Here is a 115,343-nt window from a genome sequence, read left to right as displayed (position 1 = left end):
TTGGCGATGTGTTGATTTGTCCGCACAAGCCCGAAGACGGCTGCGACTGCCGTAAACCGCACACCAAACTGCTGCAAAAATACATCGACCGCCAACTGTTCGATCCTGCCAGCAGCTTTGTGATTGGCGATCGTGCTACCGATGTGCAACTGGCGGAAAATTTGGGTATTCGTGCATTGCAATACCACCCTGAAAAGCTGAATTGGGATTTAATCACCGAAAAATTGCTCGGTGAAGCCGTGACCAATATCGGCGACCGCACGCCACGTTATGCGGAAGTGGTGCGTAAAACCAAAGAAACCGACATCAAAGTGCAGGTTTGGCTGGACGAAACAGGTGCGAATGAAATCAGAACCGGCGTGGGCTTTTTCGACCATATGCTTGACCAAATTGCCACCCACGGTGGCTTCCGAATGAACATCACCACCAAAGGCGATTTGTGGATTGACGAGCACCACACGGTCGAAGACACCGCTTTGGCACTGGGTACGGCATTAAAACAAGCGATTGGCGACAAACGTGGCATCGCCCGTTTCGGTTTCGTGCTACCGATGGACGAATGCAAAGCCGAATGTACGATGGATTTATCGGGCAGACCGTTTATCAAATTTAAAGCCGATTTCAAACGTGACAAAGTAGGCGATTTCAGCACCGAATTGACCGAACACTTCTTCCAATCCATCGCCTTCACGCTGCTTGCCACCCTGCATATCAAGGCAAAAGGCGACAACGACCACCACAAAATCGAAAGCCTGTTCAAAGTCTTCGGCAGAACGCTCAGACAATGTATCCGCATTGAAGGGAATGAGTTGCCAAGCTCGAAAGGGGTTTTATAATCACCGTAGGGGCGGGTTTTAACCCGCCCGAAAGTGCGGTCGATTTTTGCAAAGTTTTTGGGGATTTTGACTGCTTGTAGTTTTTGAGTTGGGGATAGTTATGTATTTTGAAAGAGAAAGAATAGAGTTACCACAAGGAGTTGTTCAAGGAGATCATATTGATACTGAATGGCTGAAAAAAGCGAGCCCAGAAGAGCAAAAAGAAGCTTTATTTCAATGGTTCACTAATCAATATGAGGATCCTGTTGAATCATTGCCGTATGATTCTAGCGAAGGTGGATATATACCTATACATGGAGCTTTAGTTGATCCGTTTGATGAATTTTGGGCGTTTGGCGATATTGTTTCTGATGAAGTGATAGAAGAGGTTGCTCAAGAACTGTTTGATATTGCCGGAGATATGTGGTCACCTATTCCATCACAAGACGAGGATTTTTTTGAATATGATCGTAATATTTCTCCATTAGAAGCATTTGAGAAAAGGATAAATGATTCTGAGATGTTAATAGGTATATTATCTAGCGATAATAAAAACCACTTTTTATTACAAATGTCAGTATTTAGCTTATTTTTCACTGCGTTTGAGACTTATTTATGGGAAGTTACAAAATATAATATAAAACATTACCCTGAAATTTTAAAAAATCTCATCTTGAATAATAGGAAAGATGATATTAAAAATAAGGCATTCTTATTGATCCAACGTTTTTATAAGGGAGAAGTGTCAGATATCTTAGCAGAACTGGAAAAGATAATTCACAGAAAGCTGGATAGTGAAATAATTTGGCATAACTCAGATAATCTAGATTATGTCTTTAAACAAGGATTTGGGCTAAACAGGCTTCCAAACTATACAGACATCAAAGATTTATTAAGAACAAGAAATAATATTATTCATAGATTTGGAATGAATATAGAAGGTAATGACATTGAATTACCAGACTTGGATAAAGCTAAATCTATATTCACTAAATACTGTGAAGATCTTGATAAATTAATACAAGATAAAATAAATGAAATAACCATGAATAGATTAAAAGATTTAACTGGAAGTGTTAATAAATGACAAACCTAACCATCATCGACACAGGCTGTGCCAACCTGTCTTCGGTCAAATTTGCGTTTGACCGCCTTGGCATTCAGGCGGAGATCTCGCGTGATCTCAACAAAATCCAATCCGCCGATAAACTACTGCTCCCCGGTGTGGGAACGGCAATCGCAGCGATGAAAAACCTGCACGATCGCCAGCTGATTGAAACAATCCAAAATGCCACCCAGCCAATGCTTGGCATCTGTTTGGGTATGCAGCTAATGACCGAATTTTCTCACGAAGGCGATGTGGCAACTCTGAGCCTAATGAGTGGAAAAACCGAGCTGTTACCAAACACCGGCTTACCGTTGCCGCATATGGGCTGGAACAAAGTGCAGTATCAAGCCGACCACCCATTATTCCACGGCATTGAGCAAGGCAGCCATTTCTATTTTGTGCATAGCTATGCTGTCCGTCCGAACGCTCACACCATCGCCACTTGCGATTACGGTGTGCCATTCTCAGCAGCGATTGCCAATCAAAACTTCTACGGCGTACAGTTCCACCCTGAGCGTTCAGGAGCGGCAGGGGCGAAGTTGCTACGGAATTTTGTGGAGAATGTCTAATTTTGCAAGTTTTTGGAAGAATTTGACCGCTTGCACCCCATACGAGCCGTATGGGGCTAAATAAACCGAGCTACTCCGTAGCTTAGATAGACAGTCGCAGAGCGACTGGGATTATTCAGCCCAGCACGGCTCGTGCTGGAGACAGGAAGACAACATGAAACACTCTCAAATTATCCCCGCCCTAGATTTAATCAACGGGCAAGTGGTGCGATTGCACCAAGGCGATTATGCCAAACAGACCACCTACACCGACGACCCCATCGCCCAATTTGCCGATTATGTGGCACAGGGGGCAAAACAGTTACATTTGGTCGATTTGACGGGGGCGAAAAATCCTGCCGAACGTCAGACCGCACTGATTGGCAAAATTATCGCCGCCACGAACTGCCCAATCCAAGTCGGCGGTGGTATTCGTACCGAGCAAGATGTGGCGGATTTATTGGCGGTGGGGGCTAGCCGTGTGGTGATTGGCTCTACTGCGGTCAAAGAGCGTGAAACAGTCAAAGGCTGGTTTAAAAAATATGGTGCGGAGAAATTCGTGTTGGCGTTGGATGTGAATATCGACCCAAACGGCAACAAAATCATCGCCATCAGCGGTTGGCAAGAGGCAAGCGGTGTGTCGCTCGAAGAGCTGATTGAAGACTATCAAACGGTCGGCTTGCAGCACGTTTTATGCACCGACATCTCTCGTGATGGCACGCTTGCTGGCTCAAATGTCGAGCTGTACCGTGAAATCTGCACCAAATACCCCGACATCGAATTCCAATCATCGGGCGGTATCGGCTCACTTGCCGACATCGCTGCCTTACAAGGCACAGGCGTGGCGGGCGTGATTGTGGGGCGTGCGTTGTTAGAAGGCAAATTTAATGTAGCGGAGGCAATCGAATGTTGGCAAAACGGATAATTCCTTGTTTGGACGTGCGTGACGGGCAGGTCGTCAAAGGCGTACAGTTCCGCAATCACGAAATCATCGGCGACATCGTACCGCTTGCTCAGCGTTATGCCCAAGAAGGGGCGGATGAGTTGGTGTTTTACGACATCACGGCATCATCAGACGGTCGAACGGTGGATAAAAGCTGGGTGGAGCGTGTAGCACAGGTGATCGACATTCCGTTCTGCGTGGCGGGCGGGATTAAGACCATTGCCGATGCGGAGCAGATTTTTGCCTTTGGTGCAGACAAAATCTCGATCAACTCTCCGGCTCTTGCCGATCCTGATTTAATTTCTCGCTTGGCGGATCGTTTTGGCGTGCAGGCGATTGTGGTGGGCATTGATAGCTGGTTCGAGAAAGAAACCGGCAGATACTGGGTCAATCAATACACCGGCGATGAAAAACGCACTCGCCAAACCAACTGGCAACTGCTTGACTGGGTGGCGGAAGTGCAAAAACGCGGGGCTGGCGAAATCGTACTGAATATGATGAACCAAGACGGCGTGCGTAACGGCTATGATTTAGTGCAACTGAAAAAAGTGCGTGACGTGTGCAATGTGCCACTGATTGCATCAGGCGGTGCAGGCGAAATGGTGCATTTCCGTGATGCTTTTATTGATGCTCAGGTTGATGGAGCTTTGGCGGCAAGTGTGTTTCACAAGCAGATTATCAATATTGGAGAGTTGAAGGCGTATTTGGCGGCGGAAGGGATTGAGATCCGTAAATAATCTTAAGGTGCATTTGCTAATGCACCTTTATATTCAATACATATAAAAGTATTAAAAAATGAAAAATTTGCTTGGTCTATTTTTGATATGTTTTCTTATCTATGTTCTAAATTTAGAGCGTGTTTATGAAATAGATGAAGAACATACATTGATGTACTTTATTATTTCTTATGTTGTATTTTTGCCTTGGATTATTAAGGCAAGTTACAAGCATATCTATATGGGTTATAAAAATCATAAGCAGCTAGAAAAGAAACGATATTTTTCAAAGAAAAAACAAGAGCAACACGAAAAAGAACTTGAAAAATATGATCTATTTGGTGATGTAATTTCAGTATTTTTGGCACCTATTATACCAGCAATTTTCTTAATGCCAGTCGTTACTTATCATTACACAGCAGAGCTTGGTAGAAACGTAGTATATACAGCTGATGTATATGATAAAGAGATTCATAGATCTTATGGAAAATATACACACATATATCACTATGTAAGGATAGTATCTAAAGAATTTAACAGAGAAACCTTAAATAGTCGTAGCTTGTATGAAAGAGTAAATGTTGGGTCAAAAATTTCAATTATGAAAAGAACATCTTTTCTAGGCAGTTATATAAAATATGGAAATATAGGAATTATTTTAAAGTAGGGACTTTCCCATAGATAATGACTAAATAATTAGATAGTTATAAATAAACCTATACGTCTCGTATGAGACAGCAAGCGGTCAAAAAAAGGAATAAAAAATGCAAAATATTGATTGGCAAAAAGTGGATGGTTTATTGCCCGTTATCGTCCAAAACGCCCAAACTTGCGAAGTGTTAATGCTTGGCTATATGAATGAAGAAGCTTTAGAAAAAACGCTAAACGAAAAACGAGTGACTTTCTACTCTCGTACCAAACAACGTTTATGGACGAAAGGCGAAACATCGGGCAATTTTTTAAATGTGGTGGATATGAGCTTGGATTGCGATAACGACACGTTGCTCATCCTTGCTAACCCCATCGGCGAAACCTGCCACACGGGGGCGGAGAGCTGTTTTCATCAATTTGAGCAAGAACAGCCGGATTGGATCTTTTTCTCTAAATTAGAACGAATGATCGCCGAGCGTAAAAATGCTGATCCGGAAAGTTCTTATACTGCGAAACTTTACGCCAAAGGTACGCATAAAATCGCCCAAAAAGTAGGGGAAGAAGCGGTGGAATCTGTGATTGCAGCAATGGCAAATGATCGGGAAGAGTTGGTATCCGAAGTGGCGGATCTGGCTTATCATTTAACGGTGTTGCTGCACAATGCTGAGCTTTCTTGGGCGGATGTGAATGCGAAATTGAAAGAACGCCATAAGGGGATTGGTTTGCACCCTGAGGGTTCAAATAAATAAAATACAAGCGGTCGAATTTCTGAAATAGTTTGCAAAAAATCAGGAAAATTCGACCGCTTGTTTATGGTGAGTTAGCTTAATTTAAGCCTAATGCACTTAATTTTTCTGCCTCTTCTCTAAAGCCCTCAATGGCTGCTTTGTCGAAGAAATATTGCGTGCCGCAGCATTCGCACTGCATATCAATCACGCCTTGTTTTTCTGCTAACATCTCTTCAATTTCATCTGCCGGCACTAAAAGTAATGCGGAGCCTGAGCGTTCTCTTGAGCAGCCACATTTAAATTCGGTGTCTTGTGGCGGATACACTTCCACTTGTTCTTCGTGGTATAAACGGTAGAGCAATTCTTCTGCGGTTAAGCCAAATAATTCCTCATCTTTTACCGTTTCGGTGAGCGTTGCTAAATGCTCGAAATCATCACGGCTGCCTGTGCCGTCTGGCATAATTTGGAGTAACATTCCACCTGCTACCGCTTTGCCTTCATATTCACCGTTGCGGATAATCAAGTGCGTTTGTAGCTGTTCGGAACGCTCGAAGTAATCTTCCAAACATTCACGAATGGTTGGCTTATCTAGGGCAATCACACCTTGATAGCGTTCGCCATCAGTTGGGATAATCGAAATCACCAGTACGCCGTTGCCAATCATTTCTGAAAGCGTGGCATTATCAGCCACCTCTGCCTGAACACGAGCTAAAGCTCGTAATTGTTGTTGGTCATTGCCGTTCACTACCGCTAATTTTAACGGACCATCGCCTTGAATTTGCACGGTGATTGTGCCGTTAAATTTCATTGTGGCAGTTAAAAGGCTGGTGGCGACTAACATCTCGCCCAATAAATTTTGCACCGCTTTGGGATAGTGGTGGGTATTCAAGGTTTCGGTAAAAGTGTTGTTTAAACGCACCCATTCGCCACGCACTGCACGGTCTTTGAATAGGTAGCGGTAAAGTTTGTCGTTGTCTTTGGTATAGCTCATTGTGTTTCCTAGTCTGCAAGCGGTCGGTTTTTAGTAAAATTTTGTAAAAAAATCACCGCTTGTAAAAATTAAAAAGGTGAGCAAATTGCCCACCGTGGTTAGCTGCCTCACAATATAAGGATAATTTTTGGAATTACAAGGGTTAATTTGAACGGTTTAGCTAAATTCTTGTTCTTTGAATTTGATTAAATCCCGTCGCTCTTTTTTGTTTGGGCGGCGATCCGGGTGAGGCATTGAAAGTGCATTTGCTTTGCGGGCGAACGCCATTGCCTCACGGTGTTTCACGCTTTTTTCCGTTTCTTGGTAGAGCAATTGGGCTTCAGGGGCTCCTCGGCGTTGGTCGCTTAAGGTAAGTACTTCCACCTCTTTTTCTTCATTGCCTTGGCGGAGTTTGATGATTGCTCCCACTTCAACCATCTTGCTGACTTTCGCCCGTTGTCCGTTGTAATGTACTTTACCGCCTTCAATCATCGCTTTGGCAATGGTGCGGGTTTTGTAGAAACGAGCCGCCCAGAGCCATTTATCTAAGCGGACTTCGTTCTCATTTTCTGCTTTTTCGTGTTTATTTTTCATTTTCTGCCTTAAAATTAAAAGAATAGTTGAAATATTAGAGCGAAAGTGTGATTTTTCAACTAAAATAACTCAAAAAGGTGAGATAAAATGAAAAAACAACTTCCCGAAATTTTAAAGGTAGAAACCCTGGCGAAAACTCGTATTTTTGAGGTACAAGCGGTGGATTTGCGGTTTTCCAACGGTGAAGAACGAGTTTATGAACGCTTAACGCCCCAACGTCGTTCTTCGGTGTTGGTAATGCCTATTCAACATAACGAGCTGATTATGATTAAAGAATATGCGGTTGGCTCTGAGCGTTATGAGTTAAGTTTTCCTAAAGGTATTGTTGATTTAGGCGAAGAGCCAATGGAAAGTGCTAATCGAGAATTGCAGGAAGAAATTGGTTTTGGGGCGAAAAAGTTGGATTTTCTGCGTTCGCTTTACAGTTCGCCAAGCCATATGTACGGCTTAATGCACGTTTTTGTAGCGGAAGACTTGTATCCTTCCCAATTAGAGGGTGATGAGCCTGAGCCGTTGGAAATTGTGCGTTATCCGTTAGATAAAATTGATGAATTATTAGCGGATCCTGCTTTTGCAGAATCAAGAAATTTATCCGCTCTGTTTATGCTAAGAGATTATTTAAAAGAAAATCGGTTAGAAGAAAAATAAGAATAAGCCTTTCGGAGGCAAAAATGCAAATGTTAAATCAGCAATTATTAGATAATGTTATCGCTCTTGCGAAAGAGGCAGGCGAGCATTTAAAACAATTTTATGCACGTTCGGTAGAGGTTAAAATTAAGGCAGATGATACGCCAGTTACAGAGGCAGATTTGTTTATCAGCCAATTTTTAACTACTCGTTTACAACAACTTACGCCTGATGTGCCTGTTTTGTCGGAGGAGAGCTGTAATATCCCTTTGTCTGAACGTAATCAATGGCAAGAATATTGGATTATTGACCCGTTAGACGGTACACAACAGTTTATTAATCGTACCGATCAGTTTTCGATAGTGATTGGTTTAGTACAGAAAAGAGGCGAGAAAAATCAGCCCGTTTTAGGCGTAATTTATGCACCAATCGTAGATAAACTCTATTTTGCGATGGAAGCAAGCGGTGCATTTTTGCAAGAACAGGACGAAATTCGACCGCTTGTAAAAGCAGAACTACAACTTGACAAACCGTTAGTGATTGCCGTTGGCAGTCAAATTCACGCTGATAAAGCATTGCAAGCAATAGGAGGGCGTGAAGCTCAGTTTGTTCAATATGGCTCAAGTAGCTTAAAAGCAGGGCTAGTGGCGGAAGGTAAGGCTGATTGCTACATTCGTTTTGGTGATACAGGTGAGTGGGATACCGCTGTAGCTGAGGTGTTACTCAATGAAGTGGGCGGATCTGTTTTTGACTTTAATTTTGCTCCATTAACCTATAATCAGCGTGAAACCTTTATTAATCCTTACTTTGTAATGGTAAAAAATAACTCGCTAAATTGGGATAAAATATTTTTATTCGAATAGGGTATTCCCATTAACAATTTTTATGATAATCTTGTTCCCAACAATATTTTAACAATTAAAATGAATAGGATTATTAAATGAATGCTGAAAATAGTTGCGTGGTCATTTTTGGTGCGTCAGGTGATTTAACTTTTCGTAAGTTGATTCCTGCACTTTATAATTTATACAGAATTGGAAGATTAGGCGAACACTTCTCCGTATTAGGTGTTTCTCGTTCAGATTTAACCGATAAAACCTTCCGTAAAAAAATGCGTGATGCCTTAGTAAAATTTGAAAAAGCGGAAGGAGAAGAATTAGATTCATTCTGTGAACACCTTTATTATCAAGCATTAAATACCTCTGATGCGGCAGATTATGCCAAATTACTTCCTCGTCTTGATGAATTACACGAAAAATACCAAACAGAAGGTAATACACTTTATTATCTTTCAACCCCGCCGAGTTTATACGGCACTATTCCCGAGTGTTTGGCTACTCACGGTTTAACCACAGAAGAAAAGGGGTGGAAGCGTATTATTGTAGAAAAACCTTTTGGTTACGATATTGAAACTGCGAAAAAGCTAGATATTCAAATTCACAAAAATTTTGCAGAACATCAAATTTACCGTATCGACCACTATTTAGGTAAAGAAACAGTACAAAATCTATTGGTTTTACGCTTCTCAAACGGCTTATTTGAACCGCTTTGGAACCGCAATTTTATTGATTATGTGGAAATCACAGGGGCGGAATCTATCGGCGTGGAAGACCGTGGCGGTTACTATGATGATTCTGGGGCAATGCGTGATATGTTCCAAAACCACTTATTGCAAGTATTAGCGATGGTGGCAATGGAACCTCCGGCAATTATCAACGCTAACTCAATGCGTGATGAGGTAGCAAAAGTGCTACATTGCTTGCACCCTTTAACCGAAGAAGATGTAAAACATAATGTTGTATTAGGGCAGTATGGACGTGGTATGGTTGATGGCAAAGATGTACCTGCTTACTTAGAAGAAAAAGGCGTACCTGAAGATTCTAATACCGAAACTTTTATGGCAGTAAAATGTGAAATTGATAACTGGCGTTGGGCTGGTGTGCCTTTTTATGTACGTACAGGTAAGCGTTTGCCAACGCGTGTAACGGAAATAGTCATTCATTTTAAAACCACGCCACACCCGGTATTTAGCCAAAATGCACCGGAAAATAAATTGATTATTCGTGTTCAACCGGATGAAGGTATTTCAATGCGTTTCGGCTTGAAAAAACCGGGGGCAGGCTTTGAAGCAAAAGAAGTGTCAATGGATTTCCGCTATTCGGATTTAAGTTCAACATCAAGCCTCTTAACTGCTTATGAGCGTCTATTATTAGATGCGTTAAAAGGTGATGCGACTTTATTTGCCCGTACCGATGCAGTACACGCTTGTTGGAAATTTGTTCAACCGATTTTAGCTTATAAAGCCAATCGAGGGCGTGTTTATGAATATGAATCAGGCACTTGGGGTCCGACACAGGCGGATAAATTAATCGCTAAACATGGTAAAGTGTGGCGTAAACCTTCCGGTACTTTAAAGAAAAAGGTATAGTTTTTCTTAGAATATCGTGGGGCGAACCGATGTGTCCGCCCGTAAATATCATCAGAGTAAAATATATGCAAACTAAAATTTTTGAAACCGCCCAAGCCGCCGTTGAACAAATTGCCGAAGAATTTAAAACCTACAGCGAACAAAATCGCCCAGTACATATTTCGCTTTCCGGTGGCTCAACGCCAAAATTATTATTTAAAACCTTGGCACAAGTCCCATTTAACACCGAAATTCAGTGGCAAAACTTACATTTTTGGTGGGGCGATGATCGTATGGTTCACCCAACCGATCCGGAAAGCAATTATGGCGAAGTGCAAAAGTTATTATTCGATCATATCAACATTCCAACTGAAAATATCCACCGTATTCGTGGCGAAGAGAATGTGGAGCAAGAGCTTGCAAGATTTTCACAAGAATTGACCGCTTGCGTGCCAGATTTATCCTTCGATTGGATTATTTTAGGAATGGGAACAGATGGGCATACTGCCTCGCTTTTCCCACATCAAACTGATTTTGATGATCAAAACGTGGCGGTAATTGCTAAACACCCTGAAACAGGGCAAATTCGTATTTCTAAAACCGCTTCACTAATTGAAAAAGCCAAACGTATTACTTATTTGGTAACAGGCAGCTCAAAAGCAGAGATTTTAAAAGAAATTCAAACTACACCGGCAGAAGATTTACCTTATCCGGCAGCAAAAATTAAAGCGAAAGACGGTATAACGGAGTGGTATTTGGATGGTGATGCTGCTCAAAATCTTTAACGGAAGTTTTAGTGATGTTTAACCTTAACAATAAAATCTTTACTGCCGTGCAAAATAGTGAAAGTGGAGAGGTAAATGATCAAACTCGTTTCCACTATTTTCAGCAAGATAAAATGATCTGGGCAGAATATCAAGGCGGTGAGATTTTAAGAGGGTTTTTAATTGGTAAATGGATTTCAGATTGCCAAATTGAGTTTAACTACCAGCATTTAAATCAGCAGTTAGAAAATCGTCTTGGGCGTTGTGTAACTACATTTTCTATAGATAATGGAAAATTGGTTGGGCGTGAGCATTGGCAATGGCTTGATACATTGGAAATCGGGCAATCGCAAATTATAGAGATAAATAGTACAGAAATCTTATGAAAACACTCGGAATTTTAGGTGGAATGAGTGCCGAAAGTACGGTCTCTTATTATTTGAATATCAACCGTGCAGTAAACCAAGTATTGGGTGGAAATTCCAGTGCAAAAATGCTCATCTCAAGTGTCAATTTTCAAGAAATTGTTCAACATCAAAAACAAGGTAATTGGCAACGTGCAGGTGAAATGCTCGCGGAGCAAGCGAAGTTATTAGAACAAGCCGGAGCGGAGGGCATTTTGCTTGCCACTAATACAATGCACAAAGTAGCGAAACAGATTAGTGATAATATTTCTGTTCCATTTTTGCATATTTTAGATTGTGTTGCAGATAACATTCAAGCAAAAGGATTGAGCAAAATTGCTTTACTTGGCACACAGTTTACAATGAGTGATAATTTTTATCGTGATGGTTTAAGAGAGCGTGGCATTACGCCGATTGTGCCGGATGAAGCCAAACAAAAAGAAATCCACCGCATTATTTTTGATGAATTATGTTTGGGAAAAATCGAATCAACTTCCAAAGCATTTTATCTTGAAACGATCAAGCAACTGAGCAAGCAAGGGGCTGAGGGCGTGGTTTTGGGTTGCACCGAGATTGGCTTATTAATTCAACAATCAGACTGCGAATTACCGTTTTTCGATACTGCAGAATTACATAGTCAAATGGCGGTGGATTTTGTTTTAGGAGAATAGTGGTATATTTAATAAGTGAGGAAATATGTCTAAGAAGATGTTTATCTTAATGGGAAGTGCTGATACAGGTAAAACAACCACTTTCAATCGTATATTTAGACAGATGAGTGCCCTTTTTTTAGAACAATTAGTTTATTTTTATCGTCATAGTAACGGTATTGATTTCTTAGCCGTTTTTAAGAACAAAGATAATCAACGTATAGGAATTTATTCGGCTGGAGATAGTGAGGAAGAAATTCGCTCCAGCCTATATGAATTAAATAATCAATGTTGCGATTTTATTTTTGGAACATCTAGAACTAAAGGCAAAGGTTACAAAATGATCGAGAAATATGCATCGTTATTTTATGGACATAGTGCAGAATTAGATATAATTAAGTGGTATCTAAAAGAAGATGCGAATGATAAAGACAATAAGAAAGCAGAAAAAGAGTTATTTTCAGATATTAATAAGTTATTTAAGATAAATTAAATTAAATTAAATCTATAGATTTTTCTAGTTGTAATAGGAATAAAGCTATATTTACAAGCGGTCAAATTTGCAAAAAATTTTACAAATTTAACCGCTTGCAAGAATCAAAAACAACAGGAGCAAACAATGTCAGTAAAAGGCGATATCGGCGTTATCGGTTTAGCGGTAATGGGTCAAAACTTAATTTTGAATATGAACGACAATGGCTTTAAAGTGGTGGCGTATAACCGCACTACTTCAAAAGTTGATGAGTTTTTAGCAGGTCCTGCGAAAGATACTAGCATCATCGGAGCGTATTCATTAGAAGATTTAGCAGCGAAATTGGAAAAACCACGCCGTGTAATGCTAATGGTGCGTGCGGGTGAGGTGGTTGATCAATTTATTGATGCCTTAGTGCCACACTTAGAAGAAGGCGACATTATTATTGATGGCGGTAACTCAAATTATCCGGATACCAATCGCCGTGTGCAAGCCTTAGCTGAAAAAGGTATTCGCTTTATCGGGTCAGGTGTTTCAGGTGGTGAAGAAGGGGCAAGACACGGACCATCTATTATGCCGGGTGGTGATGAGTCTGCGTGGCCGTATGTAAAACCGATTTTCCAAGCAATTTCAGCGAAAACCGACAAAGGCGAGCCTTGCTGTGATTGGGTTGGTCGTGATGGTTCAGGTCATTTCGTGAAAATGGTCCACAACGGTATCGAATATGGCGATATGCAGTTGATCTGTGAGGCTTACCAATTCTTAAAAGATGGTTTAGGTTTGAGCTACGATGAAATGCACGAAATCTTTAAAGAGTGGAAAAATACCGAATTAGACAGTTATTTAGTTGACATCACCACTGATATTCTTGCTTATAAAGATGAAGATGGCGAGCCATTAGTTGAAAAAATTCTTGATACTGCAGGTCAAAAAGGTACTGGCAAATGGACTGGTATCAACGCCCTTGATTTTGGTATTCCATTAACCTTAATCACAGAATCTGTATTTGCTCGTTGTGTATCTGCATTTAAAGATCAGCGGGTGGCGGCTTCAAGATTATTCAACAAAATCATCGGTAAAGTTGAAGGTGATAAAAAAGAGTGGGTAGAAGCAGTTCGCCGTGCGTTATTGGCTTCAAAAATTATCTCCTACGCACAAGGCTTTATGTTAATTCGTGAAGCATCTGAGCAATTTGGTTGGGATATTAACTACGGTGGTACAGCGTTATTATGGCGTGAAGGTTGTATTATCCGCAGCCGATTCTTAGGTAACATTCGTGATGCGTATGAAGCTAATCCATACTTAGTATTTTTAGGTTCAGATCCATATTTTAAAGAAATTTTAGAAAACTGCTTAGCAGATTGGCGTAAAGTAGTGGCTAAATCAATTGAGATTGGTTTACCTGTTCCTTGTATGGCATCTGCAATTACGTTCTTAGATGGTTATACTTCAGATCGCTTACCGGCAAACTTACTCCAAGCTCAACGTGACTACTTCGGTGCTCACACTTATGAGCGTACTGACAAACCACGCGGTGAGTTCTTCCACACCAACTGGACAGGTCGTGGTGGTAATACTGCTTCAACCACTTATGATGTTTAATTAATTTTTAAAGCCACTTAATGTATTAAGTGGCTTTTTTCTTAAGATTTTTTCAATAGTTATTGGAGTAAATATTTCTAAAGGTGTATAATAATGGAGCAATATTCCAACTCTATGTAAGGAGAACCTATGCTTACCGATCAAGATATTTTTAATCGCTATCAAACCAAAGAAGCGGAATTTAACAAAAGTGCAGATATCAGCCTTATCGGCCACTCTCTGTTTGATATGTGGGGCGATATGGAAAATGGTACGCCAAATTTAGCCGGACAAAGTGTGGCAAATCTAGGCTTGTCTGGTACGAGTACTCGCCAATATTTAGATGTGATTATTAAGCCAAACCGCATTAAATATGTGGGTAAAAACGTCTTTATTTTCCTTGGCGTGAACGATATCGTAAAAGAGCCAGACTATTCACCAAAACAAGTGTTAGATTGGATTAAGGAAATTGTAGCAGGCTTAAAAGCAATTTCACCGGACTCTCGCTATTTTTTACTTGAAGCAACTCCGGTAAATAACATTGCGACAACGGATAATCCACCAATTCGAGAGATGAATGCCTATTTTGAGGCGAATTGCCCGGCAGATCTCACTTATGTGAAAACGTGGACCCATTTTGAAAACGAAGAAGGCAAGTTAGACCTTAATTTATGCCACGATGGCTTGCATTTCACTCAGGCTGGCTATGATCGTTTAGAAGCAATTTTGGAAGCGAATTTATAGTTTTCGTTAAATACTAAAAGAACAAGCGGTCAGATTTTTGCAAAATTTTACAAAATTCTGACCACTTATTAATCAATTACAATGCTTCAATTTCTCTGATCTACAGAGATATTCTTACATTTCATAATTACTTATTCTGAGATTTTTCCATTTTCTCTCTCATTTTCTTACCTTCTTCCGAAGACCACCAAACAGGTTGAATAAGCTCTTTTTTGATATTTAATCCATTTAGCCAAGAATATTCTGATTTAAATGTCGTAATATCTTCATCGTATTTATCACGAAAGATCCCACTTTCCAAGAAACGAGTAACATCAAAATTACCGATATAAACGATCTCACCTTTTTTCACTGTAAAAGTTAATGGCTCGTTTGGTTCTTTAATTGGTGTACCTGCGGTTTGAATAAAACGATAAGAGGTGAATTTATAATTACCTTCTGGTAATGCGAATGCTCCAAAGAATTTTTTCACTTTCGCTTGGGTAGGAAGAGCAATAGGGAAATCCTTAACGACTAATCGCTCTTTCGTTTGATTAGCTTCAACAGAAAATATAACACCGGTAGATGCAAAAAGCCCTCTATCTGTTACTGATAAAAGCACTATGCCTTTTTCATTAAGATCAGGGGCTGAAAATGTTGATATACTATTTGTACAGCCTGTTAATAAAGATAAAAGAATAATAGGAAAGAGAAATAATTTTTTACACATAGTGTGAGCCCTTTAGTTAAATAAATACTTTAAAAATAAACAAGCGGTCAGATTTTTGCAAAATTTTACAAAATCCACCGCTTGTTAATCAATTACAATGCTTCAATTTCTTGATACTGCACCTGCAATTTCTCTAATCCACTCAGATACTCTTGCATTTTTTCACGCTCTTTGGCGATAACTTGCTCTGGGGCTTTTGCCACAAAGGCTTCGTTGGAAAGTTTGCCTTCGATGCGAGCCACTTCTCCTTTGAGTTTATCCATCTCTTTGGTTAAACGAGATAACTCAGCTTCTTTATTGATAAAGCCTGCCATTGGGATCAGGATTTCGCCGTTTGCGACCAATTTCGCCACCGATAACGGTGCGTTCTTGCCATTTTCCAGCACTTTCACGCTATCAAGTTTTGCCATTGATTTGAGCAATACTTCGTTCGCATTGAGAATTGCGACTTCATCCGCTGAGAAGTTACGGGCGATCAGGTCTAAGCCTTTGCTTGGGGCAATGTTGCTTTCTGCACGAATATTACGCACTGCCACAATCACTTCTTTAATGAAGTTGATTTGGTTTTCGGCTTGTTCGTCAATCGCAAGCGGGTCAAATTGTGGGAATTTTTGCAACATAATAGTATCCGCTTCAATGCCGACAAAGCCTTTCACTTTTTGCCAGATTTCTTCGGTGATGAACGGCATTACCGGATGGATTAAACGCAGTAATTTTTCCAACACATTCACCAGTGTACGGCTTGCACCACGACGTTGTGCATCTGTGCCTTTGAAGAAGATCGGTTTGGTCAGTTCTAAGTACCAGTCGCAGAATTGATCCCAAGTAAATTCGTAGATCGCATTTGCCACTAAGTCGAAACGGTATTGGCTGAGTGCGGTGCGGAAGGTTTCCACCGCACGGTTGAATTGGCTTTCAATCCAACGATCCGCCAGGCTGTATTCCACTTCGCCTTCGCTTAAATCCAACTTGTCGTTGGTCAGCACATAACGGCTAGCATTCCACAATTTGTTGCAGAAGTTGCGGTAGCCTTCTAGGCGTTTCATATCCCAGTTGATGTCACGGCCGTTGCTCGCAAGGGCGGTAAGCGTGAAACGCAGAGCGTCCGTACCGTGTGCCACAATGCCTTCGCTGAACTCTTTGCGGGTTGCTTTGGCAATTTTCTCGGCAAGTTGCGGTTGCATCATATTGCCGGTGCGTTTTTCCAACAGATCGTCAAGGGAAATACCGTCAATCATATCAATCGGGTCAAGTACGTTACCCTTCGATTTCGACATCTTTTGCCCTTGCTCATCACGGATTAAGCCCGTTACATACACGGTTTTGAACGGCACTTGTGGTTTGCCGTTTTCATCTTTGATGAAGTGCATCGTGAACATAATCATACGAGCCACCCAGAAGAAGATGATGTCAAAACCAGTAATTAACACATCGGTCGGGTGGAACATTTTGAGTTCTTTGGTCTGCTCCGGCCAGCCAAGGGTCGAGAACGTCCATAAACCCGATGAGAACCAAGTATCTAACACGTCTTCATCTTGTTTTAATGCTAAATCCGCAGATAAGTTATGCTTCGCACGCACTTCCGCTTCATCACGGGCGACATAGACATTGCCTTGCTCGTCATACCACGCAGGGATACGGTGTCCCCACCAAAGTTGGCGAGAGATACACCAGTCTTGAATATCACGCATCCAAGAGAAGTAGAGATTTTCGTACTGTTTCGGTACGAATTGGATTTCGCCGTCTTCCACCGCTTTGGTCGCCACTTCCGCCAAAGGCTTAACAGAAACGTACCATTGGTCGGTTAGCATCGGCTCGATTGGCACACCGCCACGGTCGCCATAAGGCACTTTTAAGTCGTGCGGTTTGATTTGATCGAGTAAGCCCAACGCTTCAAAATCGGCAACAATTTTCTTACGAGCCACAAAACGCTCTAAGCCTTGATAGTCGGCAGGGATTGGGGCGGCATAGCCGGCAAGCGGTTTGCCGTCCGTGCCGATAATCTCTGCTTCCGCACGAATATCGGCATTTAAGGTCAGGATATTCACCATCGGCAAGCTGTGGCGTTTGCCCACTTCGTAGTCGTTGAAGTCGTGGGCAGGGGTGATTTTCACTACGCCTGTACCAAATTCACGATCCACATATTCATCGGCAATAATCGGGATTTCACGGTTGGCAAGCGGTAGGATTACCGTTTTACCAATCAGCGATTGATAACGCTCATCTTCCGGGTGAACCGCTACCGCTGTATCGCCCAACATCGTTTCAGGGCGAGTAGTCGCCACCACCAAATAATCTAAGCCATCCGCGGTTTTCGCCCCGTTGGCAAGCGGATAGCGGAAGTGCCAGAGCGAGCCTTTGCTCTCTTTATTTTCCACTTCCAAATCAGAAATAGCAGTGTGCAGTTTCGGATCCCAGTTTACCAAGCGTTTGCCACGGTAAATCAAGCCTTCTTCGTGTAAGCGAACAAACACTTCTTTCACCGCATTAGACAAGCCCTCGTCCATCGTAAAACGCTCACGATCCCAGTCAATCGAGTTGCCTAAGCGACGCATTTGCTGGCTGATCGTACCGCCCGAATAGGCTTTCCAATCCCAGATTTTGTTGATAAAGGCTTCACGACCATAATCGTGGCGGGTTTTACCCTCTTCGGCAGCGATTTTACGCTCCACCACCATTTGGGTCGCAATCCCTGCGTGGTCAGTCCCCGCTTGCCAAAGGGTGTTATTGCCTTCCATACGGTTGAAACGGATTAAGGTATCCATCAACGTCTGCTGGAAAGCGTGCCCCATATGCAACGAGCCGGTTACATTCGGCGGCGGAATAGCGATACAGTAGCTTGGTGCGGATAAATCTTCGCTCGGTTTAAAATAGCCTTGCGATTCCCAGTGTTGGTAGAGTGCTTGCTCTACGGCGGAAGGGTTAAAACGGTCTTCCATTGTGAATTGTTTTGTCATTTATTTTTTCTCTTGTTTAATAATTTTAAAATTATCTCTCTCATTAGGGGATTACTTAGGGATTTATTATTCCTCTTACTTTTTTTCTATTTTTTCCCAAGTTGCTTTTTGCTGTTTACACAACTTTGCTCAACCTCTTTAATCTCATCTTCTATACTGGATGAGAAATTGATTAATTTGATTGTCGGAGGAAATATACCAGTTTTATCTTCTTTCGTACTTAATGTTAGTGTTCCCAGATTACTATTGATTTCTTTAATTTTAAATGTTGATAACTCAGTATATCCCCCATTAACAAGATAACTCAATTTCAACTCTCTATCAAAAATAAGATTTAGTAATGTTGGTTTAGAACTTTCCAATCTAAAGCCCCATGTTAAAGGTACTAACTTACACAGATCGGCTGAAATCATTTCTCCTACAATTGAGTTATCTTCTTTATCAATCATTAACTCAATAATAACTCCTGGTTGATTTTCAGGTATATTCAATAATTTATAGTCGATAATATAATTTGTATTTGTAGACCATAAACCACCCAGTTTTTTATTATATAGGTAATTCTCCTCGAAATTTTTCCAAATAATAGGCATGTTTGCGATGCGTTCTAAAATATCAGTTGTGAAGATACTCCATATTGCAGATATAAGAATAATAGGAATTTTGTTATTTTTTATTAACTGTATGAAACTATGCCCTTCTTTATGGGTATCAATAACTTTTTCAGACTTTTTCCTATTCTTTTTCATTTTTATAATATCTGTTACAAAATCTGCGATGGCTCTCGTCTCTGATGAGTGCCTATTTATTTAAGCATCCGTCAGAGACGAGCACTATCGTTTGGTATTTTACAAGCGGTCTGTTTTGAGTAATTTTTTGCAAAATTCTGCCTAAATCCAACCGCTTGTCACCCCACAAGAGCCGTGTAGGGTTAGGCATAACCGAGCCACTCTGAGGCTCTTTGTTTTTTCTAACTTTCAGCTCCGGAGGAACTGGGATTATCGAGCCTAGCACGGCTCGTGTTAGACAGAACATACCATATCCAAATGCGGTATCCCATCTTCCAAATACACATCAGACATCGCTTTAAAGCCAAAACTCTCATAAAACCCTTGCAGATAACTTTGAGCTTGGGCGTGGATCGGTTGAGCAGGGAAATGTTCTCGGCAATACTCCATCGCTTTTTGCACTAATTCCCTTGCCAAGCCTGCACCACGCTGTTCTTTTATGACTAGCACTCTGCCGATATGTACACCGTCATCACTTGGAATTAGGCGGCAGTAAGCGGTCAAATTGTTTGAGTTTTTTGCAAAGAAATGCATTGCCTGTAGGTCTTTATCATCTACCTCTTGATAAGGGCAATTTTGCTCGACTACAAACACCGCAGTGCGGAGTTTGTAGATTTCAAATAGCTCTTGGGTGGAAAGTTGCTCAAAGGTTTTAGTTTGCCAATTTATTGTGTTTAGCATTGCACGGTTTCCAATTGCCAGCCTAATTGGCGATATTGTTTATAGCGTTCGCGTGCTTGTGCTTTGGCAGTTTCTTCCACCGGCACAAAATCAATAATTTGATTGAAACTGTTAATAAAATCAGGCAGTTCGGTTTGCAGGGAAATCAATAAATCCCGGTGCTGTGCATTGCGTTTACCTTTCCAAGAAATTTCAATCGGCGTTGGGTAAGTAGTAATTTCACCCGATAAATTATGCGGTACGAAAGAAACAGGATCTCTTGCCCAAAGTGCTTCATCAATATTGAAGGCTTGTTGTTCTGTTTCACAGGCAATAAGCACTCGTTTACCTAATCGCCACGCTTGAGCTGCAAGTTCACAAGCCTGAGCTTCAGCGGCTGAAATATTGGCTGAATCGGTTTGGCTTAGAAGATAAAATTGCACTTGTTTCACAGCATATTCCTAAACAATATATTGATATACTTAAACAGTAGATTTTAGCTGAAAATCAGGGAAATATAAAATCTAAGCGGCATTTTTTGCAAAAAATATGAGAAAAAGCACCGCTTGTATTTGTTTGAGTGGCGGAACTAATTCCATTTTATCGCCTCTAAAGAAACAATGCACTATTTCAGTAGTTGGAAATTGTGTAGAATATCTCTCCCACTTGGCTATTTTATAAGGAACTTACTATGGGTTTATTTGATTTTGTAGGCGACATTGGTCGTAAATTATTTAACAAAGAAGAAGATGCGTCAAAAGCGGTAACGGAGCATTTGGCGGAAGATAATCCGGGCGTTGAAAATGTGAACGTAATGGTTGAAAACGGTGTAGCAAAAATTTCCGGTATTGCTTCAAGTGCAGCCGCTGTTGAGAAAGCGGTGTTGATGGCAGGTAACGTAGCCGGTATTACTAACGTGAATATTGATGCCTTACAACTTGCAAGAGAAGAGCAGTTAGCCGGCGATGATGAGTTTTACGTTATCCAAAAAGGTGATACTTTATGGGAAATCGCAACGAAAGCATACGGCAACGGTGCAAAATATAAAGCGATTGTGGAAGCGAATAAAGAAGTAATTAAAGACGAAAATAAAATCTTCCCGGGGCAGAAAATCCGTATTCCAAAAGGTTTATAATTAAGAAAGAGCTAAACTTGTGAAAGTTTAGCTCTTTTTATCTAACAGTTTATTAAAAAGCTCTGCGATTGCAGAGCTTTTAAGTGATAGTATTATTTGTTTTCTACCGCCTGTTTCACCTCTTCAGCTTTTGTTTCGGTTACTTCTTTTAACTCAGCTGCTTTTTCAACTACAACATTTTTAGCGGCATCTGTTTTATCTGAAACTGTTTGTACAGCATCTTTAGCAGCTTCTTTTAATTCTTCCATCTTTGCTTCAGCAACTACTTTTACTTCAGACGCTTTCTCGGCTACAGCATTTTTAGCAGCCTCTGCTTTGTCTGCGGTTGCTTGTACAGCTTCTTTCGTAGCCTCTTTAACTTCTGCTGCTTTTTCCGCAACGGTTTCTTTCACTTCAGCTGCTTTGTTTACGGTAGCTTGTGTTGCTTCTTTTGCTTGATCACAAGCTGCAAGCGTTATTGTTGTGCCTAATACTAATAAAGACAAAATTGTTTTTTTCATTCCGAGTTCCTTAAATTAAAAAATAAGCCAATACATTTTACAATGTATTGGCTTAGGCTGGTTAAATCATAAAAAGTTCATATTATAAAAAATGCCTATTAATTTTTAATCAATAGGCATTTTTTGAAGATTTTACTCAATATTGGTTGAGCGAGGTGCAGATTGAACTTGACTTACCGCACTGGTGTAACCGCCGAAACCTTTTCCGTAGAAGTAGTATTTCGAGTTTTGCCACTCGGAAATCGCAAACGGTTTAGATTCTTCGTTCGGTGCAGAGGCAACCGTCATTGCTGATTTCGTATGTTCCACTCGTGAGAACGTGCCCAATTTACCGTTGAAAGAATAGCTACTTTCATAGCTAGAAACCGGAATTTCAACTGCTTGTGAGCTACCCACAATGGCAGGAGCTACGGTTGCTTGCGATTGGAATTTACCAACACGCTCATTCTTCTCTTTTACCAAATCACGCTCAGAAGGCTGAGCAACCACACTGCCAAATGGAGCAATATGTTCTTTTACTTCTGATTTTTGAATTTCCGGTTCTAATCCTTTTTCTGCTTTAGGCTTAGCGTGTTCCTCTTGTTTTTCTTTGACTAAATCACGATTGGTCGGTTGAGCTACAAATCCACCTAACGGGCTAACAGAGTGCGTTTTTTTCTCGACTGCTTTTTTCTCTACTTCAACAGGTTGGGTTTCTTGCTGTTCCAGCATTTGATCAACAGATAAGAATTGTACTTTTTCTTCCGCTTTTGCTGGAGCTGCAAATTGCACCCAAACTTTGCCGCTGGCAAGTTCAGGTGAAGCAACTGCTGAGCTCAATGGCATTGCAGAAGCCGTATTACTACGACTATTTTCGCGACGACGCTGATTACCTACCCGTAAGTGGCGAGGCAAACGGCGTTGGCGGTTGTTATCACGGTTTTCAGAGATGCTTTCAGCAACTGATTCTGCCGCTACAAGCGGTTGAATTTCTGCATTTTTTTGCACATTTTCAATATCATTCGTTTTAACAACAAGAGCTTCTACTGTTGATGGTGCTAAATTTTCACTCACAGCTTCTACCGTTTCAACACGTACTTTTTTGCGTAATTCACGACGTTGTCTACGTTCCGCTTGGTTTTCACGCTGATTATTACGGTTTTCCTGCGTTTCAGTTACACCGGAAACTTCTTCAACCACTGTACGGCGTTGTTTTTTCTCAGCACGAATAGCTTTTTCTTCTTGAGAAAGGACTTGGTTTTGCGGTTGTTTACGCTCTTGATTTTCTGCCTTTGTATTGCGATTCGGACGTTCGCGGCGTTGGCGACGTTCACGTTGATTACGTGCTTTTGATTTTGGCTTTTGCTCTTCTTTCTTGTCCTCTTTAAACCAACTTTTTATCGCTGTGATTAAACGACTAAGTAGTGATGGTTTTTCCGGCTTCGCAGGTGCCGGAGCAGGCTGAATGTTGAGTTCGGAACTTTGTAACACAGACTCAACGGTAATCACAGGTTCATTGCGAGTAACTAACACATCTTCGTGATGCTGATGATTACAATGTTCTTCCTCTGTGCGAGCTTCGTAATGTTTGGTTAGATCGTAGCTCAAGGTTAGTGTTACTTCATTTTCACGCAAACGATATACCGCAAAGTGAGGAGTTTCCATACTTTCAGACGGCACAACTACAATTTGTACTTCGTGGCGTTTTTCGATGCTTGAAATTGCTTTACGTTTTTCATTTAACAAGTAGGTTGCAATTTGCACAGGTACAATGGTGTGAACTTGAGCTGTATTTTCTTTGATTGCTTCTTCTTCCAATAAACGTAAAATTGAAAGAGCAATAGATTCGTTATCACGCACTTTACCCGTGCCCTGGCAACGAGGGCAGATGTGTGATGACGCTTCGCTTAACGATGGGCTTAAACGCTGACGGCTCATTTCTAACAAACCGAAACGTGAAATGCGGGCGAACTGAATTCTTGCACGGTCTTGGCGTGTGGCTTCACGAATACGGTTTTCGACTTCACGTTGGTGGCGAACCGGGGTCATATCGATAAAGTCGATCACAATTAAACCGCCCAAATCACGTAAACGTAATTGGCGAGCAATTTCATCTGCCGCTTCTAAGTTAGTGTTAAGAGCAGTTTCTTCAATATCGCCACCGCGAGTTGAACGTGATGAGTTAATATCAATCGCTGTTAGAGCTTCTGTTACATCAATAACAATTGAGCCGCCTGACGGTAAACGTACTTCACGTTGGAATGCAGATTCAATTTGCGATTCAATTTGATAATGGCTAAATAACGGTACTTCGCCTTCGTATAAACGCACACGGTTGATGAAATCAGGGCGAACCAAACGAATGTGATTTTTCGCCTTTTCGAATACTTTTTTGTTGTCGATTAAGATTTCACCAATATCACGGCGTAGGTAATCACGAATTGCACGTACAATTACATCACTTTCTTGATGGATTAGGAAAGGTGCAGGGCGAGATTCTGCCGCTTTTTTAATGGCGTCCCAATGGTGCAATAGCACTTTTAAGTCCCACTGCAACTCTTCAGGTGATTTTCCCACACCGGCAGTACGTACGATCAAACCGACATCTTCAGGTACATCTAAGCAGTCTAAAGCCTCTTTTAACTCTAAACGCTCATCGCCTTCAATACGGCGGGAAATACCGCCTGCACGCGGATTGTTTGGCATTAAAACTAAGTAACTACCCGCAAGAGAAATGAAAGTGGTTAATGCTGCACCTTTATTACCACGTTCTTCTTTGCTGACTTGAACGATAACTTCTTGCCCTTCTTGGATAATATCTTTGATATTTGGACGACCGTTAAACACATAGTCTGACGGGAAGTATTCACGGGAAATTTCTTTTAAAGGTAGGAAACCGTGGCGTTCTGCACCGTAATCAACGAATGCTGCTTCAAGGCTTGGTTCAACACGGGTAATTTTACCCTTGTAGATATTGGATTTTTTCTGTTCGTGCCCCGGACTTTCAATATCCAGGTCGAATAAACGTTGCCCATCAACAAGGGCAACACGCAACTCTTCTTTTTGAGTTGCATTGATTAACATTCTTTTCATTGTGTTTTCTCATTATTGTTCATTTTACACGGGCTGTTTGCCCCATTATTCAGGAATGTTTTTATGTCTATCTCACGACTGTCTTAATTCCTAATTAAAAGTGTTGATAGTTGTCTTATGTTTACTTTTTCTTGTCTCAAAGAAACTGCAAAATCAATCACTTATGGCTTGCTGAAGATTTTTGCAAGCGGTTATTTTTTGCCAAAATTTTGCAAATTTTCAGTTGCTTTTTTACAGGCAAAAATAACAAGGTATTATCGCATTTTACCCCTTTTAAAAGCAAGGTAATTGTAGCTGTTGTTGCGAATTAATTTTATTGAACTTTTATTGAGCGTAAAAAATACAAGCGGTTGAATTTACAAATTTTTTTGCAAATTCAACCGCTTGTGAGTTAGATGCCAAGTTGATCCCAAATTTCATCAATGCGTTTAACTACATTTTCATCTTTTTCGATAGGTGTTCCCCATTCACGGTTGGTTTCGCCAGCCCATTTGTTGGTAGCATCAATCCCCATTTTTGAGCCTAAGCCGGCAATTGGCGAGGCAAAATCAAGATAATCAATTGGAGTATTTTCGATCATCGTAGTATCTCGAGCCGGGTCGCAGCGAGTGGTGATCGCCCAAATCACATCTTTCCAATCACGAGCGTTTACATCATCATCACACACAATTACAAATTTGGTGTACATAAATTGGCGTAAGAATGACCAAACGCCCATCATTACCCGTTTAGCGTGCCCTGCGTATTGCTTTTTCATCGTAACGACTGCTAAACGATACGAGCAGCCTTCCGGTGGCAGATAGAAATCGACAATTTCAGGGAATTGCTTCTGTAAAATCGGAATAAAGACTTCGTTTAACGCTTCGCCTAACACCGCCGGCTCATCAGGTGGTCTGCCTGTGTAGGTACTATGATAAATCGCATCTTTTCGCATTGTGATATGGGTAACGGTAAACACGGGGAAATATTCTTGTTCGTTGTAGTAACCCGTGTGGTCGCCGTAAGGACCTTCTAATGCGGTTTCCTCTAAATCAATGTAGCCTTCAAGTACAATTTCTGCACTTGCCGGCACTTCTAAATCGTTAGAAATGGATTTCACTACTTCCGTTTTATGCCCACGCAATAGCCCGGCGAACGCATATTCCGAGAGTGTATCGGGAATTGGCGTAACGGCGGCTAAAATCGTTGCCGGATCTGCTCCAATGGCAACCGAAACAGGGAATGGTTTATCGGGGTTTTCCGCTTTCCACTCTTGGAAATCTAACGCACCGCCACGATGCGAGAGCCAACGCATAATGAGCTTGTTTTTGCCGATTAATTGTTGGCGATAAATCCCCAGATTTTGGCGTTTTTTGTACGGACCTTGCGTAATCGTCAGCCCCCAAGTAACGAGTGGGGCAATATCGCCTTTCCAGCAGTGCATAATAGGCAACTTAGTGAGATCGACTTCATTGCCCGAAATGACCACTTGCTGGCATTCTGCTCGACTTAGCACTTTCGGCGGCATATTAAGAATTTGCTTCCATTGCGGCAGCTGCCCGATTAAATCCTTGAAACCTTTTGGCGGCTCAGGCTCTTTTAAAAAGGCGAGCAGTTTACCTAGTTCACGCAGGGCTTTGGTATCTTCCTGCCCCATTCCCATCGCCACTCGTTTTGGTGTGCCGAATAAATTGCATAGTACAGGAATTTGGCTACCCTTAGGGTTTTCAAACAACAATGCCGGTCCACCTTTTCTTAAGGTTCTATCGGCAATTTCCGTCATTTCTAAATAAGGATCGATCTCTTGCTTAATACGAACTAACTCGCCTTGTGCTTCAAGCAAATCAAGAAATTCTCGTAAATTTTTATATTTCATAGCGGTCATATTTCTGAAGTTTTTTGCAAGTATATAGAAAAATGCGGATGAAAAATACCCATAAAAAATTTATAGAAATTTTATTTGGTTTTGCTAGAATACATTGATTTTAAATTTATAAAAGGAGATTTTATGTTTAAGAAAACATTGATTGGTTTAGCCGTTTTAGGGGCAGGAATTGCCCAAGCGGACGTATTAACCAGCATCAAACCGTTAGGTTTTATTGCTAATGCGATTACTGATGGTGTAACTGAAACGAAAGTATTATTACCGGTAACCGCTTCTCCACACGATTATAGTTTGAAACCATCAGATGTATCACAACTACAATCTGCTCAATTAGTAGTTTGGGTAGGCGATGGTTTAGAAAGTTTCCTCGAAAAAAGTATCGAAAAATTGCCGAAAGAGAAGGTATTAACCCTTGAGAATGTGGAAGCGATTGAAGAGTTGGTGGAAAAAGCAAGTGACAAAAAAGAAGATGCTCACGACCACGATCATAAGCACGACCACAAACATTCACACGATCATAAACACGAACATAAAGGGCATAGTCACAAACACGATGATCACCACGGTCATAGCCACGATGAAGACTGGCATATTTGGTTATCTAGCGAGGCAAGCGAAATCGTCGCTGAACAAATTGCCGCACGTTTAAGTGAACAATTACCGGAACAAAAAGCGAAAATTGCAGAAAATCTTGCAAAATTCAAAACAAATTTAACCGCTAAGAAAGCAGAAATTGCGAAGCAATTAGAGCCGGTAAAGGCAAAAGGCTATTACACTTTCCACGATGCTTACGGCTATTTTGAAAGAGAGTATGGTTTAAATTCATTAGGTTCATTTACCATTAACCCAACGGTTGCACCGGGTGCGAAAACACTTGCCGCAATCAAGAAAAATATTGCTAAAAACAAAGCACAATGTTTATTTGCTGAGCCACAATTTACCCCGAAAGTGATTGAAACGCTGGCAAAAGAAACGAAAGTGAATGTAGGGCAATTAGACCCACTAGGTGCTAAAGTTCAACTCAGTGCAACTGCTTACCCTGATTTTTTACAGGCACTAGCCAACGAATTTAGCCAATGTTTATCAAAGTAAGATAAAAAATAACCCCATTTAAGTGAATTAAATGGGGTTTGTTTTATTTGAAAAAAAGCGAGAAAAATTAACCGCTTGTTAGCCTAAATAATCTTCCAAATTAATCACCTTATCGCACGATCTCTTGATTAAATAAGGATCGTGGCTGACTAAAATCAAGCTGCAATTTCGGGCACGACATTGAGTTATTAGTAATTCTATTGTTTCTTGCTGTGTGATAGGATCAAGTCGAGAGGTTACTTCATCAGCAAATAGTAATACAGGATCAAGTAATAACGTTCGCAAAATCGCCACACGTTGCAGCTCGCCACCCGACACATTTTCGGCACTGCGTTGTAAAATGTCCGGGTTAAGCGAGAGTTGCTCTAATAAACTTGGAATAGGCAGGCGATCTAATTTATGTTTATTGATCACATCATCAAGTAAGGTTTGCAAGCTCACATTTGGGGCAAATGCCTCCGGTGGATCTTGGTAAAGTTTCAATACTTGATGTTTTTTATGGCTATGGCTGTGCCATTTTACCTCACCTGATTTTGGTTTTAGCAAACCGCACAACACATCAGCAAGAGAGCTTTTACCTATGCCACTATGCCCCACAATGCCTAGCACCTCGCCTTTGTGTAAATCAAAAGAGAGATTACTAAACAAGGTTTTTTTGCCACGGGCAACACTTAAGTTCTTGACTGAGACAAGCGGTTGTTTTTGGTTCATATTTTGCAAATCTTGCAATGGCTGCCAATGTTTTGGATCTGCGGCAATCAAGGCTTTTGTGTAAGCGTGTTGTGGATTGCGTAAGAGTGCTTCTGCCTCGCCTTGTTCCAACAGCTCGCCTTTTTTCATCACCAGAATGTAGCCCCCGAGTTGCTCGGCAACGTCAATATCGTGAGTAATGGTGAGTAAGCCACCCCCGTTTTGGTAAGCGGATTTTAACAGTTCAATCACTTTGCCTTTGCTAATTGGATCAAGCCCTTTGGTCGGTTCATCTGCCAGTAACATTTTTCCACCCGCAGCGGTTGCAATTGCAAAAGAGGCACGTTGAGCCATTCCACCTGAGAGTTGGTGCGGATAGTTTTCAACTGAGTCGCCTAAACCGAGCTTGGCTAAATAGGCTTGGCTTTCGGTTTTTGCTTGGGGTGAAGATTTCCCTGCCACGTAGTGAAAACTTTCCCATAATTGCTTACCAATTGCCATAATCGGATTTAGCGAGCGGCGAGGTTCTTGTGGCAGCATTACTAAGGTTTTGCCCCACAATTTTTCGATTTCAGATTGTTGGTTAAAATCCACTTTGCAATTTTCAACAAAAAATTGACCGCTTGCAATTAAGCCTTCGGGTAAAGCTCCCATAATGGCTTGAATTAACAGGCTTTTTCCTGAACCTGTTTCGCCTAAAATGGTAATATTTTTGCCTTGTTGTAATGAGAGAGAAATAGGTTGAACCAGTGTTATGCCATCTTTGGTTTTTACACTTACATTTTGAATTTCCAGTAACATTATTTCACTCTCCCTGATAATAATTGTAGGCTAAGCACCATTAAAAATACGGCAACTACCGGCTGTAAAAAGATCAATGGAGCTTCGTAATAATAAGGGAAGAGCTCTGTCATCATTAAGCCTAGCTCCGCTGTAGGTGGACGTAATCCTACGCTTACAAAGCCGAGAGTGGCGAGGGCTAAAATCGCATTCCCGAGCGAGAATGCAGATAAGGTGGCGATCATTGGTAATAAACGAGGTAATAAATGGCGTTTGAAGCTATAAAGCCAGCTCATTCCCATTAAGCGTGAGGCTTGAATTTCCGAACTGTTTGCCATTGTTGAGCTAATGGAACGGATCACACGGAAAAATTCCACCCACATTACCAATGAAATCCCTAAGTAGAGCGTCCAGAACGAACCCGGAGAGAGTGCGGCAAAGAGTAATACCAGTAATAAGCCCGGTAGTGCCATCACTAAATCACATATAAAACTGAAAATGCGGTCGATCCAGCCACCAAAAAAGCCTGCCATAATGCCTGTAATCAAACCTGCCACTAAGGCACAAAATACGCTAAACAGCGATAAGCTGAAAGAGAGGCGAATAGCAGAGGAAAGTCGGGCAAGCATATCTCTGCCGAGATGGTCTGTGCCGAACCACGCTAATTCATTTGGGCTGGAAAGCGTATTGGCTAAATCTTGAAAGCCGATATCCATCGGGTAAAAATAAGGCTGTAAAAAGGCGAAGCCGAGCATAATAAGTAGAATCGTGCCGCCCAAATATTGTGAAGTTGAGATTTTCATTTTGATATCCTATCGCTTAATTCGTGGGTCAATCCAAGCACTGAGCAGATCGGCAAGAGTGTTTAATACAACAAATAATCCACCCATTACTAAGGTTGTACCTTGAATCATCGGTACATCACGGGCAATAATGGCGTGAACCAATGCGTGTCCGCTGCCGGGCCAAGCAAATAAACTTTCTACCACCACAACACCTTCAATTAAATAGACAAGCTGGACTGCGTGATAGGCAATAACGGGGACGGCGATGTTTGGTAAACCGTGTCGCACAAAAGTTTTCCAGCGGCTTAGCCCTTTTAATTGCGAGAATTGGTAAAACTCTGCATTTTTCACTTGTACCATCGTAGAGCGGGTTACTCGCACCGAAACCGCACTCAAGCCAATCGCAAGGGTTAAAGCAGGTAAGATAAAATGCTGCCAGCTACCATATCCGCCAGCAGGCAACCATTTTAGTTGAGCTGAAAATAACGTAATTAAGCCGATAGCGATAATAAAGGCTGGCACAGAGCGGAACAGCGTGCTGAAAATGAGTGTCAAGCGGTCAAAAAAACCGTTTGGTTTGCGAGCGGCGAGTAATCCAAGTGGAGGACCAATAAGGATTGCCAAGATAAGTGCCACAATTGCAAGGCTTAAGGTATGTCCGAATTGATGTTGAATTTCAGCCCAGACAGGATCGCCTGTTACCAACGATTTACCTAAATTAAACTGCAATAAATCGCCTAACCAACTGAAATAGCTTTGCCACCAAGGCTGATCTAACGCTAACTCGGCTCGCACCGCTTCAGCAGCCATACTATCGGCTTGGTCGTAACCATAACGGCTGGCGGCAATACGGTATGCCATATCGCCCGACAGTTGGCGGGTAATAATGAAAGTTAATGTGCCGACTGACCAGACGACTAATAACAACTGAGTAAGGCGGCGGAGAAAGATATTTAACACCTGAAATTCCTTCTAAAAAAATTGGGGCGGACTAATGTGTCCACCCGATGTTTTTAAATTATTTTGATAATTTTTCTAAGTAAAAACGTCTTTCAAATGGGTCAAGTGTCAAACCATTAATGCCTTGATGCCCTACAACAGTTTGTTGATCGTACACAATCGGAATAATCGGTAATTCATCGTGAATAATTTGGCTCACTTGCTGTTTTAATTGCTTCGATTTTTCAGAATCGATTTCTGTTTCAAGTTGTTTTAGAGCGTGATCTAGGCTGTCATTACGCCAGTTCATTGTGCCCCAATCGCTTCCACCGTTAGCAAAGTCTTGCACTAACAAGGCGAATGGATCGAGTGTTTTCGCATAGTTGAACGCATAAAGTGCCATCTCTAAAGTGCCATTTTGATGTCCTAGTGGAATTTCACTGAAGTTACCGACAGACACATTGATATCAACCCCGATTTTCTTCCATTCAGCTTGTAAAATGGTTGCAATAATCGGTAATTCAGGACGATCTGAATAAGTTCTTAACGTAAAGGTAAATGGTTTACCATCTTTAGTTAATTTGCCTTCTGCGTTATATTCATAACCGGAAGCGGTCAAATTTTCCTTAATTTTTGCGATGGTTTCATCGTGGCTTAAGGTTGGCTCTGTTGTTGCCACACGCCAGTCCGCAAAGGCTTTAGGTAAAATTTGATCTGCCATACCGTCTTGGATTTTCAACACTTGCTCAGCAATCGCTTTGCGGTTAATCGCTTGAGATAAGGCTTGGCGAATGGCTAAATCGTTGAAGAACGGCTTAGCAACATCCATTTTTAGCTGAGTTGTACGTGCAATAGAGGTGTTGATAAGTTGCAAATTCGGATCAGCTTTTAAACGAGCCACGCTTGCTTTATCTAAATTAAACACTAACGACGTTTTATCACTCTGTGCCATTAAAGTACGGGTTTCACTACGGCTGCTGGCTAAATAATTCGCTTGCTGAAGTTGTGGCTTGTTGCCCCAATATTCATCAAAACGAACGCTCTCTAATTTTTGTGGAGCTTCGATTTTGGTAGCTTTAAATGCCCCTGTACCAATGAGTTGTGCCACATTGCCTTTTTCATCAAAGCTCTCTTCCGCCAAAATTAAAGTAGTGTAGTGCGTTAAGAAAGAGGGGAACGGCACAAAAGATTTCGTTAATTCAAATTGGATTTGGTTATTCTCTAGGGCTTTAATCTCTTTGATAAAGGCTTTTTGCAACACGCCCGGTTTTGAAAGTGCAATTTGCAATGATTTTTCGACCGCTTGTGCGGTGAAAGGCTTGCCGTTATGGAATTTGGCATCACGAAGAGTAAATGTCCAAACCGTTGCATCATTATTACTTTCCCACTTAGTTGCCAAACCTTCTACTAATTGACCTTCAAGGTTAGCTTCAACTAAGGTTTCAGCAATGTTCATACGTTGGAAAATTACACCTGATTGGTTTAAATCCAAGCTGTTTAATTCCCAAGGAGCAACAACAGTTACAAGCGGTAGAATTTCTGGATTTTTTTGCGATTGTGCAGGTTGTGCCGCAGGTTTCTCTACATTGGCTTGAGTATTGTTTTTATCATCACAAGCTGCAACACAAAATGCCGCCATCGTTAATGGTATCCACCATTTTTTCATTTTATTTGTCTCCATAAAAAAATAAGGGGTTTAAATAACGGCAGAACTTTAGCATATTTCCATAAGAAAAGTAGCGTTATTTTTAGTTGAGTATTTTGATTGGTTATTTAATAATCAACACCTAGTATAAGAATGTTAAATGATTTCCGGTTGTTTTCTCTATTGGTAAGACGTAAACTAGTTATAGTTTCTAATTTTAAAACGTGAGCTAATAATTGGCTACGATACGAGGAATAATTATGCAAACCCTAATCTGGAATGATTTAACAAACGCAGAAAAACAACAATATCTTGCTCGCCCCGCTCAAGTGATTGGAGAGAGTATTAAAGCAGCGGTTGATGAGATTAAAGCTAATGTATTAGCGAATGGTGATAAAGCCCTCTTTGAATTAAGTGAGAAGTTCGACAAAGTGAAATTAGCCAGTCTTACCGTTTCAAAAGAGCAAATTCAGCAAGCAGAGAGCCGTATTTCACCGGAACTTAAACACGCCATTCAAAATGCGAAAGCAAATATTGAGGCTTTTCATAAAGCACAGCAAAATCAAGAGGTAGATATTGAAACCCAGCCGGGTGTGCGTTGCCAAGTGATTACTCGCCCGATAAATGCCGTAGGGCTTTATATTCCGGGTGGCTCTGCACCACTTTTCTCAACGGTTTTAATGCTCGCAGTGCCGGCAAAAATTGCAGGCTGTAAGAAAATTGTACTCTGTTCTCCACCGCCAATTGCAGATGAAATTCTCTATACCGCAAATTTATGCGGTGTTGAAACGATTTATGCGGTAGGTGGGGCACAAGCCGTTATTGCAATGGCAAATGGCACAGAAACGGTAGCTAAAGTGGATAAAATTTTCGGACCCGGTAATAGTTTCGTAACAGAAGCTAAACGCCAAGTAGTTCAAGAGGGAACAGCAATTGATATGCCTGCTGGTCCAAGTGAAGTATTAGTGATTGCAGATGAATTTGCCGACCCTGCGTTTGTCGCCAGCGATTTGCTCTCTCAAGCAGAGCACGGGGCAGATTCGCAAGTTATTTTAGTTACTCCAAGTTCTGCATTAGCTAAAGCGGTTGATGAGGAGTTAGAAAAACAGGTTTCGGTGCTGCCTCGTGGCGAGACAGCGAGGAAAGCACTCGCCCATAGCCGTACTTTTATTGCAGAAAACTTGCAACAAGCGGTCGAAATTAGTAATAAATATGCACCTGAACATTTAATTATGCAAACAGAAAATGCCCGTTCACTTTTAGCGGATTTGGATAATGCAGGCTCAATTTTCTTAGGGGCTTATAGCCCTGAAAGTATGGGCGATTATGCAAGTGGCACAAACCACGTTCTACCCACTTATGGCTATACAAAAACCTATTCTAGCTTAGGTTTAGCTGATTTTAGCAAACGAATGACAGTGCAAGAATTGACACCACAAGGCTTTTTAGCACTAGCAGAAACGGTTGAGAGAATGGCAAGTGCAGAATTGTTAGAAGCACACCGTAATGCGGTTAGCTTGAGAGTTAAGAAACTACAGAGCTAAAAAAGAAATAAGCGAACAATGCGTTCGCTTATTTTATCTACTCTTTCACAATAATCTTTTTGCCATTGGTAAAATCAATCTGTTTGGCAACCGTGATATGACCGATAGGTGTTTCAAGTGATGCAAAAACAGGCTTTACATTTTCCGGTAAGTTATTTATTGGTAAAACTACCGTAATATTTTCTTTCTTTTTGGCAGAAATAGCTTTATCTAGCTGAGTTTGTACTTCCTGCACAAAGAAAATCTGATCATTAATGGTAAACGCAGATAACCAATTTAAGTTTTTAATACGATTTTTGCCTATGTTATTGACTTCGTAAGTTAATACAGCAACATCTTGGTTATCTTGTTTTGTTGTTCCTCTTTGGATCAAATTAATTCTGACATTTTGGTTAAATGCTTTTAGATTTTTATCTTCAGCTTGTTTTGTTTCCAGTTTTTTAGTCTCGGTTTTATTTGCTTCAGTTTTAGCTGTTTGATTATTTTCTGTTGCCTGAGCATTAAGCACAAATAATGAAATAGCTGTAAATGTGAATAAAATTTTCTTAATAGACATAATATTCCTCTTAATAGGTTTAATTTTGATTGCAAAATTTAACAAAAATTTGACCGCTTGTAACTAAGTTATATTAGGCTTTCTTCAAAAATTCAGATTTCAGCATAATTTTGCCACAATCTACATTGTGATCACCTTTTGCTAAACGTATCCCTTTGAATTTTGTACCTTTTTTCAGGACTTCCGATGATCCTTTTAATTTTAAATCTTTAATTAATAACACATCATCACCATCAGATAATAAATTACCATTACTATCTTTTACAATTAAGGCATCTTCATCTTGAGTAGTTTCCTCACCATTCCATTCATAAGCACAATCAGGGCAAACAAATTGAATAGAATCGTGATAAGTATTTTCGCTCTTGCATTCAGGGCATACAGGGTATGTCATAATATTTTCTTCTCATTGATTTACATTAAAAGTGGCATTATATAATAAAAAGCAGTAAAAAGATAAATGAACAATTTTTAACAATCCTAAAGAAAAGTCAGTTAGAATAAGGAAATAACAATAAAGGGGGCAACTATGATAGTCGATCCAAATTATCAACAAGAATTAGAAAAATATGAAAATCCTGTGCCGAGCCGAGATTTTATTTTAAATACTATTCGTGAACATAACGCACCAATGAGCCGTGATGAGTTGTTGGAGGTTTTTCATATTTACGATGAGGAACGTATCGAGGGTATCCGCCGCCGTTTACGAGCAATGGAAAATGATGGGGAGTTAGTATTTACCAAAGGTAAACGCTATGCCTTGCCTGAAAAGATGGATTTATTGAAGGGTACAGTGATTGGTCATCGTGATGGTTATGGTTTTCTACAAGTAGAAGGGCACGAAAAACTTACAACTAAAAGTGAGGATTGGTTCATTCCAAATGCTCAAATGGTAAAAGTAATGCACGGTGATTTTGTACTGGCACAACCGAACGGCACAGATAGACGAGGCAGAAAAGAAGTCCGTATCGTGCGTGTGTTGGAAGCCCGTAAAAAGCAAATTGTTGGGCGTTTCTTCCTGGAAAGCGGTATCGGTTTTGTTGTGCCTGATGATAGCCGTATCAATCAAGATATCCTTATTCCTGATGAGCACCGTATGGGAGCAAGAATGGGGCAGGTTGTGGTGGTCGAACTGCAAGAACGCAAAGCCAGCTTTAACCGCCCAGTGGGTTTTATTACGGAGATTTTAGGCGATAATTTAGCACCGGGTATGGAAATCGAAATTGCATTACGCAATCACGATATTCCACACGTTTGGTCAGAAGGGGTAGAAAAGCAAATTCGTCAATTTACGAGTGAAGAAGTGCCGGAAGAAGCGAAGCAGGGGCGTATTGATTTACGTGATTTACCGCTCATTACTATTGATGGCGAAGATGCTCGTGATTTTGATGATGCGGTTTTTGCCCAAAAAGAAGGGAACGGCTGGCGTTTATGGGTAGCAATTGCTGATGTAAGCTATTATGTTCGCCCGAAAACAGCGTTAGATTTGGAAGCACTTAATCGAGGTAACTCGGTTTATTTCCCAAATCGAGTAATTCCAATGTTGCCGGAAGTGCTTTCAAACGGTTTGTGTTCATTAAATCCACAGGTTGATCGCCTTTGCTTAGTGGCGGAAATGTCCGTTTCCAATAAAGGGGAGCTGGTCGATTATAAATTCTATGAAGCAGTAATGAATTCACACGCTCGTTTAACTTATACTAAAGTTTGGAAAATGCTAGAGGGAGATGAAACCTTGCGTGAGCGTTACTCCCCGCTTGTGCCACATATTGAAGAGCTTTATGCGATGTTCCAAACCTTAATGAAGGCTCGCCAAAAGCGAGGGGCAATAGAGTTTGAAACCATTGAAAATCAATTTATTTTCAACCCACAAGGGCGAATTGAACGCATTGAACCACTTATCCGTAACGATGCACACAAACTGATTGAAGAGTGTATGATTTTAGCAAATATTGCAGCGGCTCGCTTTGTGGAACAAGCCAATGAACCTGCTCTTTACCGAATTCACGATAAACCAAGTGAAGAGAAATTGCTTAGCTTTAAATCGTTTGTGCGTGAATGTGGTTTAACGTGGGATGTTGGGCTTGATCCACAACCTAAAGATTACGGCGTATTATTAGAGCAAATTGCCGAACGTGCCGATAAAGAGCTCATTCAAACAATGTTACTGCGTTCACTGAAACAAGCAGTGTATGCGGCAGATAACATCGGGCATTTTGGTTTGGCATTGACCGAGTATGCTCACTTTACCTCGCCAATTCGCCGTTACCCGGATTTGTTGTTACATCGTGCAATTAAATATTTAATCGAAAAAGGTAAGGGCAATACACGTCATTACACCGATGGCGGTGGCTATCATTACAAGTTAGATGATATGGACGAATTCGGCGATAAATGTTCAGCTACCGAACGCCGTGCCGATGATGCAACCAGAGAAGTAGCAGATTGGCTGAAATGTGAGTTTATGCAAGACCATATAGGCGAAGAGTTTGATGGTGTCATCTCCAGCGTAACGGGATTTGGCTTATTTGTGAAACTTAATGAGCTGTTGATTGATGGTTTGGTTCATATTTCAACTTTAGATAATGACTACTACCATTATGACGCAGACAGACAACGTTTAGTAGGTGGAGCAGGATCGATCTATCGTTTAGGCGATGCCGTTCGGGTTAAGGTTATCAACGTGAATTTAGATGAAAAGAAAATTGACTTTGAGTTATTAACCGAACATAGCACTAATGGTAAAACAGCTAAGAAAAAAGCAAAAGCCACTGCAAAGCCGGTTTTTAAAGAGCCAAAAACGGTAAAAAAAGTGAAGAAAACGGCAGAGAAAAAGCCGGCAAAATCTGCAAAAAAACGAACAAAAACGACCGCTAGTAAGTCAAGGAAGAAATAGGAAATGGATTATAAAAAACAGATTTTATGTAGCATTTTGTTTGCATTAGTTATTGCAGCCATCAGCTACTTCGTTTTTAGTTACATTCCCTTCGATTGTAGTGATTTAACTAAACTCAATGATTACCAGCGTTTAGAGTGCCGAACAGCTGAAGTTTTGGGCATTTATTATTGGCTACCGCATACAGCGACGTTGTTTTTTGGTGCTATCTTGTTGTATTGGGCGGTTTATGGTTTGGTATCTCTCGTGAAATCACTGCTAAAACGCTAACAAGCGGTTAAATTTGAACAAAAATTTGCAAATGCAGAAAGACCTATCTTCTTAGATAGGTCTTTTGTTTTGTAAATAAATGAAAACTCCTTGATAGATGTATCACTAATAGATAAAATTCTTCAATTAAGTGGGAAAAAGTGGTGGTTTGTGGATCTTTTTCTTAAATTCAATATTATTTAAGTAAGGCGAAGAATTAAATGTTTCGTGGTGCGAGTTCAATCAGCATTGATAGTAAAGGGCGGATTGCCATTCCGACCCGTTACCGTGCCGAGCTTCTCGAAAAACATCACGGGATCTTAGTTTGTACGGTTGATATTCGTCAGCCTTGTTTGTTGCTTTACCCCTTACACGAATGGGAAATTGTTGAGCAGAAATTGCTGGCATTATCAAATTTTGACCCCGTTCAACGCCGTATTCAGCGTGTAATGCAAGGCTTTGCCACCGAATGTGAAATGGACTCGGCAGGTCGTATTTTACTTAGCTCTACACTTCGCCAACACGCTCAATTAGATCAACAGATTATGTTGGTTGGGCAATTGAACAAATTTGAAATCTGGCAAGATAAGCAATGGCAAGCCCAAATTGCAGAAGATCTTGCTTTTGGCAGTTCAGCGGAAATGTTGGATTGCGATGCCTTAAAAAATCTCTCGTTATAGTAATTGGAAATAAAGATGAGCGACACGCCAAAACACATTACAGTATTATTGCACGAAGCCGTTGATGGCTTAGCAATTAAGCCGAACGGTATCTACATTGACGGTACTTTTGGGCGTGGCGGTCATTCTCGTTTAATTTTATCCAAACTTGGGGAAAATGGGCGTTTGATTGCAACCGATCGTGATCCTCGTGCGATCGCAGAAGCCCAAACCATTAATGACCCTCGGTTTCAGATTGAACATACAGCTTTTTCTGCCATTCCTGAAATTTGTGAACGAATGGGATTGGTTGGCAAAATTGACGGCATTTTACTTGATTTAGGTGTTTCTTCTCCGCAGCTTGATGAAGCAGAACGTGGTTTTAGCTTTATGCGTGATGGACCTCTTGATATGCGTATGGATACCACCAAAGGATTATCAGCCTCAGAGTGGTTGGCTCAAGTCTCTGTTGAAGATTTAGCTTGGGTACTCAAAGAGTTTGGCGAAGAACGCTTTGCCAAACGCATTGCACAAGCGGTCGTTTCTTACAATAAATCTGCAAGTGAGAAAATTTCCCGCACGTTACAACTTGCCCAAATTATTAGCGATGCCGTACCGTTTAAAGATAAGCATAAACATCCTGCAACCCGCTCTTTCCAAGCAATTCGAATTTTTATTAATAGCGAATTAGATGAGCTGGAAAAAGCTCTTAATTGTGCATTAACGGTGTTAGCTCCGGAAGGGCGTTTGTCGATTATCAGTTTCCATTCACTTGAAGACAGAATGGTCAAGCAGTTTATGCGTAAACATAGTAAAGGTATGGAAGTGCCTCGTGGTTTACCGATTTTGGAATCGGAATTGAATAAAAATATTCCACTTAAAACTATTGGAAAAGCGATTATGCCAAGTGAAGCAGAAATTGAAGCAAATGCTCGCTCACGCAGTGCGGTACTCCGAATTGCTGAAAAACGCTAGTAACGTTAAGTGAATGAAAGGAATGAAAATGTCTAACGAACGCTATCCGTTACATCAAATTATTATTGACGATATTTTTAGTCATAATAAAGTTGCGATTTTACTGCTCATTGGTGTGGTTATTTCAGCGATCGCCACAATTTGGGTAACGCACCAGACCCGTTTATCTGTCAGCGAACAGGGGCAGTTGATTTCTGCTAATCAGAAGCTGGAAAGCCAATATACCAATTTATTGTTGGAAGAAAATAGCCGAAGTGGAAGAGCGAGAGTTGATGCTGCCGCTGAATCCTTCGGTTTACAGCCAATTAAAAAAGAACAAGAAATAATTTTAGTTGAATAGAAAATGGTCAAGTCAGTTAAAGTAAAACCTAAACAAAAAGCCCCCATTGCAGAGCCACCAAAAGTAGAAGGTAAAAAATTACCTAGTTTTTTACCGAAACGCTTCTGGGTAGTAGCACTGTTAATGGTGGTAATGGTAGTAGGGCTATTAGCTCAAGCTGCTTATATTCAACTTGTTGATTCTGAAAGATTAATTAAAGAAGCAAATAACCGCTCGCTTCGTACTAAAGAATTACAATTCACACGTGGACGAATTTTAGATCGTAATGGGCGTTTTCTCTCTATTAGTGTACCGATGTATTCTTTAACACTTGATCCAAGAGAATATTTTGATACTAAATTAAGACGTTCAAACGAAAGCTGGCGAGCTTTAGCGATGGAAATGGAAGCGTCAAAAAGTAAAATTGAAGCCAGCGTAAATAAATTTATTGAGAAGAAAAACGTTTCAAAAGAGAAAGTGGATTTTGATCCTCGCTCTATTTTAAACACCAAAAGTGAGAGTTATTGGACGCAACTCGCACAAGTTACAGGCTTGGATTACAACACGTTAATAGAAAAAGTGAGAAATAACCCAAGTTCTGTTTTTGTTCGTTTAGATCAGGAACACTGGGAGTTAGAACGCCAGAAATTCCAAGCTCTAAGCAAAGAAATTGGGCGATCTTATAATGATATAATGGACGAGCTCTACAGTAAAAATCGTCAACGTTTTGTCTATTTATCTCGTCACCAATCGGAAGCAATTAGTGAGTATGCGAAAGATCTTGATATTGATGCGTTAGTGATTAAAGGCGAATCTCGCCGTTTTTATCCATTATCAGAAGAGGCTTCTCAGCTTATTGGCTTTACCGATAAAGATGATATGAATGGTTCGGAAGGTTTAGAGCGTAGCTTTAACTCTTTACTTATCGGCAAAAACGGTAAGCAAATTATCCGTAAAGATGCTAAAGGCAATATTGTTGAGAATATTCGTTCGGAAAAACAATATGATCCGCAAGATGTAATGCTGAGTATTGATGAAGAGTTACAATCAATGGTGTATCGTGAGATTAAAAAAGCGGTGCAGGAAAATAATGCGGAATCAGGCACGGCAGTATTAGTTGATGTGCAAACAGGCGAAGTATTGGCAATGGCAAATGCTCCGTCATTCAATCCTAACAAACGTGATAGTTTTAAACCCGAGCTTATGCGTAACCGTGCAATTACCGATACTTTTGAGCCGGGTTCAACGGTAAAACCTTTTACTGTATTAACCGCCTTACACAATAAAGTTACTTATAAAGATGAAGTTATCGGTACAAGACCTATTGTAATAAACGGGCATACCATTAAAGACGTTGCTCCAAGAGACAGCCTGACTATCACAGGTATTTTACAAAAATCCAGTAACATTGGGGTAAGTAAATTAGCCTTAAGAATGCCGGCGAATGCGTTAGTAGATACTTACACCAAAGTCGGTTTTGGCAAAGATACAGGCTTAGGTTTAGGTGAACAACGAGGTACAAACGGAGACCGTAAACGCTGGGCAGATATTGAACGAGCAACACTTTCTTATGGTTACGGTTTGAATGTTACGCCACTTCAGCTTGCTCGAGCTTATGCAACCTTAGGCAGCTTCGGGATTTATCGCCCACTTTCTATTACCAAAGTAGATCCCCCTGTCATTGGTGAGCGAGTTCTACCTGAAAAAACTACCCGTGAAGTTGTTCATATGATGGAAAGCGTTGCTGCAAAAGGCGAAGGTGGACACCGTGCAGCGGTTGATGGCTACCGTGTCGCAATCAAAACAGGTACTGCTCGTAAGTTAGAAAACGGTAAATATGTGGAGAAATATATCGCTTATACTGCAGGGCTTGCCCCAGCAAGCGATCCGCGTTTTGCGTTAGTTGTATTAATTAACGAACCGAAAGCGGGTAACTACTATGGTGGTTTTGTATCGGCACCGCTATTCTCTCGCATTATGGGCTATACGCTAAAACAACGTAATATTAAGCCGGATAATTTAACGCCAGACACCCAAAGTGCCGTGCGTGAAATTCAATTAGAACGTAGTATCAATTAAGGTCAGTTATGAAACGTTTACTCCCTTTTCTCACAGAGCTAGATGCTTGGGTTGAAGAATTAACCGAGCTTAATCAAATGACTTTAGACAGCCGCCAAGTTCAACAAGGCGACTTATTTATTGCTCTTAAAGGTCATCAAGTTGATGGCAGAAAATTTATCCCAAACGCTATTGAGAAAGGGGCAAAAATTATTTTAGCTGAAGCGGAAGAAGATCAAGTTGAAGTGGAGCTTGATCCACAATTTGCAAAATTTAACTTAGATCGTACCGCTTGTTGTAAAGTCATTTCTGTACCTCAGCTGCCAAAACTGCTTTCTGCGATTGCAGGAGTTTTTTACGATAATCCATCACAAAAATTAGTGTTAGCCGGTATTACCGGTACAAACGGCAAAACGACAACTGCTCAGCTATTGGCTCAATGGCGTAACTTGTTAGGTGGAAAATCAGCCGTGATGGGAACTATCGGCAACGGTTTATACGGTCAAGTGCAAGAAGCGGTGAATACCACAGGCTCAGCCATTGAAATCCAACGCAATTTAGCCAGCTTTGTGGCACAAGGGGCAGATTTCTGTGCAATGGAAGTCAGTTCGCACGGTTTGGCTCAATTTAGAGCGGAGGCTTTAGAGTTCGACTTGGTAATGTTCACGAATTTAAGCCGTGATCACCTTGATTACCACAACACAATGGAAGAATACGCTGAGGCGAAATTCCGTTTATTTAGTGAGTTGAATACGCAAGCTCAAGTGATTAATGCTGATGATGAAATTGGTGCTGAATGGTTAAAGCAATTACCAAATGCGGTGGCAGTAAGTGTTAATCCTAACTTCAAGACTAGCCATCAATTTGTAAAAGCTACCGCAGTTAAATTTACCCTACAAGGTGCAACTATTCAATTTGCATCCAGTTGGGGAAATGGCGAGCTAAACAGCCGTTTAATCGGGGCGTTTAATGTGAGCAATATTCTTACCGCTTTTGCAGGTCTTCTGGCTCTTGGTTTTGATATGAATGCATTAGTCAAAACTGCTCCAAATTTAGTTGGTGTGGCAGGCAGAATGGAATGTATTACGGCAGTAAATAAACCTATGGTGATCGTTGATTATGCCCACACGCCGGATGCCTTAGAAAAAGCGTTAGAGGCTGCACGCTTACATTGCGAAGGCGAACTTTACTGCATTTTCGGTTGTGGTGGCGACAGAGATGCGGGCAAACGCCCATTAATGGCAGAGATTGCGGAAAAATTGGCGGATAAAATTATCGCTACAGACGATAATCCTCGTACAGAAAATAACCAGAATATTATGGCGGATATTGTCAAAGGTTTTAGTAAAGCGCAACAAATTATCCATAATCGTGAAGAGGCAATTAAAACAGCAATCGAACAAGCAAATGCTCGTGACGTGATTTTAATTGCAGGTAAAGGTCACGAAGATTACCAGATTATTGGCACAGAGAAGTTGCATTTTTCGGATCAGGAAACGGCGAAGCAATATTTAGCATTGTAGTCAAATCTCCCCCTCACCTCTTTGCTAAAGAGGGGTGATCGTGCAAAGCATATTTTTAGTTCATCTGGCTATTTGCGGTTTATGTAGAAAAATGAACTTCAAATTTTCGTAGATCTGATCCCCCTCTTTAGCAAAGAGGGGTTAGGGGAGATTTGGCAGGAGTAATATACGCTCATATTTTATGATTTATATAAGAAAAACAAAATGATAAAACTAACCACCCAACAAATCGCTGAAATCCTAAACGCTCGTCTTATCGGAAACGGCGAAACAATGGTAGAAAGTACCAGCACAGACACCCGACAAGCGGTCGAAAACGGCTTGTTTTTTGCATTAAAAGGCGAAAACTTTGATGCACATTATTATTTAGCAAATGCCGTTGAGCAAGGTTGTGTGGCGGTTGTGGTTGAGCGAGAGAGTGAAATCAACGTACCACAAATTATTGTGGCAGATACCCGCTTGGCGTTGGGCGAATTGGCAAAATGGTTAAAGGCAAAATTAAACCCGAAAACCGTGGCGATGACAGGGTCTTCCGGCAAAACGACCGTGAAAGAGATGACGGCAAAAATTTTGCAAAAAATGACCGCTTGTGAAGATGAAGTGCTTTACACTTTCGGTAATTTAAACAATGACTTAGGCGTGCCGATGACCTTACTTCGTTTAACCGAACAGCATAAATATGCGGTGATTGAGTTAGGTGCAAACCATATCGGTGAAATTGCTTATACGACTGAAATTACCAAACCTGATGCGTGCTTAGTGAATAATGTAGCCGCTGCTCACTTAGAAGGTTTTGGTTCACTTGAAGGTGTGGCACAGGCAAAAGGTGAAATTTATCGTGGTTTGAAAGACGGTGGAAAAGCCATTATCAATTTGGCTTTCTACTATCCACAATGGCAGAAGGAAATTGGTTCAAACGAAATTCAATCTTTCTCTTATATCGGCTCAGATTCGGATTCATACGCGGATTACTGGGCAGATGATGTGGAATTATTGCTAAATGGCTCACGTTTTATGCTTCATACACCACAAGGCGAAATTGAAATTGAGCTTCCTTATTTAGGCAACCATAATGTGAGTAATGCATTAGCGGCAACCTCGCTTGCAATGTCGGTTGGAGCAACCTTAGAGGCAGTTAAAGCCGGACTTGAGCAACGTTCAATGGTAAAAGGGCGTTTGTATCCCGTACAAATTAATGATAACTGCTTATTTATTGATGATACTTACAATGCCAATGTGGATTCAATGAAGTCGGCAATTTCAGTGCTACAAAATTACCCTGCATACCGAATTTTTACGGTAGGCGATATGGCAGAATTAGGTGAGGAAAGTGGTAAATGTCATCAAGAAGTTGCAGATTTTGCTCAACAAGCGGAGCTGGATTTGATTTTGAGTTTTGGTAAAGAGAGTGCGGTTGTTAGCCAAAATCCACAACATCACTTTACCGATAAGCAGCAAATGGTTGAATTTTTAACACCTATTATTTTGCAAAAAATCGAACAAAAACAACCGCTTGTATTACTTGCAAAAGGCTCTCGTAGCCAAAAGATGGAAACTGTGATTTCCGAGCTTTGTAAACAATTTAATATCAATTTTTAATTTTATTATTTTTAAGGACTAAGCAATGTTAGTTTGGCTTGCAGAACTACTGGTGCAATATAATACCGCATTTAACGTGGTCTCTTATATTACCTTCCGTGCCATTATGGCGTTATTAACAGCAATGGGGATCGGGCTTTGGATCGGGCCAAAGGTCATTAGACGTTTACAGATCTTAAAATTTGGTCAAGAAGTGCGTAATGAGGGTCCGGAAAGCCACTTTAAAAAACGTGGTACGCCAACAATGGGCGGTATTATGATTTTAGCGGCTATTGGTGTGAGTACGTTACTTTGGGCGGATCTTCGCAACTCTTATGTTTGGTTTACCTTATTTGTATTATTTGGCTACGGAGTGGTTGGTTTTGTTGATGATTATCGCAAGATATCCCGTAAAAACACAGACGGCTTAATTGCCCGTTGGAAATATTTCTGGTTATCCGCAATCGCTTTAGTGGCGGTTTTTGGTATGTATGCGGTCGGAAAAGATACAGCTGCTACTCAATTAGTTGTACCGTTCTTTAAAGATGTGATGCCACAATTAGGCGTGTTTTACATTATCCTTGCTTACTTTGTGATTGTCGGTACAAGTAATGCTGTAAACTTAACAGACGGTTTAGACGGCTTGGCGATTGTACCGATCATTCTGGTCGCTTCTGCTTTTGCATTGATTGCTTGGGCAACAGGTAACTTCAATTTTGCACAATATTTACACATTCCATTTATTCCAAACACATCGGAATTAGTTATTTTATGTACGGCAATTGTTGGAGCAGGTTTAGGCTTCTTGTGGTATAACACCTATCCGGCTCAAGTATTTATGGGTGATGTAGGCTCACTTTCATTAGGTGGAGCATTAGGCATTATCGCGGTATTAGTTCGTCAAGAATTGCTATTAGTTGTGATGGGCGGTGTATTTGTAGTTGAAGCCCTCTCGGTTATTTTACAGGTCGGTTCTTATAAATTACGCCAAAAACGAATTTTCCGAATGGCACCTATTCATCATCACTTTGAATTAAAAGGCTGGCCAGAGCCACGAGTGATTGTCCGCTTCTGGATTATCACACTAATGTTAGTATTAATAGGCTTAGTTACCCTGAAATTACGTTAATTGATAAGGTGCGTTTTTTACGCACCTTATGCTGTTTTTTAGATTTAGAGAAAAAATTATGCAAAACCAATATCAAGGCAAAACAGTAACTGTTATCGGACTAGGTACAACAGGATTATCTTGTGTTGATTTTTTTAAGAAAAAGAAAGCGAATATCCAAGTAATTGACACTCGAGCTAATCCGGCTGGTGCCGATAAACTCGATAAAATGATTCCTTTACACACTGGTGGATTAAACAGCGAGTGGTTGCTCAAGTCAGATTTAATCGTCATTAGCCCGGGCTTAGCATTGGCAACGCCTGAAATTCAGCAGGCGATTCAAGCGGGTGTGGAAGTTGTTGGTGATGTAGAACTGTTTTGCCGTGAGGCAAAAGCACCGATTATTGCTATTACAGGCTCGAACGGTAAAAGTACGGTAACGACATTAACGGCTGAAATGGTAGAACAAGCAGGCTTGAAGGTTGGAATGGGTGGCAATATTGGTGTGCCTGTTTTGAGTTTATTAGACGAAGATTATGATCTTTTTGTGCTTGAATTATCGAGCTTCCAGCTTGAAACCACCTATTCACTGAAAGCGAAAGCCGCAACGATTTTGAATATTAGCGAAGACCATATGGATCGCTACGATTCGATTGCCGATTACCGCAGTGCTAAATTGCGTATTTATGACAATGCGGAAAATATTATTGTAAACGGTGAAGATGCACAAAGCTACCCGGAACAAGCGGTCAAAAATTTAATCCGTTTTGCAGAACAGAATGCAGAATACACAATGCGTAATTGTGTGCTTTATGCAGGTGATACTGCCATTATTAACACCAACCAAATGCTAATTAGCGGTCGTCATAATGAGATGAATGCTCTTGCTGCAATGGCATTGGCAGACGCTGCTAATGTTCCTCGTGAGGGTATCGTTAAAGCATTACAAAATTATGGGGGATTACCTCATCGTTTCCAAGCCGTTGCCACAAATGATGGTGTGCGTTGGGTTAATGATTCCAAAGCAACCAATGTGGGCAGTACCGTTGCGGCACTAAATGGATTGAGTGTAGCCGGTACACTTTATTTGCTACTCGGTGGCGATGGCAAAGCCGCAGATTTCTCCGAACTCAAGCCGTTAATTAATAAGCCAAATATTGTTTGTTACTGCTTCGGGCAAGATGGCGAGGAATTAGCAAAATTAAGTGAACAAAGTGTATTGGTAGAAACAATGCAAGAAGCGATTGTAGCTATTCGCCCACAACTCAAAAAAGGCGATATGGTTTTACTTTCTCCTGCTTGTGCGAGCTTAGATCAGTTTAAAAACTTTGAACAACGTGGCGATGTATTTGTCTCGTTGGCACAAGGACAAAAAGCATAATGTTAGACAAATTTAAAACAGAATGGGATAAATGGGTTAGGCTAACGCCTGCTAATTCGCTTTATGATAGAACCTTAATTTGGCTATTTTTAGGGTTACTTGTAATCGGATTTGTGATGGTTACTTCTGCTTCAATTCCTGTCAGTACAAGGTTGAACAACGATCCATTCTATTTTGCTGTTCGTGATGGACTGTATATTATTGCATCGATTATATTTTGTTATATTTTTGTACAGATCCCTGTTGAAAAATGGGAAAAGTATAGTGTTGCCTTATTTTTTATTGCAATCATCTTCTTAATTGCGGTGCTTATTTTTGGTCGTTCAATTAATGGTGCAGTACGTTGGATTCCGCTTGGGATCTTAAATTTCCAACCGGCAGAATTGGCAAAACTCGCGGTAATTTGCTATTTCGCGAGTTTCTATGTGCGTAAATATGATGAAATCCGTAAAGAAAAAGCCAGCTTTTGGCGACCGGCGGTAATTTTATTTGTATTTGGCTTCCTCTTAATTTTACAACCCGACTTGGGAAGTACCTTTGTATTATTTGTGCTCACATTTTCGATGCTGTTTATTGTGGGGGCAAAAATAATGCAGTTTATGTTTTTAGGTGTGGTTGGAACAGTATTGTTTGCGGTGCTGATTTTAACCTCTGAATATCGTCTAAAACGTGTTACTTCATTTATGGATCCGTTTGCTGATGCGTATGGAGACGGCTTCCAGCTTTCTAACTCGCAAATGGCATTTGGACAAGGTCAATTCTGGGGACAAGGTTTAGGAAATTCAGTCCAAAAATTAGAATATTTACCGGAAGCTCATACCGACTTTGTTATGGCAGTTGTGGGTGAAGAATTTGGCTTTTTCGGCATTCTTTGCATTGTCCTTTTATTGATATTATTAACGGTTCGAGCATTAAAAATCAGCAAAGAATCCTTAATTTTAGAAGAACGTTTTAAAGGCTATATGGCATTTGGTATTGCGATTTGGATTTTCTTACAAGGCTTCGTAAATTTAGGCGTAGCCTCTGGTTTGTTACCAACCAAAGGTTTAACCTTTCCGTTAGTGAGCTATGGTGGATCAAGTTTGGTGATTATGTCGATTGCGATTGCGGTATTGCTGAGAATTGATCACGAAAATAGAGCTGAGCGAATTGGGCACGCTAAAATAAAAACAGTGTAGTAAAAGCTACTCTGATTTAAAAATTGCAAATAAATAAACAATTTTAACCGCTTGTGTTTACTAAAAAAGATATATATCAAGTAGAATAACGCGTTTTCCTATTAAAAAGAGTTAAAAATGGCTAAAAAATTATTAGTGATGGCAGGTGGAACAGGCGGACACGTTTTCCCTGCAATAGCAGTGGCTCGAGAGTTGCAAAAACAAGGCTGGCAAATCCGTTGGCTCGGGACGAAAGATAGAATGGAAGCTACCCTTGTGCCAAAACACGGTATTGAGATTGATTTTATCGAAATTTCAGGCTTGCGTGGCAAAGGGTTAGGTGCATTGCTCAAAGCTCCTTTTGCAATCTTTAAAGCGGTGATGCAAGCCCGTAAAATCATTAAAAATTACCAGCCTGATGCAGTATTGGGAATGGGTGGTTATGTGTCAGGTCCGGGTGGCATTGCGGCAAAATTATGTGGTGTGCCTGTGATTTTACACGAACAAAATGCAGTAGCCGGTTTAACTAATGTTTGGTTATCAAAAGTTGCTCGCCGCGTGTTGCAAGCTTTCCCTACGGCATTTAAAGACGTTGAAATAGTTGGCAACCCTGTGCGTGAGGATTTATCGACTTTGCCTGTTCCTGAGCAGCGTTTTGCCGAGCGTGGCTACCCGATTAATATTTTGGTAATGGGCGGCAGCCAAGGAGCGAGAGTGATTAACCAAACTGTACCTGAAGTAGCAAAAATGTTGGGGCAGAATGTGTTTATCAGCCACCAAGTCGGCAAAGGCAATTTACAGGGCATTGAAGAGATTTATCACCAAACCGGTAACGGTATTGCTTCTGAATTTATTGACGATATGAAAGCTGCCTATGAATGGGCGGATATTGTGATTTGTCGATCAGGCGCTTTAACCGTGTGCGAAATTGCGGCGGTAGGTTTGCCGGCAGTTTTTGTGCCGTTCCAACATAAAGATCGCCAACAGTTTTTAAATGCCAACTATTTGGCGGAAGATGGGGCAGCAATTATTATTGAGCAGGTGGATTTCAATCCACAATCTTTGCTGAAAGCACTTGAGCCGTTAATTGCGGATCGCCAAAAATTATTAGAAATGGCAGTGAAAGCCAGAGCAAAAGCGACACCAACAGCCGCTCAACGTGTGGCTGAAGTAATTATTCAAGAAGCGAATTAACCCTACAAGCGGTTAGATTTTGCTGAAAATTTGCAAAATCAGTGAAGTTTTTAACCGCTTGCGAACAGATAACAGGATACAAGATGAAAAATTTCCAAGATAAAGTTAAAAAGTTAGTGCCAGAAATGCGTCGTGTGAGCCAAATTCATTTCATCGGAATTGGCGGTGCAGGGATGAGCGGTATTGCCGAAGTGTTATTAAACGAAGGCTATGCGATTTCAGGTTCAGACATTGCCGATGGTGCGGTTACTCAGCGTTTGGCAGCAGCAGGTGCAAAAGTGTTTATAGGGCATCAAGCGGAAAATATTTCAGGTGCTAGTGTGGTAGTAGTTTCGACTGCGATTGATGAAACCAACCCGGAAATTATTGCGGCACGTGAAGCAAGAATTCCTGTAATTCGCCGTGCGGAAATGTTAGCAGAAATTATGCGTTTTAGACACGGCATTGCGATTGCCGGCACACACGGTAAAACGACCACAACGGCAATGATTTCAATGATTTATACTCAAGCAAACCTCGATCCGACTTTCGTAAACGGTGGTTTGGTAAAATCAGCAGGCAAAAATGCTCATTTAGGGGCAAGCCGTTACTTAATTGCTGAGGCGGATGAAAGTGATGCTTCTTTTTTGCACTTACAGCCAATGGTATCAGTAGTAACGAATATTGAGCCAGACCATATGGACACCTACGGTGGTGATTTTGAGAAGATGAAAGACACTTATGTGCGTTTTCTGCGTAACTTGCCATTCTACGGTTTAGCCGTGATGTGTGCAGATGATGCAACGGTAATGGAAATTGCTCCTCGTGTTGGTCGCCAAGTGATTACTTATGGTTTTAGTGAAAAAGCAGATTATCGTATTGAAGATTATCAACAAACCGGCTTCCAAGGGCATTACACCGTAATTTGCCCAACTGGTGAACGTATTGATGTATTGCTCAATGTGCCGGGTACACATAACGCATTAAATGCAACAGCAGCACTTGCTGTGGCTAAAGAAGAAGGCATTGGAAATGAAGCAATTTTAGCCGCTCTTGCTGATTTCCAAGGTGCGGGACGCCGTTTTGACCAGCTTGGTTCATTTATTCGCCCGAACGGTAAAATTATGTTAGTTGATGATTATGGTCATCACCCAACAGAAGTTGATGTAACCATTCAAGCGGCTCGCCAAGGTTGGGAGGGTAAACGTGTAGTGATGGTATTCCAGCCTCACCGTTATTCTCGTACTCGTGATTTATTCGATGAGTTTGTTCAAGTGCTTTCTAAAGTTGATGCGTTGATTTTATTAGATGTTTATGCAGCTGGTGAATCGCCAATTGTTGGAGCAGACAGTAAAGCCCTAGCTCGTTCAATCCGTAATTTGGGTAAAGTTGATCCGATTTTAGTGTCAGATACCGAACAATTAGGTGAAGTATTAGATCAAATTATTCAAGATGGCGATTTAATTTTGGCACAGGGTGCAGGTAGTGTAAGCCGTATTTCTCGTGGTTTAGCAGAAAATTGGAAAGCATAAGGATTTAAAATGAGCATTAAAAACGAAAAAATCGCGGTGTTATTTGGCGGTGTTTCGCAAGAGCGTGAAGTTTCACTTAATTCAGGTGCAGCAGTAACGGAAGCATTAAAAAGCTTGGGTTATGATGTTGAAGGTATTGATACAAAAGAATTCCCGATTGAAAAATTAAAAGAAAAAGGCATTCAACGTGTATTTAATATTTTACACGGCGGCATTGGCGAAAATGGCGTATTACAAGGTGCATTGGAGCAAATGGGGATTCCTTATACAGGCTGTGGCGTGATGGCATCAGCGGTAACGCTAGATAAATTCCGCACTAAATTATTATGGAATGCGGTAGGCTTACCAACGGCAGATATGGTGGTAGTTCAGCGTGGACAAGCGGTCGATTTTGATCAAATTATTGCAAAATTAGGTTTGCCTGTGTTTGTTAAGCCATCTTGTGAAGGCTCAAGTGTAGGCGTTTTCAAAGTGAAAACCAAAGAAGAATTAGAGCCAGCTATTACTGAGGCTCTGAAATTTGATTCTATCGTGTTAGTGGAAGAATTTTTAGCCGGTAATGAATATTCTGTGCCAGTGTTAGATAGTCAAGTGTTGCCGGCGGTACAGGTGATTCCGGACGGTGAGTTTTATGATTATCACGCTAAATATGTGTCTGATAATACGCAATATGTTGTGCCGGCATTAAATGATACTCGTCAGGCAGAAGTGGCGGCATTAGTGAAAGCTGCTTACGATGTAGTGGGTTGCCGTGGTTGGAGTCGTATTGATGTAATGGAAGATGCAAAAGGTAATTTCCGTTTGGTCGAGGTAAATACTAATCCGGGTATGACAAGCCATAGTATTTTCCCTAAATCAGCAGCAACGGTAGGAATTTCATTTGAAGCATTAGTTGAGCGTGTATTGGAGTTAAGTGCTTAATGGGGATTTTCCGCAAAAAAAACAGCACAAATGTGCGTTTTAATGTTATTAATCCAAAAACTTCGGTTTCTTCTCGTAAATGGTTAGTATTCATTAAACCATTAATTGTGTTATTATGTACACTATTTCTATTTGGTGTATATAGTCATTGGCAAAACATACTTGAAAGTTGGGATAAAACACCTATTCGAGCCTATGCTCTGACCCATAAAACACAATTTACAACAAATGCGGATATTCGTGAAACTTTATCTGGAGAACCTGCTCTAAAAGGATATTTCGGACAAGATATTCAAGAGGTCAAAAATAAACTTTTATCTATTCCTTGGGTCAAAGATGTGGTCGTTCGTAAACTTTATCCGGATCGTTTAAGTATTACCTTAGTTGAGCATAAACCTGTTGCAGTATGGAACGATGTTAATTTTGTCTCAGAACAGGGTGTAGTGTTTAGTTTGCCAAAAGATAGATTAGATAAAAATGGCTTGCCTTTATTGTATGGGCCAGATTCAGAGGGTAAGAATGTATTAGACGCTTGGAATAAGATTCGAGCTGATTTAAATGCCCGTAAATTAGATTTGACCTCTGTATCGGTAGATAATAGAGGATCTTGGACGATTGAGTTATCTAATCAAGTAGAATTGCGATTAGGCAGGGGGGAATGGACTTCTAAAATCGATCGTTTTGTAACAATTTTCCCTGAAATTAATATCCCTGAGGGTAATCGATTAGCTTATGTTGATTTACGTTATCCGTACGGTGCGGCAGTTGGATTTAGCCCTATAAAAAATTAAACGTTTAGTGAATATAAAATAATATGACAAAAGCAGCAGAATCAAAAATTATCGTAGGTCTCGATATTGGTACATCGAAGGTAGTCGCCGTTGTGGGTGAAGTATTGCCTGATGGTGTGATTAATGTAATGGGAGCGGGTGTTTGCCCTTCTAAAGGTGTTGATCGTGGCGGTGTAATCGATCTTGATGCTGCAGTTAATTCTATTCAACGAGCGATTGAACAAGCTGAATCTATTGCAGATTGTCAAATTATGGGCGTAACCCTTGCAATTTCGGGACAACATATTGTTGGATTGAATGAAGCCGGCTCATCAACATTATCGGGGGGCATTGTGACTCAAGATAATATTGAGAGTGCCGTTGATATGGCAAAAGCAATTAAATTGCAAGATGGTTTGGAAACATTACATATGATTCCACAGGAGTATCACGTAGATAGATTACCTGCAACTAAAAATCCAATCGGGTTATCAGGTATGCGTTTACAAGTTCAAGCTCATTTAATTGCTTGTCATCAAGCGTGGCTTAAAAATTTAAAAAATGCGGTTGAACACGCAAAATTAAAAGTCGATCAAGTTGTTTTTTCAGGGCTTGCATCAAGTTATTCGGTTTTAACGGAAGATGAAAAAGAGTTAGGTGTTTGCTTAATTGATATCGGTGGCGGTACGATGGATGTATTGGTTTATACTGATGGAGCGTTAAGATACAGTAAAGTTATTCCATTTGCAGGTAATAACATCACTGATTATTTAGCCCGTGTATTTACCACTTCTCGTCCAGAAGCTGAAAGCCTTAAAGTAACTTATGGTAGTGCTATTTCGCCTCCAACCCATAATGCAGATAAGAAAATAGAGGTTGCAGGGTTAGGTGGACGTATGGCAAGAACCTTCACACGAGCTCAAGTTGCAACAGTAACATCACAATGTTACAGCGATTTATTGAAAGTGGTTGAAGATGAGCTCACCCAGTTACGTAATGAATTATTCCAAAAAGGGATAAAACAAGAACTGATTGCCGGAGTTGTTATTACAGGCGGTGGTTCACAAATAGAAGATATTGTAGAATGTGCTAAATCTATTTTTGGTTCACAAGTGCGTGTTGGTTATCCTCTTAATATTACAGGTTTAACAGATTACGTGAATAAGCCACAGTATGCAACGGCATTAGGGCTTTTACAGTATAGCCATTATAATTATACTGAACAGAGTACAAATACAGATTCTAATGAAGATATCTTTGCACCAATTGGTCGTGGTACCAAGAAAATTATCGATTTCTTCAAATCAAAATTTTAATAGTGTTATATAACACGCAGGGAGATAAAAATGTTTGAACCTATTATTGAACAAACGCAAGATGCTATCATTAAGGTAGTGGGTGTTGGCGGCGGTGGCGGTAACGCGGTGGATAGAATGTCGCGTTCTGCTGATGATATTAAAGGTGTTGAATTCTTTGATGTAAATACCGATGCTCAAGTATTAAGAAAAAGAGCAACACGCCAAACCATTCAAATTGGTGCAGCTACAACTAAAGGTTTGGGTGCAGGTGCTGATCCTATGGTAGGAAAACAGGCAGCTGAAGAAGATCGTGAAGCTATCGCTAATGCATTAAAAGGTGCAAATATGACCTTTATTGCTGTAGGTATGGGTGGTGGTACAGGTACAGGTGCTGCTCCGGTTGTTGCTCAAATTGCAAAAGAACAGGGCTCATTAACTGTTGGTGTAGTAACAAAGCCGTTCCGTTTTGAAGGTCCTCGCCGTATGCGTTTTGCGGAGCAAGGTATTAAGGAACTTTCTCAATATGTTGACTCTCTAATCATTATCCCAAATGATAAGTTGCGTGGTTTAGGCAAACAAACAACAGCAGTAGATGCCTTTGCAGCAGCGAATGATGTGTTAAGTAACTGTGTACTTGGTATTACTAATATGATTACCAGTTCTGGTGGTTCTACCGGTGCTGATATTAATGTGGACTTTGCGGACGTGCGTACCGTTATGTCTGGTAAAGGGCACGCAATGATCGGTACAGGCTTTGCAGAGGGCGAAGTAGGCGAAGGGCGTGCAGAAAAAGCAATGAATGATGCCATTTCAAGTCCGTTACTTGAAAATGTGGATATTTCTGGTGCAAGCGGTATGTTAATTAACATCAGTGCTGGGACAGATTTCTTATTAGAAGAAGTTTATGCTATGATGGACTTAATTTATGGCTTTGCGTCTGAAGATGCTGCAATTGTATTTGGTTGTAACTACTACCCTGAAATGGACGGTAAAGTCAGTGTAACCCTTGTAGCAACAGGTATTGGTCAGCCGGAAGAAGCATTGCATATGCCAAAAGCACCACCTGTATATGCACACCAAATGCATCAACAACAAGTGGCTCAGCCTCAGCAACCACAAGTTGCACCGCAGCCAGGCTTTACACAACCATCAGGTTATAATCAACCTAATCAATTTGGTCAGCCACAAGTTCAACAACCTGTAGCACCAAAGCCGCAATCGGTGGACTCAGCACAGATTTTTAACCCAAGTTCAATTCCGGGTTTTATGAGAAATAGTCAATAACTTCCAAAATTTGGAAAGTAAGGGCAAACTATGATTAAACAAAGAACATTAAAACAAGCAGCAAAAGTAACAGGTATTGGCTTGCACAGCGGTAAAAAAGTAACTTTAACGTTACGCCCGGCACCAGCTAATACAGGTGTTATTTATGCTCGTACCGATTTAGAGCCTGCAGTTTATTTCCCTGCAAGTGCAGACTCTATTCGTGATACACAATTATGTACCTGTATGGTAAATGATGATGGCGTACGCATTTCAACTGTAGAGCATTTGAATGCAGCGATGTCAGCATTGGGCTTAGACAATGTCATTGTGGAAGTAGATGCACCTGAAATCCCAATTATGGATGGCAGCTCAAGCCCTTTTATCTATTTATTATTAGATGCCGGTATTGAAGAGCAAGATGCACCGAAAAAATTTATTCGTATTAAAGAAACGGTTCGCGTTGAAGAAGGTGATAAGTTGGCAGAATTAAAACCTTATGATAAAGGATTTAAACTTAATTTCACGATTGATTTTAAACACCCATTGATCGCAAAGAACGTATGTAGTTATTCAATGGATTTTTCGGCTCAGAATTTCATTCAACAACTAAGTCGTGCAAGAACATTTACCTTTATGAAAGATGTTGAATATCTTCAATCTATTGGTCTGGCATTAGGTGGTAGCTTAGATAACGCAATTGTGTTAGATGATTACCGAATTCTCAATGAAAATGGCTTACGCTTTAAAGATGAGCTGGTACGCCATAAAATGCTAGACGCAATCGGTGATTTATATATGTGTGGTTACAATATTCTTGGCGAGCTTACTGCTTATAAATCAGGGCACGGTTTGAATAACAAATTACTGCGTGCAGTGCTTGCGAATGAAAATGCTTGGGAGTTTGTAACCTTTGAAGATAAACAACAAATCCCACAAGGTTATCAAGTTCAGCAAGAAATTTTTATCTAATTTAGTTGAATGATTGAAAAGACGAACATTATGTTCGTCTTTTTCTTTTACAAATTTCTGCTAAAAAATGACCGCTTGCAACTGTGTAAATTTCCAGTTTTTTAACTATTGCTCTTTACTGTTCAAAAAAACAGTTGTACTATATGCCTATACAGTTAATTTTGTGCAGGGTTTAGTATGCTAACTCAACTTACTATCAATAATTTTGCTATTGTCCGCCATCTTGTTCTTGAGCTAAATGAAGGAATGTCAGTGATTACTGGCGAAACAGGAGCGGGTAAATCCATTGCCATTGATGCATTAGGATTATGCTTGGGATACCGTTCAGAAAGTGGAATGATTCGTAATGGAGCAGATAAAGCAGACATTACCGCCACTTTTGTGATGCAGAAAAATAGCCCGGCTTATTTATGGCTAGAAGAGCAAGAACTACTTGATGAAGATAATCCTCAAGAATGTATTTTACGTCGTATGATTAATGTTGATGGGCGTTCAAAAGCATTTGTTAATCATAGAGCATTACCTGTTTCACAACTGAGAGAACTCGGGCAATATCTTATTCATTTAAACGGTCAGCATGCTCCCCAACTATTGTTAAAACAGGAATATCAGCTTGATATTTTAGATAACTATGCTGCTATACAGCCTTTATTAGCCAAAATGGCAAAACAATACGGAGCTTGGAAAGGACTTAATAAGCAGGTCAAAAATTTTCAGCAGCAATGCAAAGAAAATGAAGCTCGCAAGCAACTATTGCAATATCAAGTGGAAGAATTAGATGAGTTTGCGATTAAAGAAAATGAATTTGAAGAAATGGAAGAAAAATATAATGTTCTTTCTTCTTCCGAAGAACTAACTGAGCTTTCAGATGAAATAATGACTCTACTAAGTAATGATGAAATCAACGCAAACGATCTAATTTATAAAGCAATACGTAATGCAGAAAATTTAGTGGAAGTAGATAGCCATTATCAAAGTGTGTTGGATATGCTTAATGAATCCCTTATTCAAGTGCAAGAGGCGAGTTCTGAGGTAGCACAATTAGCGAGTAAGATCGAGCAAGATCCGGAATTACTACACGAGCTAGATAACCGTATTGCTCAAGCAGTCTCTCTTGCCCGCAAGCATCATATTCAACCGAATGAATTATGGCGATACCATTTACAACTGAAAAGCGAATTACAGGCATTACTCGATTTTGAAGATAATGAAGAGCAGCTTATTCAAGATGAAAAACAAGCCCATCAGCAATGTTTAATATTAGCGGAAGATATTCATCAAAAACGAACAGAAGCAGCCAATAAGCTGGCTCAACAAGTTACAAAACAAATTAAGCATTTAGCGATGGAGAATGGCGAATTTTTCATTAAAGTAGAGCATAATATTGAGAAACTCTCGCCAAATGGTGCGGATTTCGTTGAATTTAACTTACGGAGTAACTTAGGGCAACAAGCTCAACCGTTAGCTAAAATTGCATCAGGGGGCGAGCTTTCCCGTATTTCTTTGGCAGTACAGGTATTAACAGCAAATAAACTCTCTACACCAACCATTATTTTTGATGAAGTTGATGTTGGCATCAGTGGCTCGGCTGCAACCACAGTGGGTAAATTATTACGCGAATTAGGCAAAAAATGCCAAGTTTTATGTGTTACCCATTTACCGCAAGTGGCAAGTTATGGTAATCAGCACTTTAATGTTCAAAAATATGTTGAAAATAGCCAGACTGAAACTCAGATGACACTGCTCTCTGAAAATGAGCGTGTTCGAGCCTTAGCTCGATTACTAGGTGGAAGTAAAATTACTGAAGCGGTATTAGCGAATGCAGAAGAAATGTTAAAATTGGCGGGGAATACTTAATTTTTAAATGTTGCCAAAAAGAAAAATCGCATCAATATTTCTATTGATGCGATGATGAATTTGGTGGAGGTAAACGGGATCGAACCGATGACCTCTTGCATGCCATGCAAGCGCTCTCCCAACTGAGCTATACCCCCAAATATGGGCGAAATGATATGCTTTCCGCCCGAATATGTCAATCGCTTTAATAAACGAGAGTATGTTAATTGCTTAAAAACTAGCTGTTTGCCTGAATAAAGCTAATTGCTTTTTCAAGGCGAGCTAATGTTTTTGTTTTGCCCACTAACTTAGCAGTGATATCCATTGAAGGCGATTGCCCAGAGCCTGTTACTGCTAAACGGAACGGCATACCGACTTTACCCATACCAATTTCGAGTTCTGCAGCAGTTTGGTTCATTGCCTCATGGATATTTTCTACTGTCCATTCATCACAAGCGGTCAATTTTTCCAATAACTTTGCAAGTGGTGCAATCGCCTCTGCTTTAAAGTTCTTCGCTACAGCTTTTTCATCATAAGCTTCAAATTCTTCATAGAAATAGCGGCTGCTTTCTGCAATCTCTTTTAATGTTTTGCAGCGTTCTCCAAGAACAGGAATGATTTCAGCCAGAGCAGGACCTTGACTGAAATCAATGTCTTGACTGTTCATATGCCACTCTAAATGTGTGGCAACATAGCTTGGTTCGAGTGAGCGAATATAGTGATGGTTTAACCATTGTAATTTTTCAGTATTGAACGCACTTGCTGATTTGCTCACAGAGTGAATATCAAATAATTCAATCATCTCTTCACGAGAGAAAATTTCCTGATCGCCGTGTCCCCAGCCTAAACGTACTAAATAGTTAATTAAGGCTTCTGGTAAATAACCGTCATCACGATATTGCATTACACTCACGGCACCGTGACGTTTAGATAATTTTTGTCCATCATCACCATTAATCATCGAAACGTGGGCATAAGTTGGCACAGGTGCACCTAATGCTTTTAAGATATTAATTTGGCGAGGGGTATTATTGATATGATCTTCGCCACGCACAACGTGAGTAATGCCCATATCCCAGTCATCCACCACTACACAGAAGTTATAGGTTGGCGAGCCGTCTGTGCGACGGATAATCAGATCGTCTAATTCACTGTTGCTGATTTCAATAAGACCACGAACTGCATCATCAAAAATGACAGAGCCTTCTTGTGGGTTTTTGAAGCGTACAACGTGAGGTTCATCAGTAGAATGTGAATGTTCACCTAAACAATGACGATCATAACGAGGTTTTTCTTTATTCGCTTCTTGCGTGTTACGTAATTCTTCCAAACGTTCTTTCGAGCAGTAGCAACGATAAGCAGTACCGGCTTCAATCATTTGATCGATTACTTGATTATAGCGGTCAAAACGCTTTGTTTGGAAATACGGACCGTGTTCCCACGCTAAGTTTAACCACTCCATTCCTTCTAAAATAGCTGCGGTTGCTTCAGGGGTTGAGCGTTCTAAATCAGTATCTTCAATACGTAATACGAATTCGCCATTGTTATGCTTCGCATAGAGCCAAGAGTAAAGTGCGGTACGAGCACCGCCTACGTGTAAGTAACCTGTTGGGCTTGGGGCAAAACGGGTACGAACTTTCACATTTGGATCTAAAGGGAAAAGGGTTTCAATTTTCATTTTATATTTGCCTAATCATTATTTTTAAAGGGAAAACTTGTCTATTTTACTACTCTTGGGGATGAATAATAGTAAAAAATTGATTTTCTGGGGCAAAAAATCAGCAAACAGGGTAAAAAGAGCAAAAAGCGTTTGACGAAAGAGCAAAAATCTCTATAATTCACTTCCACAACAACGGGCGATTAGCTCAGTTGGGAGAGCACCTCCCTTACAAGGAGGGGGTCACTGGTTCGAGACCGGTATCGCCCACCACTTCAACTTTTGAAATGCTGTTGTTGTAATACAATCCAATTTTTGAAAACGGGCGATTAGCTCAGTTGGGAGAGCACCTCCCTTACAAGGAGGGGGTCACTGGTTCGAGACCGGTATCGCCCACCACTTCAACTTTAAGTGTTTCGTTTTCAAATCCCTTTGATTTTAAGTCTCAAGTGGGCGATTAGCTCAGTTGGGAGAGCACCTCCCTTACAAGGAGGGGGTCACTGGTTCGAGACCGGTATCGCCCACCACTTAAGACTAAAATCATAAACTTCAATCACGAATTTATTCGTATCTGAAGGGCGATTAGCTCAGTTGGGAGAGCACCTCCCTTACAAGGAGGGGGTCACTGGTTCGAGACCGGTATCGCCCACCACTTTTCTTATTAATCAATTTTATAAATAAAAAATCCCTTTCAAGCCTTAACTCAAAAGGGAAGTATATTATACCTCTTGTTGCATCTGCATAAACGCTTTTCTGCGTGAAGCAACGAGCCTTTTTCTCTCTTTAATTTGTTTGATTTGGCGTAGGCGTAGCTTCCTCGTTGGTAGGGTTTTCTTTTTCTTCAATCTTCTCATCAGCCGTATCCTCCTGTTTTATATGATTATCAGATAAATTTTTTTGTTCTTGCTCAAGTTTTTTCTGCTCTTCAATTCGTTGATAATTGATGATACTGCCATAGTAACGGCGTATATTTTCAACATATTGAAATGCTTCATAGCCTCTAGCATAGCCATATTTCAGATTAGTATAATAGAGCTTTTCGGCAAGCAGCGGCAGATTTTTCTTCACATCTAACCAATTATCAGGATCACCGCCCAGTTGTTTGGTTAATCTACGGAGATCTAACAAATGTCCTAACCCCATATTATAAGCCGCTAAGCTATACCAGATTTTATCTTCTTGAGGAATAGTCTCAGGCATTTGTCTCATTAGCATATGTAAATATTCAGAGCCTGCTTTTATACTTTGAGCGGGGTTTGTCCTATCTGAAATTTTCATTCTATCTGCGGTATCTTTTGTCAGCATCATTATGCCACGTACACCTGTTGGTGAGGTCGCACTAGGATCCCAGTGAGACTCTTGATAAGCAATAGCTGCTAACATTTGCCACTCTAAATTGCCTTTATGTTCACGGAAAAGGGGCTCATATTTGGGTAATATGGTTTTAATTGCCCGCAGATAGCTTTGAATATCTACATAGTCGAATTTTTCCAGATGGTTGAAATATTTTTCTTCTATACGAGAGATTAAGCCGGTTTCCACTGAATCAGACATAAAATCTAATAAAGCAGATTGTAATTCACTGTAAGAGCTATTGGCTAAATACCATAAAACAGGGTTTTCATCCGTTAAATCAAAGCCTACTGCGAGATTAGGGTTGATATGCTGCACAGAAGAAATATCGACTGACATTGCAATAGTGTGTGGAATTTCTCCCTGTGCGACTTTTAATAACAGTTCTTCTTGGGTAAATTTATCCGAAATTTGCCATTTTAATTGAGGGTTCTCTTGCTTTAGCTGATTGAGTATCGGAATAACTGCAGAACCACTTGGAATAATGACATTTTCTTGCAAATCTGAAAGTCGATATGGTCTCGTTGTACCTTTTTTATAAACTACTTGCCAAGAGGCAGAGTAATAAGATGGACCGATTTGAAACGATTCATTTAATTCCGAGTGATAGAGTAATCCTGCAGCTGCAATATCAATATCATTATTTCTTAATGCGTCAAATAATTTTTCACTGCTATCGTAGCTTTTGACTTCAAGATTAACGTTTAGATATTGTGCAAAGGCAGTCGCTAAATCATATTCAATCCCACTTTTGCCTTCAGGACCGACAAAATAGGAAATCGGGTGGTTGATCATTCCCACTTTTAGCTTTTTGCTCTGCTGGATTTGAGTGTAGTGGTTAGCTTCTGAATGAATAATTTTTTGCCAAGGGAAAATCATATCCCAAGCCCAAAGTAAGAGAGCTATTGCGATAAAAAGGCGAGCAATTAATCCTTTCAATTTAAAATCCTCATTCATTCAACTAAGAGCTTAAGAGCTAAGTCTAGCCGAAATTATAGCTTAACGGAATAGTTTAATTAATTTAGTAGTAGAATTGATAAAAAGAAAGAATTTAAATGAAATGGCGCACCCGAGAGGATTCGAACCTCTGACCGCTCGGTTCGTAGCCGAGTACTCTATCCAGCTGAGCTACGGGTGCGTATTTGAAGATTGTGAGAATTTAGTTTATCAGCAACCATTTTATTTTTAGAGTAAGTAATAAAATGGCGCACCCGAGAGGATTCGAACCTCTGACCGCTCGGTTCGTAGCCGAGTACTCTATCCAGCTGAGCTACGGGTGCGTGATAAAGTAAATGGCGGTGAGAGAGGGATTCGAACCCTCGATAGAGCTTTTTAACCCTATACTCCCTTAGCAGGGGAGCGCCTTCAGCCTGCTCGGCCATCTCACCACTCACTGTGTCTGTGGGCGACATATTACTAGAATTTAAAAAGATGTCAAATTCTTTTTCCCGAAAATATTAAATTCTCGTGTGTTTGCCTATGTAATAAGCAAAACGATGATTTTTTAAGTTTTAGAGAATAAATATTAAACATTTCATACGCTTATAAATAAAGCGGTAAAATTTTTTGAAAATTTTACCGCTTGTAGCTTAAATACTATTTTTTCTTTTTCTTGCTTTGAGCTTTCTCTTTATGTTCATCTTCTGCGATCGTTTTTACACAAAGATGTAAAATTTGCTCAACGCCATTTTTAATATAATCATCTCCACGTACTTTATTTTTTTGTAAATCCAACATTGCATCGTGAATACCTTGTGTCATACTCGTTGGTTGTACTAAATTCCAGCAATTTGGATCTAGGTGGTTAAAATTAGCTTGTAACTCTGCTGCATAAAGTACGCCACTATAGTAAGCATAAACGTTATGATCCAGCATTCTATTTATCGTCATTGCACGGATTTGTTCAATCGGTAATGCGACTTTTTTTGTATACCATTCATTTACCCCGTTCATAAAGGAGTTGATATCATAAGTTTCGTTTACTCTGTCTTTATAGGTTTGAGCGGTTGCACCGTAAGCAATCGCATAAGACTTTTGATCCACTTCTGCTTCATTTAAACGTGTCCAGCCGCCTTTATTTGATGAACAAGCGGCTAAAAATGCCACTGCGGTAATCATTAAAATAGATTTAATTGTTTTTTTCATATTTATAACTCCTTATTGTGTTTGTCATAAAGTTTTAGCTATTTTACCGAATAAATGGCAAAATTACTTAAAATTTTATGAGGTCAATATGAAACAGTATTTAGATTTATGTCATCGTATCGTAAATGAAGGAAAATGGGTAGCCAATGAACGTACGGGTAAACGTTGCCTTACAGTAATTAATGCAGATTTAACCTATGATGTTGAGAAAGGCGAGTTTCCATTAGTTACTACTCGTCGCAGTTATTGGAAAGCAGCTATTGCAGAACTTCTCGGCTATATTCGAGGCTACGATAATGCTGCTGATTTTCGTAATCTGGGAACTAAATCGTGGGATGCAAATGCGAATGAAAATGCAGCGTGGTTAGCTAATCCTTACCGTAAAGGTGAAGATGATATGGGCTTAGTTTATGGGGCAGTTGGACGTAATTTCCCGAAACCAGATGGTGGAACGGTAGATTTGCTTCGCCAAATTGTTGATAATTTAAAAAAAGGTATTGATAATCGTGGCGAAATTTATACTTTCTATCACCCCGGTGCATTTCATATGGGGTGTTTACGTCCTTGTTTGCATAGCCACCATTTTTCCTTGCTAGATGGCACACTTTATCTAAACAGTACACAACGTTCAGCAGATGTGCCATTAGGCTTAAACTGGAATATGATCCAATGTTACACTTTTCTTGCGTTAATGGCTCAAATTACAGGGCATAAAGCAGGGCAAGCTTTCCATAAAATTGTGAATGCTCATATTTATGAAGATCAACTTGAGCTAATGCGTGATGTACAGCTAAAACGTGAGCCGTTAAATACACCCAAATTAATTATTAATCCTGAGATTAAATCACTTGAAGATTTAGAAACTTGGGTAACTTTAGATGATTTTAAAGTGGAAGGTTATGAGTACCATCCATCTATTCAGTATCCATTCTCTGTGTAATAAAAAAGAAAGCCTAGATATTCTAGGCTTTCTTTCAAATCGTTAAAAAGAATTATTTTACTAAGTCTTTTAATGCTTTACCTGAAACGAATGCAGGTACTTTAGCCGCTGCAATTTTGATCTCTTCACCGGTTTTTGGATTACGACCGGTACGTGCTTTACGCTCATTTACTTTAAATGTACCGAAGCCGATTAATTGAACAGGATCGCCTGCTTTTAAGCTTGCAGAGATTGCATCAAGAGTTGCTTCTAATGCTGCTTTAGCATCTTTTTTAGTTAAGTTTGCACCAGCTGCGATAGCATCGATTAACTCAGTTTTGTTCATAGTTTTATCCTCTAAGATAGTGTTTTGAATAAATGACGTAAAACGTCTGAAAAGTTATTGAAACCTTGCCATAGCTTAATTCAAAGTTCAGATTTGTCAAAGTATTATTGTGCAAGATTTTGTAAATATGTATGTTATTGGTTAATATTTAACCCGATATTGCTGATGCCACTTTTTCTAATTTCATCTTTTAAATCAAAAATGAGATCAAGATCACGGTTTTCACACTCGTTGAGTAAGCGATAGATTTGCCATTGCACATCTAGCTCTTCTTGAATTTCCTCTGAATTTTTCAACTCTTGCTCGCTGAGTTCCTTGTCTTGTTGCATTTCAAGATAACTTGCCACTGTGCCTAATGAAATTTGGCTGATACGGATTGCTTGTTCTAAAGTTGCCCCGGCAATAATGCTGTGTAATAATTCAGAAAGGGCTTCACAGGCTTCCTGTGCAGGTAAAACCCCGAAAAATTCATATTCATTTACGTCGGGTATGATTTCTTCTAATTTCTCTAACTGATTGTCGAAATTAATTTTTGCCCCTTTTACGGTTAAATATTCCCAAACTAAATTTAAAATATTTTGGAACACTTTTGCTTTTTCCGGTTGCTCGGTAACTTCGCAGAAAAGTTGATAGTTAGGGTACATTCTTTCGCATAAACAAGCCATAAAGGTTACATTTTGCCAAGGCTCAAAGCGTTCCATACGTTTATGAATTGGGTTTCGCATTTTGTTTCCTTATTAATTAATAAGTGCAAGCGGTTAAAAATTGCAGTTTTTTTGCAAAATTGCAAAAAATGATCGATTTTAGACCGCTTGTTAAATCATTTATGATACTGCTTCGAGTAGTTGTGAATGGCATCAACAAATACTTTAGGGCTTTCGACCGGTACGTCTAAGTGGATACCGTGCCCTAAGTTAAAGACGTGTCCACTGCCATTACCGAAACCGGCAAGAATATTCTTCACTTCTTGTTCAATACGTTCAGGTGTTGCGTAAAGCACGCTTGGATCCATATTGCCTTGAAGTGCCACTTTATCGCCAATACGTTTACGAGCATCGGCAATATCGACTGTCCAGTCTAAACCAATGGCATCACAGCCTGTTTCTACAATTGCTTCTAACCATAAGCCCCCGCCTTTAGTAAAGAGGGTAACAGGTACTCTACGACCTTCATTTTCACGAATTAGCCCATCCACAATTTTGTGCATATAGCGTAAAGAGAACTCTTTATAATCGTTGTGTGCCAATACACCCCCCCAAGTGTCAAACACCATTACCGCTTGAGCTCCAGCTTTGATTTGAGCGTTTAAATATAAAATCACGCTATCGGCTAATTTATCGAGTAATTTGTGAAGAATTTGTGGCTCAGTGTAAAGCATTTTTTTGATTTTGGTAAAGGCTTTGCTTGAGCCACCTTCAACCATATAGGTTGCTAACGTCCAAGGGCTGCCGGAGAAGCCGATTAGCGGTACTTCGCCTTTTAATTCACGGCGAATGGTACGCACAGCGTTCATTACATATTGTAATTCACCTTCAGGATCAGGAATAGGTAGATTATTCACATCAGCAAGTGATTGCACCGGGCGTGCAAATTTCGGACCTTCGCCCGCACCAAAGCTCAAACCTAAGCCCATTGCATCCGGAATAGTAAGAATATCTGAGAATAAAATAGCCGCATCTAATTCATAGCGGCGTAAAGGTTGTAAGGTTACTTCACAAGCTAAATCGGCATTACGGCAAAGCGACATAAAATCGCCGGCGATCGCACGAGTGGCTTTATATTCAGGTAAATAACGCCCTGCTTGACGCATCATCCAAACGGGTGTCATATCTACAGGTTCACGCAAAAGGGCTTTTAAGTAGCGATCATTTTTAAGTTGAGGCATTGGTTTTTCCTTTGATTGTGAAGCGGTTGTTTTTATTGAAAAATTTGCAAAATATAGATGAAATTTATTCACAATCCTTGTAAGGATTGTTCACAGCTTTGCTGCCGTTGGCAAAGCCAACGTTCAAAAAGCGATGCTTTTTGTAACCGCTTGTATTTATTAATGTAATTGTGGCTTTTCTTCTGTTTTAGGCACACCTAAAGCAAAATGGCTATGTAAGAATGGAGCTAACACTCGTAAATATTCCAGCACTTCTTCGCCAGATTCAAGGAGTTCTGCATTATTATCGTCCTCATTGTAACCTAATTTTGCGATTTCATCTAAATCATCAATGGCTTCGCCTACTTCGTCGGTTTCTTGTTGCAGGGTCGGCTGAGCAACACCTAAGCCAAGTAAGAAGTTGTTTGTCCATTCAGAAATACCGTCAGCAAGAGCAAATCCGTCTTCGTCATTTTCGGGTAGCCACAGGCTGAATAGGGTATTTGCTTGGGAGAAACTGTCGGTTAATTGTCGGTAAAATTCCGTTAGTTGTTTTAACGGCTCAACTGAAAAAGCGTGTCCGTCATTGGTAAATTGATAGGTTAAGGTTTTCCACGAATCATCTTGAATGCCACCTGCAATCAGTCCGCATAAGAAGCCGTGAAACTCTGCCGGAGTGTCTTCAATTTGTAATTGAGTGATGAGTTGTTTAAATTCTTGGGAATTTGTCATAGCCATAATTGCATTATTGTGATTTTGCTAAAGAATGGCATAATATAGCAAAAATTTAGCGATTAAGTGAGGATTTCGTATTTATGTCGGCAAATAATATCGAATTACAGATTTTTGGTCAGGTGCTACGCTTGCAATGCCCTGTTGAGCAGCAAGAGCATTTACTGGCTTGTGCACAGCGTTTGGAAGAACGTGTGGCGGTATTGAAAGAGCAGTCCGGCATTATTCAGCTTGAAAAAGTGTTAGCTATTGTGGCTCTGAATTTAAATTATGAATTAGAGCAGGCACAGCGTCAAAATGCAGAAAACAAAAGCGTGCTGGTGGCTTGTATTGAGCAGCTAGATAATTCTCTCGGAAAGTTTCAGTCAAATTAGCTGATTTTTAGCCTAATTGATTAGGAATAGAGCTAAGAGCATTGAGAAATTACAATTTATGTGATTAAAGACTAGGAAAAATTATTAAATTCCGTTACTATAAATCTTGCCTGGGGTGTGCGTTATTAGTTACGTCCCTGAGCCGATAATTTGAAACTTTGAGTTGGACATCTACCGCCGGTGAGCAAGCTTATCTTCGAGTAAGAAGCCTAAAAGCAGTTACGTTTGACTCCCTTGAACCAACTGGTTCAAGGACCATTACTGGTAGCGGCATCTCGGGTACTTATATGAACAATTCCATTACTTCTTTTTGTAGCTACTCTCGTGAACAACTACGGCAATCAATGCGGACGAAACGCTTAAGTTTAACCTCATCGCAACAAGCACAAGCTGCTCAATCACTTATTCCACAAGCAATTTCTTTAATTGAATCTTACCAAGCCTCACATATCGCCTTTTATTTACCGTTTAATGGTGAAATTTCTCCTTTGCCTTTAATGAATACTTTGCTTGAACAAGGAAAAAAAATCTATTTGCCTATTCTTCACCCTTTTACAAGCGGTCAATTATTGTTTTTAAATTACAATTGCAAAACTATTCTAAAATTTAACCGCTTGGGCATTCAAGAGCCTGTGCTAGATGTTAGAAATATCATTCCCTTACAAGAACTTGAGATGATTTTTACGCCATTAGTAGCGTGCGATAAAGCCGGTAATCGTTTAGGAATGGGCGGTGGTTTTTATGATAGAACGCTTGCTCAAGCTCCTCATATTGTGAGTGTGGGGCTGGCTCACGAATGTCAGCAAGTCGAACAATTACCGATTGAAAGTTGGGATATGCCGTTAAATCATATTATTTTGGGAGCATCAAGATGATTGAAAAAAAAGAAAAGGAATCGACCGCAGGTAATCAAAGTTTAATTCGTGGCTTAACGCTTTTGGAACTATTGGCAAAATTTCCTAATGGTTGTCCGTTAGCTCACTTAGCGGAGCTTTCAGGCTTGAATAAAAGCACGGTACATCGTTTATTGCAAGGCTTACTGCAAGAAGGCTATGTTCGTCCTGCTCCTACTGCAGGTAGTTATCGTTTAACAACCAAATGTTTAGCGATTGGGCAGAGAGCCTTAAGCTCAATTAATATCTTACACATTGCAGCACCACATTTAGAAGCCTTGAACTTAAAATTAGGCGAGACGGTTAATTTTGCGATGCGAGAGAAAGATCACGCAATCCTCATTAATAAATTAGAAGCAACTACTGGCTTAATGCGTACCAGAGCTTATATCGGGCAGCAGATGCAATTATATTGTTCGGGTATGGGTAAACTTTTTTTAGCTTATGATTCCGAAGATTATATCCCCCAATATTGGCAAGCAAAATCATCGGTTATTCAACAGCTAACCATTAATACCATTACTACGATTGAAGGAATGAAAAAAGAGCTGGAAACCATTCGAGAACTTGGCTTTGCGATGGATGCGGAAGAAAATGAGCTAGGCGTTTCCTGCATTGCTTGCCCGATTTTTGATCATCAACAGAAGGTCCATTATGCGGTTTCCGTCTCGCTTTCAACGGCTCGTTTAAATCAGCTAGGGCAAGAAAATTTACTGCCTGTTATTCAAGAAACGGCAGAAAAAATTTCAGCCGAGCTAGGTGGGCGATAATTTTGTATTGCCATTTTGATTATTTCAGGTAATCTTGCACCCTTTAAAAATTATATTTTATAAAATTAAAATTTTGAGGTTCATTCATAATGTTTGGTTTTGACCCAACAACAATAATGTTTGTTGTTTATATTTTGGGTATGATTGCAATTGGATTTATTGCTTATCGTGTAACAAATAATCTTTCAGACTATATTTTAGGTGGTCGCCGTTTAGGTAGTTTTGTAACGGCATTATCCGCAGGTGCTTCAGATATGTCCGGTTGGTTGCTGATGGGATTACCCGGTGCAGTCTATGCAGGCGGTTTAATCGAAGGTTGGATAGCAATTGGTTTAACTATCGGTGCTTACCTAAACTGGAAATTAGTGGCAGGCAGATTACGTTCCCATACCGAACACAGCGGCGATGCTTTAACCTTACCTGAATACTTCCACAATCGCTTTGGCGATAAAACTCGTTTGATTAAGATTTTATCAGCGGTTATTTTTTTACTCTTTTTTGCAATTTATTGTGCATCAGGCGTAGTAGCCGGTGCGAGAGTGTTTGAAAACCTATTTGGCTTACCTTACCACCAAGCAATTTGGTATGGGGCAATAGCCACTATTCTTTATACCTTCATTGGCGGATTTTTAGCAGTAAGCTGGACGGATACCATTCAAGCCTCATTAATGGTTTTTGCCTTAATTATAACCCCACTTTTTGTGATGTATAACTTAGGTGGTTTTGATGAAATGCAAGCCTTAATCGATCGTGCCGGCGAAATGGCACAAAAAGATTATAACGATATGTTTACCGGCACGAGCATTTTAGCGGTGATTAGCCTGATGGCGTGGGGGCTTGGCTATTTTGGTCAGCCACACATCGTAGTACGTTTTATGGCGGCAGAAAGTGTGAAATCACTTGAAAATGCACGTCGTATTAGTATGACGTGGATGGTTATTTGCTTGGTAGGGGCAATTGGTATTGGCTATTTCGGTATGGCTTATTTCTTCGGTAATCCGGAACAGGCAGGGAATGTGAGCCAAAACCCGGAACAAATTTTCATTGAATTAGCAAAATTACTTTTCAATCCTTGGGTAGCGGGTATTTTATTGTCAGCCATTCTTGCCGCAGTAATGAGTACACTTTCAGCACAATTACTTATTTGTTCAAGTGCAATTACCGAAGATTTATATAAAGGCATTTTACGCCCGAAAGCTACGGACAAAGAATTAGTTTGGTTAAGCCGTTTAATGGTGCTTGCAGTAGCGGCTCTTGCGATTTATATCGCTCAAGATCCCGACAGCAAAGTCTTCGGTTTAGTCAGAAATGCGTGGGCAGGCTTCGGTTCTGCTTTCGGACCTGTAGTGTTACTTTCTCTTTTCTGGAAGCGTATGAATGGTTTCGGGGCAATTGCGGGAATGCTCACAGGGGCGTTAATCGTTCATTTCTGGGCAGATATTACACTCAAATTTGCTTTACCTGAAATTTATTCGATGATACCGGGCTTTATTACCGCAACAGTGATGATTATTGTAGTCTCACTGATTACGCCGGCACCAAGCAAAGAAGTTCAAGAAACCTTTGAACGTGCAAATAAAGCATATTTAGATGAAGTAAAATAACATAAAATAAAAGTGGCTTAGGGCGATCCTTAAGCCACTTTTTTGTAAAAGTTTTATGAAAAACAACCGCTTGTAACACTATGACAAATCTTCTCCTTGCGATTATTTATCTCTGTTTTATCAGTTTAGGCTTGCCTGATGCCATTTTAGGTTCAGCTTGGCCTTCAATGCACCAAGAGCTTGTTGTGCCGCTTTCCTATGCGGGTGTCGTTTCAATGATTATGTCGATTGGGACTATTACCTCAAGCCTGATGTCGGATAAGCTCACCTACCATCTCGGCACAGGCAAAGTGATGGTAATCAGCGTTGCTTTAACCGCTCTCGCATTGTGGGGGTTTTCGATAAGTGATTCTTTCTGGATTTTGTGTTTATGGGCAATTCCTTACGGCTTAGGAGCCGGAGCGGTGGACGCGGCGTTGAATAACTATGTGGCAGTCCATTACGCCAGCCGCCATATGAGCTGGCTGCATTGTATGTGGGGCGTAGGAGCATCTATTGGTCCGCATATTTTAGGTATTGCACTCTTGCAAGGTCGAGGCTGGGAAGGTGGCTATTACACGATTTCTCTATTACAAATCGGGCTAACGGTTATCTTATTTTGTTCTCTACCTTTTTGGAAATCTCGCAAGAAAACCGCTGCGGAAATGAATGAAGCCGCAAAACCGGTCAGCCTAAAAGAAGCCATTAAAATTCCGGGTGTGAAGTACGGCATTTTGGCCTTTATCGGCTACTGTGGTGTAGAACAAACTGCAGGGCTTTGGGCGAGTAGCTATTTTGTGATGGTAAAAGAAGTTGGCTTAGAACAAGCTGCCGCCTTTGGCAGTATCTTTTTTATCGGCATTACGGTTGGGCGAGGCATTAGCGGCTTTCTCACGTTAAAATTAAATAATCATCAAATGATTAAACTGGGTTTTGGTTTAATTCTGATCGGTATTGCAATGCTTTGTTTGCCAATGGGTAAATATGTAACCCTTGCCAGCTTGATTATTATCGGGCTAGGTTGTGCCCCTATTTTCCCGTGCTTAATTCATTCTACACCTGATTTCTTTGGGGAAGATAAATCACAATCTGTCATCGGTATTCAAATGGCGAGTGCCTATGTTGGTGTACTATTAATACCTCCACTTTTTGGGGCAATTGCTAATGCTATCAGCATTAAATTACTGCCATTCTATTTACTCGTGATGTTTGCCTTAATGGTTTATGCGTATAGAGGTTTATTGCGGAAAACGGCAAAATAACCTAACAAGCGGTCGTTTTTTGCAAAAAAATAACAAAAAATAACCGCTTGTAACCTATTCAAAATGCTCTAAACCATACTGATACAACGCGTTTTTCTTATAACCAAAAGTCTCAGCCACAATAGCTGCAGCTTTTTTTAATGGCAGCTCTTGGCAGAGGAGTTCAAGCAATTTGATTGCTTGGCTGGAAAATTCTTCCTCAAGATTTTGCTGTTTTCCTTCAACAATCAGCACAATCTCGCCTTTAATGCGGTTGCTGTCTTCATTCAGCCATTCGATTAAGTTACCGAGTTGCTCGCCGTAAATGGTTTCCCACGTTTTCGTAATTTCACGAGCCATCACGATATAACGTTCCTCCCCGAAAACCAGTTTCATATCTGCTAACGTGTCTAAAATTCGATGGGTAGATTCATAAAAAATCAGCGTGCGAGGCTCATTTTCCAATTCGGTTAATTTATCGCAACGAGCCTTTGTTTTAGCAGGTAAGAACCCTTCAAAGCAAAAACGGTCTGATGCAATACCTGATGCACATAAGGCGGTAATCGCAGCACAAGCTCCGGGAATAGGAACAACTTTAACGCCTGCTTGGCGGCAGTGGCGAACCAGATGAAAACCCGGGTCGCTAATCAGTGGCGTGCCGGCATCTGAAATTAACGCAATGTTTTCGCCTTTTGCTAATTTTTCCACTAAAACGACCGCTTTTTGTTGTTCATTATGGTCGTGCAGAGCAAAAAACGGTTTTTTGATGCCGTAGTGACTGAGTAATAAGCCACTGTGGCGAGTATCTTCAGCGGCAATTAAATCAACACAGCCAAGCGTATCTAACGCACGTTGGGTAATATCACCTAAATTGCCGATAGGCGTGGCAACAATATATAAAATTCCGTAGTCCGGATTGATTTCAGATGAATTTTGTCTGTTTTTCATTTGCTTTTAGCTCATTTGATAAGTAAGATTTCATCATTAAATTTAGCACATTATATTCTATCGAGGAAAATACAATGGCAATTATTTTAAACCAAACAATGAAAAAGGCATTCGTGCCAACTGCAATTGCATTATTCATTTCTGCCTGTACATCGGTAAACCCAATCACCGAATCCATCAAAGATGAGGCTTATTCAAGCTCAGAGTTCTATATCAATAAAGCCGATCAAACTAAAGTCAAAGAAGATAAAATTTCATACCAGCTTCTCGCCGTACGTAAATTAATTGATGAAAATAAAGAATATGAAGCACAAAATACCTTTAGTGAAATTCAAGTGGCTGAAATGAATGACGTGCAGAAATTAGAATATGCATTAGTTTCTGCACAACTTGCGGCTTTACAAGGTAAAAATGAAATGGCGATTAGCCAGTTAAAAGCGGTTCAACCTTCTTTATTAAGTCCTGCACAGCGTTTACGCTATATTCAAACACAAGCCCGTATTGCGGCAAATCAGAATGATGCAATTGGTATTGTACGTGCGAGATCGCAGTTAAATGCTTACTACAAAATGAACCGCGAACGCCAAGAAAATAACGATATTATTTGGCAAACCTTACGTGATGCTAATCGTGGAATGCTGGAAAGAACAGTGCCTGAAGCCGGTGAAATGGAGCTTGCAGGCTGGTTAGCATTAATTAATATTTATAACCAAAATGTAACTACACCTGCTCAAATGCCACAGGCAATTAATAATTGGAAAAACCAATATCCAAACCACAGTGCGGTTACGGTTATGCCAACTGAATTACAAGGTGTGAATAATTTCCAACAAACGCAATTAAGCAGCGTTGCATTATTATTACCGCTTAGTGGTGATGCTCAAATTTTAGGCGATATTATTCAGCGTGGTTTTAATGATGCGAAAGCAGATGATCCAACAGCAGTTCAGACGTTTGATACAAGCTCATCTGATGTAAATTCATTAATTGCCCAAGCAAAACAACAAGGGGCAAATATTATTGTTGGACCGTTGCTGAAATCTCGGGTAGATGAAATGCTATTGAGCCCGGAAATTCAAAATATTAACGTGTTAGCACTAAACGCAACGGAAAATGCACGCAATATTGCTCAAGTCTGTTACTACGGCTTATCGCCGGAGTCTGAAGCTCAAGCAGGGGCGGAGAAAATGTACCGTGATGGTCATCGAGTGGCTATCGTTGCAGCCCCACAAGATGATTTTGGTAATCGCTCAGCGGAAGCTTTTGCAAAACGTTGGCGTCAGCTAAGTGGCACTGATGCTGATGTGCGTTATTACAATCAACCGCTTGATTCTGTTGCTTCTATTCAAAATGCAGGCATAACTAAAGCCGGTTTGTATGTATTAGGCGGTGCAGAACAAGTGGTTGAAATTAAACAAGGTATTGATAGTTCTAACTTAAAAGATCGCCTAGCCATTTATACTTCATCACGCAGTAATTCGCCCAATAATGGCATTGATTTCTATACTGCAATGGAAGGTGTAAAATTTAGTGAAGTACCATTATTGGCAGATACTACATCAAGCGAATATCAAAAAGCAGAGAACCTAGCCAATAGTGATTTTTCAATGATGCGTTTATATGCAATGGGGGCTGATGCGTGGTCGCTTGCCACAAAATTTAATGAGTTCCGCCATATTCCGGGCTATAAAATTTCTGGTTTAACAGGCGAATTAAAAGCCGGACAAAATTGTAATATTGAACGTAGTTTATCTTGGTTGCAATATCAAAATGGGTCTATTCAACAGGCTTATTAATAAACGAGAACAAGGCTCTTTTTATGAACAAAAAGCCCGAGTGTTTTTAGAACAGCAAGGGCTTCGTTTTGTTGCCGCTAACCAACATTTTAAAGGCGGAGAGCTGGATTTGATTATGCAAGACGGACAAACGATTGTTTTTGTCGAAGTTCGTCAGCGTAAAAGTGATCGTTATGGTTCGGCAGTTGAAAGCATTGATTACCGAAAACAACAAAAATGGCAAAATGCGGCGAATATGTGGCTACTCAAACAACATCAAAGTTTAGAAACTGCAAACTGCCGCTTTGATGTGGTTGCTTTTGATGGAAGCCAATCCCCATTATGGATTCCTAACTTTTTAGGTTAGATTAAGATGTTAAATAAAATCCAAGATAGATTTACCGAAAGTATACAAACCCAAATTTCTGCAGCAGAATTATTGCCGACTAAATTGAGTGAAGCAGCAAACCGCATTGTGGCGTGTTTATTGCGTGGCGATAAAGTGATTGTGTGCGGGCACGGGCGTTCTTACGGCAATGCGGCTCTGCTGGTTAGCCACTTAATTCATCGCTATGAGCTGGCAAGACCGAGCTTTTCAGCGGTGCAATTACAACTTAATGGCATATTAGCAGGCGTTTTTGCACAAGATAATGAGCTGGATTCAATTTATAAAAAACAATTACAAGCGGTTGCAAAAGAAGGTGATCTCTTCATTGTTTTTTCGCCTGTGGGTAATGAAGAGTGTATATTGCAAGCCATTCATACGGCTAAAAGTCAGCATTTAGATTTAGATATTATTGCTTTAACAGGCAGTAATAATGACCACACACTCGGATTATTAGATGAAAGTGATATTGAAATTTCAGCTCCCTCAACCAATGAGTTGAGAGTGATTGAAAGCCATCATTTTTATACTAATTTACTCTGTGAACTTATCGACCATTTACTTTTCTCGTAAGGAGAGATTATGACACATTTAGCAAAAAAACTACTTAAAGCAGGTTTACTTACTTTAGGTTTCCTGTCTTTACAAGGCTGTATTACTACTGCAGTAGTAACTTCAGCAGCAGTGGCAACCAAAGTGGCTACTGACCCACGCTCAACAGGCACACAGGTTGATGATGAAATTTTAGAAGAAAAAGTGGCTTACAACATCAATAAAGACGAACAAATTAAACAAGAAGCCCGTATTAACGTAGTGGCTTACAACGGTAAGGTATTATTAATTGGTCAAGCACCAAGTATGGACGTAGTAGAAAATGCTAAAAACTTAGCCGCAGGAGCAGAAGGGGTAACGGAAATTTATAACGAAATCCGACAAGGCGAAAAAATCGGCTTTGGACAGATTACACAAGATAGCTGGATTACCACTCAAGTCAAATCTAAGCTATTAGTGAATGGTGAAGTAAAAGCAACAGAAGTAAAAGTGGTTACCGAAAACAGCGAAGTTTTCTTAATGGGTAAAGTAAGCCAAGCTCAAGCCGATGCTGCTGCCGAAGCTGCTCGCAATGTGGGTGGTGTAACAAAAGTTGTGAAAGTATTTAGCTATGCACACTAATTGATAAGGCGAACCACAGTGTTCGCCTTATTTCGTTGATTTGTAAATTTTTAGGGAAATTTAACCGCTTGTAAAAATAGGGGCAAATTGCAATTTGCCCCTATTTTATCTTATCGACAGAAATGATAAATCAACTTGGTTAATAGTTCTTTCGTCGGTTCAATATATTTTGTTTCTAAAAATTCATCAGGCTGGTGAGCTTGCTCAATTGAGCCCGGTCCTAGCACGAGTGTAGGGCAGAGTTGCTGAATAAAGGGAGCTTCGGTACAGTAATTTACCGCATCACATTTTTCACCTAATAATTTTTCAACCACTTGTACGATTTGGGCGGAGTGTTCGCATTCATAGCCCGGAATGCCGTCGTGTATCGGGCGGATGTCAATTAAATCGCCATATTGTTCAAGCATTGGTTTTAAGTATTCATCAACCATTGCGTATAAATCGGCTAACGGCATATTTGGCAATGGTCGCATATCAAACTGTAATTCACAGCAAGCACAAATGCGGTTAATCGCATCGCCACCACGAATGTTACCAAAGTTCATCGTTGGGTGAGTTACTTGGAAGAGCGGATTATGATATTTCTCTTTCAGGTCATCACGCATTTTCATTAAGTAGCCGATAGATTCGTGCATCAATTCAATTGCATTAATCCCTTTACTTGGATCGCTTGAGTGCCCGCTTCTGCCCGTAATTCTGACCGATTCTCCCATATGTCCTTTATGGGCTCGAATCGGCTTGAGCGAAGTTGGCTCACCAATAATCGCACAATCTGGGCGAATGTGGGTGTGCTGTGCGAAGGTTTTTGCCCCAAGCATCGTGGTTTCTTCATCGGCTGTGGCTAAAATGCGAATCGGCTTTTTGATTTGCGATAAGTCAATTTGGCTGACTACGTCCACTACAAAAGCAAAAAAGCCCTTCATATCCGCTGTGCCTAAGCCGTATAATTTCCCCTCTTTTTCGGTTAGTTTGAAGGGGTTAAACGTCCATTTGCCATCATCAAACGGCACGGTATCGGTGTGCCCTGCCAGTAATAATCCACCTTCGCCCTCGCCATAGGTTGCAAGTAAGTTGTATTTATTACGGCTGCCTTCAACGGCTAAAATGTCGGTTTTGAAGCCAAAATCGGCAAGCCAAGTGGCGAGTAATTCAATCAATGCACGGTTTGATAAGTCATTTTCCGCTACCAAGCTGGAAATCGTTGGTAGCTCAATCAGTTGTGCATAGCGGTTAATAAACGGAATGTTGTGTTTCATAGTTTATCCTGTTGTATCTTATTTTATGTTTCTATAGGGCGAGTTAATGACGGAATTTTTCTTAACCGTTTAATAATGGCAAAACCGGCTAAAATTTCCCACGTCATAATGGTGTAGATACCTGTTCGTTCAATTAATGGGCTAAAAATAGTCGGCAGGAACATTGTAATTAAAATACAAACTGCCCCGATAATGCCTGCTGTAATGCTAAAACGTTTGAAAAAACGCATTGTTGGGTGGTAAATATCTAGTCCAGCGATAATCAAAGTTAAGTTACCAATTAAAAAAGTAATGTTTGCCCCTAGATTGTAAATACCAAATTCGCTGCGTGAAGTGGGTTGAATACCCGAAATTAACGAGCAACCAATCGCAAAACCGAGTGCTAAAACTAAGCCGATAACACGCAGTTTATTATGGGTAATATGGGTAATGCCAATTGCATAAATAAAGAAAAAAACGACCGCTTGTATCACAAACATCGTACGCATTACGATGGAAAGGGGCGAGAGTTCGGTGATTTTTCCATCAAGCATTGTGCCAACAGGCACAAGCAATTCTAAGGTGCTGTGGTGGAAATAGATAGTAAGCGATCTTTCACTGAATAAAATTGTGAAATGTTCTGCCACTAAATAAAATAGCCCACTAAAGCTAGAGATAATAGCGGTAATAAACACTAAAAACGCACAGCTTTTACGAAAGCAAGGATGCATCAGAAAAGGGTAAAATTTCACCCCAAATGAACCGCTTGTAAAATAGTTCTCCACCGCTTTTGAAATTGCGATCAATTTTTGTACGAAATTTTTAATCCACTCTGTTTTCATAACGACCTTTCATTAACGAGTTGCGTGGCTTAGGGTATGAGTTCGCACATCAAACACGTCCATTCCACCGCTAAGGGCGGCTTGTACACCTAGATCCGCATCTTCAAATACCAAACAACGATGAGCAGGCACCCCCAATTTTTCCGCACATTTTAAAAATGTTTCAGGGGAGGGTTTATGATTGCTCACATCTTCAGAATTCACAATCACCGAAACATAATGGCGTAAATTAAATTTGTCGTCTAATAATTCCACCATCGCACGGTGTGAACCTGTGCCGATTGCCATTGGCTTTTTACCAAAGTTTGCTTTCACAATCTCAAAGGTAGGCAGTAAAGTGGCATTTTCAGGGATTAATTCCATACCAAATTGGCGTTTCAATTTAACTACTTCATCAAAATAATGCTCCGGCATATTGGCACGCTTCATTGTTTCACGGGCAATCACAAAGGTAGTTGAGCCGCTGAGTTCAAACATAGCGTCTGAAGTTAAAGGATAACCCAGTACTTCGCCAACTTTTTCCCACGCTTTGGCGTGGCTCGGCATTGTGTCAATTAATGTGCCGTCCATATCAAAAATAAGGGCTGCATATTGGTCGATAATCGCTTGATCTAACATTGCTTTTCCTAAATTTTGGTCCTAAATTCTGGCTTTAAGCCCACCAAATTCTTCAATCATTTTAGCAGTGAAAGTTTTCAGTTCTTCCGTCATCAGTGAGAAATCAGCATCAAAGCGTTGAGCGATATCTTCTTTTAGAATATCATCATTTTTCTCACGCACTTCGTCAGCAAATTTAAGGCGGGAAAGCGTGGCATCTTCATTAAGAACACAAGAGAAATGGGCTTCCCACTCAATTGCAAGTTTTGTGATAAATTTGCCCGCTTGTAAGTGCTGGGCGATTTCTTCGGTTTCCAAATCTTGGCGTTTGCAGCGGATAACGCTGTCGGTATCGAAGGATTTCAGCTCCGCTTCTTCTAATAAGGTTAGCCAACTTGGCGTATGTCCTTTTGCCACCCAGTTTGTCATTACTTCTGTAGGCGGAAAAGTGAATGAAATCGGCACAACAGGCAATGAGCCAAGTGTTTTACGCAGTAAGGCAAGCGTGTCTTCCGCTCGTTTGCTTGACGCTGCATCAACATACACGAGCTGATTGTCTAAATCCAACCAAATAGCAGTAAATTGATGTTTGCTAAAGGCTCGAGGTAACAGGTTTGACACAACTTGATCTTTTACCGCTTGCTTCTCGGTTTTCTTGAGCTTGCGAGCCTCTTTTTCTTCAAGTTCTGCAATGCGTTGCTCGGTTTCGGCTTTGACTACATTGGCAGGCAGTAATTTATCCTCTTTGTGTGAAACCAGCAAAAATTGATTACCTTGTGAAAAATGAAGTAAATCAGACCCTTTTAGTGGACTAGACCAGCCGAATTTGCTCATATCAAATTGAGTGCAAGGTGTGAATTTTGTCTCTTGCTGCAAATCATCAAGGCTTTTGCTCTCAAGCGAAAGCTCGCCGGTTAATTTATAAATCATCACATTTTTGAAGAAAACCATTTTTGCCTGTCCTTTTAGAGAAATCTTTTAAGGTGTAGAATAAGGTATTTTAACAGAGCCAACCTCAACACAGTAGAGAATTTGCAAATGAACAGTAAAAAACTTGCCTTTATTGGCACAGGCAATATGGCATTCGCCATTATTCAAGGTTTATTGAAAAGCGGTTATTCCGCTTCTCAAATTATTGCGTGTAATAAAAGCAATCTTGCTCGTAGAGAGGAATTACAAGCGGTCGGAATTACCACTCATTTTGCAAATCGTGAAGCGGTAGAACAAGCAGAAGTGGTGGTGCTGGCGGTTAAACCACAGATGATGGCGGAGGTTTGTGCAGAATTTGCCGATGTAGATTTTTCAAATAAATGGGTAATTTCTGTGGCGGCTGGGATTTCAGTTCAACGTTTGGAAGAATTACTACCAACGGCGAAAAATATTATCCGCACAATGCCAAATACCCCGTCTTTGATTGGCGAGGGAATGACGGGGCTATTTGCAAAAAAATCGGTAAATTCGACCGCTTGTGAATTTGCTGAGAACTTAATGAGTGCGGTAGGGAAATGTTATTGGGTGGAAACTGAGGACAAAATCAACCACATTATTGCCATTACCGGTTCAAGTCCTGCTTATTTTTTCCGTTTTATGGAAGCAATGCAACAAAGTGCAATGCAAATGGGCTTTAGCGAGCAAGATGCAAGATTGCTTGTGCAATCTGCTGCGTTAGGGGCAGCAAAATTGGTGGAGGCAAATCCAACAATTCCCCTTTCAACCTTGCGAGAAAATGTAACTTCCAAAGGTGGCACAACCGCAAAAGCATTGGAAGTATTTGAACAACAAAATTTAACAGAAACGGTAGATCAAGCAATGTGGGCGGCAATTTATCGTGCTGAAGAAATGGAGAAGTCCTTATGATAGCGGTTTCACCGTTTAAATGGACGGCATTTAACTATTTTGGCTTTTTTTGTGCTTATGGTGTGATATTACCCTTTTTGCCTGTTTGGTTAAAACATCACGGCTATTCTACCGAAATGATTGGCTTATTAGCCGCAGTCGGTTATCTGTTTCGTTTCGGGGGCAGTATCTTAGCTTCACAGCGGGTAAAGGCAGTAAATCAGCTTATTCCGACCGCAAGAGCCTTAACGTGGCTGAATATTGCAGTGGCTATTGTGTTGGCATTTTCGGGCAATTCAATTTGGTTGATCTTTCCTGTGTTAATGCTGTTTCAAATGTTTAATTCAGGGGCAATGCCGATTGCAGACAGTATTGCTTCCATTTGGCAACGACAAGTCGGTTTGGATTACGGTAAAGCCAGACTTTTTGGCTCAATCGCCTTTGTGGTCGGTTCACTTTGCGGTGGCTATTTTATCGGGCAGCTAGGCGAAGATATTGTAGTTTGGGTTATTATTGGCTTTCTTGTCTTGTTTGGTATCGGACAACTCGCTACACCTACGGTTGGTTTTGAGGAAAAAAGTGTAGCCACAAGTAACTCGAATGTAACTTACTTGGCGTTATTAAAAGAGCCTACCACTTTACGAATGTTAATTGCGGTATCGTTAATTTCAGCTTCCCACGCAACCTATTACACTTATAGTACTATTCATTGGTCAAATGCAGGCATTTCAACGCAAATCACAAGTTTGTTTTGGGGATTAGCGGTGGTGTCGGAGATTTTGTTCTTTTTAGTTTCTAAACAGTTGTTTAAGTCGTGGAAAATTAGTCATTTGATGATTTTATCTGCGGTATTTGCTTTTATTCGTTGGGGAATTATGGGCAGTACAACAGAGATTACATTAATGATTTTTGCTCAATTTCTACACTCAGTTACCTTTGGGGCTTCTCATATTGCAATGATTCGTTATATTTCAATGCAACAAGCAGCAGAGAAAATTACAAAGCTACAAGGTTTATATTTCGGTTTGGCAAGCTGTGCATTTATGGCAGTGTTTACTTTTTTAGCAGGTATAATTTATCAGCATTCACCAAACTTTACTTTCTGGCTGATGGCAGCTTTTGTTGTGCCGGCAATTTTTATTGTACCGAAGAAATTTGAGGTACAAATTACCAAATAAAAAGACAAAAATGCCGACATTTCGTCGGCATTTGATTTAAATTATTCTAATTAGATAGTTTTAACGTTTACTGCTGATGCTCCACGTTCTGAATCTTGAATTTCAAATTGTACTTTCGCACCATCTGCTAATGTGCGGTAACCACCGTTTGCTTCAATAGCGGAGAAGTGAACGAACACATCTTTGCCACCTTGATCCGGGGTGATAAAACCAAAACCTTTAGTTGCGTTGAACCATTTCACTGTACCAGTAACTGTTGACATAGGATTTTCCTTATATAAATGTAAAAAGTGATAAAAGATAGCTAAACGGGATATTACAGGCGTATCTATCAATCACTTACCTTTTAAGGAAATAACTAAAAAGATTCAACTATTTTAACGCACGAACAGCTTTCGCCATTAGAGCATTTATTCATTTTTTAAGCAAATTATTTTTATACTTTTATGAACATTCAAATGAAAAAATAGTCTATCGTTTTTGTGATAGGAATATGCAATTTATATGGACGAAGCCTTATAAATCAAATATAGTATCCAGTTAGATTTTAACTTAGCAAATTCTCGAATTTTTATTAACGGAACTTATTATGTCTGAACAACAAGTAGAGCAAACAACAGAACAAACTCACAATAAAACAAATCCAAGCACAAAGGAAGTAATTGCATATTTAGCGGAAAAATTCCCGCTTTGCTTCACTGTTGAAGGAGAAGTTAAACCGCTAAAAGTGGGTCTTTTCCAAGAATTGGCAGAAGCGTTAAAAGATGATGAAAAAGTCAGTAAAACCTTATTACGTCAAGTGTTACGTAACTACACAAATTCTTGGCGTTATTTAGCTGCGAGCCAACCGAATGCAGCTCGTGTTGGTTTGCAAGGCGAAGAAGTTGGCTTTGTAACAGAAGAAGAAGCAGCTCACGCAGCAGAAACCTTAGCCGCGGCGAAAGCTGTTGTGGCAGAACGTAAAGCACAAGAACGTAAAGAACAGCGTAAAGAATTCTTTAAGCAAAAAGCACGCGAAGAAAATGCTAAAAAACGTGCAGCCTCTAAAGCAAAAAAAGTAGCAGATAATTTATCTAAAGCATCAGAGGAAAAATTAGCCGCTTTAGCAAGTAAATTTGGTCGTAAATAATATTTATACTAGGCGTATTCAAACGCTATTTGTAAATTTTTATCCTTTTATGACCGCTTGTAGATTGGAAAAGAAGATGAAACTAACAAAATTAAACAAAATAGTTGCGGTAACTTTAGGTTTATTAGTCGGTAATGCCTTTGCGGTTCAACCTGATATTAAAGAGAATAGCATTGTTATTCCAAAACCGAACGAACAGCACAGTCTATCAACCAAACGCGTTACTGCCCGTCTCACTCAATCTCATTATCATAAGTTCGAATTGAATGATGAGTTTGCATCAAAGATTTTTAACCGTTATGTTGATTGGCTTGATCCTGCACACAATACATTCTTGCAATCGGATATTGATGAAATGCGTAGCAAATATGCCACGTTATTAGATGATGATTTATATGCCGGTAAATTAAATGCTGCATTTGCAATGTATGAGCTGATGTCTAAACGCCGTTATGAGCGTTATAGCTATGCGTTGTCTTTATTAGACAAAGAGCCTGATTTAAAAGGTAGTGATGAAATTGAGATCGACCGTGAAAAAGCCGCATTCCCAACAAGCGTGGAGGAAGCCAATACACTGTGGGAACAACGTGTTAAAAACGATATTATCAATTTATATCTAAAAGATAAAAAATGGGCTGACATCAAGAAAACCTTAACCAAACGTTATAATTTTGCGATTAAACGTTTAACTCAAGTGAAGGCTGATGATATTTTACAAACGTACTTGAATTCATTTTCTCGTGAGATCGACCCACATACCAGCTATTTATCGCCTCGTGCAGCAAAAGCCTTCCAAGAAAGTATGAATCTTTCATTAGAAGGGATTGGGGCAACACTTACTCAAGAAGATGATGTAACTAGTATTAAGTCTTTAGTGCCGGGTGCACCTGCCGCTAAAAGTAAGAAACTTGTGGTTGGTGATAAAATTGTTGGTGTTGGTCAAGGTGAGAAAGGCGAAATTGAAGATGTTATCGGCTGGCGTTTAGATGATGTTGTCGATAAGATTAAAGGTAAAAAAGGCACAAAAGTTCGCTTGGAAATTGAGCCAGAAAAAGGCGGAAAAACCAAAATCATCACACTTGTACGTGATAAAGTGCGTATTGAAGACAGTGCCGCTAAATTAACTGTTGAGAAAGTCGATGGAAAAAGTGTTGGAGTTATTAAAATTCCAACTTTCTACATTGGTTTAACTGAAGATGTGCGTAAATTATTAGCGGATATGAATAAGCAGAATCTGGAAGGTTTAATCATTGATTTGCGTGAGAACGGCGGTGGTTCATTAACAGAAGTAATTGAATTAACAGGTTTATTTATTAAAGGTGGACCGGTAGTTCAAGTACAAGATGCCTTTAACCGTATCAAAGTACACGAAGATCCTGAATCAAAAATCGTTTATGACGGCAAAATTATGGTAATGATTAATCGCCATAGTGCATCGGCTTCTGAGATTTTTGCGGCTGCAATGCAAGATTATAATCGTGCGATTATTGTAGGTCAGCAAACTTTTGGTAAAGGTACGGTTCAGCAAAGTCGTTCGTTGAATTTTGTGTATGATTTAGATAAAGAGCCGTTAGGTTTTATTCAATACACGATTCAAAAATTCTATCGTATTAACGGCGGTAGTACTCAGTTGAAAGGGGTTGATGCGGATATTAAATTCCCTGAAATCATCAATGCGGAAAAAACAGGAGAAAGTTTTGAAGATAACGCTCTGCCTTGGGATAAAGTGCCTGCAGCTACCTATCAAGAAGCGGGTAATGCACGCAATGCAGTTTCAGAGTTAAAAGCAAAACACGAAGAGCGTATTGCGAAGAATCCGGAATTTATCGTGTTAAATGAAAATATTGCGATTCGCAAAGAGCGTGATGAGCGTAAATTCTTATCGTTAAATTTAGAAGAGCGTTTGAAAGAAGAGAAAGCCGACGATGCAAAACGCTTGAAAGATATCAACGCACGTTTTGCAAGAGAAGGTAAAAAAGCACTGAAAAACATTGATGATTTACCAAAAGATTATGAAGCACCTGACTTTTTCTTAAAAGAAGCTGTACAAATGGTAGTGGATTGGTCAAATATTGGTAAAAAACCATAAATGTGTTTATAATATAAACAAATGTTACCGCTTAGGTTACTAAGCGGTCTATTTTTTGAAAAAATTTGCAAATGATATTAAGAGGAAGAGTGGGTGAAAACCTTTAAATTATTACCTATTATGATGGCATTTTCAGGTATTGTTTTAGCTGAAACCCCGAGAGTTGTTCAAATAGCGGTTTCACCTGCTGTACAAGATGCCATTTTGCCGCAGCTAAGTTTTGCAGCCCAGCAAGCTCGTGCCGCAGAATTAGTCAAACAAGCTGACTATGCGTTAGCTCAGGAACAAATTCGTCAAGAACAAGCAAGAAAATTTGCTGAAGCAGAAACCAGAGTGAATCAAGAGATTGGTAATAATGCGTTATTACTTAGTCAAGCCACCACTAAAATCTATTTAGATAATCAATTTGCCACGATGTGGAATGACAAAGTTGCAGAAAAGGCTTTTTTAAAAGAGTATGCTTTATTTGCAGCAAGTGGTGTTTCATCTAAATCAGCACAAGCCCTGCAACAAATCTTAAATCAGCCAGAAGGTTTAGCAAAAGATATCTTATTAACAGACGGATTTTTAGATTATTTATATTACAACAAAAATGTGTTTAAAAACGCAAATAACTGGTTATATAACTTAGGTAGTTATTCACCTAAAGTACCTTCTTCAGACCAAATTGAGCAATGGGTAGAGGCGGTAAGAGATGGTTCATCAGGTCAATTTATTACTAATCTTATTCCTCGAAATCATCTATATCACGATACTGCACAGAGAGTATTATCCTTAGCTGATGGTGCGAGTAATGGCTCTTTCTATAAGTTAGCGTTAAATACTCAGCGTTTACGCATTATTCCAAGTTTTAATAATGGGATTTTTGTGAATATCCCAAGTTATCAGCTCTATTATTTCCGTGATGGAGCATTAGTGTTACAGTCTAAAGTGATTGTTGGGCGTGCAGATCGTAAAACGCCTGTAATGTACAGTAAATTAAGTAATGTTGTAGTCAATCCGCCTTGGAATGTACCAACGAGTATTATGACAAAAGATATTGTGCCTAAACTTGCCCGTGATCCGAGCTATGCTGATCGTGCAAGTTTTGATATTCTTGATGGTAATGGTAATAAAATTAATCCACACAGCGTAAATTGGTCACAATATCTTAATGCTAAAAGTACGCCTTACCGTATTCGTCAGCAAGCCGGTGATGATAGTGCATTAGGTCGTTATAAATTTAATATGCCGAGCTCGGATGCAATTTATTTACACGATACACCAAACAGAGGCTTATTTGGTAAGAAAGATCGAGCGTTAAGTTCAGGTTGTGTGCGAGTAGAGAAATCAGATGAACTTGCAACTATTCTGCTTAAAGAAGCAGGGTGGAGTGTAGATAGAAAGAACCGAGTGCTAGGTAGCAAAAAAACAACATCTGCACAAATTAGTTCGGATAACCCGGTTTACTTATATTATGTAACCGCTTGGGTTGAAGGCGGTAAGGTAAGAACTTTACCCGATATTTATAACCTTGATGCAAAAATTCCACAATATTCAATTAGTTGGGGAAAACTTAAAAGTTTAATTTAAGTCAAGTAATAAGGTTAAATTCCAAGAAGATCTCGTATCTTCTTGGAACTTTTTTATAATTTAGATTACCAATTATATTCTATGATTAAAAATTCTACTATGAATTTACAGAAATTCGTTTATTAAAGCGATTTTCTTTAAATTATTAGCTAACCTATGAGGGAAAAATGAAACAAATAGATGTTCAACGCCGTAAGTGGTTATCACTCGGCGGACTTGTTTTAGGGGCTAGCCTTCTGCCGGGTCAAGTAATGGCAGCACTTTCTACTCCTGCCCCTGCTGCATTGCGTTTTCGTAACATTAATACAGGTGATACCTACACAGCGAAATTTGGTGCAAGTGGATTAAATAAAAAAGATCTCGGTCAATTAAATTATTTGATGCGAGATCGTCATATTAATCAAGTTAAGGCAATTGATCCAAAATTATTCGTCAAACTTAATCAAATACAACGCCGTTTAGGTTTTCATAATGCGGAAATTTTAGTATTAAGTGGCTATCGTTCAGCAAAGACTAATGCCAGTATGCGTCGCCGAAGCAGCGGTGTTGCAAACCAAAGTTACCATATTCTTGGCAAAGCAGTTGATTTTCAAATTTCAGGTGTGGCTTTAAATAAAGTTAGACAAGCGGCAGAAAGTTTGAACAATGGTGGGGTAGGTTACTATCCTCGCAGTAATTTTGTTCATGTTGATACCGGTCCTGTTCGTACGTGGAGAGGCTAACAAGCGGTAATATTTTATGTTTAATTTGCAAATTATTCCTGTTAGCCCATTTCAGCAAAACTGTACTGTCGTTTGGGATAACGATAAAAACGCAGCTATTATTGATGCCGGTGATGATGCAGAACGTATCATTCAATTTGTGGAAGCTCAAGATCTAAAAGTACAGAAATTATTAATTACTCACGCTCACTTAGATCATATTATGGCAGTTGAGAAAGTAAGAGATCATTTTAATGTTGAAGTATGTGGTTCTCATCTTGCAGATAAGCCGTTATTTGAGCATTTACCTGAAATGTGCCAACAATTTGGTTTACCGCTGGTAAAAGGATTTTATCCGGATCACTGGCTAGAAGAAGGTGATGTAGTTGAAGTAGGTCAGTTGAAATATCATATTCGCCACTTACCAGGGCACGCACCGGGGCATATTGGTTTCTTTGATTTTGAGAATAAAATCGCTTTTAGTGGTGATGTTTTATTCCAAGACAGCATTGGAAGAACTGATTTGTATATGGGGAGTTATGATCAGCTTTTAGAAACTATTCGTACTAAAATGTTTGATTTAGATGATGATTTCATCATTGTGCCGGGGCACGGCTCACATACCACTATTGGGCGAGAAAAACAGAGTAATCCGTTTTTGAAGTCGTAGAGATAAAAAAGCAGAGTTTTCACTCTGCTTTTTTGCTATCTTGTACTGCGTAAATAAAGTCGGTAATTATGGCTTTCCTCTGTCGGTTTAATTAATTCCACTGTCTGCTTTTGCTTTGGCTGTAGCCATAACGCTTGCCAGCCCGAGCTCTCTGCAATACCATTTGATTGTGTTACGCCATCTTTATCATACCAAAAGAGTTTATACATCACATTAAGTGTGAAATCAGTTAAGTTAGTGGCACTAAAGGTTTTGCCGTTGGTATCGAGTTCAACTTTTTGTGCAATATCTTCCTCAATATTCACAATAGGCTTTGAACCTATGGGTAAATAGCTAACCGGCTTGCTTGCACAAGCGGTCAAAAAAAGTGAAAAAATTGCAAAAGTAAAATAGGATAAACGCATAATGTTACTTCGCCACTAATGGACCTAATTTCTCTCCACCAAGTAAGTGCATATGAATATGGAACACTTCCTGCCCTGCATTTTTATTACAATTCATAATTAAACGATAACCATCTTCGGCAATGCCTTCTTCTTTTGCAATTTTTGCCGCAGCGGTAAATAAACGCCCTAATGCTAATTCATCTTCGGCAGTAACGTGATTAACGGTTGGAATAAATTTATTCGGAATAATCAGAATATGGGTTGCTGCTTGTGGGGAAATATCACGAAATGCCGTAACAAGATCATCTTGATAGACAATATTGGCTGGAATTTCTTTGTTGATGATTTTGGTAAAAATTGTTTCTTGGTACTCTGTCGTCATAAAATGTTCCTTCTAGTCAATTAAGCCTAATACTTTTTTTACTGGAGCAAAACTTTTGCGGTGGTAAGGTGTTGCTCCAAATTCAATTAACTTTTCAAAATGTAACTTAGTCGGGTAGCCTTTATGCTTGGCAAAACCGTATTGCGGAAATTGCTTATCCAATTCGTCCATTTCTTGATCACGTGCTACTTTGGCAATAATTGAAGCGGCACTGATTTCAGCAACTAAGCTATCGCCTTTAACCACCGCTTGTGTAGGCACAGAAAATAGTGGTGGGCGATTACCATCAACTAAGATGAAATCAGGCTGAATACGCAAACCAGCCACTGCACGTTGCATTGCCAGCATTGTGGCGTGAAGAATATTTAATTCATCAATTTCAGCCGGTTCAGCTCGACCAAGTGACCAGCTCAGAGCTTTTGCTTTGATTTCTTCTGCCAATGCTAAGCGTTTCTTTTCCGATAGTTTTTTAGAATCCATTAACCCTTCAATCGGATTATTAGGATCTAAAATCACCGCTGCGGTTACAACTGCTCCAACTAACGGACCTCGTCCAACTTCATCAACACCTGCAATCAATTTAGCATTTGGATAGATAAATTCGTTCATTATACGTCTTCTTTTCTAAAATGGCGTTGGCTTTTGGTTTCAGACAGGCTTTCAATTAAGCGGTGGTAATTTTCAAACCGAATTGCAGAAATTTTACCATTTTCGACCGCTTGTCTTAACTCACAGCCCGGGTCGTTTTTATGTTTGCAATCACGGAATTTGCAAGTGCCTAGCACTGATTGAAATTCACGATAGCCAAGCGTAATTTGTTCCGGCTCTAAATGCCATAATCCAAATTCACGAATGCCTGGCGAGTCAATTAATTGACCGCCTTGTGGTAAATGGTATAAACGTGAAGCGGTAGTAGTGTGTTGCCCCAATCCTGAATTATCACTTACAGATCCTGTGAGTGCATTGACTTCCGGCAGAAGCTGGTTAATAAGGCTCGATTTTCCTACACCCGATTGACCAACGAAAATGGACGTCCCTTTTGCAAGATATTGATGTAAAGCGTGCATATTCTCGCCGGTATCGGCGGATAGGCAAAGTGTTTCATAGCCAATATCTTCGTAAATTTTTAATTGTTCTTGAACGGCTTTTCGTTCTGTTTCATCAAGTAAATCAATTTTGTTCAGCACGATAAGAGCCGGGATATTGGCAGTTTCGCAAATGACTAAATAGCGATCAATAATATTGAGTGAAAGCGTAGGCACAACTGCTGACACGATGATGATTTGATCGATATTTGATGCCATTACTTTAATACCATCATAATAATCGGGGCGGGTAAGCTCATTTTTACGAGGGAATACAGCTTCAATCACGCCACTGATGCCCTGTAGCTGTTCACTGCCTTTACGCCAAGAAACACGATCACCCACCACTACATTTTTTAATGTACGGCGGATATTACAACGGAAAATTTCACCTGCTTCAGTTTCGACATCAGCGTGTTTAACGTGGCGAGTTACTACAATGCCTTGTTGCATTTCGCCCAGCATATCATCTTGCCATTCAATCTCTTTTTTATTGATACGCTTATGGTGATTAGACTTAATTCTACGTTGTTGATTGTGAGTTAGTTTTGGTTTACTCAAAGGAATACTCTGCTATTTAAAAATAGTGATGGCACTAGGATACTATAAAACCTATTTTTATAACAGATGAAAGTGAAAGAATAAAAGAGTATAAAAGCTAGAATAAATATAACGAATAATATAGAATGGCAAACAATCTTCTATATTTGTATCTGGATAGAAAAAACCGCCCAAAGCGGGCGGTTATAAACCAATATGGTTCAAAATATACAGGAAGTGAAACGAGTAACTAGGTTACTCCAGTCTAGTCTCCTAGACCAATATGCAAACACAACATCATACTTAAAATTTAGGAATAGAATAAATTCTATGACTATCCATTAAGTATTAGGAATATTCTATTGTTTCTACTTCCAGTCATCAACCGAATTTTTTTTATTTTAATCATCAGAAAAAATAATGGAATTGTTTTATTTTAGCAGTTAATTATATTTGAATACTATGAACAGAAAACTTCCACCACTCAATGCACTAAAAGCATTTGAATCTGCTGCTCGCCATCTGAATTTTACCAAAGCAGCAGAAGATCTCTTTGTAACCCAAGCTGCCGTTAGCCATCAAATTAAGTTATTAGAAGACTTTTTAGGGGCTTCGTTATTTCATCGTCGTAACCGTTTATTGGAATTAACGGAGTTAGGGGCACAATATTTCTACGAGGTGCAGCCTTTATTAGAACAAATTGCATTGGCAACCGATAAAGTGCGTCAGCAAAGCAGTCGTCAAATTCTCACTATCAGCGTGCCACAAACCTTTGGTATGCACTGGCTTGTACCACGTTTAGCCGATTTCCACGAAAAATATCCGGAGGTTGAAGTTCGCATTAAAGGTGTAGATCAAGATGAAGGGTTACTTGGCAAAGAAACCGATGTAGCAATTTATTATGGTAAAGGCGATTGGCAGGACTTGGAATCTATCCGTTTAACAGAATCTCGCATTGTGATTTTAGCCTCGCCCGAGTATTTATCGAAAAATCGCATTCAGTCGGCAAAAGATTTAGTTGATAAGCATTTGTTACACTCTTCTACTCATAATAAATGGAAAAGAATGGTAGAGCATCTTAATATTACAGATAAAGTTGATGCAGAAACAGGTTCTATTTTTAGTCATACGTTTATGGTATTGCAAGCGGCTATGCACCAACAAGGTGTAGCGATTGCGAATAAAGTTCTAGCCCAACACGAAATTGAAAAGGGGACGTTAATTGAGCCTTTCCCAACCGCATTATTTGATGAGAAATCGTTTTATGTTGTATATCCACCTCAATCAGCTCAAGTACCAAAAGTGAGATTTTTTGTAGAGTGGATACAACAAAAAATGGCAGAGTGCGAATAAATTGCCATATTTGCAAATTTTTTGAAAATTTTCACCGCTTGTAGTAATAAAAGGAAGATTATGAAATACCAATGGGTATTATTTGATGCTGATGAAACCTTATTTTCATTTAATTCTTATTTGGGCTTAAAAGCAATGTTAGCTCGTTATCAAATCGATTTTAGTGAGCAAGACTACCAAGATTTCCAAACTATTAATAAGCCACTTTGGGTTGCTTATCAGAATAATGAGATTACCGCACAAGATATTCAAACACGCCGTTTTGCGAAATTATCGGAACAAACGGGCGTTGAACCATTAAAATTAAACCAAGAATTAATGGCGGAAATGGCGTTGGTTAGTCAGCCGTTAGCGGGGGTGATGGAAACATTAAACACCTTGTATGGCAAAGTAAAAATGGGGATTATCACTAACGGTTTTACCGAATTACAGCAAAAGCGGTTAGATAATACTCAAACTTCACATTTTTTTGATATTGTAGTGATTTCGGAACAGATTGGAGCAGCCAAGCCGGATCGACAAGTATTCGATTATGCTTTTGCCTTAATGGACGAATTTGACCGCACTAAAGTGTTGATGGTAGGCGATACGCTCGCTTCTGATATTTTAGGTGGAAATAATTCGGGCATTGATACCTGTTGGCTTAATACATTCAATTTGGAAAATGATACGGATATCAAGCCTACTTATGAAATTCATTCAATTAACCAAATTATTAAGATTGTAGAAGGAACACAAGAATGAAACTACAGCAGCTACGTTACATTGTGGAAATAGTAAACCAAAATTTGAATATTACTGAAGCCGCGGAAGTGCTTTACACTTCTCAACCAGGCATTAGTAAGCAGGTTCGCTTATTAGAAAGTGAGCTGGGGGTTAATATTTTTGAACGTAACGGTAAGCACGTTAAAGGATTAACACCGGCGGGTGAGAAAATTGTAGCAATTGCCCGTGAGTTATTGGTTAAAGCTCAGAGTATTAAGTCTGTAGCAGAAGAGCAAACCCGCCCGAATAAAGGTGTATTAAGAATTGCGACCACTAATACTCAAGCTCGCTATATGTTGCCTGAAGTCATTGAAAAGTTCAAAGCTCGTTATCCGGAAGTGAGTTTGCATTTGCATCAAGGTTCGCCTAATCAAATTTATGATGCGTTAATGGCAGGCGAGGTGGATTTAGCCATCACTACAGAAGCACAATACTTATTTGAAGAAGCAATATTGCTGCCTTGCTATTGGTGGAATCGTTCAGTTATTGTTAAACCGGATCACCCATTGGCAACTTTTGTGAACCAAAGTCAAAATTTAACTGTCGAAGAATTAGGTAAATATGATTTGATCACCTATACCTTTGGGTTTACGGGGCAATCAGATTTAGATCACGCTTTCAATAAGGAAGGCATTTTGCCAAATATTGTGTTTACCGCAACCGATGCAGATGTGATTAAAACTTATGTCCGTTTAGGTTTAGGGGTCGGAATTATGGCATCAATGGCATATACTGAGGTGGATAAAGATTTAGTCGCAATCAATGCAAGTCATTTATTCCAACCAAGTATGACTCAAATCGCATTTAAACGAGGGACATTCCTTCGTAATTATATGTATGATTTTATTCATTATTTTTCGCCACATTTAACACGAGTGCAAGTGGAGAAAGCAGAACAATTGCGAGATAACAATGCGATCTCAAGATTGTTTGAACGTGTATCTTTAGAGGAGAAGTAGATGAAAATTTGGCAGAAACTTACCACTGTTATTATTGCAACATCAGGGTTAATTTCCACCGCTTACGCAGATAGCTACAATATTAAATATAGCTCAAATTACTTAATGCCAGCCTACATTAACTTCAATAATGGCGGAGGAAAATATAATATTCAAGCTAAAATCAACGTACCTTTGTACAATATTGTATTTACTGCAAAAGGAACAGAAAAAAACGGGCAGTTTGATATGTTAAGTTACCGAGATACGCGTAACGGTAAAACTTATGCAATGGCAGAAATTGATTCTAAAACAGTAAAATATGGAAAAGTAAAAGAGCCATTAAAAGAAGAAGCATTAACAATGCCAACTTATGATTTGTTTACTACTGCATTCCAGCTGAGCTATTACGATAAATTACCAACAAGTTTCCAAACTACGAACGGTAAAAAACTTTATCCAACGCCAAATGTGCAACTACGCAAATCACAAAAAGAAGTAAAATCGGGTGGGAAAACGTATCAAGAAATCACTTATAAGTTTAGAACCAGCGATAAAAAAGATATCACGGTTAAAAAATATGACGGAGAGAAATTCCCACGTTATATTTCCTACAGCCGAGATGGTGATAACTACGAGCTAACCTTCGATGGTTTTGTGAAGTAAAATATAATTTACAAGCGGTTGATTTTGTAAAATTTTTTGCAAAATCGACCGCTTGCAGATTTTGGATTAGCAAAAAAAATTGATTTGATGTAAACTACTATCCCGTCCTAATAGTTTCTTTTTATGAAAAGAAAACTTGTATTCTTAATTTCCAATCAAACTAATCAGCAAAGGCAATAACAATGACAACGAATTATATTTTCGTAACGGGCGGTGTTGTATCTTCTTTAGGTAAAGGTATTGCGGCAGCCTCTCTTGCGTCTATTCTTGAAGCTCGTGGGTTAAATGTAACCATTATGAAGCTCGATCCTTACATCAACGTTGATCCGGGTACAATGAGTCCAACTCAGCACGGCGAAGTGTTTGTAACGGAAGACGGTGCGGAAACCGATTTAGACTTAGGTCATTACGAGCGTTTTATTCGTTCAAAAATGAGCAAGGCGAACAACTTTACGAGCGGTAAAATCTATTCAGAAGTGTTGCGTAAAGAGCGTCGTGGCGACTATTTAGGTGCAACCATTCAAGTTATTCCACACATCACAAATGAAATTAAAGCACGCGTGCTTGAAGGTGGTAAAGGGCGTGATGTGGCAATTGTTGAAGTTGGTGGCACGGTAGGTGATATTGAATCACTGCCATTCTTAGAAGCACTACGCCAATTAGCAGTAGATATCGGGCGTGAGAAAACCTTATTTATGCACTTAACATTAGTGCCTTATATTCCAACCGCAGGCGAGGTAAAGACGAAGCCAACTCAACATTCGGTAAAAGAGTTGCTTTCAATCGGTATTCAGCCTGATGTATTAATTTGTCGTTCAGATCGAGCGATTCCTGAAAATGAGAAGAAAAAAATTGCTTTATTCTGTAACGTGCCGGAACGAGCAGTAGTTTCGTTAAAAGATGTAGATTCCATTTACCGTATTCCTGAATTGTTAAAATCACAGGGGCTAGATTCGTTTGTGTGCGAGCGTTTCCGCTTAGATTGTAAAGAAGCCGATCTGTCAGAGTGGGAGCAAGTGTTATATCGCCAAGCAAATCCAACGGGCGAAGTTACTATCGGTATGGTAGGCAAATATGTGGAATTGCCGGATGCCTATAAATCAGTAAACGAAGCATTAAAACACGCAGGTTTAACCAATCGCTTAACCGTTAATATTAAATATATTGATTCGCAAGATATTGAAACCAAAGGTACAGAATTATTAGCTGGTTTAGATGGCATTTTAGTGCCGGGTGGCTTTGGCTATCGTGGGGTGGAAGGCAAAATCCGCACCGCACAATATGCCCGTGAAAACAATATTCCTTACTTAGGTATCTGTTTAGGTATGCAGATTGCCTTAATTGAATATGCACGTAATGTGGCTGGTTTAACTGAAGCAAATTCTTCTGAATTTGATAAAAATTGCCCTCAGCCGGTAATTGGTTTAATTACCGAGTGGCAAGATGCCGATGGCAATGTAGAAACACGAACAGATGAGTCAGATTTAGGTGGCACAATGCGTTTAGGTTCGCAACAATGCCACTTAATTGAGGGTTCTAAAGCCCGTGAATTGTACGGAGCAGAAACGATTGAAGAGCGTCATCGCCACCGTTATGAAGTAAATAATAATTTATTACCTCAAATCGAAGCGGCAGGCTTAAAAGTAACGGGCTTATCAGCGGATCGTAAATTAGTGGAAATTATTGAAGTACCAAATCACCCTTGGTTTGTGGCGGCACAATTCCACCCTGAATTTACTTCAACCCCGCGTGATGGGCATCCATTATTCGCCGGTTTTGTAAAAGCAGCTAAAGACTATCAAGACAGTCGTATGGCTTAAATGTTATGCAAGCGGGCGTTTTTTGTAAAAATTTTACAAAAAATAACCGCTTGTTAATTACGAGATCTAAAAAAGGATAAATCAAATTGATTTATCCTTTTTATTATTCTTAATAGTAAGAGTGCTCGCCGTGTTGATGCTCGGTAATATCTCTTACACCAACCAACTCACCTGGGAATTGCATCAATAATTGTTTTTCAATCCCTTCTTTTAAGGTTACATCAACCATTGAACACCCATTGCAGCCACCACCAAATTGCAAAACTGCGTATTTATCTTCGGTTACTTCAATAAGCGTTACTTTACCACCGTGGCTGGCAAGTTGCGGGTTTACTTGGGTTTGAATAACATAATCTAAACGTTCGATGAATGGTGCATCATCAGCTACTTTACGCATTTTAGCATTAGGTGCTTTAAGTGTTAGCTGTGAGCCCATTGGATCGGTTACATAATCAATTTCTGCCTCATCTAAGAACGGTAGGCTTACATCATCCACAAAGGCAGAGAAACTGTTGAAAGTAAATTCTGTATCAGTTTCTTCTACTGCATTTGGTGGGCAGTAAGATACGCCACATTCTGCCCCTGGTGTGCCTGGATTTACTACAAAAATACGGATATTTGTACCTTCCTCTTGTTGCTCTAAAAGTCTTGCAAAATGGGCTTGTGCGGCATCTGATATTGAAATATGAATAGTTTGTTCTTCCATTTTATCCTGTCCTATAATTAAAATATTCTACAAAATTTATCAACTATTTTACGCCCGAATTTTAAAATTGCCTAGCTAAAATAGCCACCTATTTTTGAGATCAATTATTTTGCTGATAGTTTGAGGTAATAATTGCAAATTAAGAAGAAAATTTAACCGCTTGTATAAAAATTTCATACCTATTCATAGGTAGTATTTGATTTTGCTAGGTATAAATATTGATTTACTTCAAATTTTGGAAAAGGAAAAAGCAAAAATTCGGGGGTTTTTCTAGCCATAGGGGGACATTTTTAGGTAGAATAGACGATTATATTTTTAGTTAATCTTTTGTTAAAAAATAGCGAAAGATTATAGATCAGATTTGAGAACTTAATGTAGCTTTTGATAAGTGGGGGAATTCGTTTATCAAGTTCGGCTGCGGCTCAATAGAAGCGATTGCGTTATTCGCAATCATATTTTTAACCCAAAAGAAAAGTAGTGCAAACAATATGATTACAATCAAACAAGGCTTAGATCTTCCAATTGCGGGAAAACCTGAGCAAGTAATCCATAACGGTAATACCGTTACTGAAGTTGCTATGCTTGGTGAAGAATATGTGGGTATGCGTCCTTCAATGAAGGTGCGTGAAGGCGATGTAGTAAAGAAAGGTCAGGTGCTTTTTGAAGATAAAAAGAATCCGGGCGTTATTTTTACTGCTCCTGCAAGTGGAACCGTTACGGCAATTAACCGTGGCGAGAAACGTGTTCTTCAATCGGTAGTAATTAAAGTTGAGGGTGATGAGCAAATTACCTTTGCTCGTTATGATGCTAGTCAATTAGTGTCATTAACTTCAGAGCAAGTAAAACAAAACTTAGTTGAATCGGGCTTATGGACAGCGTTCCGTACTCGTCCATTCAGTAAAGTGCCTGCATTAGATGCAAATCCTTCATCAATTTTTGTCAATGCAATGGATACTAATCCACTTGCTGCAAATCCTGAAGTGATTATTGCAGAACATCAGCAAGCTTTCTTTGATGGCTTAACGGTATTAAGTCGTTTATTCGATGGTCAAAAAACCATTCACCTTTGCGGCGGTGAAGATTCTAATATTTTAAATGCGGCACAAAGCCGTCAAATTCAAAATGTGGAAACCAACCGTTTTAAAGGTCCTCACCCTGCCGGTCTTTCCGGTACACATATCCACTTTATCGATCCTGTCGGTGCAAGCAAACAAGTTTGGTATTTAAACTACCAAGATGTAATTGCTATCGGTAAATTATTCACTACAGGTGAGTTGTTTACAGATCGCGTTGTATCTTTAGCAGGTCCGCAAGTGAAAAATCCTCGTCTAGTGCGTACCCGTTTAGGAGCTAACTTGTCGCAACTAACAGCAGCTGAATTAAACGATGGTGAAAACCGAGTGATTTCAGGCTCTGTGTTAAGCGGTATGACAGCAGTAGGTCCACACGATTATTTAGGTCGCTATGCGTTACAAGTTTCAGCCTTATTAGAAGGGCGTGAAAAAGCATTCTTTGGAATGATTGCACCTTATGCGGATAAATACTCTATCACTCGTACTACTTTAGGTCACTTTGCGAAGAAATTATTTAATTTCACTACCGCAGTGCACGGTAGTGAGCGAGCGATGGTGCCAACAGGTGCTTATGAACGTGTAATGCCGTTAGATATTATTCCGACGTTGTTATTACGTGATTTAGCAGCGGGCGATACTGACTCTGCTCAAGCGTTAGGCTGTTTAGAGTTAGACGAAGAAGATTTAGCGTTATGTACTTTTGTGTGTTCAGGTAAAAACAACTGGGGACCATTATTACGTCAAGCGTTAGATAAGATCGAGAAGGATGGTTAAAAATGGGTTTGAAAAATCTTTTTGAAAAAATGGAACCCGCTTTCCATAAAGGTGGAAAGTATGAAAAGTATTATACGCTATTTGAAGCGGCATATACTATTTTCTATACGCCGGGTACAGTAACTCGCAAAGATGCCCACGTGCGTGATGCGATTGACTCTAAACGTATGATGTTAATTGTATGGTTAGCATTATTCCCGGCAATGTTCTACGGTATGTACAACGTGGGTAACCAAGGTATTCTTGCTGCTCTTCAAATGGGAACATTAACCGATTTAATTGCAAACAACTGGCATTATAGCCTTGCTGATAGCTTAGGTTCTGTAACCGACGCAGGTTGGGGAACTAAAATGCTATTAGGTGCGACTTATTTCCTACCAATCTACTTGACCGTATTTGCAGTGGGTGGTTTCTGGGAAGTTGTGTTTGCAATGGTGCGTAAGCACGAGATCAACGAAGGTTTCTTCGTAACCTCTATCTTACTTGCACTTATTGTTCCTCCAACATTACCGCTTTGGCAAGCTGCGTTAGCAACCACCTTCGGTGTTGTTGTGGCAAAAGAAGTATTCGGTGGTGTCGGTAAAAACTTTATGAACCCTGCATTAGCGGGTCGTGCATTCCTATTCTTCGCATACCCGGGTCAAATTTCCGGTGATGCAGTATGGGTAGCAGCAGACGGTTTCTCAGGTGCAACAGCTCTTTCTCAATGGGCTGTAGGCGGTGAAGCAGCATTAAAACACGTCGCAACAGGTGAAACAATCACTTGGATGGATGCGTTCTTAGGTAATATCCCGGGCTCTATCGGTGAAACCTCAACCTTAATGTTAATCATCGGTGCGGCAATCATTGTATTTGCCCGTATTGCATCTTGGAGAATCATTGCGGGTGTAATGATTGGTATGGCTGCAACTGCAACATTATTTAATGTTATCGGTTCAGAGACAAACCCATTATTCTCAATGCCTTGGCACTGGCACTTAGTTTTAGGTGGTTTTGCATTAGGTATGTTCTTTATGGCAACAGATCCTGTTTCTGCAGCATTTACCAACAAAGGTAAATGGGCTTACGGTATCTTAATTGGCTTTATGTGCGTTTTAATCCGTGTAGTCAATCCGGCATATCCTGAAGGTATGATGTTAGCGATCTTATTTGCTAACTTATTTGCACCGATCTTCGACTACTTAGTGGTTCAAGGTAATATCAAACGCAGATTAGCGAGGGTAGCAAACAATGGCTAAATTTAATAAAGATAGCGTTGGTGGCACACTAACCGTTGTTGTTCTATTAAGTTTAATCTGTTCTCTTGTCGTGGCGGGTGCTGCGGTGTTGTTAAAACCAACACAAGATATTCAGAAACAACTTGATAAACAGAAAAACATCTTACAAGCGGCTGGTTTATTGCAAGAAAAAACAAACGTGCAAGAAACCTATGCGAAATTCATCGAACCAAAAGTGGTTGATTTAGCAACAGGCGATTATGTTGATGTAGCAAACTTTGATGCACGTGCAGCAGCAAAAGATCCGGCAACCAGTGTTGCAATTGATCCGGCTGATGATAAAGCAAACATCAAAGTGCGTGCAAAATATGCTGAAGTTTACTTAGTAAAAGATGAAGCAGGTAAAACAACGCAAGTAGTATTACCAATGCACGGTAATGGTTTGTGGTCAATTATGTACGGTTTTGTAGCGGTTCAACCTGATGCAAACACAGTAAACGGTATCACTTACTATGAACAAGGTGAAACAGCCGGTCTTGGTGGTGAAATCGCAAATCCTAACTGGCAGAAGAACTTTGTAGGCAAGAAATTATTTAATGAGCAAAACGAGGTTGCTTTACGAGTAGGTAAAGGGGCTTCAGCAGATAAAGATCACGGTGTTGATGGTTTATCTGGTGCGACATTAACATCAAACGGTGTTGATGGCTCATTCAAATACTGGTTCGGTCAAAACGGATTTGGTCCATATTTAGCAAAATTTAAAGCAGCAATGGGAGCTAACTAATGGCAGACAACAATCTTAAAAAACTATTGTTATCGCCAGTTGTCGATAACAACCCTATCGCATTACAAATTTTAGGTGTCTGTTCTGCACTGGCAGTAACTACTCAGCTAAAAACAGCGATAGTGATGGCAATTGCAGTAAGTTTAGTAACTGGCTTTTCAAGTGCTGCTATTTCTGCTATTCGTAACTATATTCCGAATAGTATTCGTATTATTGTACAAATGGCAATTATTGCATCACTTGTAATTTTGGTTGACCAAATTTTACGTGCCTATGCTTACGATCTTTCAAAACAATTATCGGTATTCGTTGGTTTGATTATTACCAACTGTATCGTAATGGGTCGTGCAGAAGCATTTGCGATGAAGTCAGGTCCCGTTGAGAGTTTTGTTGATGGTATCGGTAATGGTTTAGGCTATGGTGCAGTACTTGTTATTGTTGCATTTTTACGTGAGTTAATTGGTTCAGGTAAACTTTTTGGCATCACTATATTTGAAACTGTGCAAAATGACGGTTGGTATCAAGCAAACGGTTTATTCTTATTAGCACCAAGTGCATTCTTCATTATCGGTTTCTTGATTTGGGGATTGAGAACTTGGAAACCGTCACAGGTGGAGAAATAATCAATGGAACATTATTTAAGTCTATTTGTTAAAGCTGTATTTGTTGAAAATATGGCACTTTCTTTCTTCCTTGGTATGTGTACATTCCTTGCGGTGTCTAAGAAAGTTTCAACAGCATTCGGTTTAGGGATTGCGGTAATTGTTGTACTTGGCATTTCTGTACCGGCTAACCAATTAGTGTACGAACACGTTTTAAAAGACGGTGCACTAGTTGAAGGTGTAGATTTAACCTTCTTAAACTTCATTACCTTCATTGGTGTTATTGCTGGTATCGTACAAATCCTAGAGATGGTATTAGATAAATACTTCCCTGCTTTATATAGTGCATTAGGTATTTTCTTACCGTTAATTACCGTAAACTGTGCGATCTTCGGTGGTGTATCATTTATGGTGCAACGTGAATACAACTTCACAGAATCTATCGTATATGGTATTGGTGCAGGTACAGGCTGGATGTTAGCAATCGTTGCCCTTGCAGGCTTAACCGAGAAAATGAAATATTCTGATGTTCCGGCAGGCTTACGTGGTTTAGGTATTACCTTTATCACAGCAGGCTTAATGGCGTTAGGCTTTATGTCATTCTCAGGCATTCAATTATAAGGAGCATATCGTGGATAGTAATTTTATTTTCGGTATTATCGCATTTACGGCTCTGGTATTAGTGCTTGCGGTGATTATCCTTTTCGCTAAATCTAAATTAGTAGATTCAGGCGACATCACAATCTCAATTAACAACGACCCTGAAAAAGGTATTACCTTACCGGCTGGCGGAAAATTACTGGGTGCTTTAGCAAGCAAAGGGATTTTCGTATCGTCAGCTTGTGGTGGTGGTGGCTCTTGTGGTCAATGTAAAGTACAGGTGAAATCTGGTGGTGGTGAAATTCTGCCGACAGAGTTATCACACATCTCGAAGAAAGAAGCGAAAGATGGCTGGCGTTTAGCGTGCCAAGTGAACGTGAAATCTTCAATGGATGTTGAATTACCTGAAGAAATCTTCGGCGTGAAAAAATGGCAATGTACCGTTATTTCTAACGACAACAAAGCTACCTTCATCAAAGAGCTTAAATTGGCAATTCCTGAAGGCGAAGAAGTACCATTCCGTGCAGGTGGTTATATCCAAATTGAAGCAGAACCGCACACAGTTAATTATAAAGACTTCGATATTCCAAAAGAGTACCACGAAGACTGGGATAAATTTAACTTATGGCGTTATGTGTCAAAAGTGGACGAACATATTATCCGTGCTTACTCAATGGCTTCATACCCAGAAGAAAAAGGCATTATTATGCTGAACGTGCGTATCGCAACGCCACCACCACGTAACCCTGATGTTCCACCGGGTCAAATGTCTTCATACATTTGGTCTCTGAAAGCGGGCGATAAAGTAACGATCTCTGGTCCATTCGGCGAATTCTTTGCGAAAGATACCGATGCAGAAATGGTATTTATCGGTGGTGGTGCAGGTATGGCACCAATGCGTTCACACATTTTCGACCAATTAAAACGTCTGAAATCAAAACGCAAAATGACCTTCTGGTATGGTGCACGTTCAGAGCGTGAAATGTTCTATACGGAAGACTTCGATATGCTACAAGCAGAAAACGAAAACTTCAAATGGTATGTGGCACTTTCTGATCCATTACCTGGCGACCGTGAAGACTACTATCGTGGCTTCATTCATAACGTGCTTTATGAAAACTACCTCAAAAATCACGAAGCACCTGAAGACTGCGAATACTATATGTGTGGTCCTCCGGTGATGAATGCAGCCGTAATTGGTATGCTGAAGAGCTTAGGTGTTGAAGACGAAAACATCTTATTAGATGATTTCGGTGGTTAATCTTTAACTTCCATATAATCACAAGCGGTTGATTTTGCAAAATTTTTTGTAAAATTGACCGCTTGATTTAGTTCATATCATCAAATTTCCTTGAGGGAATTTAATAATATGAATTGTAAGGGCGGAACATTTGCCCTAAATAAGTTGTTAATGGGCGAATGTGATTCGCCCCTACGGAGTCATTTGTGAAATTAAAAGCACTTCTATCTTTTGCAATTTTTTCGCTGTTTTTGACCGCTTGTGAAAAAGCCCCTGAGCAAATAACCTTACAAGGTAAAACAATGGGCACTACTTACACGGTAAAATATATTGATAATGGAGAGGTAAAAAATTTAGCTTCATCGGATACAATAAAAAGTGAGTTGGATCAATTATTGATTGAAGTGAACAATCAAATGTCCACCTATCAGCAAGATTCGGAAATCAGCCGTTTTAATCAGCTCAAACAAGCTAATCAAGCGGTTGAAATTTCGCAAGATTTTGCAAAAGTAGTGGAAGAGGCTATTCGCTTAAACAAAATGACAGAAGGAGCATTAGATGTAACTGTTGGACCTTTGGTCAATTTGTGGGGTTTTGGTCCCGATAAACGCTTAAACAAAATCCCTTCCGATGAACAGATCAAAGAGCGTTCCAGCTATGTGGGGATTGATAAAATTAGCCTAAAAACAGACAGTAAGCCAACACTTACCAAGAGCGAGCCTAATCTTTATTTAGATTTATCCTCTATTGCGAAAGGTTTTGGTGTAGATAAATTATCAGAACATCTTGAAAAAATAGGCTTGAGCAACTACTTAGTCGAGATTGGTGGTGAGTTGCGTGGTAAAGGCAAAAATTTGCAAGGTTTAGATTGGCGAATTGCTATTGAACAGCCTATAATGGAGCAAGCACAATCGGTACAAATTACCGTGCCTTTACATAATTTAGGAATGGCAACATCGGGCAATTATCGTAATTATTTTGAAGATGAAAACGGCAACCGCCTTTCACATATTATTGATCCTCAGAAATTAAGTCCGGTAAGCCACAACTTAGCTTCAATTACCGTACTTGCCCCAACAACGATGACGGCAGACGGATTATCAACAGGTTTATTTGTATTAGGTGCGCAAAAAGCGTTAGCCCTTGCAGAGCGTGAAAAATTAGCGATATTTTTAATTGTTAAAAGCGGCGACAAGTTTGAAACACAAATGTCGAGCGAATTTAAAAAATTAACTCAATCACAATAGTTGGAGTGGAAAATGGAAACTGTATTATTAACCTTTGGATTTTTTGTTGCCGTGATTTTTGCAATGTCGATCGGTTTTATTGTAAAAGGCAAAACGATTAAAGGCAGTTGTGGTGGTATTACGGCTTTAGGTATGAAAAAAATGTGCGACTGTGAAGAGCCTTGCGATAACTTAAAGTCAAAAATCGCAGATGGCACGGCTGATCCTGAAGAAGTGGCACGTTTTAATAAAGAGCCACAATTTTACGAAGTGAAGTAATTTAGCTTTACAGCCTAAATTTTATATCTATGTATAAGCGGTATGATTTGCAAAGTTTTTTGCAAATTTCACCGCTTGTTGCTTTTATAATTAAGCAATTTTTATAACTAACCAAATGTGCTTCGCCTTAACCGAAGTTACGGGAGACTTATGACAATTCAATTAACCTCAATAACTTATGACACGCATTTTCCTAAATTAAGTCCGCAACAACTTGCGGAAAACAGCAAGAAAAAAGTGATTATCGGAATGTCAGGTGGAGTGGATTCCTCCGTCTCTGCTTTTATTCTTCAACAACAAGGCTATCAAGTGGAAGGCTTGTTTATGAAAAACTGGGAAGAAGATGATGACACCGATTACTGCACTGCTGCTGCTGATTTGGCAGATGCTCAAGCGGTTGCCGATAAGCTCGGAATGAAACTGCATAAGATTAATTTTGCGGCAGAATATTGGGATAATGTGTTTGAATATTTCCTTGCAGAGTATAAAGCAGGACGTACGCCAAACCCCGATATTTTGTGTAATAAAGAGATCAAATTCAAAGCCTTTTTGGAATATGCGGCAGAAGATCTTGGGGCAAATTACATTGCAACAGGGCATTATGTTCGCCGTAGTTTTGATGAAAATGCCAAATTATTGCGTGGCTTGGATGAAAATAAAGATCAAAGTTATTTTCTCTATGCGTTAAACAAAAAGCAGATCGGACAGAGCTTATTCCCTGTCGGCGAAATCGAAAAACCGATTGTGCGTGCGATTGCGGAAGATCTGGGGTTAGCTACAGCGAAGAAAAAAGATTCTACCGGGATCTGTTTTATCGGCGAACGTAAATTCAAAGATTTCTTGGCTCGCTACCTGCCGGCTCAACCGGGCGAAATTCGCACCGTTGATGGTAAAGTAGTTGGTCGCCACGATGGCTTGATGTACCATACACTTGGTCAGCGTAAAGGTTTAGGCATTGGTGGTGTGAAAGGCTTGAGTGAAGATCCATTTTATGTGGTAGAAAAAGATCTGATTAATAATGTTTTGGTAGTCGCTCAAGGGCACGATAATTCAGCACTACTTTCAACAGGTTTAATTGCAAAGCAGCTTACTTGGGTAGATATGCAGCCACTGCGTGAAAATTTACGTTGTACGGTGAAAACTCGTTATCGTCAGGCAGATATTCCGTGTGAAATTCAAGTGATTGATGATGAAACCATTCGAGTGATATTTGATGAGCCACAAATTGCGGTAACACCAGGGCAATCTGCTGTGTTTTATTTAGGCGAAGTTTGCTTAGGCGGTGGAATTATTGAAGAACAACTAAAATAGTTGTAAATAAATATTGAAATATTTTGCATATTTATGCAAAATAGAGGGAAATTAAGGCGGTAAAACGCCTTTTTCATTTTGATAATATACAAGGAATACACTATGGCTCTTTGGGGTGGACGTTTTACACAACAAGCAGATGCAAAATTTAAATATTTTAACGACTCACTACGTTTCGATTATCGTTTAGCCATTCAAGATATTGAAGGCTCAATTGGCTGGGCAAAAGCGATTACTTCAGTCGGTATTTTAACGGAATCCGAACTTGAAAAATTGATCGCTGCACTAAAAGAAGTGCAAGCAGAAGTAGAATCTAACCTGACGATTATTTTAAAAGATGATGCGGAAGATATTCACAGCTGGGTAGAATCTAAGCTAATCGAAAAAGTGGGCGATTTAGGTAAAAAATTGCACACAGGTAGAAGCCGTAATGACCAAGTGGCGGTGGATATTAAAATGTGGTGTAAAGTGCAAGCAGTCGCTCTACAAGAGCGTATTCGAGCGTTACAAGAACGTTTGGTCTCTGTAGCAGATGAAAATCAAGGTTCTGTAATGCCGGGTTACACTCATTTACAACGTGCTCAACCTGTTACTTTTGCCCACTGGTGTATGGCATATTATGAGATGCTTGAGCGTGATTTCAGCCGTTTAGCCGATGCGAATAAACGTATGAGCACTTGCCCACTTGGCTCGGGTGCATTGGCTGGAACGGCTTACGGTATTGATCGTGATTTATTAGCTCGTGATTTAGGCTTTGAAGAAGCGACACGTAATAGTTTAGACAGCGTGTCAGACCGTGACCATATTTTAGAACTTCTTTCAACCGCTTCGATCAGTATGGTGCATTTATCACGTTTTGCCGAAGATTTGATTATTTTCAACAGTGGCGAATCGGGTTTTCTTGAAATGTCTGATCGTGTAACCTCTGGGTCATCATTAATGCCGCAGAAGAAAAACCCCGATGCTTGCGAGCTTATTCGTGGTAAATCAGGGCGGGTATTTGGTGCTTTAACGGGCTTGTTAACCACCTTAAAAGGTTTACCGCTTGCTTATAATAAAGATATGCAAGAAGATAAAGAAGGAATTTTTGATGCGTTAGAAACGTGGCAGGCTTGCTTAGAAATTGCCGAATTAGTGCTGGTTGATATCCAAGTGAATACTGAACGTACCCGTGAAGCAGCTCAACAGGGTTATGCGAATGCAACGGAATTAGCAGATTATTTAGTTGCGAAAGGCGTACCATTCCGTGAAGCACATCATATTGTGGGCGAAGCGGTTGTGTATGCAATCAGCAAAAAAGAGCCGCTTGAGGCACTCAGCATTAGCGAGTTCCAGCAATTCCATCACACAATTAATGATGATGTTTACCCGATTTTGTCATTAGAATCTTGCTTAGAAAAACGTTGTGCCAAAGGTGGTGTTAATCCACAGCGTGTTGCCGAAGCGATTGCGGCGGCAAAACTTTCTTTAGCCTCTTAATTATTTTTTAGATACAAGCGGTCGTATTTTTAACAAAATTTGTAAGAAATTTTGTAAATATGACCGCTTATACATTTAATTTTCAAATTTTTGCTCGTTAAGATTGCAAAATGGGCATTACCTCTTTAAACTTTCGAATAATTTTTTGAATTTTATTTCCACTATTTTATTTCAAGAGTGTTGTATGACCGAATCAGTTAACCCTATTCAGGAACAGCCTAATTCAGCTCTTAGTTTAGGGCAGCAGTTAAGAACGGCTCGTGAGGCATTAAATCTTTCCATTGCAGAAGTGGCTCAAAAAACAAATCTAAAAAAATCACATATTGAGTCTATTGAAAATGATATTTTTATTTTAAAAAATGTTGCTCCAACTTTTGTGCGTGGTTATGTACGTAATTATGTGAAATTTTTACGTTTGCCGGAATCGTTAGTTTCTTCTGTTAATTATGGCGAAGTAACCATTCCGAAAGAGGTTACAAAAGTTTCGCCTATAAAACCATCATCAAACTCTCAAGGCAAAGCCTTGAAATATTTAACAATATTTGTGCTTTTAGCTGCGTTAGGTATGACGCTTTTATGGTGGTGGCAAGGCTATCAAAAAGATCAGGAAAACCGTGAACAGCTTGTTAATTCAGCTCCTGTTGCTGAAACAACAAATACCGCATCTGTTGAGCTAGGTAATCAAGTTTCTGTGCCTGTTCAACAGCCAATTCAAGTGCAAGAACCTGAAACGGCTACAGTTGCAGAGCCTACACCATCTCAAACAGTAGAGCTAAGCCAGCAGGAAAATGCAACAACGCAGACTGTTGAACCGCCAAAACCTGAAACGGAAGCAGTTGTTGAACCGGCGAATATTCTCCAGCAGCCGCAAGCAACAACAGAAGCTGAAGCTACAATAGAACAACCGGTAGTGGTAGGCAATGATGAGTTACGTATTGAAGTTACAGGCTCGCAAAGCTGGATTACGGTCAGAAATGCGAAAAATAAACGTTTAGCTGAAAAGCTCTATAATAATGGCGAAGTATTAACCTTTAATGAGAACGAGCAATATCGCTTAACCATTGGTGCACCGGCAAATGTAAAAATTTATTACAAAGGGCAGGAAGTACCATTAAAGATTGATGGTCGAGTAGCTCGTATTCGTTTGCCATTACAATAATCTTTTAAGAATAAAAACGCACGTAAAATAGTTACTTAGTATTGTTATTTTACGAGCGTTTTCTGCTTTATAACTTTTAACTAAAATTTAAGAATATGATACATCAATCTCCAATTAAACGTCGGGTATCGAAAAAAATCTATGTCGGCAATGTGCCGGTAGGGGGCGATGCACCCATTTCAGTACAGTCGATGACAAATACCCGTACCACCGATGTGGAAGCAACTGTCGCTCAAATTAGATCTTTAGAGCGTGTGGGGGCAGATATTGTGCGTGTTTCTGTTCCAACAATGGATGCGGCAGAAGCCTTCAAAGTAATTAAACAGCAAGTCAATGTACCATTAGTAGCGGATATTCATTTTGACTATCGTATCGCGTTAAAAGTTGCTGAATATGGCGTGGATTGTTTGCGTATTAACCCGGGTAATATCGGCAATGAAGAGCGTATTCGTGCAGTAGTCGATTGTGCCAGAGATAAAAATATTCCAATCCGCATTGGGGTAAATGCAGGATCACTTGAGCGAGATCTACAAGAAAAATATGGTGAACCCACACCGCAAGCGTTGTTAGAATCAGCATTACGCCACGTTGATCATCTCGATCGTCTTAATTTCGATCAGTTCAAAGTGAGTGTAAAAGCCTCAGATGTATTTCTAGCGGTCGAATCTTACCGACTTCTTGCAAAACAGATCGACCAACCTCTCCATTTAGGGATCACAGAAGCAGGTGGAGCAAGAGCCGGCTCGGTTAAATCTGCAGTGGGTTTGGGGTTATTATTAGCCGAGGGCATTGGCGATACTTTGCGTGTTTCTTTGGCGGCAGATCCTGTGGAAGAAATTAAAGTGGGTTTTGATATTTTGAAATCATTACGTATTCGTTCACGCGGTATTAATTTTATTGCTTGCCCAACTTGCTCACGCCAAGAAATTGATGTGATTGCAACGGTAAATGAGCTAGAGCAGCGTTTAGAAGATATTATTACCCCGATGGACGTTTCCATTATTGGTTGTGTGGTAAACGGACCGGGTGAGGCATTAATTTCCGATTTGGGTGTAACCGGCAGTAATAAAATGAGCGGCTTCTATTTAGATGGTGTTCGTCAAAAAGAGCGTTTTGATAATGCAAAATTAATCGACCAATTAGAAGCTAAAATCCGTGCTAGAGTAGCACAGCAAAATAACCGTATAGATATTGTAAATAAATAGGAATAAGATAGTGGCAAAAACAATTCAAGCAATTCGTGGAATGAACGATTGCTCTCCAACAGAGTCTCCATTATGGCAATGGGTTGAAGAAAAAGTACGTGATGTACTGGCAAGTTATGGTTATTCAGAAGTACGTATGCCGATTGTGGAAAGTACACCTTTATTTGCTCGTGCGATTGGCGAAGTTACCGATGTGGTTTCAAAAGAAATGTACACCTTTTGGGATAATGATGAGCAATTAACGCTCCGTCCTGAAGGTACCGCAGGTTGCGTGCGTGCTGCGATTGAACGTGGTTGGATCTACAATAATGAACAGCGTTTATGGTATATGGGACCAATGTTTCGCCACGAACGTCCACAAAAAGGGCGTTACCGCCAATTCCACCAAGCAGGTGTGGAAGTATTTGGGATCCCTAATCCGGAAATTGACGCAGAATTAATTATTTTAACTGCTCGCTTGTGGAAAGAATTAGGCATTGATCGGCACGTTTCTTTGCAACTAAACTCAATAGGTTCGTTAGAAGCTCGTGCAAATTACCGCTCTGCATTGGTAAATTTTTTACAAAATCACACCGCTTTAATGAGTGAAGAAGAGAAAGAGCGTTTGGTGAAAAATCCGCTGCGTATTTTAGACACTAAAAACGATGCCTTACAACAAGTGCTAAACGATGCACCGAAACTACTTGATTATTTAGATGATGACAGCCGTGAGCATTTTTCACAACTCTGTTCATTACTTGATGCAATGGGCATTGCTTATGAAATCAACCCGAAATTGGTGCGTGGTTTAGATTACTATAATAAGACTGTATTTGAATGGGTAACTTCAGCGTTAGGCTCACAAGGCACAGTCTGTGGTGGTGGTCGTTATGACGGCTTAGTTGAACAGCTAGGCGGACACGCAACACAAGGCGTAGGATTTGCAATGGGTTTAGAGCGTTTAGTGCTACTTGTGCAAGAGGTAAATAAAGAAATTGATTTACCAAAAGCGGTTGATGTGTATATCGTCTTCTCTGGTGAAGGCTCAACGGTAAATGCGTTCCAACTTGCAGAACAAATTCGCACCGAATTACCACAACTTCGAGTAATGAGCCACTGCTCAGGTGGTAAATTCCAAAAACAATTTAAACGAGCAGACAAAGTAGAAGCCAAGATCGCATTGGTTATCGGCGAAAGTGAAGTGGCGGAAAAGCAAGTTGTGATTAAAGACTTACGTTCAGGTGCGGAGCAAATCACTATTGCTCAATCAGAGCTGATTGCTGAGCTTAATAAACGATTTTAGGAGAGAAAATGAGCAACGAATATTTAAATAAAACCGAAGAACAGCAGTTTGAAGATGCCAAAAACTGGTTCAAAGAGAATGGCACACCGATTTTAGTCGCGATTATTTTAGCTTGTGCTGCAACTGCCGGTTGGAACTTCTGGAAAAATCATCAATTAGAAACCGCTCAAAAAACATCGGCAACTTACCAAAATGTGATGGAAAGCTATTTGCAAAACCCAAGCAAAAATCAACCGCTTGTTGAGAAGTTTATCGCTGATAACAAAGATTCGAGCTATGCAACCTTTGCTCAATTTGAAGCAGCAAAACAAGCGGTCGAAAAAGGTGATTTTTCTGCAGCAAAAGTGGCGTTGCAATCAGCTTTAACACATTCGGATTCCACGTTACAATCCATAGCTCGTTTTCGTTTAGCACAGGTGGATTACCAATTAAAATCTTATGACGAAGCCCTTGCAAGCCTCGCTCAAATTCAAGATAAAGCGTGGGAATTGCGTAAGCAAATCCTAACAGGCGATATTCTTACTGCAAAAGGCGATATTCCAGCTGCAAAATCTGCTTACGAACAAGCCAAAGCAAATGCAGCTCCTCAAGAACAAACTTTGATTGATGTGCGTTTGAATAATTTATAACTAAAAAGCCTGATTGAAAAGTAAGTCAATCAGGCTTTTATTTTAGTAACCTATTAAGTTTGTAAAATAGCCAATGAAAAAAGAGCTTATTAAAAATGTCATAAAGCCTTTCTTTAAAAAGAATGGATTTTCTAATAAGGGCATCAATTTTTATAAAGATGTTGAGCATTTTCATCTCAAGGTTTGGCTTCAAAGCCAGCGATATTATAAGGAAGAGGGGAAAGAAAAATTTCGCCTAAATTTTGAGGCTTATATACCAGAATTTAATGAAAAAGTATGGGAGCGTAGCTTCGCAGAAAACTTTATTGGAGAAGAAGATGGTGGCTGGGTAGTGCTTACATCTTCTACATATTATGCGGATATTTCAGATTGGTTAAATCAAAAACTAAAAGAAAAATTAGCTGATATTATTGAGAGAATGCAAGTTAATAATTTGCTATTGAGTTTTGAAGATAGTTCATTCTTTGATGAACGCTATCCATTCCTGCTTAAAAAATATCAACCTAAAAAATACCCTATGTGGTTGGAAGCTGCAAAGCAGGAATTAGAAAATCTGCGTTTGCAAATTAAAGCATTAGCAAGCCAACAGGAAGAACAGTACAAGCGAGAAAAATCGTTAGATCGAGACTTAAAATTAACTGGGATCAATATGCAGCTAGTCAAATTAGAATGGCGAGAGGAACGCACCGAAAAAGTTATTAATTTTATGGAAAATTTAATATTAGCATAGCACTATGGCAAAGCGTATTTTTGATAATCAAGGTAATAGCTTTAAAATTAACCTTGCTTTACACAATCACGGTATCAGTTTCTTGAATATAGATTATGACGAAGTAGAGCCTATAGTTATTGTCTTGAGTGATTTATTTACCCCTTTTGATGATATTGCGGATTGGTTATTAGATATTCATCGTCATCAAGGAGAACATAAGCTCGTTATTGATGAAGAGGGGCGTTTTACATCACTTTTTGCTAAAAGTATCAATAATGATGAGCTATTGCTTAATATTTGCCGTGCTCATTCTGATATCTTATTGGCAACATTTAATAAAGAGCCGTTTTTGAAATTGTTTAAAAATGAACTTCATCGTTTTCTAAGGCAAGATTTCGATAGCCAAAAATTTGGCGGACGTTATGATGAACAGAAGCCTTTAAAAGACAATACCAAAGAGAGGTTATTAAACCACCCGTTTTTAAAATCAGATTGATGTAAAAAAGCCCTGTAAATACAGGGCTTTCCATTGATATTATCTTTTATAATCGCATCGGCATAATCACATATTCTGCCGAGCTGTTGTCGCAATCTTCAATTAAGCAACTCGAGCTGGAATCGACTAAGCTGAAACGTACTCGTTGGCATTTTAGCGTATTGAGTACATCTAGCACATAGCTGACATTGAAGCCTACTTCCATTTCCGGACTGTCGTAGGCAACATCAATTATTTCTTCTGCTTCTTCTTGCTCTGGGTTATTGGCGGTAATTTTAAGTAGATTGTTGCTTAGCGTTAAACGCACGCCTCTGAATTTCTCGTTTGAAAGAATAGCCGCACGCATTAATGCACGTTTTAACGTTTCGGTATCCGCTTCTAAAATGCGATCTGCGTTGCGAGGAAGAACTCGGCGGTAGTCAGGGAATCTGCCGTCAATTAATTTTGATGTAAAGACAATGCCGTTCATTGTAATACGGATATTGCTTGAGCCAATCTCTAAACGCACTTCTTCATTGCTGGCAGATACTAAACGTGAAAGTTCAAGTACCGCTTTGCGTGGCACAATAACCGAATGAGTTAAAAGTTCTTGGTTTAGCACCATTGTGCAAACGGCTAAACGGTGTCCGTCTGTAGCAACGGTGCGTAATAAATTGCCTTCTGTTTCAAACTTCATTCCGTTTAAGAAATAGCGAGCATCTTGATTTGCCATTGAGAATTGGGTTGCATCAATTAAGCGAGCAAGCGTTGCTTGTTTAATGGAGAAATCCACTTCTGGCTTCCAATCCATTAAATTAGGGTAGTCGCTGGCAGGTAAAGTGGCTAAGCTAAATTTACTGCGTCCTGCTTTGATAATGGCTTTATCTTCTTCAAATTCAACGGAGATCACGCTGTCATCAGGCAAACTTTTGCTGATGTCTAAGAATTTTTTAGCTGGAATGGTAAATTTTCCTGCAAAATCGACCGCTTGTAGCAGTTGAGCTTGGGTGGTTAATTCAACTTCTAAATCCGTTCCAGTTAAAGATAAACGATCGCCTTCAATTTCTAATAAAATATTGTTAATTACAGGCAAAGTTGGGCGACTGCTTAATACACCACATACTTGCTGTAAAGGCTTGAGTAATTGGTCCCTAGTAATCGTAATTTGCATAATCATTCCTTTCTTCTTAACAACTTAAGATGATAATTTACGCGTTAAATTTATATAGTCTTCTTGAATACCGCTTTCGGTATCACGCAATTCATTAATGGTTTTGCAAGCGTGCAATACGGTGGTGTGATCCCGTCCGCCAAACTCTCTGCCAATTTCAGGCAAGCTATGGTTCGTGAGCTCTTTTGCTAATGCCATTGCCATTTGGCGAGGGCGAGCGACGCTTCTTGCACGACTTTTTGATTTAATATCCGCTACTTTAATGCCGTAATATTCCGCCACAATGCGTTGAATATTTTCAATCGTAATCAAGTAATCGAATGAGGCGAATAGGTCTTGTAAGGTTTCACGCACGGCATCAACGGTAATTGGGCGAAGTGTAAGTTTCTGCCACGCAATCACACGGTTTAACGCACCTTCTAATTCACGCACATTAGTACGGAGTTTCTGCCCCATTAAATATGCTGCATCTTCTTGCAAGTCTGCACCTCGCTCTAAGGCTTTTTGGCGAAGAATTGCCACACGAGTTTCTAATTCAGGTGGCTCAATGGTTGCACTAATGCCGCCACTTAAGCGAGATTTAATTGCGGTATCAATTTTATCAATATTCTTAGGCAGAACATCAGAGGTTAGAATAATCTGCTTTCTCTGCTCAAATAAAGCATTGAGTAGATGTAAAAATTCTTCTTGTACTTTTGGTTTGTTGGCAAGAAATTGAATATCATCAATCATTAAAACATCAAGCGAGCGGTAGAATTTTTTGATTTTTTCCGCATCGTTATTTGAGCTGTTGATGGCTTTGATAATATCACGGTAAAAACGCTCAAGATGGATATAAAGCACTCGCACGGTTGGATTGCGTTTAACCAATTCATTACCGATAGCGTGCAATAAGTGGGTTTTACCTAAACCTGTGCCAGCATAGAAAGAGAGCGGATTACAATGGCTTTCGCCTAAATTATCCACCACCTGTTGAGCCACTAATTTTGCCAGTTGGTTTGAACGACCTTGTACGAAATTATCAAATGTTTGGTGCGGATTTAGCCCTGTTTTAAAGCCTGTATTGCTAAATTCTGAAGGCTCATTTTTTGAGCTAATTTGTGGTTTTGGTTGCTCAGTAGGTTTTATACCCACTCTTAAATTAACAACTAAATTATCGTTTTTAGATAAAAAACGAGCTAGTTCAGTAATTTCCGCTAAAAATTTATCTTTAACCCAGTTTTCAACAAATTGATTTTGAGCGTAAAGTGTGAGTTCCCCATTATCAGAACTGGCTTGCAGAGGGCGTAGCCAAGTGCTGTAGTCAGTTGGCGATACTTTCGTTTGTAAGTGATTAAGGCAATCAGACCAAAGGGAAGACACAATTTGCTCCAA

General features: G+C 39.9%; 112 protein-coding genes, 8 tRNA genes and 1 other RNA gene (1 of these 121 running past the window's edge). 81 read left to right on the top strand and 40 right to left on the bottom strand.

Annotated elements, in window-relative coordinates; genetic code table 11:
* The 7 genes from hisB to hisIE form a co-directional block, all read left to right on the top strand.
* Positions 1–836, top strand: partial view of a bifunctional histidinol-phosphatase/imidazoleglycerol-phosphate dehydratase HisB gene (hisB, locus tag ICJ55_RS00605; protein WP_188156881.1) — the 3' portion only. The gene continues 253 nt to the left of window position 1, outside the view; 836 of the gene's 1,089 nt are visible here — the last part of the coding sequence; its start codon lies beyond the left edge, outside the window; it ends in the stop codon at positions 834–836.
* A 100-nt stretch (positions 837–936) separates the two neighbouring features.
* On the top strand, positions 937–1,902 hold the full coding sequence (locus ICJ55_RS00600) for a HEPN domain-containing protein (RefSeq protein WP_188156880.1): 966 nt from the start codon (positions 937–939) through the stop codon (positions 1,900–1,902).
* Positions 1,899–2,492: an imidazole glycerol phosphate synthase subunit HisH gene (gene hisH / locus ICJ55_RS00595; protein WP_188156879.1), complete on the top strand. Its 594-nt coding sequence runs from the start codon at positions 1,899–1,901 to the stop codon at positions 2,490–2,492. Before ICJ55_RS00600 ends, hisH begins: the two co-directional genes overlap by 4 nt.
* Before the next feature lie 154 nt (positions 2,493–2,646).
* Positions 2,647–3,396 (top strand): 1-(5-phosphoribosyl)-5-[(5-phosphoribosylamino)methylideneamino]imidazole-4-carboxamide isomerase, encoded by a 750-nt coding sequence (gene hisA / locus ICJ55_RS00590; RefSeq protein ID WP_188156878.1) that lies wholly within the window; start codon positions 2,647–2,649, stop codon positions 3,394–3,396.
* A complete protein-coding gene (gene hisF / locus ICJ55_RS00585) occupies positions 3,378–4,151 on the top strand; it encodes an imidazole glycerol phosphate synthase subunit HisF (protein ID WP_188156877.1) in 774 nt (257 codons plus the stop codon). Before hisA ends, hisF begins: the two co-directional genes overlap by 19 nt.
* Positions 4,152–4,209: 58 nt before the next feature.
* Positions 4,210–4,797, top strand: a complete 588-nt coding sequence (locus tag ICJ55_RS00580) for a hypothetical protein (RefSeq protein WP_188156876.1) — start codon at positions 4,210–4,212, stop codon at positions 4,795–4,797.
* Between the two features lie 97 nt (positions 4,798–4,894).
* Positions 4,895–5,530 (top strand): bifunctional phosphoribosyl-AMP cyclohydrolase/phosphoribosyl-ATP diphosphatase HisIE, encoded by a 636-nt coding sequence (hisIE, locus tag ICJ55_RS00575; protein ID WP_188156875.1) that lies wholly within the window; start codon positions 4,895–4,897, stop codon positions 5,528–5,530.
* Between the two features lie 76 nt (positions 5,531–5,606).
* Here hisIE and hslO read toward each other — a convergent pair whose 3' ends face one another.
* Both hslO and hslR read right to left on the bottom strand, forming a co-directional pair.
* Positions 5,607–6,500, bottom strand: a complete 894-nt coding sequence (gene hslO, locus ICJ55_RS00570) for an Hsp33 family molecular chaperone HslO (RefSeq protein WP_188156874.1) — start codon at positions 6,498–6,500, stop codon at positions 5,607–5,609.
* A gap of 156 nt (positions 6,501–6,656) precedes the next feature.
* Entirely contained in the window at positions 6,657–7,073 is a 417-nt protein-coding gene (hslR, locus tag ICJ55_RS00565) for a ribosome-associated heat shock protein Hsp15 (RefSeq protein WP_188156873.1), read from the bottom strand.
* A gap of 87 nt (positions 7,074–7,160) precedes the next feature.
* Between hslR and nudE the strand changes: the two genes are divergently transcribed.
* The 9 genes from nudE (at position 7,161) to ICJ55_RS00520 (ending at position 14,722) form a co-directional block, all read left to right on the top strand.
* Positions 7,161–7,721, top strand: a complete 561-nt coding sequence (nudE, locus tag ICJ55_RS00560) for an ADP compounds hydrolase NudE (protein ID WP_188156872.1) — start codon at positions 7,161–7,163, stop codon at positions 7,719–7,721.
* A 23-nt stretch (positions 7,722–7,744) separates the two neighbouring features.
* Positions 7,745–8,563: a 3'(2'),5'-bisphosphate nucleotidase CysQ gene (gene cysQ / locus ICJ55_RS00555; RefSeq protein WP_188156871.1), complete on the top strand. Its 819-nt coding sequence runs from the start codon at positions 7,745–7,747 to the stop codon at positions 8,561–8,563.
* Between the two features lie 77 nt (positions 8,564–8,640).
* On the top strand, positions 8,641–10,128 hold the full coding sequence (gene zwf, locus ICJ55_RS00550) for a glucose-6-phosphate dehydrogenase (RefSeq protein ID WP_188156870.1): 1,488 nt from the start codon (positions 8,641–8,643) through the stop codon (positions 10,126–10,128).
* A gap of 65 nt (positions 10,129–10,193) precedes the next feature.
* Positions 10,194–10,892, top strand: coding sequence for a 6-phosphogluconolactonase (gene pgl, locus ICJ55_RS00545; protein WP_188156869.1), 699 nt, complete (start codon positions 10,194–10,196; stop codon positions 10,890–10,892).
* A gap of 14 nt (positions 10,893–10,906) precedes the next feature.
* Positions 10,907–11,257 carry an avidin-fold protein gene (locus ICJ55_RS00540; protein ID WP_188156868.1) on the top strand — a complete coding sequence of 117 codons (351 nt, stop codon included), beginning with the start codon at positions 10,907–10,909 and terminating at the stop codon, positions 11,255–11,257.
* On the top strand, positions 11,254–11,946 hold the full coding sequence (locus ICJ55_RS00535) for an aspartate/glutamate racemase family protein (protein WP_188156867.1): 693 nt from the start codon (positions 11,254–11,256) through the stop codon (positions 11,944–11,946). Before ICJ55_RS00540 ends, ICJ55_RS00535 begins: the two co-directional genes overlap by 4 nt.
* A gap of 25 nt (positions 11,947–11,971) precedes the next feature.
* Complete coding sequence (locus ICJ55_RS00530) at positions 11,972–12,418, top strand: hypothetical protein (RefSeq protein ID WP_188156866.1); 447 nt, start codon at positions 11,972–11,974, stop codon at positions 12,416–12,418.
* Positions 12,419–12,544: 126 nt separating this feature from the next.
* Positions 12,545–13,999, top strand: a complete 1,455-nt coding sequence (gnd, locus tag ICJ55_RS00525; protein WP_188156865.1) for a decarboxylating NADP(+)-dependent phosphogluconate dehydrogenase — start codon at positions 12,545–12,547, stop codon at positions 13,997–13,999.
* A 129-nt stretch (positions 14,000–14,128) separates the two neighbouring features.
* A complete protein-coding gene (locus tag ICJ55_RS00520; RefSeq protein WP_188156864.1) occupies positions 14,129–14,722 on the top strand; it encodes a GDSL-type esterase/lipase family protein in 594 nt (197 codons plus the stop codon).
* Between the two features lie 127 nt (positions 14,723–14,849).
* On the opposite strand, the gene ICJ55_RS00515 is transcribed toward ICJ55_RS00520, so the two are convergent.
* The 5 genes from ICJ55_RS00515 to ICJ55_RS00495 all read right to left on the bottom strand — a co-directional run bounded on the left by ICJ55_RS00515 (position 14,850) and on the right by ICJ55_RS00495 (position 20,288).
* A complete protein-coding gene (locus ICJ55_RS00515; RefSeq protein ID WP_188156863.1) occupies positions 14,850–15,431 on the bottom strand; it encodes a hypothetical protein in 582 nt (193 codons plus the stop codon).
* Positions 15,432–15,523: 92 nt separating this feature from the next.
* Positions 15,524–18,388 (bottom strand): valine--tRNA ligase, encoded by a 2,865-nt coding sequence (locus ICJ55_RS00510; RefSeq protein WP_188156862.1) that lies wholly within the window; start codon positions 18,386–18,388, stop codon positions 15,524–15,526.
* An 86-nt stretch (positions 18,389–18,474) separates the two neighbouring features.
* Complete coding sequence (locus ICJ55_RS00505) at positions 18,475–19,137, bottom strand: hypothetical protein (protein WP_188156861.1); 663 nt, start codon at positions 19,135–19,137, stop codon at positions 18,475–18,477.
* A 273-nt stretch (positions 19,138–19,410) separates the two neighbouring features.
* Positions 19,411–19,857, bottom strand: a complete 447-nt coding sequence (locus ICJ55_RS00500; RefSeq protein ID WP_188156860.1) for a GNAT family N-acetyltransferase — start codon at positions 19,855–19,857, stop codon at positions 19,411–19,413.
* Positions 19,851–20,288, bottom strand: coding sequence for a DNA polymerase III subunit chi (locus ICJ55_RS00495; protein WP_188156859.1), 438 nt, complete (start codon positions 20,286–20,288; stop codon positions 19,851–19,853). The genes ICJ55_RS00500 and ICJ55_RS00495 overlap by 7 nt, the downstream gene beginning before the upstream one ends.
* A 239-nt stretch (positions 20,289–20,527) precedes the next feature.
* Here ICJ55_RS00495 and lysM point away from each other — a divergent pair, with 239 nt between their 5' ends.
* Positions 20,528–20,971 (top strand): peptidoglycan-binding protein LysM, encoded by a 444-nt coding sequence (lysM, locus tag ICJ55_RS00490; protein ID WP_188156858.1) that lies wholly within the window; start codon positions 20,528–20,530, stop codon positions 20,969–20,971.
* Positions 20,972–21,063: 92 nt separating this feature from the next.
* Here lysM and ICJ55_RS00485 read toward each other — a convergent pair whose 3' ends face one another.
* The 3 genes from ICJ55_RS00485 to ubiD all read right to left on the bottom strand — a co-directional run bounded on the left by ICJ55_RS00485 (position 21,064) and on the right by ubiD (position 26,398).
* Positions 21,064–21,471: a hypothetical protein gene (locus tag ICJ55_RS00485; RefSeq protein ID WP_188156857.1), complete on the bottom strand. Its 408-nt coding sequence runs from the start codon at positions 21,469–21,471 to the stop codon at positions 21,064–21,066.
* Positions 21,472–21,603: 132 nt separating this feature from the next.
* On the bottom strand, positions 21,604–24,543 hold the full coding sequence (gene rne, locus ICJ55_RS00480) for a ribonuclease E (RefSeq protein ID WP_188156856.1): 2,940 nt from the start codon (positions 24,541–24,543) through the stop codon (positions 21,604–21,606).
* 391 nt (positions 24,544–24,934) lie between these two features.
* Positions 24,935–26,398: a 4-hydroxy-3-polyprenylbenzoate decarboxylase gene (gene ubiD / locus ICJ55_RS00475; protein ID WP_188157660.1), complete on the bottom strand. Its 1,464-nt coding sequence runs from the start codon at positions 26,396–26,398 to the stop codon at positions 24,935–24,937.
* Between the two features lie 132 nt (positions 26,399–26,530).
* Here ubiD and znuA point away from each other — a divergent pair, with 132 nt between their 5' ends.
* Positions 26,531–27,499, top strand: a complete 969-nt coding sequence (gene znuA, locus ICJ55_RS00470; RefSeq protein ID WP_188156855.1) for a zinc ABC transporter substrate-binding protein ZnuA — start codon at positions 26,531–26,533, stop codon at positions 27,497–27,499.
* Between the two features lie 78 nt (positions 27,500–27,577).
* On the opposite strand, the gene ICJ55_RS00465 is transcribed toward znuA, so the two are convergent.
* Genes ICJ55_RS00465 through ICJ55_RS00450 form a run of 4 tightly spaced genes read right to left on the bottom strand, consistent with a single transcriptional unit; the run spans position 27,578 to position 32,359 of the window.
* On the bottom strand, positions 27,578–28,993 hold the full coding sequence (locus ICJ55_RS00465; RefSeq protein WP_188157659.1) for an ABC transporter ATP-binding protein: 1,416 nt from the start codon (positions 28,991–28,993) through the stop codon (positions 27,578–27,580).
* Entirely contained in the window at positions 28,990–29,772 is a 783-nt protein-coding gene (locus ICJ55_RS00460) for an ABC transporter permease (protein ID WP_188156854.1), read from the bottom strand. The genes ICJ55_RS00465 and ICJ55_RS00460 overlap by 4 nt, the downstream gene beginning before the upstream one ends.
* Before the next feature lie 9 nt (positions 29,773–29,781).
* Positions 29,782–30,714 (bottom strand): ABC transporter permease, encoded by a 933-nt coding sequence (locus ICJ55_RS00455; protein ID WP_188156853.1) that lies wholly within the window; start codon positions 30,712–30,714, stop codon positions 29,782–29,784.
* Between the two features lie 58 nt (positions 30,715–30,772).
* Positions 30,773–32,359: an ABC transporter substrate-binding protein gene (locus ICJ55_RS00450; protein ID WP_188156852.1), complete on the bottom strand. Its 1,587-nt coding sequence runs from the start codon at positions 32,357–32,359 to the stop codon at positions 30,773–30,775.
* Positions 32,360–32,598: 239 nt separating this feature from the next.
* On the opposite strand from ICJ55_RS00450, the gene hisD reads away from it, so the two are divergent.
* Positions 32,599–33,882, top strand: coding sequence for a histidinol dehydrogenase (gene hisD / locus ICJ55_RS00445; protein WP_188156851.1), 1,284 nt, complete (start codon positions 32,599–32,601; stop codon positions 33,880–33,882).
* A gap of 37 nt (positions 33,883–33,919) precedes the next feature.
* Here hisD and ICJ55_RS00440 read toward each other — a convergent pair whose 3' ends face one another.
* Both ICJ55_RS00440 and ICJ55_RS00435 read right to left on the bottom strand, forming a co-directional pair.
* Positions 33,920–34,438 (bottom strand): hypothetical protein, encoded by a 519-nt coding sequence (locus ICJ55_RS00440; RefSeq protein ID WP_188156850.1) that lies wholly within the window; start codon positions 34,436–34,438, stop codon positions 33,920–33,922.
* Positions 34,439–34,511: 73 nt separating this feature from the next.
* Positions 34,512–34,832, bottom strand: coding sequence for a zinc ribbon domain-containing protein YjdM (locus ICJ55_RS00435; protein WP_188156849.1), 321 nt, complete (start codon positions 34,830–34,832; stop codon positions 34,512–34,514).
* 135 nt (positions 34,833–34,967) lie between these two features.
* Between ICJ55_RS00435 and rnr the strand changes: the two genes are divergently transcribed.
* From rnr to recN, 19 genes are all read left to right on the top strand, one after another.
* Positions 34,968–37,331, top strand: coding sequence for a ribonuclease R (gene rnr, locus ICJ55_RS00430; protein WP_188156848.1), 2,364 nt, complete (start codon positions 34,968–34,970; stop codon positions 37,329–37,331).
* Between the two features lie 3 nt (positions 37,332–37,334).
* On the top strand, positions 37,335–37,601 hold the full coding sequence (locus tag ICJ55_RS00425; RefSeq protein ID WP_188156847.1) for a hypothetical protein: 267 nt from the start codon (positions 37,335–37,337) through the stop codon (positions 37,599–37,601).
* Positions 37,602–37,801: 200 nt separating this feature from the next.
* Positions 37,802–38,260, top strand: coding sequence for a division/cell wall cluster transcriptional repressor MraZ (gene mraZ, locus ICJ55_RS00420; protein ID WP_188156846.1), 459 nt, complete (start codon positions 37,802–37,804; stop codon positions 38,258–38,260).
* Between the two features lie 15 nt (positions 38,261–38,275).
* Complete coding sequence (gene rsmH, locus ICJ55_RS00415) at positions 38,276–39,214, top strand: 16S rRNA (cytosine(1402)-N(4))-methyltransferase RsmH (RefSeq protein WP_188156845.1); 939 nt, start codon at positions 38,276–38,278, stop codon at positions 39,212–39,214.
* Positions 39,215–39,242: 28 nt separating this feature from the next.
* Entirely contained in the window at positions 39,243–39,554 is a 312-nt protein-coding gene (gene ftsL / locus ICJ55_RS00410) for a cell division protein FtsL (protein WP_188156844.1), read from the top strand.
* 3 nt (positions 39,555–39,557) lie between these two features.
* Complete coding sequence (locus ICJ55_RS00405) at positions 39,558–41,612, top strand: penicillin-binding transpeptidase domain-containing protein (protein WP_188156843.1); 2,055 nt, start codon at positions 39,558–39,560, stop codon at positions 41,610–41,612.
* A gap of 8 nt (positions 41,613–41,620) precedes the next feature.
* Complete coding sequence (gene murE / locus ICJ55_RS00400; RefSeq protein WP_188156842.1) at positions 41,621–43,114, top strand: UDP-N-acetylmuramoyl-L-alanyl-D-glutamate--2,6-diaminopimelate ligase; 1,494 nt, start codon at positions 41,621–41,623, stop codon at positions 43,112–43,114.
* 204 nt (positions 43,115–43,318) lie between these two features.
* Positions 43,319–44,713 (top strand): UDP-N-acetylmuramoyl-tripeptide--D-alanyl-D-alanine ligase, encoded by a 1,395-nt coding sequence (gene murF, locus ICJ55_RS00395; RefSeq protein ID WP_188156841.1) that lies wholly within the window; start codon positions 43,319–43,321, stop codon positions 44,711–44,713.
* Between the two features lie 25 nt (positions 44,714–44,738).
* Complete coding sequence (gene mraY / locus ICJ55_RS00390) at positions 44,739–45,821, top strand: phospho-N-acetylmuramoyl-pentapeptide-transferase (RefSeq protein ID WP_188156840.1); 1,083 nt, start codon at positions 44,739–44,741, stop codon at positions 45,819–45,821.
* A 58-nt stretch (positions 45,822–45,879) separates the two neighbouring features.
* Positions 45,880–47,181 carry a UDP-N-acetylmuramoyl-L-alanine--D-glutamate ligase gene (murD, locus tag ICJ55_RS00385; protein ID WP_188156839.1) on the top strand — a complete coding sequence of 434 codons (1,302 nt, stop codon included), beginning with the start codon at positions 45,880–45,882 and terminating at the stop codon, positions 47,179–47,181.
* Positions 47,181–48,359, top strand: coding sequence for a putative lipid II flippase FtsW (gene ftsW / locus ICJ55_RS00380; protein ID WP_188156838.1), 1,179 nt, complete (start codon positions 47,181–47,183; stop codon positions 48,357–48,359). The genes murD and ftsW overlap by 1 nt, the downstream gene beginning before the upstream one ends.
* A 117-nt stretch (positions 48,360–48,476) precedes the next feature.
* Positions 48,477–49,532, top strand: a complete 1,056-nt coding sequence (gene murG, locus ICJ55_RS00375; protein ID WP_188156837.1) for an undecaprenyldiphospho-muramoylpentapeptide beta-N-acetylglucosaminyltransferase — start codon at positions 48,477–48,479, stop codon at positions 49,530–49,532.
* A gap of 83 nt (positions 49,533–49,615) precedes the next feature.
* A complete protein-coding gene (murC, locus tag ICJ55_RS00370) occupies positions 49,616–51,043 on the top strand; it encodes a UDP-N-acetylmuramate--L-alanine ligase (RefSeq protein WP_188156836.1) in 1,428 nt (475 codons plus the stop codon).
* Between the two features lie 9 nt (positions 51,044–51,052).
* Positions 51,053–51,964 (top strand): D-alanine--D-alanine ligase, encoded by a 912-nt coding sequence (locus tag ICJ55_RS00365; RefSeq protein ID WP_188156835.1) that lies wholly within the window; start codon positions 51,053–51,055, stop codon positions 51,962–51,964.
* On the top strand, positions 51,964–52,755 hold the full coding sequence (locus ICJ55_RS00360; RefSeq protein WP_188156834.1) for a cell division protein FtsQ/DivIB: 792 nt from the start codon (positions 51,964–51,966) through the stop codon (positions 52,753–52,755). The genes ICJ55_RS00365 and ICJ55_RS00360 overlap by 1 nt, the downstream gene beginning before the upstream one ends.
* Before the next feature lie 23 nt (positions 52,756–52,778).
* Positions 52,779–54,050 carry a cell division protein FtsA gene (gene ftsA / locus ICJ55_RS00355; protein ID WP_188156833.1) on the top strand — a complete coding sequence of 424 codons (1,272 nt, stop codon included), beginning with the start codon at positions 52,779–52,781 and terminating at the stop codon, positions 54,048–54,050.
* A 30-nt stretch (positions 54,051–54,080) separates the two neighbouring features.
* On the top strand, positions 54,081–55,316 hold the full coding sequence (gene ftsZ, locus ICJ55_RS00350; protein WP_188156832.1) for a cell division protein FtsZ: 1,236 nt from the start codon (positions 54,081–54,083) through the stop codon (positions 55,314–55,316).
* A 30-nt stretch (positions 55,317–55,346) separates the two neighbouring features.
* A complete protein-coding gene (gene lpxC, locus ICJ55_RS00345) occupies positions 55,347–56,267 on the top strand; it encodes a UDP-3-O-acyl-N-acetylglucosamine deacetylase (RefSeq protein ID WP_188156831.1) in 921 nt (306 codons plus the stop codon).
* Positions 56,268–56,444: 177 nt separating this feature from the next.
* Positions 56,445–58,124, top strand: a complete 1,680-nt coding sequence (gene recN / locus ICJ55_RS00340; protein WP_188156830.1) for a DNA repair protein RecN — start codon at positions 56,445–56,447, stop codon at positions 58,122–58,124.
* 61 nt (positions 58,125–58,185) lie between these two features.
* Here recN and ICJ55_RS00335 read toward each other — a convergent pair.
* Together ICJ55_RS00335 and gltX are read right to left on the bottom strand one after the other, a co-directional pair.
* Positions 58,186–58,261, bottom strand: a tRNA-Ala gene (locus tag ICJ55_RS00335).
* 80 nt (positions 58,262–58,341) lie between these two features.
* Positions 58,342–59,781 (bottom strand): glutamate--tRNA ligase, encoded by a 1,440-nt coding sequence (gene gltX / locus ICJ55_RS00330; RefSeq protein WP_188156829.1) that lies wholly within the window; start codon positions 59,779–59,781, stop codon positions 58,342–58,344.
* 176 nt (positions 59,782–59,957) lie between these two features.
* Between gltX and ICJ55_RS00325 the strand changes: the two genes are divergently transcribed.
* From ICJ55_RS00325 to ICJ55_RS00310, 4 genes are all read left to right on the top strand, one after another.
* Positions 59,958–60,033 (top strand) — tRNA-Val (locus ICJ55_RS00325).
* A 50-nt stretch (positions 60,034–60,083) separates the two neighbouring features.
* Positions 60,084–60,159 (top strand) — tRNA-Val (locus tag ICJ55_RS00320).
* A 52-nt stretch (positions 60,160–60,211) separates the two neighbouring features.
* Positions 60,212–60,287: transfer RNA gene (locus ICJ55_RS00315), tRNA-Val, on the top strand.
* Between the two features lie 49 nt (positions 60,288–60,336).
* Positions 60,337–60,412: transfer RNA gene (locus ICJ55_RS00310), tRNA-Val, on the top strand.
* Positions 60,413–60,543: 131 nt separating this feature from the next.
* Here the strand turns inward: ICJ55_RS00310 and mltF are convergent.
* From mltF to ICJ55_RS00285, 5 genes are all read right to left on the bottom strand, one after another.
* Entirely contained in the window at positions 60,544–62,052 is a 1,509-nt protein-coding gene (gene mltF, locus ICJ55_RS00305) for a membrane-bound lytic murein transglycosylase MltF (RefSeq protein WP_188156828.1), read from the bottom strand.
* A gap of 122 nt (positions 62,053–62,174) precedes the next feature.
* Positions 62,175–62,251, bottom strand: a tRNA-Arg gene (locus tag ICJ55_RS00300).
* 65 nt (positions 62,252–62,316) lie between these two features.
* A tRNA-Arg gene (locus ICJ55_RS00295) sits at positions 62,317–62,393 on the bottom strand.
* 13 nt (positions 62,394–62,406) lie between these two features.
* Positions 62,407–62,501: transfer RNA gene (locus ICJ55_RS00290), tRNA-Ser, on the bottom strand.
* 208 nt (positions 62,502–62,709) lie between these two features.
* Positions 62,710–63,258, bottom strand: a complete 549-nt coding sequence (locus ICJ55_RS00285; RefSeq protein WP_188156827.1) for a hypothetical protein — start codon at positions 63,256–63,258, stop codon at positions 62,710–62,712.
* 88 nt (positions 63,259–63,346) lie between these two features.
* Here ICJ55_RS00285 and ICJ55_RS00280 point away from each other — a divergent pair, with 88 nt between their 5' ends.
* On the top strand, positions 63,347–64,198 hold the full coding sequence (locus tag ICJ55_RS00280) for a thymidylate synthase (protein WP_188156826.1): 852 nt from the start codon (positions 63,347–63,349) through the stop codon (positions 64,196–64,198).
* 52 nt (positions 64,199–64,250) lie between these two features.
* Here ICJ55_RS00280 and ICJ55_RS00275 read toward each other — a convergent pair whose 3' ends face one another.
* From ICJ55_RS00275 to ICJ55_RS00260, 4 genes are all read right to left on the bottom strand, one after another.
* Positions 64,251–64,541 (bottom strand): HU family DNA-binding protein, encoded by a 291-nt coding sequence (locus tag ICJ55_RS00275; protein ID WP_279611707.1) that lies wholly within the window; start codon positions 64,539–64,541, stop codon positions 64,251–64,253.
* 116 nt (positions 64,542–64,657) lie between these two features.
* On the bottom strand, positions 64,658–65,248 hold the full coding sequence (locus tag ICJ55_RS00270; RefSeq protein WP_188156825.1) for a YjaG family protein: 591 nt from the start codon (positions 65,246–65,248) through the stop codon (positions 64,658–64,660).
* A 95-nt stretch (positions 65,249–65,343) separates the two neighbouring features.
* Complete coding sequence (gene hemE / locus ICJ55_RS00265; protein WP_188156824.1) at positions 65,344–66,408, bottom strand: uroporphyrinogen decarboxylase; 1,065 nt, start codon at positions 66,406–66,408, stop codon at positions 65,344–65,346.
* A gap of 159 nt (positions 66,409–66,567) precedes the next feature.
* Entirely contained in the window at positions 66,568–67,125 is a 558-nt protein-coding gene (locus ICJ55_RS00260; protein WP_188156823.1) for a UPF0149 family protein, read from the bottom strand.
* Between the two features lie 77 nt (positions 67,126–67,202).
* Between ICJ55_RS00260 and ICJ55_RS00255 the strand changes: the two genes are divergently transcribed.
* From ICJ55_RS00255 to ICJ55_RS00230, 6 genes are all read left to right on the top strand, one after another.
* Positions 67,203–67,493: a cell division protein ZapA gene (locus ICJ55_RS00255; protein WP_188156822.1), complete on the top strand. Its 291-nt coding sequence runs from the start codon at positions 67,203–67,205 to the stop codon at positions 67,491–67,493.
* A gap of 104 nt (positions 67,494–67,597) precedes the next feature.
* Positions 67,598–67,779, top strand: a non-coding RNA gene (gene ssrS / locus ICJ55_RS00250) — 6S RNA.
* Position 67,780: 1 nt separating this feature from the next.
* Complete coding sequence (locus ICJ55_RS00245) at positions 67,781–68,368, top strand: 5-formyltetrahydrofolate cyclo-ligase (RefSeq protein WP_188156821.1); 588 nt, start codon at positions 67,781–67,783, stop codon at positions 68,366–68,368.
* Positions 68,365–69,156, top strand: coding sequence for an IclR family transcriptional regulator (locus ICJ55_RS00240; protein WP_188156820.1), 792 nt, complete (start codon positions 68,365–68,367; stop codon positions 69,154–69,156). The genes ICJ55_RS00245 and ICJ55_RS00240 overlap by 4 nt, the downstream gene beginning before the upstream one ends.
* A gap of 89 nt (positions 69,157–69,245) precedes the next feature.
* Complete coding sequence (gene putP / locus ICJ55_RS00235; protein WP_188156819.1) at positions 69,246–70,760, top strand: sodium/proline symporter PutP; 1,515 nt, start codon at positions 69,246–69,248, stop codon at positions 70,758–70,760.
* 80 nt (positions 70,761–70,840) lie between these two features.
* Positions 70,841–72,001 carry an MFS transporter gene (locus ICJ55_RS00230; RefSeq protein WP_188156818.1) on the top strand — a complete coding sequence of 387 codons (1,161 nt, stop codon included), beginning with the start codon at positions 70,841–70,843 and terminating at the stop codon, positions 71,999–72,001.
* A 54-nt stretch (positions 72,002–72,055) separates the two neighbouring features.
* Here the strand turns inward: ICJ55_RS00230 and rsmI are convergent, their stop codons facing one another.
* The gene (rsmI, locus tag ICJ55_RS00225; protein ID WP_188156817.1) at positions 72,056–72,928 is read right to left on the bottom strand and encodes a 16S rRNA (cytidine(1402)-2'-O)-methyltransferase; all 873 of its coding nucleotides are present in this window, start codon (positions 72,926–72,928) and stop codon (positions 72,056–72,058) included.
* A gap of 74 nt (positions 72,929–73,002) precedes the next feature.
* Between rsmI and ICJ55_RS00220 the strand changes: the two genes are divergently transcribed.
* Genes ICJ55_RS00220 through dolP form a run of 4 tightly spaced genes read left to right on the top strand, consistent with a single transcriptional unit; the run spans position 73,003 to position 76,261 of the window.
* Positions 73,003–74,724 (top strand): penicillin-binding protein activator, encoded by a 1,722-nt coding sequence (locus ICJ55_RS00220; RefSeq protein ID WP_188156816.1) that lies wholly within the window; start codon positions 73,003–73,005, stop codon positions 74,722–74,724.
* The gene (locus ICJ55_RS00215; protein ID WP_176671692.1) at positions 74,699–75,070 is read left to right on the top strand and encodes a YraN family protein; all 372 of its coding nucleotides are present in this window, start codon (positions 74,699–74,701) and stop codon (positions 75,068–75,070) included. The genes ICJ55_RS00220 and ICJ55_RS00215 overlap by 26 nt, the downstream gene beginning before the upstream one ends.
* A gap of 6 nt (positions 75,071–75,076) precedes the next feature.
* Complete coding sequence (locus tag ICJ55_RS00210; RefSeq protein ID WP_188156815.1) at positions 75,077–75,661, top strand: D-sedoheptulose-7-phosphate isomerase; 585 nt, start codon at positions 75,077–75,079, stop codon at positions 75,659–75,661.
* Positions 75,662–75,670: 9 nt separating this feature from the next.
* The gene (gene dolP, locus ICJ55_RS00205) at positions 75,671–76,261 is read left to right on the top strand and encodes a division/outer membrane stress-associated lipid-binding lipoprotein (RefSeq protein ID WP_188156814.1); all 591 of its coding nucleotides are present in this window, start codon (positions 75,671–75,673) and stop codon (positions 76,259–76,261) included.
* Between the two features lie 110 nt (positions 76,262–76,371).
* On the opposite strand, the gene argE is transcribed toward dolP, so the two are convergent.
* From argE to rdgC, 4 genes are read right to left on the bottom strand one after another with little or no spacing between them, the layout of a single operon-like run.
* Positions 76,372–77,517, bottom strand: coding sequence for an acetylornithine deacetylase (argE, locus tag ICJ55_RS00200; protein WP_188156813.1), 1,146 nt, complete (start codon positions 77,515–77,517; stop codon positions 76,372–76,374).
* Positions 77,518–77,540: 23 nt separating this feature from the next.
* Complete coding sequence (locus tag ICJ55_RS00195; RefSeq protein WP_188156812.1) at positions 77,541–78,338, bottom strand: DUF998 domain-containing protein; 798 nt, start codon at positions 78,336–78,338, stop codon at positions 77,541–77,543.
* Positions 78,339–78,350: 12 nt separating this feature from the next.
* Positions 78,351–78,956: a beta-phosphoglucomutase family hydrolase gene (locus ICJ55_RS00190; protein ID WP_188156811.1), complete on the bottom strand. Its 606-nt coding sequence runs from the start codon at positions 78,954–78,956 to the stop codon at positions 78,351–78,353.
* Between the two features lie 21 nt (positions 78,957–78,977).
* The gene (gene rdgC, locus ICJ55_RS00185) at positions 78,978–79,886 is read right to left on the bottom strand and encodes a recombination-associated protein RdgC (protein WP_188156810.1); all 909 of its coding nucleotides are present in this window, start codon (positions 79,884–79,886) and stop codon (positions 78,978–78,980) included.
* An 87-nt stretch (positions 79,887–79,973) separates the two neighbouring features.
* On the opposite strand from rdgC, the gene proC reads away from it, so the two are divergent.
* The gene (proC, locus tag ICJ55_RS00180; RefSeq protein ID WP_188156809.1) at positions 79,974–80,792 is read left to right on the top strand and encodes a pyrroline-5-carboxylate reductase; all 819 of its coding nucleotides are present in this window, start codon (positions 79,974–79,976) and stop codon (positions 80,790–80,792) included.
* A complete protein-coding gene (locus ICJ55_RS00175) occupies positions 80,789–81,949 on the top strand; it encodes a 3-phenylpropionate MFS transporter (protein ID WP_188156808.1) in 1,161 nt (386 codons plus the stop codon). The genes proC and ICJ55_RS00175 overlap by 4 nt, the downstream gene beginning before the upstream one ends.
* 50 nt (positions 81,950–81,999) lie before the next feature.
* Here the strand turns inward: ICJ55_RS00175 and ICJ55_RS00170 are convergent, their stop codons facing one another.
* On the bottom strand, positions 82,000–82,212 hold the full coding sequence (locus ICJ55_RS00170; protein WP_188156807.1) for a cold-shock protein: 213 nt from the start codon (positions 82,210–82,212) through the stop codon (positions 82,000–82,002).
* A gap of 326 nt (positions 82,213–82,538) precedes the next feature.
* Here ICJ55_RS00170 and proQ point away from each other — a divergent pair, with 326 nt between their 5' ends.
* The 5 genes from proQ (at position 82,539) to ICJ55_RS00145 (ending at position 88,110) form a co-directional block, all read left to right on the top strand.
* Entirely contained in the window at positions 82,539–83,078 is a 540-nt protein-coding gene (gene proQ, locus ICJ55_RS00165) for an RNA chaperone ProQ (protein WP_188156806.1), read from the top strand.
* Between the two features lie 76 nt (positions 83,079–83,154).
* Positions 83,155–85,167 carry a carboxy terminal-processing peptidase gene (gene prc / locus ICJ55_RS00160; protein WP_188156805.1) on the top strand — a complete coding sequence of 671 codons (2,013 nt, stop codon included), beginning with the start codon at positions 83,155–83,157 and terminating at the stop codon, positions 85,165–85,167.
* Between the two features lie 93 nt (positions 85,168–85,260).
* Positions 85,261–86,739, top strand: coding sequence for a L,D-transpeptidase family protein (locus ICJ55_RS00155; protein ID WP_482052054.1), 1,479 nt, complete (start codon positions 85,261–85,263; stop codon positions 86,737–86,739).
* 167 nt (positions 86,740–86,906) lie between these two features.
* Positions 86,907–87,461 carry a peptidoglycan L,D-endopeptidase MepK gene (gene mepK, locus ICJ55_RS00150; RefSeq protein WP_188156804.1) on the top strand — a complete coding sequence of 185 codons (555 nt, stop codon included), beginning with the start codon at positions 86,907–86,909 and terminating at the stop codon, positions 87,459–87,461.
* Positions 87,462–87,477: 16 nt separating this feature from the next.
* The gene (locus ICJ55_RS00145) at positions 87,478–88,110 is read left to right on the top strand and encodes an MBL fold metallo-hydrolase (protein ID WP_188156803.1); all 633 of its coding nucleotides are present in this window, start codon (positions 87,478–87,480) and stop codon (positions 88,108–88,110) included.
* 35 nt (positions 88,111–88,145) lie between these two features.
* Here the strand turns inward: ICJ55_RS00145 and ICJ55_RS00140 are convergent, their stop codons facing one another.
* Genes ICJ55_RS00140 through rsgA form a run of 4 tightly spaced genes read right to left on the bottom strand, consistent with a single transcriptional unit; the run spans position 88,146 to position 90,524 of the window.
* Positions 88,146–88,514, bottom strand: coding sequence for a YcfL family putative periplasmic lipoprotein (locus ICJ55_RS00140; protein WP_188156802.1), 369 nt, complete (start codon positions 88,512–88,514; stop codon positions 88,146–88,148).
* A 4-nt stretch (positions 88,515–88,518) separates the two neighbouring features.
* The gene (locus ICJ55_RS00135; protein WP_188156801.1) at positions 88,519–88,878 is read right to left on the bottom strand and encodes an HIT domain-containing protein; all 360 of its coding nucleotides are present in this window, start codon (positions 88,876–88,878) and stop codon (positions 88,519–88,521) included.
* 12 nt (positions 88,879–88,890) lie between these two features.
* Entirely contained in the window at positions 88,891–89,490 is a 600-nt protein-coding gene (rnhB, locus tag ICJ55_RS00130; protein WP_188157657.1) for a ribonuclease HII, read from the bottom strand.
* Positions 89,487–90,524 carry a small ribosomal subunit biogenesis GTPase RsgA gene (gene rsgA, locus ICJ55_RS00125; RefSeq protein ID WP_188156800.1) on the bottom strand — a complete coding sequence of 346 codons (1,038 nt, stop codon included), beginning with the start codon at positions 90,522–90,524 and terminating at the stop codon, positions 89,487–89,489. Before rsgA ends, rnhB begins: the two co-directional genes overlap by 4 nt.
* Before the next feature lie 441 nt (positions 90,525–90,965).
* Between rsgA and ICJ55_RS00120 the strand changes: the two genes are divergently transcribed.
* From ICJ55_RS00120 to pyrG, 5 genes are all read left to right on the top strand, one after another.
* Positions 90,966–91,856, top strand: a complete 891-nt coding sequence (locus ICJ55_RS00120; RefSeq protein ID WP_188156799.1) for a transcriptional regulator GcvA — start codon at positions 90,966–90,968, stop codon at positions 91,854–91,856.
* Positions 91,857–91,916: 60 nt separating this feature from the next.
* Positions 91,917–92,600: a pyrimidine 5'-nucleotidase gene (yjjG, locus tag ICJ55_RS00115; RefSeq protein ID WP_188156798.1), complete on the top strand. Its 684-nt coding sequence runs from the start codon at positions 91,917–91,919 to the stop codon at positions 92,598–92,600.
* Positions 92,597–93,580 carry an HTH-type transcriptional regulator CysB gene (cysB, locus tag ICJ55_RS00110; RefSeq protein ID WP_188156797.1) on the top strand — a complete coding sequence of 328 codons (984 nt, stop codon included), beginning with the start codon at positions 92,597–92,599 and terminating at the stop codon, positions 93,578–93,580. Before yjjG ends, cysB begins: the two co-directional genes overlap by 4 nt.
* On the top strand, positions 93,581–94,225 hold the full coding sequence (locus ICJ55_RS00105) for a hypothetical protein (protein ID WP_025236580.1): 645 nt from the start codon (positions 93,581–93,583) through the stop codon (positions 94,223–94,225). It begins immediately after the preceding gene.
* Between the two features lie 182 nt (positions 94,226–94,407).
* On the top strand, positions 94,408–96,045 hold the full coding sequence (pyrG, locus tag ICJ55_RS00100; protein ID WP_188156796.1) for a glutamine hydrolyzing CTP synthase: 1,638 nt from the start codon (positions 94,408–94,410) through the stop codon (positions 96,043–96,045).
* 109 nt (positions 96,046–96,154) lie between these two features.
* On the opposite strand, the gene nfuA is transcribed toward pyrG, so the two are convergent.
* The gene (nfuA, locus tag ICJ55_RS00095) at positions 96,155–96,751 is read right to left on the bottom strand and encodes a Fe-S biogenesis protein NfuA (protein WP_188156795.1); all 597 of its coding nucleotides are present in this window, start codon (positions 96,749–96,751) and stop codon (positions 96,155–96,157) included.
* Positions 96,752–97,239: 488 nt separating this feature from the next.
* Between nfuA and ICJ55_RS00090 the strand changes: the two genes are divergently transcribed.
* The 16 genes from ICJ55_RS00090 (at position 97,240) to ICJ55_RS00015 (ending at position 112,819) form a co-directional block, all read left to right on the top strand.
* Positions 97,240–98,598, top strand: a complete 1,359-nt coding sequence (locus ICJ55_RS00090) for a Na(+)-translocating NADH-quinone reductase subunit A (protein WP_188156794.1) — start codon at positions 97,240–97,242, stop codon at positions 98,596–98,598.
* Positions 98,599–98,600: 2 nt separating this feature from the next.
* Positions 98,601–99,836 (top strand): NADH:ubiquinone reductase (Na(+)-transporting) subunit B, encoded by a 1,236-nt coding sequence (locus tag ICJ55_RS00085; protein WP_188156793.1) that lies wholly within the window; start codon positions 98,601–98,603, stop codon positions 99,834–99,836.
* Entirely contained in the window at positions 99,829–100,599 is a 771-nt protein-coding gene (locus ICJ55_RS00080; RefSeq protein WP_188156792.1) for a Na(+)-translocating NADH-quinone reductase subunit C, read from the top strand. The genes ICJ55_RS00085 and ICJ55_RS00080 overlap by 8 nt, the downstream gene beginning before the upstream one ends.
* Positions 100,599–101,222 (top strand): NADH:ubiquinone reductase (Na(+)-transporting) subunit D, encoded by a 624-nt coding sequence (locus ICJ55_RS00075; protein WP_188156791.1) that lies wholly within the window; start codon positions 100,599–100,601, stop codon positions 101,220–101,222. Before ICJ55_RS00080 ends, ICJ55_RS00075 begins: the two co-directional genes overlap by 1 nt.
* Before the next feature lie 3 nt (positions 101,223–101,225).
* Positions 101,226–101,822, top strand: a complete 597-nt coding sequence (nqrE, locus tag ICJ55_RS00070) for an NADH:ubiquinone reductase (Na(+)-transporting) subunit E (RefSeq protein ID WP_188156790.1) — start codon at positions 101,226–101,228, stop codon at positions 101,820–101,822.
* 10 nt (positions 101,823–101,832) lie between these two features.
* Positions 101,833–103,062 carry an NADH:ubiquinone reductase (Na(+)-transporting) subunit F gene (gene nqrF, locus ICJ55_RS00065; RefSeq protein ID WP_188156789.1) on the top strand — a complete coding sequence of 410 codons (1,230 nt, stop codon included), beginning with the start codon at positions 101,833–101,835 and terminating at the stop codon, positions 103,060–103,062.
* Positions 103,063–103,247: 185 nt separating this feature from the next.
* Positions 103,248–104,288, top strand: a complete 1,041-nt coding sequence (locus ICJ55_RS00060) for an FAD:protein FMN transferase (protein ID WP_188156788.1) — start codon at positions 103,248–103,250, stop codon at positions 104,286–104,288.
* A 12-nt stretch (positions 104,289–104,300) separates the two neighbouring features.
* Complete coding sequence (gene nqrM / locus ICJ55_RS00055) at positions 104,301–104,546, top strand: (Na+)-NQR maturation NqrM (RefSeq protein ID WP_006250397.1); 246 nt, start codon at positions 104,301–104,303, stop codon at positions 104,544–104,546.
* 150 nt (positions 104,547–104,696) lie between these two features.
* Complete coding sequence (mnmA, locus tag ICJ55_RS00050; protein WP_188156787.1) at positions 104,697–105,857, top strand: tRNA 2-thiouridine(34) synthase MnmA; 1,161 nt, start codon at positions 104,697–104,699, stop codon at positions 105,855–105,857.
* Between the two features lie 102 nt (positions 105,858–105,959).
* Complete coding sequence (gene argH, locus ICJ55_RS00045; RefSeq protein WP_188156786.1) at positions 105,960–107,336, top strand: argininosuccinate lyase; 1,377 nt, start codon at positions 105,960–105,962, stop codon at positions 107,334–107,336.
* Between the two features lie 184 nt (positions 107,337–107,520).
* Positions 107,521–108,495, top strand: a complete 975-nt coding sequence (locus tag ICJ55_RS00040; protein ID WP_188156785.1) for a RodZ domain-containing protein — start codon at positions 107,521–107,523, stop codon at positions 108,493–108,495.
* 95 nt (positions 108,496–108,590) lie between these two features.
* On the top strand, positions 108,591–109,700 hold the full coding sequence (gene ispG / locus ICJ55_RS00035) for a flavodoxin-dependent (E)-4-hydroxy-3-methylbut-2-enyl-diphosphate synthase (RefSeq protein ID WP_188156784.1): 1,110 nt from the start codon (positions 108,591–108,593) through the stop codon (positions 109,698–109,700).
* Positions 109,701–109,710: 10 nt separating this feature from the next.
* Entirely contained in the window at positions 109,711–110,982 is a 1,272-nt protein-coding gene (gene hisS / locus ICJ55_RS00030; RefSeq protein WP_188156783.1) for a histidine--tRNA ligase, read from the top strand.
* 8 nt (positions 110,983–110,990) lie between these two features.
* The gene (locus ICJ55_RS00025; protein ID WP_188156782.1) at positions 110,991–111,611 is read left to right on the top strand and encodes a YfgM family protein; all 621 of its coding nucleotides are present in this window, start codon (positions 110,991–110,993) and stop codon (positions 111,609–111,611) included.
* A gap of 73 nt (positions 111,612–111,684) precedes the next feature.
* On the top strand, positions 111,685–112,341 hold the full coding sequence (locus ICJ55_RS00020; RefSeq protein ID WP_188156781.1) for a DUF4304 domain-containing protein: 657 nt from the start codon (positions 111,685–111,687) through the stop codon (positions 112,339–112,341).
* A 4-nt stretch (positions 112,342–112,345) separates the two neighbouring features.
* Positions 112,346–112,819: a hypothetical protein gene (locus ICJ55_RS00015; RefSeq protein WP_188156780.1), complete on the top strand. Its 474-nt coding sequence runs from the start codon at positions 112,346–112,348 to the stop codon at positions 112,817–112,819.
* Positions 112,820–112,865: 46 nt separating this feature from the next.
* Here the strand turns inward: ICJ55_RS00015 and dnaN are convergent, their stop codons facing one another.
* Together dnaN and dnaA are read right to left on the bottom strand one after the other, a co-directional pair.
* Complete coding sequence (gene dnaN, locus ICJ55_RS00010) at positions 112,866–113,969, bottom strand: DNA polymerase III subunit beta (RefSeq protein ID WP_188156779.1); 1,104 nt, start codon at positions 113,967–113,969, stop codon at positions 112,866–112,868.
* A 24-nt stretch (positions 113,970–113,993) separates the two neighbouring features.
* Positions 113,994–115,343 carry a chromosomal replication initiator protein DnaA gene (dnaA, locus tag ICJ55_RS00005; RefSeq protein ID WP_188156778.1) on the bottom strand — a complete coding sequence of 450 codons (1,350 nt, stop codon included), beginning with the start codon at positions 115,341–115,343 and terminating at the stop codon, positions 113,994–113,996.

Origin of the sequence: Mannheimia bovis (genome assembly GCF_014541205.1) — a bacterium.
In the GTDB taxonomy this organism is placed as follows: domain Bacteria; phylum Pseudomonadota; class Gammaproteobacteria; order Enterobacterales; family Pasteurellaceae; genus Mannheimia; species Mannheimia bovis.
Note: the sequence above shows the minus strand (reverse complement) of the source record. Positions and strands in the feature narration are given on the sequence as shown.

Coding starts and splice junctions, on each gene's coding strand:
- ICJ55_RS00600 (WP_188156880.1), top strand. CDS start 937: ATGTATTTTGAAAGAGAAAGAATAGAGTTACCACAAGGAGTTGTTCAA.
- hisH (WP_188156879.1), top strand. CDS start 1,899: ATGACAAACCTAACCATCATCGACACAGGCTGTGCCAACCTGTCTTCG.
- hisA (WP_188156878.1), top strand. CDS start 2,647: ATGAAACACTCTCAAATTATCCCCGCCCTAGATTTAATCAACGGGCAA.
- hisF (WP_188156877.1), top strand. CDS start 3,378: ATGTTGGCAAAACGGATAATTCCTTGTTTGGACGTGCGTGACGGGCAG.
- ICJ55_RS00580 (WP_188156876.1), top strand. CDS start 4,210: ATGAAAAATTTGCTTGGTCTATTTTTGATATGTTTTCTTATCTATGTT.
- hisIE (WP_188156875.1), top strand. CDS start 4,895: ATGCAAAATATTGATTGGCAAAAAGTGGATGGTTTATTGCCCGTTATC.
- hslO (WP_188156874.1), bottom strand. CDS start 6,500: ATGAGCTATACCAAAGACAACGACAAACTTTACCGCTACCTATTCAAA.
- hslR (WP_188156873.1), bottom strand. CDS start 7,073: ATGAAAAATAAACACGAAAAAGCAGAAAATGAGAACGAAGTCCGCTTA.
- nudE (WP_188156872.1), top strand. CDS start 7,161: ATGAAAAAACAACTTCCCGAAATTTTAAAGGTAGAAACCCTGGCGAAA.
- cysQ (WP_188156871.1), top strand. CDS start 7,745: ATGCAAATGTTAAATCAGCAATTATTAGATAATGTTATCGCTCTTGCG.
- zwf (WP_188156870.1), top strand. CDS start 8,641: ATGAATGCTGAAAATAGTTGCGTGGTCATTTTTGGTGCGTCAGGTGAT.
- pgl (WP_188156869.1), top strand. CDS start 10,194: ATGCAAACTAAAATTTTTGAAACCGCCCAAGCCGCCGTTGAACAAATT.
- ICJ55_RS00540 (WP_188156868.1), top strand. CDS start 10,907: ATGTTTAACCTTAACAATAAAATCTTTACTGCCGTGCAAAATAGTGAA.
- ICJ55_RS00535 (WP_188156867.1), top strand. CDS start 11,254: ATGAAAACACTCGGAATTTTAGGTGGAATGAGTGCCGAAAGTACGGTC.
- ICJ55_RS00530 (WP_188156866.1), top strand. CDS start 11,972: ATGTCTAAGAAGATGTTTATCTTAATGGGAAGTGCTGATACAGGTAAA.
- gnd (WP_188156865.1), top strand. CDS start 12,545: ATGTCAGTAAAAGGCGATATCGGCGTTATCGGTTTAGCGGTAATGGGT.
- ICJ55_RS00520 (WP_188156864.1), top strand. CDS start 14,129: ATGCTTACCGATCAAGATATTTTTAATCGCTATCAAACCAAAGAAGCG.
- ICJ55_RS00515 (WP_188156863.1), bottom strand. CDS start 15,431: ATGTGTAAAAAATTATTTCTCTTTCCTATTATTCTTTTATCTTTATTA.
- ICJ55_RS00510 (WP_188156862.1), bottom strand. CDS start 18,388: ATGACAAAACAATTCACAATGGAAGACCGTTTTAACCCTTCCGCCGTA.
- ICJ55_RS00505 (WP_188156861.1), bottom strand. CDS start 19,137: ATGAAAAAGAATAGGAAAAAGTCTGAAAAAGTTATTGATACCCATAAA.
- ICJ55_RS00500 (WP_188156860.1), bottom strand. CDS start 19,857: ATGCTAAACACAATAAATTGGCAAACTAAAACCTTTGAGCAACTTTCC.
- lysM (WP_188156858.1), top strand. CDS start 20,528: ATGGGTTTATTTGATTTTGTAGGCGACATTGGTCGTAAATTATTTAAC.
- ICJ55_RS00485 (WP_188156857.1), bottom strand. CDS start 21,471: ATGAAAAAAACAATTTTGTCTTTATTAGTATTAGGCACAACAATAACG.
- rne (WP_188156856.1), bottom strand. CDS start 24,543: ATGAAAAGAATGTTAATCAATGCAACTCAAAAAGAAGAGTTGCGTGTT.
- ubiD (WP_188157660.1), bottom strand. CDS start 26,398: ATGAAATATAAAAATTTACGAGAATTTCTTGATTTGCTTGAAGCACAA.
- znuA (WP_188156855.1), top strand. CDS start 26,531: ATGTTTAAGAAAACATTGATTGGTTTAGCCGTTTTAGGGGCAGGAATT.
- ICJ55_RS00460 (WP_188156854.1), bottom strand. CDS start 29,772: ATGAAAATCTCAACTTCACAATATTTGGGCGGCACGATTCTACTTATT.
- ICJ55_RS00450 (WP_188156852.1), bottom strand. CDS start 32,359: ATGAAAAAATGGTGGATACCATTAACGATGGCGGCATTTTGTGTTGCA.
- hisD (WP_188156851.1), top strand. CDS start 32,599: ATGCAAACCCTAATCTGGAATGATTTAACAAACGCAGAAAAACAACAA.
- ICJ55_RS00440 (WP_188156850.1), bottom strand. CDS start 34,438: ATGTCTATTAAGAAAATTTTATTCACATTTACAGCTATTTCATTATTT.
- ICJ55_RS00435 (WP_188156849.1), bottom strand. CDS start 34,832: ATGACATACCCTGTATGCCCTGAATGCAAGAGCGAAAATACTTATCAC.
- rnr (WP_188156848.1), top strand. CDS start 34,968: ATGATAGTCGATCCAAATTATCAACAAGAATTAGAAAAATATGAAAAT.
- ICJ55_RS00425 (WP_188156847.1), top strand. CDS start 37,335: ATGGATTATAAAAAACAGATTTTATGTAGCATTTTGTTTGCATTAGTT.
- mraZ (WP_188156846.1), top strand. CDS start 37,802: ATGTTTCGTGGTGCGAGTTCAATCAGCATTGATAGTAAAGGGCGGATT.
- rsmH (WP_188156845.1), top strand. CDS start 38,276: ATGAGCGACACGCCAAAACACATTACAGTATTATTGCACGAAGCCGTT.
- ftsL (WP_188156844.1), top strand. CDS start 39,243: ATGTCTAACGAACGCTATCCGTTACATCAAATTATTATTGACGATATT.
- ICJ55_RS00405 (WP_188156843.1), top strand. CDS start 39,558: ATGGTCAAGTCAGTTAAAGTAAAACCTAAACAAAAAGCCCCCATTGCA.
- murE (WP_188156842.1), top strand. CDS start 41,621: ATGAAACGTTTACTCCCTTTTCTCACAGAGCTAGATGCTTGGGTTGAA.
- murF (WP_188156841.1), top strand. CDS start 43,319: ATGATAAAACTAACCACCCAACAAATCGCTGAAATCCTAAACGCTCGT.
- mraY (WP_188156840.1), top strand. CDS start 44,739: ATGTTAGTTTGGCTTGCAGAACTACTGGTGCAATATAATACCGCATTT.
- murD (WP_188156839.1), top strand. CDS start 45,880: ATGCAAAACCAATATCAAGGCAAAACAGTAACTGTTATCGGACTAGGT.
- ftsW (WP_188156838.1), top strand. CDS start 47,181: ATGTTAGACAAATTTAAAACAGAATGGGATAAATGGGTTAGGCTAACG.
- murG (WP_188156837.1), top strand. CDS start 48,477: ATGGCTAAAAAATTATTAGTGATGGCAGGTGGAACAGGCGGACACGTT.
- murC (WP_188156836.1), top strand. CDS start 49,616: ATGAAAAATTTCCAAGATAAAGTTAAAAAGTTAGTGCCAGAAATGCGT.
- ICJ55_RS00365 (WP_188156835.1), top strand. CDS start 51,053: ATGAGCATTAAAAACGAAAAAATCGCGGTGTTATTTGGCGGTGTTTCG.
- ICJ55_RS00360 (WP_188156834.1), top strand. CDS start 51,964: ATGGGGATTTTCCGCAAAAAAAACAGCACAAATGTGCGTTTTAATGTT.
- ftsA (WP_188156833.1), top strand. CDS start 52,779: ATGACAAAAGCAGCAGAATCAAAAATTATCGTAGGTCTCGATATTGGT.
- ftsZ (WP_188156832.1), top strand. CDS start 54,081: ATGTTTGAACCTATTATTGAACAAACGCAAGATGCTATCATTAAGGTA.
- lpxC (WP_188156831.1), top strand. CDS start 55,347: ATGATTAAACAAAGAACATTAAAACAAGCAGCAAAAGTAACAGGTATT.
- recN (WP_188156830.1), top strand. CDS start 56,445: ATGCTAACTCAACTTACTATCAATAATTTTGCTATTGTCCGCCATCTT.
- gltX (WP_188156829.1), bottom strand. CDS start 59,781: ATGAAAATTGAAACCCTTTTCCCTTTAGATCCAAATGTGAAAGTTCGT.
- ICJ55_RS00285 (WP_188156827.1), bottom strand. CDS start 63,258: ATGAAAAAAACAATTAAATCTATTTTAATGATTACCGCAGTGGCATTT.
- ICJ55_RS00280 (WP_188156826.1), top strand. CDS start 63,347: ATGAAACAGTATTTAGATTTATGTCATCGTATCGTAAATGAAGGAAAA.
- ICJ55_RS00270 (WP_188156825.1), bottom strand. CDS start 65,248: ATGCGAAACCCAATTCATAAACGTATGGAACGCTTTGAGCCTTGGCAA.
- hemE (WP_188156824.1), bottom strand. CDS start 66,408: ATGCCTCAACTTAAAAATGATCGCTACTTAAAAGCCCTTTTGCGTGAA.
- ICJ55_RS00260 (WP_188156823.1), bottom strand. CDS start 67,125: ATGGCTATGACAAATTCCCAAGAATTTAAACAACTCATCACTCAATTA.
- ICJ55_RS00255 (WP_188156822.1), top strand. CDS start 67,203: ATGTCGGCAAATAATATCGAATTACAGATTTTTGGTCAGGTGCTACGC.
- ICJ55_RS00245 (WP_188156821.1), top strand. CDS start 67,781: ATGAACAATTCCATTACTTCTTTTTGTAGCTACTCTCGTGAACAACTA.
- ICJ55_RS00240 (WP_188156820.1), top strand. CDS start 68,365: ATGATTGAAAAAAAAGAAAAGGAATCGACCGCAGGTAATCAAAGTTTA.
- putP (WP_188156819.1), top strand. CDS start 69,246: ATGTTTGGTTTTGACCCAACAACAATAATGTTTGTTGTTTATATTTTG.
- ICJ55_RS00230 (WP_188156818.1), top strand. CDS start 70,841: ATGACAAATCTTCTCCTTGCGATTATTTATCTCTGTTTTATCAGTTTA.
- rsmI (WP_188156817.1), bottom strand. CDS start 72,928: ATGAAAAACAGACAAAATTCATCTGAAATCAATCCGGACTACGGAATT.
- ICJ55_RS00220 (WP_188156816.1), top strand. CDS start 73,003: ATGGCAATTATTTTAAACCAAACAATGAAAAAGGCATTCGTGCCAACT.
- ICJ55_RS00215 (WP_176671692.1), top strand. CDS start 74,699: ATGGGTCTATTCAACAGGCTTATTAATAAACGAGAACAAGGCTCTTTT.
- ICJ55_RS00210 (WP_188156815.1), top strand. CDS start 75,077: ATGTTAAATAAAATCCAAGATAGATTTACCGAAAGTATACAAACCCAA.
- dolP (WP_188156814.1), top strand. CDS start 75,671: ATGACACATTTAGCAAAAAAACTACTTAAAGCAGGTTTACTTACTTTA.
- argE (WP_188156813.1), bottom strand. CDS start 77,517: ATGAAACACAACATTCCGTTTATTAACCGCTATGCACAACTGATTGAG.
- ICJ55_RS00195 (WP_188156812.1), bottom strand. CDS start 78,338: ATGAAAACAGAGTGGATTAAAAATTTCGTACAAAAATTGATCGCAATT.
- ICJ55_RS00190 (WP_188156811.1), bottom strand. CDS start 78,956: ATGTTAGATCAAGCGATTATCGACCAATATGCAGCCCTTATTTTTGAT.
- rdgC (WP_188156810.1), bottom strand. CDS start 79,886: ATGGTTTTCTTCAAAAATGTGATGATTTATAAATTAACCGGCGAGCTT.
- proC (WP_188156809.1), top strand. CDS start 79,974: ATGAACAGTAAAAAACTTGCCTTTATTGGCACAGGCAATATGGCATTC.
- ICJ55_RS00175 (WP_188156808.1), top strand. CDS start 80,789: ATGATAGCGGTTTCACCGTTTAAATGGACGGCATTTAACTATTTTGGC.
- ICJ55_RS00170 (WP_188156807.1), bottom strand. CDS start 82,212: ATGTCAACAGTTACTGGTACAGTGAAATGGTTCAACGCAACTAAAGGT.
- proQ (WP_188156806.1), top strand. CDS start 82,539: ATGTCTGAACAACAAGTAGAGCAAACAACAGAACAAACTCACAATAAA.
- prc (WP_188156805.1), top strand. CDS start 83,155: ATGAAACTAACAAAATTAAACAAAATAGTTGCGGTAACTTTAGGTTTA.
- mepK (WP_188156804.1), top strand. CDS start 86,907: ATGAAACAAATAGATGTTCAACGCCGTAAGTGGTTATCACTCGGCGGA.
- ICJ55_RS00145 (WP_188156803.1), top strand. CDS start 87,478: ATGTTTAATTTGCAAATTATTCCTGTTAGCCCATTTCAGCAAAACTGT.
- ICJ55_RS00140 (WP_188156802.1), bottom strand. CDS start 88,514: ATGCGTTTATCCTATTTTACTTTTGCAATTTTTTCACTTTTTTTGACC.
- ICJ55_RS00135 (WP_188156801.1), bottom strand. CDS start 88,878: ATGACGACAGAGTACCAAGAAACAATTTTTACCAAAATCATCAACAAA.
- ICJ55_RS00120 (WP_188156799.1), top strand. CDS start 90,966: ATGAACAGAAAACTTCCACCACTCAATGCACTAAAAGCATTTGAATCT.
- yjjG (WP_188156798.1), top strand. CDS start 91,917: ATGAAATACCAATGGGTATTATTTGATGCTGATGAAACCTTATTTTCA.
- cysB (WP_188156797.1), top strand. CDS start 92,597: ATGAAACTACAGCAGCTACGTTACATTGTGGAAATAGTAAACCAAAAT.
- ICJ55_RS00105 (WP_025236580.1), top strand. CDS start 93,581: ATGAAAATTTGGCAGAAACTTACCACTGTTATTATTGCAACATCAGGG.
- pyrG (WP_188156796.1), top strand. CDS start 94,408: ATGACAACGAATTATATTTTCGTAACGGGCGGTGTTGTATCTTCTTTA.
- nfuA (WP_188156795.1), bottom strand. CDS start 96,751: ATGGAAGAACAAACTATTCATATTTCAATATCAGATGCCGCACAAGCC.
- ICJ55_RS00090 (WP_188156794.1), top strand. CDS start 97,240: ATGATTACAATCAAACAAGGCTTAGATCTTCCAATTGCGGGAAAACCT.
- ICJ55_RS00085 (WP_188156793.1), top strand. CDS start 98,601: ATGGGTTTGAAAAATCTTTTTGAAAAAATGGAACCCGCTTTCCATAAA.
- ICJ55_RS00080 (WP_188156792.1), top strand. CDS start 99,829: ATGGCTAAATTTAATAAAGATAGCGTTGGTGGCACACTAACCGTTGTT.
- ICJ55_RS00075 (WP_188156791.1), top strand. CDS start 100,599: ATGGCAGACAACAATCTTAAAAAACTATTGTTATCGCCAGTTGTCGAT.
- nqrE (WP_188156790.1), top strand. CDS start 101,226: ATGGAACATTATTTAAGTCTATTTGTTAAAGCTGTATTTGTTGAAAAT.
- nqrM (WP_006250397.1), top strand. CDS start 104,301: ATGGAAACTGTATTATTAACCTTTGGATTTTTTGTTGCCGTGATTTTT.
- mnmA (WP_188156787.1), top strand. CDS start 104,697: ATGACAATTCAATTAACCTCAATAACTTATGACACGCATTTTCCTAAA.
- argH (WP_188156786.1), top strand. CDS start 105,960: ATGGCTCTTTGGGGTGGACGTTTTACACAACAAGCAGATGCAAAATTT.
- ICJ55_RS00040 (WP_188156785.1), top strand. CDS start 107,521: ATGACCGAATCAGTTAACCCTATTCAGGAACAGCCTAATTCAGCTCTT.
- ispG (WP_188156784.1), top strand. CDS start 108,591: ATGATACATCAATCTCCAATTAAACGTCGGGTATCGAAAAAAATCTAT.
- ICJ55_RS00025 (WP_188156782.1), top strand. CDS start 110,991: ATGAGCAACGAATATTTAAATAAAACCGAAGAACAGCAGTTTGAAGAT.
- ICJ55_RS00020 (WP_188156781.1), top strand. CDS start 111,685: ATGAAAAAAGAGCTTATTAAAAATGTCATAAAGCCTTTCTTTAAAAAG.
- ICJ55_RS00015 (WP_188156780.1), top strand. CDS start 112,346: ATGGCAAAGCGTATTTTTGATAATCAAGGTAATAGCTTTAAAATTAAC.
- dnaN (WP_188156779.1), bottom strand. CDS start 113,969: ATGCAAATTACGATTACTAGGGACCAATTACTCAAGCCTTTACAGCAA.